Genomic DNA, 112,815 nt, shown 5'->3' with positions numbered 1-112,815 from the left:
GCAAGGCGTACAACGCCGCCACGGAATCCCAGCGCGGCAACGTCATCCCGGTGGAGATCACGGTCTACGAGGACCGCTCGTTCACCTTCATCACCAAGACCCCGCCGGCCGCCGAGCTGATCAAGAAGGCAGCAGGCGTCGCCAAGGGCTCGTCCACCCCGCACACCGACAAGGTGGCGAAGCTGACGCAGGCCCAGGTCGAGGAGATCGCCAACACCAAGATGGAGGACCTGAACGCCAACGACGTCCAGGCCGCCGCCAAGATCATCGCCGGCACCGCCCGCTCCATGGGCATCACCGTCGAGGGCTAACCACCCCCACCGTTTCCGCCGCCGGCGGGAACACCCACAACATCAAAGAACGACGACGGAACCTCCCCCCGGAGGATGCCACCGCCGTCGTAGTGGCAGGGTCCAGCGCGATCCACGAATGACCACGACTGCATAAGGAGAACAAGCAGATGGCAAAGCGCAGCAAAGCATTCCAGGCAGCTGTCGCCAAGATCGATGGCGACAAGCTGTACTCCCCGACCGAGGCTATTGCCCTGGCCAAGGAGACGGGGTCGGCCAAGACCGACTCGACCGTCGAGGTGGCCTTCCGCCTCGGCGTCGACCCCCGCAAGGCCGACCAGATGGTCCGCGGCACGGTCAACCTGCCGCACGGCACCGGCAAGACCGCCCGCGTCCTCGTCTTCGCCAACGGCGACAAGGCCGAAGCGGCCATCGCCGCCGGCGCCGACTTCGTGGGCTCGGATGACCTGATCGCCAAGATCTCCGGCGGCTGGACCGACTTCGACGCCGCCGTGGCCACCCCGGACCTCATGGGCAAGGTCGGACGCCTGGGCAAGGTCCTCGGCCCGCGCAACCTGATGCCGAACCCCAAGACCGGCACCGTGACCATGGACGTCGCCAAGGCCGTCAACGACATCAAGGGCGGCAAGATCGACTTCCGCGTCGACAAGCACTCCAACCTGCACTTCATCATCGGCAAGGTGTCCTTCGATGCCGAGAAGCTGGCGGAGAACTACGCGGCAGCCCTTGAGGAGGTCCTGCGCCTGAAGCCTTCGGCTTCCAAGGGGCGGTACATCTCCAAGGCCACCGTGGCCACCACCTTCGGCCCCGGCATCCCCGTGGACCCGAACGTGACCAAGGTCGCCACCGGCGCCTAGTATCTCGCCGGTCCCCCTCGGGATCGGAACGACGGCCCCTGCACCCTCTGGTGCGGGGGCCGTTCGTGGTTAAGCCCGGGAGGGGGAATGCCGGCGCTCCGGTAGTGCGGGGGCCGCCAGGAAATCGTCTGCCCCGCCCCCTTTACGCGGGGCGCAACCGGGGGCTAAAGTATTGATTGATAATTCCCAATCAGTGGTTACGCCCCGCGTCCACGATCCGTCCCGGAGGGCGATCATGTCCGAACAGCTCATCATTGAGGACCTGCCGGTCCCGGCATCCCTCGATGGGGCCGCAGGAGCGGATTTTGCCGCCATCGGCCGCCTGCTGCGCAACGCGGCCCGGGAGGAGCTCGGCCATGACGAGCTGGTCACTGGCGACCGCGCCGAGCTCGCCAGGGCCCAACCCAGCGCCTATGGACGGCGCGTACTCCAGGTGGCCCGCAGCGGGGGAGGCGTTGGCGCTGAGATCATCGGGGCGGCCATCGTGGCGCTGCCCCTGGCCGAGAACCTCGACGCGGCCGACATCGAACTCGTGGTGTCAACCCACTGGCGCCGACAAGGGATCGGTTCCCGGCTGCTGGACAGGGTCGCCGAGCTGTGCCGTCGCGAGGGGCGGACGATCCTCAACGGGTATGCGGCGCTCTCGCTCGCTTCCGGGCACGACGTCGGGGACCCGGTTCCAGGAATCGCCGCACTGTTTCCGGACTCCGGTGCCGGATGGGTCAGTGCAGCCGCCCCGTCGACCGCCTTTGCCACGGCCCACGGCTTCGGATTGGGCCAGGTGGAGCGCGCCAGCAGGGTCGACCTCGACGGAGGCGACGCCCAGCTGGATCGGCTCGAACGAGAGGCGCTCGTGGCGTCAGCCGGCTACGAGACTGAATCGTGGACCGGGCCGGTGCCCGACTGGGCAGTCGAGGAATATTGCCGCATCATCGAACGCATGGACACCGATCCGCCGATGGGTGGGCTGGAATTCGAGCCCTCGCGCTGGGATGCCACACGGCTGCGCACCATGGAGGAACGGCGTCGACGGCAGGGGACGGCCTCCGTGGTGACCGTGGCCCGGCATGCGGACAGCGGGCGGCTGGTCGGCTACACCGAACTGGTGGTCTTCGAGGGCCAGGAGGGCATCGCCTTCCAGGAGGGGACACTGGTGCTGCCCGAACACCGGGGCCATCGGCTTGGACAGCTGGTGAAGGCGCGCAACCAGCGGGCGTTGGGCCGGGCGCAGCCACGTGTGGGCCGGATCTACACGTGGAATGCTGCGGAAAATGGCTACATGCTGCGGATCAACGAGGCGCTGGGGTTCAGGGCGTGCCACGTCGAGGCGGCATGGACGCGAAAGTAGCCGCCACGGGCCATGGCTGCCCGGCCATGGCCCGCCGATGCCCCGGACAGCCGCTCGATTTGGTGCCGGGGGAGCGGCGGGATAAGCTGGATGAACCAAAGACCGTCGGTCGGTGGCAACCCGTGCCCGCATGGGAAGCCATCCGAAAGTCCCAGCAATTGGGCGGCCTACGCAGGTGAACGAAGTTTTCCTCCCCGGTGCGGCTGTAGCCAAGGCGGGTTGAGAAGCCCCGTGCATCTGCGCGGGGCGTTTTTATTGCCAGCCCCTCCGGGGTCGTGGACTGGTCAGGCCGACTCAGAGACAATCCCCGGAAGGAGGGTTATGGCAACGCAGATTAAGATCTCCGCAGTCGAGGAAATCACCAACGACTTCAAGGAGTCGAGCGCCGCTGTCCTGACCGAATACCGTGGGCTCACCGTTGCACAGCTCAAGGAGTTGCGCCGTTCACTTGGTCAGGACACCAAGTTCGCGGTCGTGAAGAACACTCTGACGGGTATCGCAGCCAAGGAAGCCGGCATCGATGCATTCGATGGCCAGCTGTCCGGCCCGACCGCCATCGCCTTCATCAAGGGCGATGCAGTGGCCGCAGCCAAGAGCCTGACGGATTTTGCCAAGTCCAACGACAAGCTGGTCATCAAGACCGGCTTCTTCGAGGGCAAGGCCATGGACGCATCCGAGGTGGCCGGCCTGGCCGCACTCGAGTCCCGCGAGCACCAGCTGGCCCGCGTGGCCGGTGTCCTCCAGGCCCCGGCCTCTGCCGCGGCCCGCATCATCGAGGCCCTGCGTGCGAAGCGTGAAGAAGAAGGTGGTGCAGCGTCGGCTCCGGCTGAGGCTCCCGCCGCTGAGGCCGAGGAAGCACCTGCTGCCGACGCTGCCACCGAAGAAGCCTAAGGGCCCTTCAAACCACCAAACATCCCGCGGCATGCAAACGTGCCGCCCCATGGAAAGGACGCCACATCATGGCGAAGCTCACCACCGAAGAGCTCCTTGAAGCCTTCAAGGAAATGACCATCGTCGAGCTCTCCGAGTTCGTGAAGACCTTCGAGGAGACCTTCGAGGTCACCGCTGCTGCCGTCGCCGTTGCCGGCCCGGCCGCCGGTGGCGCCGAGGCTGCCGAGGAGCAGACCGAATTCGACGTCATCCTCGAAGCCGCTGGCGACAAGAAGATCGCAGTGATCAAGGAAGTCCGCGCCCTGACGTCCCTCGGACTGAAGGAAGCCAAGGACCTGGTCGACGGCGCCCCGAAGGCCGTGCTGGAAGGCGCTGCCAAGGACGCTGCCGAGAAGGCCAAGGAGGCCCTGGAGGCCGCCGGCGCGACCGTCACGGTCAAGTAGTAGCCCGACGCAAACGCCGCGCAGCCCCGTCCACCGAGCAGGTGGGCGGGGCTGCGCCGCTTTAACGGGCGCTTGCCGCCGCGTGACTGCCGAAACCCCTCCCGTGGGCCGGGTCACATTCATGCGACACCCGCAGCGGGGTTTGCTACCGTGGTAGGTAACGACTTGATAACGTATGGTGACCTCGGGAGGGGACGACATGGCGGAAACCACGGCCACGACCCCACGGCCAGCACCGGCAGCCACAGGTGACGCCCGTCCGCTTTCCGCGACCACGGCGCAGCCGTCCGCACCGCAGCGCGCCACGCGCCTGGCACTGCTCGACGGACTGCGGCTGCTCGCCGCCGTGGGCGTCATCCTCTACCACTACACGGCCTGGCACCACGGCAACTGGGGCATCGAACCGGCCAAGGCGGCATGGCCCTACCTGTCGCGGGTGACCGTGTTCGGGAACATGGGCGTGCAGCTGTTCTTCGTGATCAGCGGTTTCGTCATCCTGCTCTCCGCCTACGGCAAGCGCCCCGCGCAGTTCATCGGCTCCCGCATCGGCCGGCTGTTCCCGGCCTACTGGGTAGCGGTGCTGGCCACGGGCGTGCTGATCTTCTTCATCTGGCCCACCATGGGGCAGCGTCTTTCGTTCTCCGACTGGGCCGTAAACCTGACGATGATGCAGGCCGGCTTCGGGATCCCGCACGTCGATGGCGTCTACTGGACCCTGTGGGCCGAAATGCGCTTCTACGGACTCGTGCTGGTCCTGATGATGCTTGGCTGGGTGACCCGCCGACGCCTCCTCGCCTTCGCCGCCATCTGGCCACTGGTGGGCTTCCTGGCCCCGATGATCCCCAGCAACTTCATCCGCCAGGCACTGGTCCCCGAACATGCGGCCCTCTTCGCCGGGGGCATGTGCCTGTTTCTGATCTACCGCTTCGGGCACACGCCGACGCGCTGGGCGGTGCTCGGGCTGAACGTCGTCCAGGCGGCGTGGCTGACGGGGCGCACGGGCAGCGCCGAGGCCATGGACCTGGTCGGGTACGCCGTCCCCGAACAGACCTACTGGCTGATCGTCGCGGGGGTCTTCGCCGTCATCGCCGTGCTGGTCCTGACGCCGCTGCGCCGGGTGAACATGCCCGGGCTGGCCCTGGCCGGAGCGCTGACCTACCCGATCTACCTGCTGCACGAAATCTGGGGCTGGTGGATCATCCACCAGCTCAGCGGCCATCTGCCCCGTCCGGTCATCCTGGCGATCACCCTGGCTGTGGTCGGCATCGCCGCCTACCTGGTCTACCGGTGGGTCGAGCAGACGGTCGGCCGGCGGCTGGGCAAGGGCGTGACCGCCCTGGTCGACGCCGTGGTTGCCCTGCGCGGTCCGGCCAGGGACTTCGCCGACCGCATGCAGAAGTCCGGTTCGAGACGCCGGCCGGCGGCACGTGTGGTCCCGCACAATACCGGCGGCATCACCCGGGGCCTGTAGGCCCGTCCCCTGCGGCTCAGGCGTCGCGGCTGAGCAGCAGCGCCTCGCCCTGGCCGCCGCCGCCACACAGGCTCACTGCGGCCTTGCCGCTGCCACGCCGTTGCAACTCCAGGGCCGCATGCAAGGCCAGGCGTGCTCCGGAAGCGCCGATGGGGTGGCCGAGTGCGATGGCACCGCCATGCAGGTTGGTCTGCTCCAGGGGGTAGTCCAGGTCCTTGAGGGACTGGCATGCCACCGCCCCGAAGGCCTCGTTGATCTCGATGAAGTCCAGATCGCCGATGGACCAGCCGGCCGTGTCCAAGGCGGCGTTGATGGCGTTCGACGGCTGCGAATGCAGTGACGTGTCGGGGCCGGCCACCTGGCCAGGGGCGCCAATGATGGCCAGGATCTCCAGGCCCTGCCGTTCGGCGTACTCCCGGGAGGCCACCACGACGGCCGCGGCGCCGTCGGACAACGGGGATGAATTGCCGGCGGTGATGGTGCCGTCCTTCGCGAAGGCAGCCCGCAGGCCGGCCAGTGTATCGGCCGTGGTGCCGGGGCGGATGCCCTCGTCGGTGGCGACGGTCAGGGGATCGCCCTTGCGTTGGGGGACCGACAGGGAGACGATCTCCGGGTCGAACACGCCCGCCTCCTGGGCGGAGGCCGCGCGGACATGCGATGCCGCTGCGACCTCGTCCTGCTCCCGGCGCTGCAGCCCGAGTTCGGTGTTCCGGGCTTCCGTGCTCACTCCCATGGACTGGCCGTCGAAGGCATCGGTCAGCCCGTCGTGGTCGACCGAGTCGATGGCCGTGAAGCTGCCGTAGTTCCATCCCTTGCGGCTGCCGGGGAGGATGTGCGGGGCGTTGGTCATCGACTCCTGCCCGCCGGCGACGACGACCTCGGCTTCGCCCAGCCGGATCAGGCGGGCGGCATCGGTGATGGCGGCCAGGCCGGAGAGGCAGACCTTGTTGATGGTCACGGTCGGCACGTCCCAGCCGATGCCGGCCTTGATGGCCGATTGCCGGGCGGGGTTCTGCCCGCAGCCGGCCTGCACCACGTGGCCCATGATGACGGCCTCCACATCGCCAGCGGGCACGCCGGCGCGGTCCAGGGCGCCGGTGATGGCCGCTGCCCCGAGTTCCACGGCACTGAAGGTGGCCAGCTGCCCCTTGAGGCGGCCGAAGGGGGTGCGCGCGCCGGAGACGAGGACTGCGTCGCGGGGATCGGTCATGGTGGTGCTCTCCTTGGTCGGGATGGCTCGTTACCCCAATTATGGTGATGCAGGCCATAAAGGCCAAAGCGGTCCGGGAAGTGCCAACCGGCGACGCGCCGGACGCCGTATCGGCGGCCACCGCGGGGGAATCCCGGAAGTTTATTTGCAGGGTGCGGGCTTTTTTGACCGGGATCTAGTATGGTGGACAGATTCTTCCTATTCGTGTAATGTGGATCCTTGCGTCTTCCCTCTTTCCAATCGGCCTTCATATAGCGGTGGGCCCGATGTTCGGTGGTGTTCCGGGTTCCTCATCCCGGGCGGGGACGGCGTCGGAAACCTGACGGTCTGTGGAAGGATCCATCTTGGTCGCCTCGAGCACCTCAAATCATCAAACCGCTAGTTCAGCCCGTACCGCGGAAGCGGCAGGCCGAATCACATTCGCAAAGATCCATGAACCCCTCGACGTGCCGAACCTGCTGGCACTGCAGGTTGAGAGCTTCGATTGGCTCGTCGGCAACGACAGCTGGAAGGCACGCCTGGAGAAGGCGCGCGCCGAGGGCATCACCGGCGTGGCCGACACCTCCGGCCTGGCCGAGATCTTCGAGGAGATTTCCCCGATCGAGGACTTCCAGGGCACCATGTCCCTGAGCTTCTCCGAGCCGGAATTCGCCGACCCGAAGTACACCGAGGCCGAGTGCAAGGACCGCGACGCGACCTACGCAGCCCCGCTGTACGTCAAGGCCGAGTTCATGAACAACAACACCGGTGAGATCAAGCAGCAGACCGTGTTCATGGGCGACTTCCCGCTGATGACCGGCAAGGGCACCTTCATCATCAACGGCACCGAGCGTGTCGTCGTCTCCCAGCTGGTCCGTTCCCCGGGCGCCTACTTCGAGCGCACACCGGACAAGACCAGCGACAAGGACATCTTCACCGCGAAGATCATTCCGTCGCGTGGCGCCTGGTTCGAGCTCGAGATCGACAAGCGCGACCAGGTCGGCGTCCGCCTCGACCGCAAGCGCAAGCAGTCCGTGACCGTGCTGCTCAAGGCCCTCGGCTGGACCGAAGGCCGCATCCTCGAGGAGTTCGGGCAGTACGACTCCATCCGCGCGACCCTGGAGAAGGACGCGACGGAGACCAAGGAGGAGGCGCTGCTGGACATCTACCGCAAGCTGCGTCCCGGCGAGCCGCCGACGGTCGACGCCGCCCAGGCCCTGCTCGACAACCTCTACTTCAACGCCAAGCGTTACGATCTGGCCAAGGTCGGCCGCTACAAGATCAACCACAAGCTCGGCGTCGACACCCCGCTGGATTCGGCCGATGCCTCGGTGCTGAACATCGACGACATCGTCGCGATGATCAAGTTCCTGGTCGCGCTGCACGCCGGCGAAGCGACCGTTCCGGGCGTGCGCAAGGGCGAGAACGTCGAGATCCGCGTGGAGGTCGACGACATCGACCACTTCGGCAACCGCCGCATCCGCGCCGTCGGCGAGCTCATCGAGAACCAGGTCCGCACCGGCCTTTCCCGCATGGAACGCGTCGTGCGCGAACGCATGACCACTCAGGACGTCGAGGCGATCACGCCGCAGACCCTGATCAACATCCGCCCCGTCGTGGCCGCGATCAAGGAGTTCTTCGGAACCTCCCAGCTCTCGCAGTTCATGGACCAGAACAACCCGCTCGCCGGACTGACGCACAAGCGCCGCCTGTCCGCGCTGGGTCCGGGTGGCCTGTCCCGTGACCGCGCCGGCATGGAAGTCCGCGACGTCCACCCCTCGCACTACGGCCGCATGTGCCCCATCGAGACCCCTGAAGGCCCGAACATCGGCCTCATCGGCTCGCTGGCGACGTACGCCCGCATCAACAACTTCGGGTTCATCGAATCCCCGTACCGCAAGGTTCTCGACGGCAAGGTCACCGACCAGGTCGACTACCTCACCGCGGACGAGGAACTCGATTGCATCATCGCCCAGGCGAACGCCCCGATGACCGAGGACCTGCACTTCGTCGAGGACCTGGTCCTCTGCCGTGAGCGTGGCGGCGGTGGCGAGCCCGTGCTCGTCGAGCCGGCCGAGATCGACTACATGGACGTCTCCCCGCGCCAGATGGTCTCCGCGGCCACCGCGCTGATCCCGTTCCTGGAGCACGACGACGCCAACCGCGCGCTCATGGGCGCCAACATGCAGCGCCAGGCCGTGCCGCTGCTGGCCTCCGAGGCCCCGCTGGTCGGCACCGGCATGGAGAAGTACGTGGCGGTCGACGCCGGCGACTCCATCACCGCCGCCAAGCCCGGTGTGGTCACCGAGGTCTCGGCCGACCTGGTCACCGTCATGAACGACGACGGCACCGAGTCCGCCTACCCGATCATGAAGTTCGCCCGCTCGAACCACGGCAACGCCTACAACCAGCGGGTCCGCGTCTCCGAGGGCGAGCGCCTGGAATACCAGTCGATCATCGCCGACGGCCCGTCCACCGACAACGGTGAGCTGGCCCTGGGCAAGAACCTCCTGGTCGCCTTCATGTCCTGGGAAGGGCACAACTTCGAGGACGCGATCATCCTCTCGCAGCGCATGGTCTCCGACGATGTGCTGACCTCGATCCACATCGAGGAGCACGAGGTCGATGCCCGCGACACCAAGCTCGGCGCCGAGGAGATCACCCGGGACATCCCGAACGTCTCCGAGGAGGTCCTGGGCCAGCTCGACGAGCGCGGCATCATCCACATCGGTGCCGAGGTCGAGGCCGGGGACATCCTGGTCGGCCGCGTCACGCCGAAGGGCGAGACGGAACTGACCCCGGAGGAGCGCCTGCTGCGCGCCATCTTCGGCGAGAAGTCCCGCGAAGTGCGCGACACCTCCCTGAAGGTGCCGCACGGCGAATCCGGCACCGTCATAGGCGTGCGGATCTTCGAGCGCGACAACGACGACGAACTGCCCCCGGGCGTGAACCAGCTGGTCCGCGTGTACGTGGCGCAGAAGCGCAAGATCACGGACGGCGACAAGCTCGCCGGACGCCACGGCAACAAGGGCGTCATCTCCAAGATCCTGCCGGTCGAGGACATGCCGTTCCTGGAGGACGGCACCCCGGTCGACGTCGTGCTCAACCCGCTGGGTGTTCCGGGCCGCATGAATGTCGGCCAGGTGCTGGAGATCCACCTCGGGTGGGCCGCCAAGCAGGGCTGGAAGATCGAAGGCGAGCCGGAATGGGTGAAGGAACTGCCCAACCTGCCGCGCGAGTCCGGCCCCACGACCGTGGCCACCCCGGTGTTCGACGGCGCGCACGAGGACGAGATCCGCGGGCTGCTGGACCACACCAACGTCACCCGCGACGGCGACCGCCTGATCGGTAACTCCGGCAAGGCGCGCCTGTTCGACGGCCGCTCCGGCCAGCCGTTCCCGGACGAGGTGTCGGTCGGCTACATGTACATCCTGAAGCTGCACCACCTGGTGGACGACAAGATCCACGCGCGCTCCACCGGCCCGTACTCCATGATCACGCAGCAGCCGCTGGGTGGTAAGGCACAGTTCGGCGGCCAGCGCTTCGGCGAGATGGAAGTCTGGGCCCTCGAGGCCTACGGCGCCGCGTACACGCTGCAGGAACTGCTGACCATCAAGTCCGATGACATCCACGGACGCGTGAAGGTCTACGAGGCCATCGTGAAGGGCGAGAACATCCCGGAGCCGGGCGTTCCGGAGTCCTTCAAGGTCCTCATCAAGGAAATGCAGTCGCTCTGCCTGAACGTGGAGGTCCTCTCCACCGACGGCAATCCCATCGAGATGCGGGACTCGGACGAAGAAGTGTTCCGGGCTGCGGAAGAGCTGGGCATCGACCTGTCCCGGTCGGAGCCGAGCTCCGTCGACGAGGTTTAGCACGACGGCGGTGCCCGGCTCCCGTGCCGGGCACCCGCCCTCGTACCCGTTCCTTATCCGTTCCCCCGGCGGGCCACGAGCCCGCCGCTGAACACCAGACTTCTTCAGAACAAGAGAGAGACAGGGACCACATGTCCAGCGAATCCTCATTCGGCACCATGCGCATCGGCCTGGCCACCGCGGAAGAGATCCGCGACTGGAGCTTCGGCGAGGTCAAGAAGCCGGAAACCATCAACTACCGCACCCTGAAGCCCGAGAAGGACGGCCTTTTCTGCGAAAAGATCTTCGGTCCGTCCCGGGACTGGGAGTGCTACTGCGGCAAGTACAAGCGCGTGCGCTTCAAGGGCATCATCTGTGAGCGCTGCGGCGTCGAGGTGACCCGCGCCAAGGTGCGCCGCGAGCGGATGGGCCACATCGAGCTCGCCGCACCCGTCACCCACATCTGGTACTTCAAGGGCGTCCCCTCGCGCTTGGGCTACCTGCTGGATCTGGCGCCGAAGGACCTCGAGAAGGTCATCTACTTCGCCGCCTACATGATCACCTCGGTCGACGAGGAGCGCCGCCACGCCGAGCTGCCGAACCTGCAGGCCCAGCACGACGTCGAGCGCAAGCAGCTCGTCGACAACCGCGACTCCGACATCGCGGCCATTGCCCGCGACCTGGAGAACGACCTCGCCAAGCTCGAGGCCGAAGGCGCCAAAGCCGCCGACAAGAAGAAGGCCCGCGACCTCGCGGACAAGACCATGGCCCAGGTGCGCAAGCGTGCAGACGCCGAGATCGAACGCCTCGAGCAGGTCTGGGACCGCTTCAAGAACCTCAAGGTCGCCGACCTCGAGGGCGACGAGGGCCTCTTCCGCGTGCTGCGCGAGAAGTACGGGCTGTTCTTCGAAGGCTGCATGGGCGCCGAAGCCATCCAGAAGCGCCTGGAGTCCTTCGACATGGACGCCGAGGCCGAGCTGCTGCGCGACATCATCAAGAACGGCAAGGGCCAGCGCAAGACCCGTGCCCTGAAGCGCCTGAAGGTCGTCAACGCGTTCCTGACCACGTCCAACAGCCCCATGGGCATGGTGCTGGACGCCGTCCCGGTGATCCCGCCGGAACTGCGCCCCATGGTCCAGCTCGATGGTGGCCGTTTCGCCACCTCCGACCTCAACGACCTGTACCGCCGCGTGATCAACCGTAACAACCGCCTGAAGCGGCTGCTGGACCTCGGGGCCCCCGAGATCATCGTGAACAACGAAAAGCGCATGCTCCAGGAAGCCGTTGACTCGCTGTTCGACAACGGCCGTCGCGGCCGCCCGGTCACCGGACCGGGCAACCGCCCGCTGAAGTCGCTCTCCGACATGCTCAAGGGCAAGCAGGGCCGGTTCCGCCAGAACCTGCTCGGCAAGCGCGTGGACTACTCCGGCCGTTCGGTCATCGTCGTCGGCCCGCAGCTGAAGCTGCACCAGTGTGGCCTGCCGAAGCAGATGGCACTGGAGCTGTTCAAGCCGTTCGTGATGAAGCGCCTGGTAGACCTCAACCACGCGCAGAACATCAAGAGCGCCAAGCGCATGGTCGAGCGCTACCGTCCGCAGGTCTGGGACGTGCTCGAGGAGATCATCACCGAACACCCGGTGCTGCTCAACCGTGCACCCACCCTGCACCGCTTGGGCATCCAGGCGTTCGAGCCGCAGCTCGTCGAGGGCAAGGCCCTGCAGCTGCACCCGCTCGTCTGCGCCGCGTTCAACGCCGACTTCGATGGCGACCAGATGGCAGTCCACCTGCCGCTGAGCCCCGAGGCCCAGGCCGAGGCACGCATCCTGATGCTCTCGAGCCACAACATCCTCAAGCCCTCCGACGGCCGCCCCGTGGCGCTGCCGTCCCAGGACATGATCATCGGCCTGCACCACCTGACCACCAAGCGCCCGGGGGAGGCCGGAGACGGCCACGCCTTCAGCTCGGTGTCCGAGGCGCTCATGGCGATGGACCGTGGCGACCTGCACCTGAACGCGCCGGTGAAGATCCGTGTGGAGGGCTTCGTGCCCTCCGACGAACAGCCTGCTCCCGAGGATTGGGAAGAGGGCACTCCGGCCCTCGTCGACACCTCCCTGGGCCAGGTCCTGTTCAACGAGACGCTGCCGGCGGACTACCCCTGGGTTGCCCGCGTGGCCGGCAAGGACGCGCTCTCCGACATCGTCAACGACCTGGCCGAGCGCTACCCGAAGGTCATTGCGGCGGCGACGCTGGATAACCTGAAGGATGCCGGGTTCAAGTGGGCGACGCGGTCGGGCATCACGGTGGCCATTTCGGACATCACCTCGAACATGGACAAGGCCGCCATCCTGGCCCCCTACGAGGAGCAGGCACTGAAGGTCCAGTCGCAATTCGACAAGGGCCTGATCGCCGATGACGAGCGCCGTTCCGAGCTGATCGACATCTGGACCAAGGCGACCGACGAGGTGGCCGAGGCCATGCGCGCCGGCATGGAGGAACTGAACACCATCAACCGCATGGTGACCTCCAAGGCCCGTGGTAACTGGCTCCAGTTGCGTCAGATCGCGGGTATCCGTGGCCTGGTGTCCAACCCGAAGGGCGAGATCATCCCGCGCCCGATCAAGTCCTCCTACCGTGAGGGCCTGTCCGTGCTCGAGTACTTCATCGCCACGCACGGCGCCCGTAAGGGCCTGGCGGATACCGCGTTGAAGACCGCCAACTCGGGTTACCTGACCCGTCGTCTGGTCGACGTCTCGCAGGACGTCATCGTCCGCGAGGCCGACTGCGGCACCGAGCGCGGCCTGACCGTGCCGATCGCCTACGTCGACGAGATCGGCACCGTGCGGATGCACGAGACGGTGGAGAACTCCGCCTACACCCGTACTCTGGCCGTCGACGTCGTCGACGCCGAGGGCAAGGTGCTGGCCGAGGCCGGCTCCGACGTGGGCGACGTCCTCATCGACGAGCTCTTCGCGGCGGGCGTCCAGGAGATCAAGGTCCGCTCCGTGCTGACCTGCGAGTCCGCAGTCGGAACGTGTGCGCTGTGCTACGGCCGTTCGCTGGCCACGGGCAAGACCGTGGACATCGGCGAGGCCGTTGGCATCATCGCCGCCCAGTCCATCGGCGAGCCCGGTACCCAGCTGACGATGCGTACCTTCCACACCGGTGGTGTCGCCTCCGCAGAGGACATCACCCAGGGTCTGCCCCGTATCCAGGAGCTCTTCGAGGCCCGCACCCCCAAGGGTGTCGCCCCGATCTCCGAGGTTGCCGGACGCGTCACCATCGAGGACGCCGAGAAGCAGCTGCGGATCGTCATCACCCCCGATGACGGCTCCGAGGAGATCGCCTACCCGGTGTTGCGTCGTGCACGCATGCTGGTGGCCGATGGCGATTCCGTCGCCGTCGGGCAGCAGCTGGTCGCCGGTGCCATCGACCCGAAGCAGGTCCTGCGTGTCCTCGGACCGCGCGAGGCCCAGAAGTTCCTGGTCCGCGAAGTCCAGGACGTCTACCAGTCCCAGGGTGTGGGCATCCACGACAAGCACGTGGAGGTCATCGTCCGCCAGATGCTGCGCCGCATCACGGTCATCGAGTCCGGCGACACGGGTCTGCTGCCCGGCGAGCTGGCCGATCGCAGCCGCTTCACCAGCGAAAACCGCAAGGCGGTTTCCGAGGGGAAGACTCCGGCATCGGGTCGTGACGAGCTCATGGGCATCACCAAGGCCTCCCTGGCTACGGATTCATGGCTCTCCGCGGCGTCCTTCCAGGAGACCACGCGTGTCCTGACGCAGGCGGCGATGGAAGGCAAGTCGGATCCGTTGCTCGGCCTGAAGGAGAACGTGATCATCGGTAAGTTGATCCCGGCCGGCACCGGCCTGGACCGCTACACGCAGGTCACGGTCGAGCCCACCGAGGAAGCCAAGGCCAACCTCTTCACCGGTCCGAGCGCCTTCACGGGCTTCGACTATGAAGGAGTCGAGCCGGGGATGAGCCCCGAGTTCCACGCCATCCCGATGGATGACTACGATCTCGGGAACGACTTCCGCTAGTCGCTGCCTGATCGGCTGATCCACACGATGGCCGGCTTCCCCTCCGGGGAGGCCGGCCATCGGCGTTCCGGCGGCTTGAGGGGCCGCCGCCCAACTCGGTAGATAGTGCCCCTGGGGGACTTGTCCACTTTTCTGCCCGTTCGCCGCCCTCATCCTTCGATGCCTGCGCTGCCCGCCTGCCGCCAGGGGAGAGGTGGTGGCCCGCGGTCGCCGTTCGCCGCATGGCCCGGCAGGGGCAGTACCCGGATATCGGGGCGCCGGGAGCGTGGTAGGATATGGGTAATTGTTTTTATGTGTGGCAAATGGACACGGTCCGGGTTGCGGGGAACTTGCGCAACAAATGCCACACTTTTGCACGCCTACGGTCGATTCCGCAAGCGGTGCGATGAAACGACCAAAAGCGCAGTGTCCGCCAGCCGCATGTGGGGCTCGGGCGCAGCAGAACCAAGAAACCGGAGGACACGAAAGTGCCTACTATTCAGCAGTTGGTCCGCAAGGGCCGCTCGCCGAAGGTCAACAAGACCAAGGCCCCTGCCCTGAAGGGCAACCCGATGCGCCGTGGCGTGTGCACCCGCGTGTACACCACCACGCCGAAGAAGCCGAACTCCGCGCTGCGAAAGGTTGCCCGCGTGCGCCTGGCCGGTGGCGTCGAAGTCACCGCCTACATTCCCGGTGTCGGCCACAACCTGCAGGAGCACTCCATCGTGCTCGTCCGCGGCGGCCGCGTGAAGGACCTCCCGGGCGTCCGCTACAAGATCGTCCGCGGCGCACTCGATACGCAGGGCGTGAAGAACCGCCAGCAGGCCCGCTCCCGCTACGGTGCCAAGAAGGAGAAGAAGTAATGCCTCGTAAGGGTCCGGCGCCCAAGCGCCCCCTCGTTTCCGATCCCGTCTACGGATCCCCGCTTGTCACCCAGCTGATCAACAAGGTCCTGGTCGATGGCAAGAAGTCCACCGCCGAGCGCATCGTCTACGGTGCCCTCGAAGGTGTCCAGGCCAAGACCAACTCCGATCCGGTGGTCACCCTCAAGAAGGCCATGGACAACGTCCGCCCGGCCATCGAGGTCAAGTCCCGCCGCGTCGGCGGCGCCACCTACCAGGTGCCGATCGAGGTCAAGCCGGGCCGCGCCACCGCGCTGGCATTGCGCTGGCTCGTGGGCTACTCGAAGGCCCGCCGCGAGAAGACGATGATCGAGCGCCTCATGAACGAGGTCCTGGATGCGTCGAACGGTCTGGGTGCCGCTGTGAAGCGTCGCGAGGACACTCACAAGATGGCCGAATCCAACAAGGCATTCGCCCACTACCGCTGGTAACAGGCCTCATGCGCGACGGCGGGGCGGGGCACCCCAGGTGCCCCACCGTCGTCGTGCAGGACACCACAGAAAAAGGGAGACAACGTGGCACAGGACGTGCTCACCGACCTCACGAAGGTCCGCAACATCGGCATCATGGCGCACATCGATGCCGGTAAGACCACTACTACGGAACGCATCCTGTTCTACACGGGTGTGAACCACAAGATCGGCGAAACGCACGACGGCGCATCGACGACTGACTGGATGGAGCAGGAGAAGGAACGCGGCATCACGATCACGTCGGCCGCCGTGACCTCCTTCTGGGACAACAACCAGATCAACATCATCGACACCCCCGGCCACGTTGACTTCACCGTCGAGGTCGAGCGCGCACTGCGCGTGCTCGACGGCGCCGTTGCCGTCTTCGATGGCAAGGAAGGCGTGGAGCCGCAGTCCGAGACCGTCTGGCGCCAGGCCGACAAGTACGATGTCCCGCGCATCTGCTTCGTCAACAAGATGGACAAGCTGGGCGCTGATTTCTACTACACGGTCGACACGATCGTGAAGCGCCTGGGCGCCAAGCCGCTGGTCATGCAGCTGCCGATCGGTGCCGAGAACGACTTCGTCGGTGTCGTGGACCTCATCAAGATGAAGGCCCTCGTGTGGCCGGGCGACGCCAAGGGCGATGTGACCATGGGCGCCGCCTACGAGACCCGCGAGATCCCCGAGGACCTGCAGGCCAAGGCCGAGGAATACCGCGCCAAGCTGGTCGAGGACGTTTCCGAGTCCTCCGACGAGCTGATGGAGAAGTACCTCGAAGGTGAAGAAATCACCAACGAGGAACTGGTCGCCGGCATCCGCAAGATGACCGTCAACTCCGAGGCCTACCCGGTCTTCTGCGGTTCCGCATTCAAGAACCGCGGCGTGCAGCCGATGCTCGACGCCGTCGTGTCCTACCTGCCCTCGCCGCTGGACGTTCCCCCGATGATCGGGCACGACCCGCGCAACGAGGAAACCGAGATGACGCGCAAGCCGAGCGAGGACGAGCCGTTCTCCGCGCTGGCGTTCAAGATCGCGGCGCACCCGTTCTTCGGGCAGCTGACCTTCATCCGCGTCTACTCCGGCAAGGCCTCCTCCGGCCTCCAGGTGATGAACACCACCAAGGGCAAGAAGGAGCGCATCGGAAAGCTCTTCCAGATGCACGCCAACAAGGAGAACCCTGTGGAGGAGGCCCACGCCGGGCACATCTACGCCGCGATCGGCCTGAAGGACACCACCACCGGTGACACCCTCTCAGCGATCGATGCACCGATCGTGCTCGAGTCGATGTCCTTCCCGGATCCGGTGATCTTCGTGGCCATCGAGCCGAAGACGAAGGGTGACCAGGAGAAGCTCTCCACGGCCATCCAGAAGCTCTCGGCCGAGGACCCCACGTTCACCGTGTCGCTGAACGAGGACACCGGCCAGACCGAGATCGGCGGCATGGGCGAGCTCCACCTGGACATCCTGGTGGACCGCATGAAGCGCGAGTTCCGCGTCGAGGCCAACGTGGGCAAGCCCCAGGTTGCCTACCGCGAGACGATCAAGAAGGCCGTCGACAAGGTCGACTTCACGCACAAGAAGCAGACCGGTGGCTCGGGCCAGTTCGCCAAGGTCCAGGTGGCCTTCGAGCCGCTGGACACCTCGGAGGGCGTGTTCTACGAATTCAAGAACGCCGTCACCGGTGGACGCATCCCGCGCGAGTACATCCCCTCGGTGGATTCGGGCATCCAGGACGCCATGCAGTTCGGCGTGCTGGCCGGTTACCCGATGGTCGGCGTGAAGGCCACGCTGCTTGACGGCGCCTACCACGACGTCGACTCGTCCGAAATGGCGTTCAAGATCGCCGGTTCCCAGGTGTTCAAGGAAGGCGCCCGTCGCGCCAACCCGGTCATCCTGGAACCGCTGATGGCCGTTGAGGTCCGTACCCCCGAGGAGTACATGGGCGATGTCATCGGCGACCTGAACTCCCGCCGTGGCTCCATCCAGTCGATGGAGGACGCGGCAGGCGTGAAGGTCGTCAAGGCCAACGTTCCGCTCTCGGAGATGTTCGGCTACATTGGCGACCTGCGGTCCAAGACCCAGGGCCGTGCGGTGTACTCGATGACCTTCGACAGCTACTCCGAGGTCCCCAAGGCAGTTGCCGAGGAGATCATCCAGAAGTCCCGCGGCGAGTAGTCTCCGCAGGGAATTAGACTGGTCGCGGACCGAAAGGTAAGCGGCACCGGGTTTGCCGGCCGGGCAGGGATGTCCGGCCGGCCTCCCCAGGCGAACGAAGGGTTCCCGTAGCGGAGCCGGACGGAAACCGCAATTTCAAAAAGTAAACAAGCCCACAGTAGACTTGATTGAGTTTCGCCTGCGAACCGCGCAGGCGGGGTAAGTCTTCTGAAAAACGTTCTAGGAGGAACCTGTGGCGAAGGCAAAGTTCGAGCGGACTAAGCCGCACGTTAACATCGGCACCATCGGTCACGTTGACCACGGTAAGACGACGTTGACGGCTGCCATTTCGAAGGTGCTTGCTGACAAGTACCCCGATCTCAACGACCAGCGTGACTTCGCGGCGATTGACTCTGCCCCGGAAGAGCGCCAGCGCGGTATCACGATCAACATCTCCCACATCGAGTACCAGACGGAAAAGCGCCACTACGCGCACGTCGATGCTCCGGGTCACGCTGACTACATCAAGAACATGATCACCGGTGCCGCCCAGATGGACGGTGCGATCCTCGTGGTTGCAGCGACCGACGGCCCGATGGCCCAGACCCGCGAGCACGTTCTGCTGGCCCGCCAGGTCGGGGTCCCGACGCTGCTGGTGGCCCTGAACAAGTCCGACATGGTCGAGGACGAGGAACTCCTCGACCTCGTGGAGATGGAAGTTCGCGAACTTCTGTCCTCGCAGGAATTCGATGGCGACAACGCCCCCGTGGTCCGCGTCTCCGGCCTCAAGGCCCTGGAAGGCGACCCGCAGTGGGTCAAGTCCGTCGAGGACCTGATGGAAGCCGTCGACGAGTTCATCCCGGACCCGGTCCGCGACAAGGACAAGCCGTTCCTGATGCCGATCGAGGACGTCTTCACGATCACCGGTCGTGGCACCGTCGTCACCGGCCGCGCCGAGCGTGGCACCCTGGGCATCAACTCCGAGGTCGAGATCGTCGGCATCCGCCCGGTCCAGAAGACCACGGTCACCGGCATCGAGATGTTCCACAAGCAGCTCGACGAGGCCTGGGCCGGCGAGAACTGTGGCCTGCTGCTCCGCGGCATCAAGCGCGAAGATGTCGAGCGCGGCCAGGTTGTCGTCAAGCCGGGTTCGATCACCCCGCACACCGAGTTCGAGGCCAACGTCTACATCCTGTCCAAGGATGAGGGCGGACGCCACAACCCGTTCTACTCGAACTACCGCCCGCAGTTCTACTTCCGCACCACGGATGTTACCGGCGTCATCACCCTGCCCGAGGGCACCGAGATGGTCATGCCCGGCGACAACACCGAAATGAGCGTTGTGCTGATCCAGCCCATCGCCATGGAAGAGGGCCTCGGCTTCGCCATCCGCGAGGGTGGCCGCACCGTTGGCTCGGGCCGCGTCACCAAGATCACCAAGTAGCATCTACCTGATGATCTGACCTGTAGGTCAGGAAAAGCCCCGTCGTGTCCACGACGGGGCTTTTTCGTGCCCCGGCCCCCCGCGACGCTCCGTACCCGTCGAGGTGGGCTGCCCCGGAACGGCTGGCGCGCGGTTTGTTCCGGCGGGGGAAGTGTGCGGTCTCCGTCCGCGCTGGCCACCTCCGCGGGCCGGGGAAGGCGCCAGCCGTGTTCTTGGACACCTCGGGGGAGCCGGCGTTTGGCAAAAGAGCACCGGGTCTGACACACTGGATAAGTTGTTCAAGCGCCTCTTTGTGCCTTGTGCTCGCCGATCGGTTCGCCGATACCGGAGCCGGGGCCGGTTTCGACCGAGATTGCGTCCCGCCCGGGATAATGCCCGGGGCAGGGGCGGATACGACGGAAACTGCGGGGCCCAAATATGACCCGCCCCCAATCCTCAGGGTTGTGTAGCCGATTCAAGGCGACACGCCCGACCGCGGGGGTCGGAGCTTCGACGAGGTGAGGAACCCGGGATTGCCCGGATTCAGCTCGTGCGAAGTGTGCCGGTCCGCAAGGACCCGTTAGTGCACAGTAACTGTACAGAGAGTGCTACTTAGAAAGAGGCATGACGCCATGGCGGGACAGAAAATCCGCATCCGGCTGAAGTCGTATGACCACGAGGTCATTGACGTTTCTGCCCGGAAGATCGTTGAGACGGTCACGCGCGCAGGCGCAACCGTAGTCGGCCCCGTGCCGCTGCCGACGGAGAAGAACGTGTACTGCGTGATCCGTTCGCCCCACAAGTACAAGGACAGCCGTGAGCACTTCGAAATGCGCACGCACAAGCGTCTGATCGACATCGTCGATCCGACCCCGAAGGCTGTTGATTCGCTGATGCGTCTCGACCTGCCGGCGGACGTCAACATCGAAATCAAGCTTTAGGGGAGGTGCTGAGAAACTATGACCGCAACCCGTAATGTGAAGGGCCTGCTGGGCACGAAGCTCGGCATGACCCAGGTCTGGGACGAGAACCACAACCTCATCCCCGTCACTGTCGTGCAGGTGGACCCCAATGTCGTGACGCAGCTCCGCAACGCGGACCGCGACGGCTACTCCGCCGTTCAGATCGGCTACGGCCAGATCGATCCGCGCAAGGTCACCAAGCCGCTGGCCGGCCACTTCGAGGCCGCCGGGGTCACCCCGCGCCGCCACGTGGTCGAGCTGCGCACCGCGGATGCCGAGACGTACAACCTGGGCCAGGAACTGTCCGTGGATCTCTTCGAGGCCGGCCAGAAGGTCGACGTCGTGGGCAAGTCCAAGGGCAAGGGCTTCGCCGGTGTCATGAAGCGTCACGGCTTCGCCGGTGTCAGCGCCTCGCACGGTGCCCACAAGAACCACCGTAAGCCCGGTTCCATCGGTGGAGCTTCCACCCCCGGACGCGTTTTCCAGGGCCAGCGCATGGCTGGTCGCATGGGAGCCGAGCGCGTGACCACGATGAACCTCACGGTTCACGCCGTGGACGCCGAGAAGAACCTCCTGCTGATCAAGGGTGCCGTACCGGGCGCCCGCGGCCGTGTCGTGCTCGTGCGCACCGCCGTGAAGGGAGCATAAGCAATGGCCAACACCGCACTCAAGGTCGAGCTTCCCGCTTCGATCTTCGACGTTCAGACCAACGTTCCGCTGCTGCACCAGGTCGTCGTGGCACAGCTTGCTGCCGCCCGCCAGGGTACGCACAAGACCAAGACCCGCGCCGAGGTTTCGGGTGCAGGCCGCAAGCCGTTCAAGCAGAAGGGCACCGGCCGGGCCCGTCAGGGCTCCATCCGCGCTCCGCACATGACCGGTGGTGGCGTGGTCCACGGGCCGACGCCCCGCGATTACTCGCAGCGCACCCCCAAGAAGATGAAGGCCGCCGCCCTGCGCGGAGCCCTCTCTGATCGCGCCCGCCACGATCGCGTCCACGTGATCGAGAACCTGGTTGCCGGCACCACGCCGTCCACCAAGGAGGCGCTGTCCACTCTGCGCGCTCTCACCGAGCGCAAGAACCTGCTCGTAGTCATCGACCGCGCCAACGACGTTGCAGCACTGTCCGTGCGCAACCTCGTGGATGTCCACGCACTCTACGTCGACCAGCTGAACACCTACGATGTTCTGGTCGCCGACGATGTCGTGTTCACCAAGGCCGCATTCGATGCCCTGGTCACCAAGGAGGACGCCAAGTGAGCGCCACCTTCTCCAAGTCCCCGCACGACGTCATCCTGGCGCCGGTCGTTTCGGAAAAGAGCTACGGCCTGATCGACGAAGGCAAGTACACCTTCCTGGTCGACCCGCGCTCGAACAAGACGGAAATCAAGCTGGCAGTGGAGAGCATCTTCTCCGTCAAGGTTGACTCCGTCAACACCATCAACCGTGCAGGTAAGCGCAAGCGCACCCGCTTCGGATGGGGAGCCCGCAAAGCTACCAAGCGTGCGATCGTCTCCCTTAAAGAAGGCACGATCGACATCTTCGGCGGTCCGCTTTCCTAAGCGGAGACCACTTTAACGAGGAATAAAACATGGCAATCCGCAAGTACAAGCCGACTACCCCGGGCCTGCGCGGCTCGAGCGTAGCCGACTTCGCAGAAATTACCCGGACTACCCCGGAAAAGTCGCTGCTCCGCCCGCTCTCCAAGACCGGCGGACGCAACAACTCCGGCAAGATCACCACCCGTCACAAGGGTGGTGGACACAAGCGCCAGTACCGTCTGATCGACTTCCGTCGTCATGACAAGGACGGCGTGCCGGCAAAGGTCGCTCACATCGAGTACGACCCGAACCGCACCGCCCGCATTGCGCTGCTGCACTACATTGATGGAACCAAGCGTTACATCATCGCCCCGAACAAGCTCTCCCAGGGTGACTCGGTCGAAGCCGGCGCAAACGCCGACATCAAGCCGGGCAACAACCTGCCGCTGCGCAACATCCCGGTCGGTACCGTGATCCACGCAGTGGAGCTTCGTCCCGGTGGCGGTGCCAAGATGGCCCGCTCCGCTGGCGCCTCGGTCCAGCTGGTCGCACGTGAGGGCCGCTTCGCGCAGCTCCGCCTGCCGTCCGGTGAAATCCGGAACGTCGACGTGCGTTGCCGTGCCACCATCGGCGAGGTCGGCAATGCCGAGCAGTCGAACATCAACTGGGGCAAGGCCGGCCGCATGCGCTGGAAGGGCGTCCGCCCGACCGTGCGTGGTGTGGTCATGAACCCCGTCGACCACCCGCACGGTGGTGGCGAGGGCAAGACGAGTGGCGGTCGCCACCCGGTCAACCCGAACGGCAAGCCGGAAGGCCGCACCCGCCGTCCGAACAAGGAAAGCGACAAGCTCATCGTGCGTCGCCGTCGTACTGGCAAGAACAAGCGATAGGAGCCTGGAAACATGCCACGCAGCCTGAAGAAAGGCCCCTTCGTCGATCAGCACCTCTACGTAAAGGTTGCTGCTGAGAACGAAAAGGGCACCAAGAACGTCATCAAGACGTGGTCCCGCCGTTCGATGATCGTCCCCGACATGCTCGGGCACACGATCGCCGTACATGACGGACGCAAGCACATCCCGGTGTTTGTCACCGAGTCGATGGTCGGGCACAAGCTCGGCGAATTCGCTCCCACGCGGACTTTCCGCGGCCACGTGAAGGACGACAAGAAGGGCAAGCGCCGCTAACCCGCGAGGGTGAGCGAGTGCTTAGCACTTCTTCGATAGACGAGAGAAGGAAAGCAATGGAAGCCAAGGCAATTGCGCGCCATATCCGCGTAACGCCTATGAAGGCCCGGCGCGTCGTCGACCTTGTTCGTGGCAAGCAAGCGAATGAGGCTCTGGCGATTCTGAAGTTTGCCCAGCAGGGTGCTTCGGAGCCGGTATTCAAGGTAGTGGCGTCGGCCGTGGCAAATGCCCGGGTCGCCGCAGACCGTGACGGTGTTGCGTTCAACGAGGACGAGCTGTTCATCAGCGAAGCCTTCGTTGACGAGGGTGCGACCATGAAGCGGTTCCAGCCGCGTGCCCAGGGCCGCGCGTACCGCATCAACAAGCGCACCAGCCACATCACCGTGGTTGTTTCAACCCCGGAGAAGGGTGGGGAAAAGTAAATGGGACAGAAGATCAACCCGAACGGGTTCCGTCTCGGCATCACCACGGACCACGTCTCGCACTGGTTCGCCGACAGCAACAAGCCCGGTCAGCGCTACAAGGACTTCGTTCGCGAGGACGTCAAGATCCGCGAGCTGATGACCACGGGCATGGAGCGGGCCGGCATCGCCAAGGTGGAGATCGAGCGCACCCGCGATCGAGTCCGCGTTGACATCCACACCGCCCGTCCGGGCATCGTCATCGGCCGCCGCGGCGCCGAAGCCGATCGCATCCGTGGCGAGCTGGAGAAGCTCACCGGCAAGCAGGTGCAGCTGAACATCCTCGAGGTCAAGAACCCCGAGATCGAGGCGCAGTTGGTTGCCCAGGGCATCGCCGAGCAGCTTGCTTCCCGCGTGGCCTTCCGCCGCGCGATGAAGAAGGCCATGCAGTCGGCCATGCGCGCCGGAGCCAAGGGCATCCGTGTCCAGTGCGCCGGTCGCCTGGGCGGGGCGGAAATGTCCCGCAAGGAGTTCTACCGCGAAGGCCGTGTGCCGCTGCACACCCTGCGTGCGAACATCGACTACGGCAAGTTCGAGGCCAAGACCACCTTCGGCCGCATCGGCGTGAAGGTCTGGATCTACAAGGGCGACCTGACCAGCAAGGAACTTGCTGCACAGAACGCCGCGGCCCCGGCTCGCGGCCGTGGCGACCGCCCCGGTGGGCGTCCCGCAGCCGGCGGCGACCGCCGTCGTCGTAACGACCGCAATACCGGTGCTCCGGCAACCGGGGCTGCCCCGGCAGCCCAGGCTCCGGCGGCCGCAGAAGGAGGACAGGCTTAAATGCTTATCCCACGCCGAGTGAAGTTCCGCAAGCAGCACCACCCGTCCCGCACGGGCGCTGCAAGCGGCGGCACCACGGTCTCCTTCGGTGACTATGGCATCCAGGCCCTTACCCCGGCCTACGTGACCAACCGTCAGATCGAAGCAGCCCGTATCGCCATGACCCGCCACATCAAGCGTGGCGGCAAGGTCTGGATCAACATCTATCCGGACCGCCCGCTGACCAAGAAGCCCGCCGAAACCCGCATGGGTTCCGGCAAGGGCTCGCCGGAGTGGTGGGTTGCAAACGTCAAGCCGGGCCGGGTTCTCTTCGAACTCTCCGGTGTTACCGATGAGGTAGCTCGCGAGGCCCTGCGCCTGGCGATCCACAAGCTGCCGCTGAAGGCACGCATCGTGCGTCGTGAGGGTGGTGAATAGGAATGGCAATTGGATCCAAGGATCTCGCCACCGAACAGCTGGACGGTTTTGACAACGCCCGACTGGTCGAAGAGCTGAAGAAGGCCAAGGAAGAGCTGTTCAACCTGCGCTTCCAGTCCGCCACCGGACAGCTCGAGTCGCACGGCCGCCTGAAGTCGGTCAAGCGCGACATCGCCCGCATCTACACGGTGCTGCGCGAACGCGAGCTGGGCATTCGCCCGGAGGTCACCGCCGTCGTCGAGGAACCCAAGGCCGACAAGAAGGCCAAGAAGTCCTCGAAGAAGGCAGAAGCCGACGAAGCAACTGAGGAAGCCAAGTAATGAGCGAGAAGGAGAACGCAGTGGCTGAAGCAGCAGAAGCTCGCGGTTACCGCAAAACCCTTCGCGGGTACGTGGTTTCCGACAAGATGGAAAAGACCATCGTCGTCGACGTGGAGGACCGTGTGAAGCACGCCCTCTACGGCAAGGTGATGCGTCGCAACAAGAAGATCAAGGCCCACGACGAGACCAACACCGCCGGCATCGGCGACCTGGTCATCATCGCGGAGACCCGGCCCCTGTCGAAGGACAAGAACTGGCGCCTGGTCGAGATCGTGGAGAAGGCCAAGTAGCCACCTCCCGATCCCGGAAGGATCTCGGCACGACGCCGGTGCAGGCCCCCGTGGGGGAGTGCACCGGCGTCGTGCTTTTTCCGTGCCGGGGGAGGGGCGGCCCCATATCATGCGATTGGCCCGTGGCGCACTCTTGGCGTAGACTGATGTGTCTGTGCGCTCTGCGGCGGGGACTATCCACCTTCGTTGCAGGCATTCGTGCGCGGCCCGGCTCGATCCGGGACCGGCGCTCGGCACGGCTCTGCGGCATACGCCTCGGCCCGGTCTCCCCAGCAGCAGCAAGATTCCCCGTGAATCCCACCTGTTTGGAGATGGGGGTAAGCGAGCGCCGCAGATGGACCATATCCGTTCCGCAAGGCTCCCTGGGAGAACCGGCGAGACGACAGGAGTTGAAAGTGATTCAGCAGGAGTCGCGACTCAAGGTGGCTGACAACACCGGTGCTAAGGAAATCCTTACCATCCGTGTTCTCGGTGGATCCGGACGTCGCTACGCAGGCATCGGCGACGTCATCGTCGCCACCGTCAAGGATGCAATCCCTGGCGGAAACGTCAAGAAGGGCGATGTGGTCAAGGCCGTCATCGTCCGCACCAAGAAGGAACGTCGCCGCGTCGACGGTTCCTACATCAAGTTCGACGAGAACGCAGCGGTCATCCTCAAGGCGGACACCGAGCCGCGTGGTACCCGTATCTTCGGTCCCGTCGGTCGTGAACTTCGCGACAAGAAGTTCATGAAGATCGTTTCGCTGGCTCCGGAGGTGCTGTAACCATGGGCGCAAAGATCAAGAAGGGCGACCTGGTCCAGGTCATCACCGGCGCCAAGGCCGAACGCGGCGGAGACCGCGGCAAGCAGGGCAAGGTCCTGAAGGTGTTCCCCGAGGCCAACCGCGTGCTCGTCGAGGGCATCAACCGCGTCACCAAGCACACCCGGGCCGGCCAGACCGAGAGCGGTGCCTCCACCGGAGGCATCGAGGTCGTCGAGGCTCCCATCCACGTTTCGAACGTCGCGGTCATCGACCCCGAGTCGAAGAAGCCGACCCGTGTTGGCTTCCGCGAGGAAACCGTGGAAAAGAACGGCGTGACGAAGACGGTGCGTGTTCGCTACGCCAAGGCTTCCGGAAAGGCACTCTAATGACTGAAGCAGCAGTAAAGGTTCAGCCGCGCCTGAAGGCCAAGTACGCCTCGGAGATCCGCGAAGCCCTGCAGGCCGAGTTCAGCTACACGAACCCCATGCAGGTTCCGAGCCTGGTCAAGGTCGTCGTGAACATGGGCGTTGGCGAGGCAGCCAAGGATTCCAAGCTCATCGAAGGCGCCGTCCGCGACCTCACGGCCATCACCGGCCAGAAGCCGCTGGTGACCAAGGCCCGCAAGTCGATTGCCCAGTTCAAGCTGCGCGAGGGGATGCCGATCGGCACCCACGCCACGCTGCGCAACGACCGCATGTGGGAATTCGTCGACCGCCTGGTGACCCTGGCCCTGCCGCGTATCCGCGACTTCCGCGGCCTGAACGGCAAGCAGTTCGATGGCAACGGCAACTACACCTTCGGTCTGACGGAGCAGGCAATGTTCCACGAGATCGACCAGGACAAGATTGACCGCGTCCGTGGCATGGACATCACCGTGGTGACCACCGCCAAGACCGACGAAGAAGGCCGTGCGCTCCTGAAGGCACTGGGCTTCCCGTTCAAGACCGACAACTAGATCAACTACGTTACAGGTCCGCGCGAGCGCGGAAACCGTAGCGAGGAAGGGCCTTAGCCCAAATGACAATGACAGACCCTGTCGCAGACATGCTGACTCGTCTGCGCAACGCGAACTCGGCATACCACGACACCGTGTCCATGCCGTCTTCCAAGCTGAAGGTGCGCGTTGCCCAGATCCTTAAGGCGGAAGGCTACATCGGCGACTTCGTCGAAGAGGCCGCCGAGGTAGGCAAGAAGCTGACCATCAACCTGAAGTTCGGTCCGAGCCGTGAGCGTTCCATCGCTGGCGTCCGCCGCATTTCCAAGCCGGGCCTGCGCGTTTACGCGAAGTCCACCAACCTGCCGCACGTCCTTGGTGGACTCGGCATCGCCATCCTGTCCACGTCCTCGGGTCTCCTGACGGACCGCCAGGCAGCCAAGAAGGGTGTAGGTGGGGAAGTCCTCGCCTACGTCTGGTAACGGGAAGGAAGAAGCACCATGTCACGTATTGGACGTCTTCCAATCACTATCCCTGCCGGCGTCGACCTGAAGGTCAACGGCTCCGAGGTCTCCGTGAAGGGCGCGAAGGGCGAGCTCAGCCTCACCGTACCCGCACCGATCACGGTCGCACTCGAGGAGAACACCCTCACCGTGTCCCGGCCGAACGACGAGCGCGAATCGCGGTCGCTGCACGGCCTGACCCGCACCCTGATCTCGAACCTGATCACCGGCGTCACCGAGGGGTACTCCAAGAAGCTCGAAATCCACGGCACCGGTTACCGCGTGCTGGCCAAGGGCGCCAACCTGGAGTTCGCTCTGGGCTACTCGCACCCCGTGCTCGTTGAGGCTCCGGCAGGCATCACGCTCGCCGTCGAGGGCAACAACAAGGTGGTCGTCTCGGGCATCAACAAGCAGCAGGTTGGCGAGGTTTCCGCCAACATCCGCAAGCTCCGTCGGCCGGATCCCTACAAGGGCAAGGGCATCCGCTATGAAGGCGAAGTTATCCGCCGCAAGGTCGGAAAGGCTGGTAAGTAAACATGGCTCTTTCAATCAAGGGTAAGAGCAAGGCCGCCGCTCGCGGTCGCCGCCACCTGCGCGTCCGCAAGCGCATCACGGGCACGGGCCTCCGTCCGCGCCTGGTCGTCAACCGCTCGTCCCGCCACGTCTTCGTCCAGGTTGTCGACGACAGCAAGGGCATCACCGTGGCATCGGGTTCGACGATGGAAGCCGACCTGCGTTCCTTCGACGGTGACAAGACCGCCAAGGCCAAGCGCGTTGGCGAGCTCGTCGCCGAGCGCGCCAAGGCAGCCGGCATCGAGTCCGTGGTCTTCGACCGCGGTGGAAACAAGTACCACGGCCGAGTGGCCGCGGTAGCCGACGGCGCGCGGGAAGGTGGGCTGGCACTGTGAGCGAAGCTACTAACGAGAAGGAAACTCAGGTGTCTGAAGCCACTGAGGCAGCTGCGAGCACCACGGAGAACACCTCCGGCGGTCGCCGCAACGACAACCGCGGTGACAACCGTGGGCGCGGCGAAGGCCGTGGCCGGGGCGAGGGGCGTGGCCGCGGCCGCGATTCCCGTGACAGCCGCAATGACGACAAGGACAAGTTCCTTGAGCGCGTGGTGACCATCAACCGCGTCTCCAAGGTCGTCAAGGGCGGTCGCCGCTTCAGCTTCACCGCCCTCGTGGTGGTAGGCGACGGCAACGGCATGGTCGGCGTCGGCTACGGCAAGGCCAAGGAAGTTCCCGCGGCCATCGCCAAGGGCGTCGAGGAAGCGAAGAAGTCCTTCTTCCGCGTCCCGCGTGTCGGCTCCACCATCCCGCACCTGGTGCAGGGTGAGGCCGCCGCCGGCGTCGTGCTGCTCCGTCCGGCTTCCCCGGGTACCGGCGTTATCGCCGGCGGTCCGGTGCGTGCCGTCCTCGAGTGCGCCGGCATCCACGATGTCCTCTCGAAGTCCATGGGTTCCGCCAACCAGATCAACATCGTCCACGGCACCGTGGCGGCGTTGAAGGCACTTGAAGAGCCCGCATCCGTTGCGGCTCGTCGTGGCCTGCCGATGGATGAAGTCGTGCCGGCCCAGATGCTGCGTACGATCAACCAGAAGGCAGGTGCGTAGGCTGTGGCGAAGAACATTGTCCCGAGCAACGCAAAGCTGGCAATCACCCAGACCAAGTCCGTCATCGGCGGCAAGCAGAACCAACGCGACACCCTGCGTTCACTGGGATTGAAGCGGATCGGCCACACCGTGGTCCGTGAAGCAGATCCCGTGACCGTGGGCATGGTCAACAAGGTTCCGCACCTCGTAAAGGTTGAGGAGGCGAAGTAATCATGGCCAAGATCGAAAAGGCACTCAAGGTACACCACCTGCGCCCGGCCGAAGGCGCCAAGACCGCCAAGACCCGCGTGGGTCGCGGTGAGGCGTCCAAGGGCAAGACCGCAGGCCGCGGCACCAAGGGCACCAAGGCCCGTTACCAGGTCAAGGCCGGCTTCGCAGGCGGGCAGCTGCCGCTGCACATGCGCCTGCCGAAGCTGCGCGGCTTCAAGAACCCGTTCCGCGTCGAGTACCAGGTCGTGAACCTGGACAAGATCTCGGAACTGTTCCCCGAGGGCGGCGACATCACGGTCGAGAACCTGGTCGAGAAGGGCGCCGTTCGCAAGAACCAGCCCGTCAAGGTCCTGGGGTCCGGCGACATCACCGTCAAGGTCAACGTGAAGGCCGACGCCTTCTCGGCGTCCGCTGCGGAAAAGATCGCCGCTGCCGGCGGTTCGGTGGCCTCGCTCTAAGGTCACCGTGACACCACGGCACAGCTGAAAGGTCCCCAACGTCCGGGCGCGTCCCGGAACGGTGGGGACCTTTCGCGTCCCGCCACCGGGCTGCGGGCCACCTCTGCCGCCTGGCTGGGGGATTCCGGCACGCCCGCCGGTGTCCGCCACCACACCCACTGCTTCGAAGAGCCCCGACAACCGGTAGACTCTCAGAAGTCCATTCCGGCATCAGGCCGAAACCACACCTTCCAGGAGGACGCTTGCTCAGCGCCATTGCCCGGGTATTCCGGACGCCTGACCTGCGACGAAAGTTGTTGTTCACGCTCGGCATCATTGCCATCTATCGTCTCGGCGTCTACATCCCCGCGCCAGGGGTCGACTACGGCAACGTCCAACAGTGCCTCGCGATGGGCAACACGTCTGGGGGGCTGTACCAGTTCGTGAACCTGTTCAGCGGCGGTGCCCTGCTCCAGGTTTCGGTCTTTGCCCTGGGCATCATGCCGTACATCACCGCGTCGATCATCGTCCAGCTGCTGCGCGTGGTGATTCCCCGTTTCGAAGAGCTGCACAAGGAAGGCGCCTCCGGGCAGTCGACCCTGACGCAGTACACGCGCTACCTCACCATCGCCCTGGGACTGCTGCAGGCCACGACCCTGGTATCGCTGGCACGTAGCGGCAATCTCTTCCAGGGCTGCGCGCTGCCGATCATCCCGGACCAGAGCATCGTGCACATCCTGTTGATGGTCATCGTCCTAACGGCCGGCACGGGCCTGATCATGTGGCTCGGCGAACTGGTCACGGAAAAGGGCGTCGGCAATGGCATGTCCATCTTGATCTTCGTCTCCATCGCCTCCGGGTTCCCCGCTTCCATGGGCGCCATCGCCCGCACCCAGGGCTGGGGAGTGTTCACCGGGGTGATCCTGATCGGGCTGTGCGTCGTGGCACTGGTGGTCTTCGTCGAACTATCCCAGCGTCGCGTCCCGGTCCAGTACGCCAAGCGCATGGTCGGCCGGCGGACTGTCGGCGGGAGCTCGACCTACATCCCGATCAAGGTGAACATGGCCGGGGTCATCCCCGTGATCTTCTCCTCCTCGATGCTCGCCCTGCCGCAGATGCTGGTCCAGTTCAACATGCGGCCCGATGGCTCCCTGCCGGACTGGGCGGTCTGGATCCAAGCCCATTTCAACGGCAGCAGCCCCCTGTACATGGCGGTCTACCTGCTCCTGACCATCTTCTTCACATACTTCTACGTGGCGATCACATTCAACCCGACCGAGGTCGCGGACAACATGAAGAAGTATGGTGGATTCATCCCGGGCATCCGTGCCGGCAAACCCACTGCGGACTACCTGTCCTACGTGCTGAGCCGCATCACGTTCCCCGGGGCCATCTACCTTGGCCTTATCGCCTTGACGCCACTGATCGCGTTCGTCCTGATCAAGGCCGACCAGAACTTCCCGTTCGGTGGCGTCTCCGTCCTCATCATGGTCGGTGTGGGACTTGAGACGGTCAAGCAGATCAATGCACAGATGCAACAGCGACACTACGAAGGACTTCTGCGATGACCAGACTCTTGATCGTTGGCCCGCCCGGTTCGGGCAAGGGAACCCAGGCCGCACGCATTTCGGATCGCCTCGGGATCGTGGCCATCTCCACCGGCGACATCTTCCGCGCCAACGTCAAGGGCGGCACGCCTTTGGGCGTGGAGGCCAAGCAGTACATGGACGCCGGGGACTACGTTCCCGACTCGGTCACCAACCGCATGGTCCGCGACCGGCTGAAGCAGGAGGATGTGGCGGAGGGCTTCCTGCTCGACGGCTACCCCCGCACCGCGGCCCAGGTGGACGAGCTGGACGCAATCCTGGAGGAGGACGGAACCTCCCTCGACGTCGTACTCCAGCTGACGGCGGACCAGGACGAGCTCGTGGCACGCCTGCTCAAGCGCGCGGAGATCGAGGGCCGGGCCGACGACACCGAGGAAGTCATCAGGCACCGCCTCGACGTGTACGAACAGCAGACCCAGGTCGTGGTCGACCGGTACCTGGAGCGGGGCATCGTGCGCCACGTCGACGGACTCGGCGACATCGACGCGGTGACCGAACGGGTCCTTGGCGCCCTCGAGGGAACCGCGGCCTAGCCACCACCCGGAAGCCGACGGCCGTCATCGCGCGAACCAGCGCGTGGCGGCCGTCGTGCCGTTCCCCGATCCCGGCCACCCGGCCACCAGCAGAACGAACACCGAACAGAAGGAATCCCGCATGGCATTCGGCCAGCCCAAGATCGAGTACAAATCCACGGCGCAGATCCTCAAGATGCGCGCGGCGGGATTGGTGCTGGCCGAGGCCCTGGACGCTGCCGTGGCCTCGGCCCAGATCGGCACGACCACCGCCCAGATCGACGCGGTGTTCGAGGCGGTGCTGGACAAGCACGGGGCCACCTCGAACTTCAAGGGCTACTACGGGTTCCCGGCGACGATCTGCGCCTCCGTGAATGACCAGGTCGTCCACGGGTTCCCCTCCGACTACGTCTTGGCCGACGGCGACGTCCTCAAGATCGACGGGGGTGCCATCATCGAGGGGTGGCACGCCGACTCGGCCCGCACCGTTCTGGTGGGAAGCCCGGATCCCGAGGACCAGCGCCTCTCGGAGACCACCGAGGCCGCCATGTGGCACGGCATCGCCGCCTTGGCCACGGCCCGCTTCGTCGGCGAAATCGGCGAGGCAATCGACGACTTCGTTTCCTCACGCGAGGGCGCACCCTTGGGCATCCTGGAGGACTACGTCGGCCACGGCATCGGCACCGAGATGCACCAGGCGCCCGATGTCCTGAACTACCGCACGGGCCACCGTGGGCCCCGGGTGAAGGCCGGCATGTGCCTGGCCATCGAACCGATGCTGGTCCGCGGCGGGATCGAGACCCGCGTCCTGGACGACGACTGGACGGTGGTCACCACCGACGGCTCGCGGGCCTCGCAATGGGAACACACCGTGGCGGTGCACCTGGGCGGCATCTGGGTGCTGACGGCCCATGACGGCGGTGCCGCCGGTCTGGCGCCGTTCGGCATCACCCCCTCGCCGCTCCAGGGTTAGGGCCGCTGGCGCCGGCCCAGGACGTCTCGCGGATTTCGCTTAACGGGATCCACCGCGTAGGATTGCTTGTTGGTTGTCTCTACGTTTGTGCCCAAAAGAACCACCGGTTGATCCGGCTGCCGGGCACGGGCGCTCGTCAACCACGAACATACACGCCGGAAGCAACTGCGACCGGCACAAACGTTAGCGGAGGATATGGCCAAGAAAGAGGGTGTCATCGAGGTAGAAGGCACCGTGTCGGAAGCACTTCCCAACGCGATGTTCCGCGTTGAGCTGCCGAACGGACACGTGGTCCTTGCCACTATCTCGGGCAAGATGCGTCAGCACTACATTCGGATCCTCCCGGAGGACCGCGTAGTGGTGGAACTCAGCCCGTACGACCTCAATCGCGGACGAATCGTCTACCGCTACAAGTAGTGACTTCCGCGTCACCGGTCCGCCGGGGACGTGAAGGTAGTTACCGTTCCACTGAAACAGCAACCGCAAAGGACCCAAACCGTGAAGGTTAACCCTAGCGTGAAGCCGATCTGCGACAAGTGCAAGGTGATCCGCCGCAACGGGCGGGTCATGGTGATCTGCGAAAATCCACGCCATAAACAGCGTCAGGGCTAAGTCTCCTCCGGGAACCGAAACCTGCGCGTAGTAATCGAATATCGGCAGCACAGCGTCCATTACGCGAGACGCACACCCCCGGGCACGGAGGCCGGGGACCTGGCAACAGGGTCGTGCTGCTCCACACCTCCGCGAATCATGTGAGGAAGACACCAATATGGCTCGTCTCGCAGGCGTAGACATCCCGCGCGAAAAGCGCGTCGTCATCGCGCTTACCTACATCTACGGCGTGGGCAAGACCCGTGCAGAACAAACCATTGCCGAGACCGGGATCACCCCGGAAACTCGTGTCAAGGACCTCAGTGACGACCAGCTGGTCCAGCTGCGTGACTACGTCGAGGGCAACTTCAAGGTCGAGGGCGATCTCCGCCGTGAAGTCGCAGCCGACATCCGCCGCAAGGTCGAGATCGGATCCTACGAGGGCATCCGCCACCGCAAGGGCCTGCCGGTCCGCGGTCAGCGCACCAAGACCAACGCTCGCACCCGCAAGGGCCCGAAGCGCACCGTCGCCGGTAAGAAGAAGACCCGCTAAGCAGCGGTCCAAGCCAAACATCTCGTAGGAGTTAGCAATGCCCCCAAAGACTCGTGGAGCGGTCCGCAAGCCGCGTCGCAAGGACAAGAAGAACATCGCGCTGGGTCAGGCGCACATCAAGAGCACCTTCAACAACACCATCGTGTCCATCACGGATCCGACCGGTGCCGTCATCTCGTGGGCCTCGGCCGGCGAGGTCGGGTTCAAGGGCTCGCGCAAGTCGACCCCGTACGCCGCGCAGATGGCTGCCGAATCGGCCGCCAAGCGGGCGCAGGAACACGGCATGAAGAAGGTCGACGTGTTCGTGAAGGGTCCGGGCTCCGGCCGCGAAACCGCCATCCGCTCGCTGCAGGCCGCCGGTCTCGAGGTGGGGTCCATCCAGGACGTCTCCCCGAGCGCCCACAACGGCTGCCGCCCGTCGAAGCGTCGCCGCGTCTAGTTTGACCCGTTGCCTGCGCGTACCGCCGTCGTTCCCGACATCCGGGAACGACGGCGGTGCGCGCCGCATGCGGCTCACTCGCCCGATCTAGACGGACGCCTGATGGCAGACGTCGTTTCCACCCACATGTGTTGCGTCATATAGCGGATGCTCGCTGAAAGGAAATGTAAGTGCTTATTGCACAGCGCCCCACCCTTACCGAAGAAGTAGTAGCCCCGAACCGCTCGCGGTTCACCATTGAGCCCTTGGAGCCGGGTTTCGGCTACACCCTGGGCAACTCGCTGCGCCGCACGCTGCTGTCCTCGATCCCTGGTGCAGCTGTCACCAGCGTTCGCATCGACGGCGTGTTGCACGAGTTCACCACCGTTCAGGGTGTGAAGGAAGACGTCACCGAACTGATCCTGAACATCAAGAACCTCGCTGTGTCCTCCGAGCACGACGAGCCTGTCGTCGCCTACCTGCGCAAGCAGGGCCCCGGCGTCGTCACGGCTGCGGACATCACCCCGCCGGCCGGCGTCGAGTTCCACAACCCGGACCTGCACATCGCGACCTTGAACGCGAAGGGCAAGTTCGACATGGAGCTCACGATCGAGCGCGGCCGCGGCTACGTCTCCGCGGCACAGAACAAGAGCCTCGATGCAGAGATCGGCCGCATCCCGGTCGACTCCATCTACTCGCCCGTTCTGAAGGTGACCTTCCGCGTGGAGGCCACCCGTGTTGAGCAGCGCACCGACTTCGACAAGCTCATCGTCGACGTCGAGACCAAGGACTCCATCCTGCCGCGCGACGCCGTCGCATCGGCCGGTACGACCCTGGTCGAGCTGTTCGGCCTGGCCCGCGAACTGAACTCCGCTGCCGAGGGCATCGAGATCGGCCCGTCCCCGACGGACGCCGCGCTCGCTGCCGACATGGCGCTGCCGATCGAGGATCTCGAGCTGACCGTCCGTTCGTACAACTGCCTCAAGCGCGAGGGCATCCACACGGTAGGCGAGCTGGTTGCCCGCTCCGAGGCTGACCTCATGGACATCCGCAACTTCGGTGCCAAGTCCATCGACGAGGTCAAGGCGAAGCTGATCGAACTGGGTCTGTCCCTGAAGGATTCCCCTCCCGGGTTTGACCTGGCCGCCCGTGCTGCCGCCATCGACGAAGACGACGCCGACTACGGTGACGAAGAGGCCTGAGGCCGCCTTCAAAGTAATGTACTTTGCCCGAAGGGCCCGCGCGGTGACGCGCAGGCCAGCGGGCTCCATATGAGGAGAAAACAACAATGCCTACCCCAACCAAGGGAAAGCGTCTCGGAGGCGGAGCGTCCCACGAGCGCCTCATCCTGGCCAACCTGTCGGCCCAGCTCTTCGAGCACAAGTCGATCACCACGACGGTCACCAAGGCCAAGCGCCTGCGCCCCTACGCCGAGCGCCTGATCACCTTCGCCAAGCGCGGGGACCTGTCGTCGCGCCGCCGCGTCCAGGCGGCCATCGCCTCGCGTAGCCGCACCAACAAGTCCGTCGTGCACGAGCTGTTCGCCAACATCGCCCCGGCCATGGCCGAGCGCGAAGGCGGCTACACCCGCATCACCAAGATCGGCAACCGCAAGGGCGACAACGCCCCCATGGCAGTCATCGAGCTGGTGCTGGAGCCGGTATCGCCGAAGCAGGCCGTCGTCAAGGAGGCCGAAAAGGCCACCACGACCTCCGCCCCCGCCGAGGCCCCCGTGGTCGAGGAGACCGAGGTCGTTGAGACCCCGGCCGCCGACGCTCCGGCTGAAGCAGCCGAGGCTCCCGCCGAGGAGACCGACGAGAAGAAGGACCAGGCCTAGGCCAGTCCGCTTCCAGGGGCCGGGCCCGTCCACGCAATTGGACGGGCCCGGCCCTTTTTGGCGTCCCGTGCCGCCGACGACCTAGAATCGGGGCATGCATCCCACCTTTCCCCTGCCCGGTGCCGCTGTGCCAGGGGGCGCGAACGCGGTGCCAGATGCGGCCACGGCAGAACCCGCCACGGTACGCATCCGGATGCGCCTGGCCTACGACGGGACCGGCTTCTCGGGTTGGGCCACGCAGCCGGGCCGCCGGACCGTCCAGGGCAGCGTGGAAGAAGCCCTGGAACTGCTGTTCCGCCGCCCCGTGCGCACCACCGTGGCCGGCCGGACGGACGCCGGCGTCCACGCCCGTGGCCAGGTCGTGCACTTCGACCTGACCGAACGCGAGTATCTGTCCCTGCCACGTGGCAAGAAGCTCACCGAGGACGAGGCCTTGCTGAGGCGCGTTCGGGGTGTCACCAGCAGGATCGGGGGAGAGGTCTTCGTGCACGACGCGCGGGCGGCCGCCCCCGGTTTCGATGCCCGCTTCTCCGCCCTCTGGCGGCGCTACACCTACCGCATCGCCGACGGCCCCGATCGGTGGGACCCGCTCACGCGGGCAACGACATTGTGGCATCGGAACGTGCTTGAACCCGAAGTCCTCACTGCCGAGGCCGCTGCGGCTGTCGGACGCCACGACTTCCTGTCCTATTGCCGGCCCAAGGAGTTCGCCACCACCATCCGGACCCTGCAGGAATTCTCGTTCCTCCGGCACGACGATGGCATCCTCGTGGCCACCCTGCGGGCGGATGCCTTCTGCCACAACATGGTCCGGACCCTGATCGGCGCTGTCCTGCGCGTCGCCGACGGCGAGGAGGAGACGGGCTGGATCAGCCGCCGTATCGGTGAACCAGTGCGGGACCACCGGACGCGCATGGCGGCCCCGCACCCCCTCGTGCTCGAGGAGGTCGCCTATCCGGACGACCACCAGCTGGCCGACCGGGCTGAATCCACGCGTGCCCGGCGCCGCCCCGAGGATGTCCGGCGCCGGTAGGCCCCGCCGGGGGAAGGTGCCGAGTGGTCTTTTGGCTGCGGGGCTCCGATGCGCTAAAGTTGGTAGCTGTTGTGCGTGTCCTATGCCTGACACAACTTTCTCCGCGTGACGGCCCAGTTGCAGGGCCCTGGTCTGTGGAGACTGCAGGCAGCTAATGGATGGCCGGTTGGATTCAGCCCTCACCTGAAGAACTGGTACAGCGCATCGATAACACAGTGTTCTTTTTGCCGGTGGATCTCACAGCCGCCGCAGGGGGAATGCTTGACCAGTATCCAAGGAAACGAAGGCAATAACCGTGCGTACGTACACCCCGAAGCCCGGCGACGTAGACCGCCAGTGGCACGTCATTGACGCCACTGACATCGTTCTGGGCCGCCTCGCCAGCCAGACCGCAACCCTGCTGCGTGGCAAGCACAAGGCAACCTATGCCGCCCACATGGACATGGGCGATTTCGTCGTCATCATCAACGCCGAGAAGGTCGCCCTCACCGGCGCCAAGCTCGAAAAGAAGCGCGCCTACCGCCACTCCGGCTTCCCGGGCGGACTGAAGTCCGTCAGCTATGCCGAACTGCTGGAGAAGAACCCGGTCCAGGCGGTGGAGAAGGCCGTTCGCGGCATGCTTCCCAAGAACTCCCTGGCAGCCCAGCAGCTGTCCAAGCTGAAGGTCTACCGCGGTGCCGAGCACCCGCACGCTGCCCAGCAGCCCAAGACCTTCGAAATCACCCAGGTCGCGCAGTAGCGCTGGGCCCCGAAACAAGAGACTAGTTTTCAAGGAGAATCGTGGCTCAGAACACTGAAGAGCTGAATGAATTTGAGGGTGCGGCTCCCACCGCCTACACCTCCGAGTCGTCCGCGGCCGAAGAGACCGTCGCGAAGGAGCGCCCGGCGCTGACCGTCGGCGGTTCCGCCGTCGGCCGCCGCAAGCAGGCCATCGCCCGCGTGCGCCTCGTGCCGGGCACCGGCGCCTGGACCATCAATGGCCGCACGCTCGAGGACTACTTCCCGAACAAGCTGCACCAGCAGGAAGTCAACGAACCGTTCAAGCTCCTCGAGCTCGACGGCGCGTACGACGTCATCGCCCGCATCCACGGTGGCGGTGACTCCGGCCAGGCCGGTGCCCTGCGCTTGGGCATTGCCCGCTCGCTGAACGAGATCGACCGCGAGAACAACCGCCCGTCGCTGAAGAAGGCCGGCTTCCTGACCCGTGACGCCCGCGTCATCGAGCGCAAGAAGGCAGGCCTCAAGAAGGCACGCAAGGCCTCGCAGTACTCGAAGCGCTAAACGCGTTGTCCGAGACCCTCGGGTCTCGAGCCGAAGGCCCCGCAGCATCTGCTGCGGGGCTTTCTTCCTTTAGGGGGTCTTCCCCGTCAAGGAAGCGAAAGGGCGGCATGCGCGCGGAGCGTGCTGCGCCAAAGCGTGTCCGGATCGTTGTCCACGACGATTCGAAACCGACCTCCGAGCGATAGGATAGCCAGGATGGGTAGATTATTTGGCACCGATGGCGTGCGCGGAAAAGCAAATGAACTGATCACCCCGGCCCTCGCCATGAATCTGGCGGAAGCGGCTGCCGTGGTGCTCGGCCTGGAGAACGTCCCCGCGGGTAGGCGTCCCCTGGCCGTGGTGGCCCGGGACCCCAGGATCAGCGGCGATTTCATCGCCTCGGCCATCGAAGCCGGGTTCGCCTCCGTTGGCGTTGACGTGTTCGACGCGGGCATCCTCCCGACCCCGGCGGCTGCCTACCTCGTTGCCGACATGGAAGCGGACTTCGGCGTGGTGATCTCCGCCTCGCACAATCCGGCACCGGACAACGGCATCAAGTTCCTCGCCCGGGGTGGCCAGAAGCTCTCTGACGCCCAGGAGGACGCCATCGAGGCGCAGATGGCCCTCGATCCACCCCGCCCGTTCGGTGGCGGCGTCGGCCGCATCCGGCGCTTCGCCGACGCCGAGGATCGCTACGTGGTCCACCTGTTGAAGACCATGCCTCACCGGTTGGACGGGCTGAAGGTCGTCCTGGACTGCGCTCATGGAGCGGCGAGCGGGTGTTCGCCGGAAGCCTTCTCCACCGCGGGTGCGGAAGTCGTCGTCATCGGTGCCAGCCCTGACGGGGTCAACATCAATGACGGGTACGGGTCCACCCACCTGGAAAACCTGCAGCGGACAGTCGTGGCGGAGGGGGCTGATCTGGGGATCGCGCACGATGGCGACGCAGACCGGTGCCTGGCTGTGGACCACGAGGGGGCCATCGTCGACGGCGACCAGATCATGGCGATCATGGCCTTGGCGCTCAAGGAGGCCGGCCAGCTGAAGGACGACACGCTCGTGGCCACCGTCATGAGCAACCTGGGGCTCAAGATCGCCATGGAGCACGCCGGCGTCCACGTGTCCGAAACAGGCGTCGGGGATCGGTATGTCCTCGAGCAGATGCGTGCCGGGCACTTCACGCTCGGCGGCGAGCAGTCGGGCCACGTGATCTTCTCCGACTACGCTACCACCGGTGATGGCGTGCTCACGGGACTGCAAATCGCCTCGCGCGTGGCAGCTACCGGAAAGACGCTCAAGGAACTGGCCTCGGTCATGCAGGTCCTGCCCCAGGTGCTGATCAACGTTAAGGGAGTGGACAAGCACGAGGCCCACTCGAATCCGGTTGTTTCCGCCGCGGTTCGCGGAGCCGAGACCGAGCTCGGGGACTCCGGAAGGATCCTGTTGCGGCCGTCGGGGACCGAGCCGGTGGTCCGCGTCATGGTGGAGGCCACCGACCACTCCAGGGCAGACCTGATTGCCAACCGTCTGGCCGGGGTCGTCCTGGCCGAGCTCGCCTTGTAGCCCGGTTGGCCCGATGAACATGACGGGCCCTGTCCGAGGGGACAGGGCCCGTCATCATTCCGGCTGGCGGGTGGAGCCGGGCCAGGCGAGTGTCATCCCCGCGACTTCAGGGAGTCGCGGATCTCGGTCAGGAGCAGCACCTGCGCATCGACCTCTTCCTCTTCCGCCGGCTGGCCGGCGGCCAGACGCGCATTGCGGCGTTCGATGATCACGTTCATCGGCATCACGACGACGAAGTAGATCGCCGCGGCAACCAGCAGGAAATTGACGATAGCGGTGAGAAGGACGCCGAACTTGATCGCGTGTTCCGGGCCGACCGCCAGGAAGTTGTCGAAGTTGGGCGTTCCCACGAGCACCGAGATCAGCGGCATGAGCACGCTGTTCACGAGCGCATCGATGACGGTGGCGAATGCTCCACCGATCACAACGGCGACGGCAAGGTCTACGACATTGCCCTTCATGATGAATTGCTTGAATCCCTGTAACATGCCGCCCACTCTACCCACAAGGATCGCCTGTGCCGGGAATGGTGGACAAGAACTTGCCAGAGTTTTCCCAGAAAGTTGATTTCGGGTGTTCAGATCTTGCGCAACAGCATGCGGCGGATCGAGTGATCACTGTCCTTCGTCAGTACCAGCTGCGCCCGGCCCCGGGTCGGCAGGACGTTCTCACGTAGGTTGGGCTCGTTGATGCGCTGCCAGATTTCGAGTGCCGTTTCCCGGGCTTCCGAGTCGGTCAGGCTCGCATACCGGTGAAAATATGAGGCCGGGTCGGCGAAGGCGCCGCTGCGCAGCTTCATGAAACGGTTGACGTACCAGTTCTCGATGGCCGGAGTGCGGGCGTCGACATAGACAGAGAAGTCGAAGAAGTCGCTCAGGGCCAGGCCCGCAGTCCCATCCGAGCGGACCTGCGCGGGGGCGAGGACATTCAGGCCCTCGACAATCAGCACATCGGGTCGGTGCACCACGACTTCCTTGCCGGGGACGATGTCGTAGGTCAGATGTGAGTACCAGGGCGCACGGACCTCTTCGGCCCCGGACTTGACCGTGGAGACGAAGCGCAGCAGGGCCCGGCGGTCGTAGGATTCGGGGAACCCCTTCCGGTGCATGAGCCCCCTGCGCTCCAAAACCTCGTTCGGGTGCAGGAACCCGTCGGTCGTGACGAGCTCGACGTTCGGGGTGTCGGGCCAACGGCGCAACATCTCCTGGAGGACGCGTGCGGTCGTTGACTTGCCGACCGCAACGGAGCCGGCGACGCCGATGACGAACGGGGTACGGCGCGTACTCTCACCGAGGAAGGTGTTCGTGGCCTGGTGCAGCTGGCCCGCTGCCTGGACGTAGAGATTCAACAGGCGCGACAGGGGCAGGTAGACATCGCGTATCTCGGTAAGGTCGAGCTTTTCGCCCAGACCACTGAGCCGGATCAGATCGCCTTCATCGAGCGGTTGGGTGATCTCGTTGGACAACCGCGCCCATGTCTGACGGTCCAACTCCACATAGGGGGAGACTCCGGCGTCATTGTCTCTGGGTGAGCTCACCCCTGAATTGTGCCAACTGGGGCGTGCTATCCCCAAACCCGGCGTTACGGGCCATCGTCGGTGATCTCGGGCACCGGCGCCCCGGCGGTGACGATTGGGGCTGCGGGAGCACGGTATTCTTGGACGCATGTGTGGAATCGTTGGCTACGTAGGCCGCCCAGGAAAGACGACCGGTGACCACGGCGCCCTCGACGTGGTGCTCGAGGGATTGCGGCGGTTGGAATACCGTGGCTACGACTCTGCGGGAATTGCAGTACTCGGTGCTTCCGGCATTGAATCCCGCAAGAAGGCCGGCAAACTCGCCAACCTCGTCGACGAGCTCGAATCCAACCCGCTGCCCGCCTCGCTGACGGGTATCGGCCACACGCGGTGGGCCACCCACGGCGGGCCGTCCGATGTGAATGCGCACCCGCACCTGGCCGACGGCGGCAAGCTCGCCATGATCCACAACGGCATCATCGAGAACTTCGCCGACGTGCGTGCCGAACTGCAGGCCGCTGGCCACACCTTCGTGTCGGAGACCGACACCGAAGTCGCCGCCGTCCTCCTGGGCGACATCTATGCCCACGCCGGTGGCCGCGATCTGGCGGCGTCGATGCAGTTGGCATGCCAGCGTCTGGAAGGCGCGTTTACGCTTTTGGCGGTCCACGAAGACCAGCCGGGCGTCGTCGTCGCCGCGCGGCGCAACTCGCCGCTGGTCGTCGGACTCGGTGACGGGGAGAACTTCCTGGGGTCGGACGTCTCGGGCTTCATCGACTTCACGCGCCGTGCCGTGGAGCTGGGGCAGGATCAGATCGTGACGATCACCCCGGACGACCACACGATCACCGACTTCTACGGCAACCCCGCGCAGGGCACGGAATTCCACGTCGACTGGGACGCCGCTGCCGCCGAGAAGGGCGGCTTTGATTCCTTCATGGAGAAGGAGATCTTCGACCAGCCGACAGCAGTGGCCGACACCCTGTTGGGCCGCTACGACTCCGAGGGCCGCATGACCCTTGATGAGTTGCGCATCGACGCGTCGAAGTTGGCCAGCATCACCAAGATCATCGTGCTTGCCTGCGGCACGTCGGCCTATGCCGGATCGGTGGCCAAGTACGCGATCGAGCACTGGTGCCGCATTCCCGTCGAGGTGGAGCTGAGCCACGAGTTCCGCTACCGGGACCCGATCGTCGACGAGCACACGCTGATCGTGTCGATCTCGCAGTCCGGGGAAACCATGGACACGTTGATGGCCGTCCGGTACGCCAGGGAGCAGGGGGCGAAGACGCTGTCCATCTGCAACACCAATGGATCGACGATCCCGCGCGAATCCGACGCCGTGCTCTACACGCACGCCGGGCCGGAAATCGCCGTGGCCTCCACCAAGGCGTTCCTCGCCCAGATCACCGCCACCTACGTGCTGGGGCTCTATCTGGCCCAGTTGCGCGGGAACCTGTTTACCGGGCAGATCAAGGACATCCTGGCCGACCTGCAGGATATTCCGGCAAAGATCCAGGAAGTCCTGGACCGTGCCGAGGTCATCAAGGAGCTGGCCCGGTCGATGTCCGACGCCAGCTCGGTGCTCTTCCTGGGCCGCCATGTCGGTTACCCGGTTGCCATGGAGGGTGCCCTCAAGCTCAAGGAGATCGCCTACATCCACGCCGAGGGCTTCGCCGCCGGCGAGCTGAAGCACGGCCCGATCGCGCTGATCGACGACGGGCAGCCCGTCTTCGTCGTCGTGCCCTCCCCGCGCGGACGCCACTCGCTGCACTCCAAGGTCGTCTCGAACATCCAGGAAGTCCGGGCCCGCGGCGCCAAGACCCTGGTCATCGCCGAGGCGGGGGACGAAGCGGTTCGCGACTACGCCGAATTCGTCTTCCACGTGCCGGAGACGCCGACCCTGTTGATGCCGCTGCTCGCGACGGTTCCGTTGCAGCTCTTTGCGTGCGAACTGGCCAGCGCCAAGGGCTTCGACGTCGACCAGCCGCGGAACCTGGCCAAGTCAGTCACCGTCGAGTAGGCACGCAGTGCCTCAAAAGCCCCGGGCCACCTCGGTGCCGGGGCTTTTGCATGGGCGTCAGAGGGCGCGCTCGGCCAAGCCGCGGACGTAGGCCGCCTGACCGGCATGCTGGGTGGTGTCATTCAAGACGCTCACCAGACGCGACAACGACGTGACGGCCGGCTCCCACCGCCGGTCCACGATCCTGTCGAAATCCGGCTCCGACAGGTTGGCGATGACCGCCCGCGTGGCCTCGTGCACGGCCGCATGGTAGCCGGCCAGCAACTCGCCATCGAGGGTGGAAAAGGCGGCAACATCGGCTGCCTCATGGCCAAATCCGGTGTCGTGGCGTTCGTAGGGCAACGCGAACCGGCCCGCCCACCCGCCGTCGTCCCATTGCTGCCCGGAGGGAACGCAGTGCTCGCCGCGTTCCGCCGGTTCCGCGCGGTGGGCGAGGACTGCGGCCAGGTCCGCCAGGTGGTCGTCCTGGACCCGGGTCAGGTGCCACACGAGCCAGGCGACCGAATTGGATTGGTTGTCGGGACGATACGACAGCAGGCGTGCGTCGGAGTCACCGGTCACGCTGGCAACCGTCTCGGCCACGCGGGAGAACCCGTCGTCGAGCAGTTTCTGGGCGGTGGTGGCGGCCATGGGGGCTCCTTCCGGGTGGGGGGAATCGAGGCTACCCCGCTCCCGCCGGCGACCCAACCCCTGGCGTGACCGCCGCCGGGACCGCCGCCGGGACCGCCTCCGGCCGCCAGCGGTTCGCGGCAGCGCCCGCGACGGCCGATGGCCGGGGGCAACAACAGATAAGCTGGTGCAATGATTGTCGGCATTGGTGTTGATGTAGTGCAGGTATCCCGGTTCAGAGCCCAACTTGAACGCACCCCGGCGCTTCGCGAGCGCTTGTTCGTCCCCGCCGAACGCGCGCTGAATGACCGTTCGCTGGCGGCCCGGTTCGCCGCCAAGGAAGCCGTCGCCAAGGCCCTCGGCGCGCCCGTGGGCATGAATTGGCAACACTGCCAGATCGTCGTCGACGCCGCCGGCGACCCGCAGGTGGCCATCGACGGCACCGTTGCCAGCGCCGCGGACGCCAAAGACGTACGCTACTGGCACCTGTCCCTCAGCCACGACGGCGACCTGGCCACGGCCATGGTCGTGGCGGAGCGCTAGGGCATGATCAACGTCTACACCGGGACACAAATCCGTGCAGCCGAAGCCGGCCTGATCGAGGAAGGGCAGGGCCCCGGGCTCATGCGCACCGCCGCCCACGGGTTGGCACACCATGCGATGCTGCTGCTGCGCGCCCGATACGGGTCAGTGTACGGCGCCCGGGTGGCCGGATTGATCGGCACGGGAAACAACGGAGGCGACGGCCTCTTCGCGCTGGCGAGACTGGCCGGACGGGGCGTGGCGTGCACCGCCATCCTGGTCGGGGACCGGGCCCATCCCGAGGCACTGGAGGCCTTCCGCCGCGCCGGAGGCCGGGTGGTCTCCGGTACCGTACCCGGCTCCGGTGCCCGGGGCAGGACCCGGCGCTTCCGCGCCGCAACGGATGTGCTGCGCGACGTCGATCTGGTCATCGACGCGATCCTGGGCACCGGTGCCCGGGGTCGGGTGGCCAGGCCGGACGTGCCCGCGCACCTGCCCGTCATGGCCTGCGACCTGCCCTCCGGGGTGGACGCCGACACGGGGGCGGCGCCGGAAGGCACCTTGGCTGCCGATGTCACCGTGACGTTCGGGGCGCTGAAGACGGGCTTGTGCGTTGGCGCCGGACGCTTGCATGCCGGCCGCGTCGAGGTCGTGGACATCGGCCTGGACGCGGTGCTCGGCCACCCCGACCTGCGGATCGTCGGAACATCCGACGTGGAGACCGTCACGCCGCAGCCGACAGGCAGCGAGCACAAGTACTCGCGGGGCGTGCTCGGGCTCATCGCGGGCTCGGACCGGTACCCGGGCGCCGCAGTGCTGGCAGCCACGGCCGCGGTCAACACGGCGGTGGGCATGCTGCGCACGCTCGCTCCTGAACGTCCCGCCCAGCTGATCGCGTCCGCCGTCCCCGAAGCCGTCGCGACCGAGGGAGCCGATGCCCGGGTCGATGCCTGGGCGATGGGGCCGGGGATCGGCGAGGATGCCGTCCAAAAGGCGGCCGTCGAACAGGTGCTGGCATCGGGCCAGCCTGCCGTGGTGGACGCCAGCGCACTGCGTGTCCTGCAACCGGCACAAGGCCACGCCCAGCTCGTCTTGACACCGCATGCCGGCGAACTCGAGGACCTGTTGGGCCGGCTCGGAGTCCGCGTCACCGCCGAGGACATCGCGGCGGACCCCGTGCGGTGGGCGCGATGGGCTGCGGTCGGCTATTCCTCCGTCGTCCTCTTGAAGGGCCACTCGACGATCTGCGTCGCCCCGGATGGATACACCGTGGTCAGCCTCAATGGGCCGGCCGCCTTGGCCACCGCAGGCAGCGGAGACGTGCTCACCGGCATGCTGGGGGCCATGCTCGCCACGTCCGACGCCGCGGGCCGGGGGACCCGCGCGCTCGTGGAACTGGCGGCAGCCGCCGCGTACCGGCACGGCGACGCCGCCCGGCTCGCGGGCCGCAAGGGCGGTTTCGGTGCCGGGCGCCTGGCCCAGCTCGCGGGTCGGGACGGCCTGTAGGGCCTCAGCCGGCGGGATCGAACTTCCGGCCCAGGGCGGCGACGGTCCAGCCGGCGTCCTCCCACTGCGCGTGGTCCAGGACATTGCGCCCATCGACCAGGCGGCGACCACGAACCCAGGGAGCCAGGTCCTGGGGGGTGAGGGCCTTGAACTCCTGCCATTCCGTCAACAGGAGCACCAGGTCGGCATCGCCGGCCGCCTCGGCCACGGAGTCGACGTACCCGAGGCGGGGGAACCGCCGTCGTGCATTGTCATTGCCTTCCGGATCGTAGACGGTCACCTCGGCGCCGTCGTTGTAGAGGCGGCCGGCCACGTCCAGGGCGGGGGAGTCGCGGACGTCGTCGCTGTCGGGCTTGAACGCCACCCCGAGCACGGCGATGCGCCGCCCGGCCACCGAGTTCTCGAGCATCTGGTGTGCCAGGGAAACGACGCGGTCGCGGCGACGCAGGTTGATGTCATCGACGTTGTGCAGGAAATCCATCGTGTGGTTGAGCCCGAGTTCGCTGACCCGGGTCTGCAGGGCGCGGATGTCCTTGGGCAGGCATCCGCCACCGAAGCCGACGCCCGCGTTGAGGAACTTGCGCCCGATGCGCGAGTCGAAGCCCAGGGCATCGGCGAGCGTGCGGATGTCGCCGCCCACCGTCTCGGTCACCTCGGAGAAGGCGTTGATGAAGGAGATCTTGGTGGCCAGGAAGGCGTTCGCGGCGACCTTCACCAGCTCGGCGGTTTCGAAATCGGTCACGATCAGGGGGGTGTCCTGGCCCAGCGCCCGCGCATAGACCTCGCGCAGCCTGGCCTCCGCGCTCCCGCCGTCGACGCCGAACACCAGCCGGTCCGGGGTCAGCGTGTCCTTCACGGCGAAGCCCTCGCGCAGGAACTCCGGGTTCCAGGCCAGCTCCACCGACACCCCATCCCGGGACTCGGCGGCGATGACCCCCGCGAGCCGCCGGGCAGTGCCGACAGGCACGGTCGACTTGCCGACGATCAGGGCGTCGCGGGTGATGTGCTGGGCCAGCGAGCGGACCGCGGCGTCGACGTAGCGCAGGTCCGCTCCCCGGTCGGCGGCCCGTTCCGGGGTTCCGACGCCGATGAAGTGGACGTCGGCCCAGCCTCCGACCTCCGAGTAGTCGGTGGTGAAACGCAGGCGTCCGGAGTCTACGTGCTTGACCAGGAGCTCGGGCAGGCCGGGTTCGTGGAACGGCAGCTCCCCCCGGGACAGGCGGTCGATCTTCTGCTGGTCCACGTCGACTCCGATGACCTCGAAGCCGAGTTCGGCCATGCAGGCCGCATGGGTCGCCCCGAGGTACCCGGTGCCGATCACTGAAATCCTGGGTGTCATGGAAAACCTCACTGGTTCTGTGCCGGGGCCGGGGGACTCCGACCATGTTAGCGACCTCCGGCAGGTGGCGGGTGACGCACCCGGAAACGGGAACGAGCGCGGAGGAAAACACCTCCCGGCCGGCTAGGTGCGTCAGGCCCGGCCGGACGGGTCGGTGGTACGGGCGTCGAGGTAGGCCCGGAGGGCTTCGTGCTGGTCCTGGGGGGTGAAGCCGGTGGCGTGGATCCGGGTCAGGTCCAGCACGGAGTTCAGGGGGCGGGGTGCTGCCTGCTTGCCGGCGAAGTATTCGGCGGTGCTGGTGCCGGTGACGTCGCGGCGGTCGCGGCCGGCGGCGGCGAAGGCCTCGGCGGCGATGTCGGCCCAGCTGGCGGGTTCCCCGCCGTTGGTCAGGTTGTAGGTCCCGTAGGCGGCGCCGGAGGCGAGGAGGTGGGCGATGCCCTCGGCGAGGGTGTCGGTGAAGGACAGGCGGCCGTACTGGTCGTCGACGACCGATGGGCTGATCCCGCGGGCGGCGAGATCGAGCATGGTGGCCACGAAGTTGTTGCCCTCGCCGATGACCCAGCTGGTGCGGATGAGGTAATGGCGCGGGACGGTGGTCGCGGCGAGGTCGCCGGCGGCCTTGGACTGGCCGTAGACCCCCAGCGGAGACAGGGCGGCGTCCTCGGGGTAGGGGACCGGGGAGGTCCCGTCGAAGACGTAGTCGCTGGAGACGTGCACCAGGGTGAGGTTGTGCTCCGTGCAGACCCGGGCCAGGGCGGCGACACCGGTGGCGTTGGCGGCCCAGGCCGCGGTGCGGCCGGCAGGGGTTTCGGCCTCGTCGACGCGGGTGTAGGCCCCGGCATTGATGATGGTGGCATAGCCGGAGAAGTCACGTGCCGCCAGGGCGGTGGTGTCGGTGAGATCCAGGTCGGTGCGGGTGGCATAGTCGACGTCCTCGCGTGCGGCGAAGGCGCGGCGTAGGGCGGTGCCGAGCTGGCCGCCGGCGCCCAGGACAAGGGTGCGCAGCGGGGCCACGGGGTCGACGTCGGCCAGGCGCGGGTGGGCACGGTCCTTGGCGGAGAGTTCGGCTTGCTCCAGGGGGATGGGCCAGTCGATGGCGGCGGTCTCGTCGGCGAGGTTCACGAACGCGTACTGGCCGGTGGCCTCGGCGGACCAGTGGTCGTTGACCAGGTAGGTGTAGGCGGTGTCCGCTTGAAGGGTCTGGAAGGCGTTGCCGACCCCGCGGGGGACGAACACGGCGGTGTCAGGGCCGAGCTCGGTGGTGAACACGGCGCCGAAGGAGTCCCCGGCGCGCAGGTCGACCCAGGCGCCGAAGATCCGTCCTGTGGCCACGGAGACGTACTTGTCCCAGGGTTCGGCGTGGATGCCGCGAGTGGTGCCGGCGGTCGCGTTGAAGGAGATGTTGTTCTGCACGGGCCCGAAGTCCGGCAGGCCCAGAGCGGTCATCTTCGCGCGTTGCCAGTTTTCCTTGAACCAGCCGCGGTTGTCCCCGTGCACCGGCAGGGTGATCACGAGCATCCCGGGGATGTCCGGCACCGGCGTCGCGGCCAGGGGAGCGGGTCCGGTGGGTGCTTCGTTGCCGCCCATGCTCAGTGTCCCGCCTGCTGGTACTTCGCCTCGGTCGCTGCCTTTTGCGGCCGCCACCAGTGCTCGTTGTCCCGGTACCAGCCAACGGTGTCGGCCAGGCCGGCGGTGAAGTCCGCGCGGGCCGGGGTCCAGCCGAGTTCGGTGCGCAGCTTGGTGGAGTCGATGGCGTAGCGCAGGTCGTGGCCGGCGCGGTCGGTGACGTGGTCGAACGCATCGGGCTGCTGGCCGAAGATGCCCAGCAGGGCCTTGACGACGTCGAGGTTGTTGCGTTCGCCGTCGGCCCCGATGAGGTAGGTCTCCCCGATCCGGCCGTGGTTCAGGATCGTCCAGACGGCGCTGGAGTGGTCGTCGGCGTGGATCCAGTCGCGCACGTTGGCCCCGCGGCCGTAGAGGCGCGGGCGGATCCCGTCGATCAGGTTGGTGATCTGGCGGGGGATGAACTTCTCCACGTGCTGGTAGGGCCCGTAGTTGTTCGAGCAGTTGCTGATCGTCGCGGCGACCCCGAACGAGCGGACCCAGGCCCGCACGAGCAGGTCGGAGCCGGCCTTGGTCGAGGAGTACGGGCTGGAGGGGTTGTAGGGGGTGGACTCGGTGAAACGCTGCGGGTCCTCGAGCTCCAGGTCGCCATAGACCTCGTCGGTGGAGATGTGGTGGTACCGGGTGCCGTGCCGGCGGACGGCTTCGAGCAGGGTGTAGGTGCCGGTGATGTTGGTGTCCAGGAAGGGGCGCGGGTCGTGCAGGGAGTTGTCGTTGTGTGACTCGGCCGCGTAATGCACGACGGCGTCGGCCTCGCCGACGAGGGAATCCACCAGGGACGCGTCGCAGATGTCGCCTTCGACCAGGCGGAAGCGATCCGGGTCCAGGCCCTCCAGCGACGCCCGGTTTCCCGCGTAGGTCAGCTTGTCCAGCACCGTGACCCGGGCCTGGGTGTGCTCCAGGAGGTAGTGCACGAAGTTGGATCCGATGAATCCGGCACCGCCGGTGACCACAAGGTTCTCCATGCCGATCAGATTACCCGGTCGTGACGGCGTCGTGGCCCTACCCTTTCACGGGCACGGCAACGTAACCTTGGCCCCATGAGGGGAATCATACTTGCCGGTGGTACGGGGTCGCGGCTGCACCCGATCACCCAGGGCATCAGCAAGCAGCTCGTCCCGGTCTACGACAAGCCGATGATCTACTATCCGCTGGCCACGCTGATGCTCGCCGGCATCCGCGAGATCCTGCTGATCACCACCCCGCACGACGCCGACCAGTTCCAACGGCTGCTCGGCGACGGGTCGCAGTGGGGCCTGGCGCTGAGCTATGCGGTGCAGGACTCCCCGGATGGGCTCGCCCAGGCGTTCCTGATTGGCGAGGAGCACATCGGCGACGGCAAGGTCGCCCTGGTCCTGGGCGACAACATCTTCTACGGCTCGGGCCTGGGCACGCAGCTGCAAAAACTCAACGACCTCGATGGCGCCGCCGTGTTCGGCTACCACGTGGCGGACCCGCAGGCCTACGGCGTCGTGGAATTCGACGGCGACGGCAACGCGGTCTCGTTGGAGGAGAAGCCCGAGAACCCGCGCAGCAACTACGCCGTGCCAGGCCTGTACTTCTACGACAACAAGGTCATCGACATCGCCCGCTCGCTGAAGCCCTCCGCACGGGGGGAGCTGGAGATCACCGATGTGAACCGGCGCTACCTCCAACTGGGCGAATTGAAGGTCTCGGTCCTGCCCCGCGGCACCGCCTGGCTGGATACGGGTACCTTCGAGTCGCTCAACGACGCCTCCAACTACATCCGCACCATCGATGCCCGGCAGGGCCTGAAGCTCAGCGCACCGGAGGAGATCGCCTGGCGGCAGGGGTTCATCACCGATTCCCAACTCGATGCGCTGGCCCGCCCGCTGGTCAAGAGCGGCTACGGCCAGTACCTGCTCAACCTCGTGGAGGCCGCAGCCCAGCGCGTGGGCAGCTAGTGCGAGAATGAAAGCGTGACTTCGCAAACAGAACCCCGGTTGGAGAGCGGCGTCCCCGAAGACGCGGGGCATGGATTCGGGCCGGGGCCCCTTTTCGAACGCCGCGCCGAGATCGACCTTTCGGCCATCCGGGACAACGTCAAGCGGGTAATCGAACTCGCCGCCCCGGCGACGGTCATGGCCGTGCTCAAGGCCGACGCCTACGGGCATGGCGTCCTGCCCGTGGCCGCCGCGGCGCTGCAGGCCGGCGCCGGCTGGCTGGGTTTCGCGCATATCAGCGAGGCCCTGGTGGTCCGCGATGCGGGTATCACCGCGCCCACGCTGGCCTGGCTGCACACCACCGACGCGCCGTTTGCCGAGGCGATCGCCCGGAACATCGACCTGGGCGTCTCCGGTTGGGAACTGGACCGGATCGCGGCAGCGGCCAAGCAGGCCGAGCAACCGGCCCGCGTGCACTTGAAGATCGACACGGGACTGGGGCGCAACGGTTGTCCGCCGGCACAGTGGGAGCGCCTGCTCCGGGCGGCGGCGGCCTACCAGGACGAGGGCCTGCTGCGGGTCGTCGGCGTTTTCACGCACTTGGCTGTGGCCGATGAACCGGACCGCGCGGAAACGGACAGCCAACTCACGCTCTTCCGCGAGGCAGTGGACCTGGCGGAAGGGGCCGGGTTCGACCTCGAAGTACGCCACGCGGCCAACACACCGGCCATCCTGTCCCGCCCTGATGCGCATTTCGACATGGTGCGGCTGGGACTGGGGATGTACGGCCTGAGTCCGTTCTCCGACCAGACGTCCCAGGACCTGGGTCTGCGGCCGGCCATGCGGCTGGTGGCACGGATCGCCAACGTCAAGAACGTTCCGGCCGGGCAAGGAGTCTCCTACGGGCTGACCTACCGGACCGCCGAACCCACTTCGCTCGCGCTCATCCCGATGGGCTACGGGGACGGGGTGCCCCGTTCGGCGGTGGGTGGCCCCGTGCTGATCGACGGGCGGACGCTTCCCAGCCGCGGCCGGATCGCCATGGACCAGTTCGTCGTGGACCTGGGGCCCCAGGAGGATCCCGCCGCCCTGGTGGGCCGGGAAGCCGTCCTCTTTGGCGGTGAAGGCCCCTCGGCCGACGAATGGGCGGCGGCCGCTCACACCATCAACTACGAGATCGTCACGCGGGTCTCGCCCCGCGTTCCCCGCCTCTATGTGGAGGGCACCTGGGGGCCGAAGGATGTCTGACACCAGCACCACTCCGGTCTGGACCGCTGAGCTGAGCACCCCCGACGCCCAGGCGACCCGTGCACTCGCGGCACGGATCGGTGCCGGGCTCAGGTCCGGCGACCTCGTGTTGCTCAACGGCGAGCTGGGAGCAGGGAAGACGACGTTCACGCAGGGGCTCGGTGTCGGGCTCGGGGTCCGGGAAGGGATCATCTCGCCCACCTTCGTCCTCTCGCGCATCCACCCCTCGCTGTCCGGGGGCCCGGATCTTGTCCACGTGGATGCCTACCGGCTGGCAGACGCCGGCGAGCTCGAGGACCTGGACCTCGAACAGGACCTGGACACCTCGGTCACCGTCGTCGAATGGGGCACGGGCAAGGCCGAACAACTCAGCGCCTCGCGGCTGGAGATCACCCTCGTCCGGGACACGGGATCGACGATGGCCGAGCAGGGTGGTGAACCCGTGCTGGACTTCTCCGAAACGGACGTCGACGAACCCCGCTCGATTGCGATTGCAGCCTTCGGCACCCGGTGGAAGGACCAGCGGCCCTTCTGAATCCGTTCCGCTCATGGGGAGTTCTCCCCATCGCGGGAACGCGACCGCACGCCTAGGCTGGACCGGACGAAAGGCGGCCTGGCAGTGCGATCGGTTCACGTGGAATTGCCCGCGGGCTGGCGGCAGTTGGAAGCGGCCGGCATCAGCTACGTGGCGTGCCATACCGGCCATGCCCGTCCCGCCGCCGCCACCGGGAACGAGGACGCCTCCTGGCTGGCCGGGGACGCCCTGCCGGTGACTGTGAACGGACTGGACATCCTGATGCGCCGCCCCGGTGGCCAGGCGCTGGACCGGCCGCGCGGCGCGGCAGGAGCCGGTAGCCTCGTCGCGCTCGAATACCGGAACCGGGACATCCTGGGGGCTGCCAACGGGCTCTACGTGATCGACATCGGAAGCGCCGGCATCGGGGGATACCGGGCCCAGCGCATGGACCTGACACATCGTGGCGATGGAGTGGCGCTGTTCACCCGGCGTTGGGTCCTGTCCGCCGGAGCGCGTACCTTGGAAATCGCGGCGACGTGCCCCCTGGACTTGTTCGGCCGCTACATCCAGGATTTCAACGAGCTGGAGGACAGGATCCACATCACCCCATGAATGACCGATCAACTGGCGTGGCAGGTTCCCCCGACGCGCCCTGGCCCGGCGGCCCCCTGATCCGTCCGGCCATCTGGCCGCTGCTGCTGGACGCGTGGCAGCGCAAACGCCTGCGCCGCTCGACGATCCGCCGGCGCCGCGCCGTGGTCGCGGAGCTGGCGTCCCAGGGATGGGTGGATGCTGCAGGCCGCCTGACCGATCAAAGCATTGACCTGCTTGCCCCGGCAGCCAACCCGACGGCAACGTGGCGGGCGACGGGCCGCCACGAGGGGATGGGGTCGGAAGTCGTGGCCACTTGCGGCGACCGGCAGTGCACCGTCAGCCTTGGCCCCGATGCCGCCACCCTGCGCGGCGCCTCCGGCGGCCACTCGCCGGTCCCCGGTGCCGAATTGCCGGTCGCCATCCGCAGGGTGGACAACAGCGAGATGCCCACCCTGTTGTGTGCCTGGGCCGGGGCCCGCCCCGACCCGCCGCAGGTCGTCTCCGCGGTCGAGCTGCCCGAGCCCGTCTTCACGGCCCGGGCCCACGGCGCGGCGGGAGCCGCTCCCCATGAGTTCGAATCGGCACCAGCGCTGTGGAACGACGATTGGTTCGTCTGGGAGGTGTTCACCCGTTCCGGCAGCCACCACGGGTTCATCAGCACCGTGGACCACGGAAATTTCGCCTTCGGGCACGTCACCACCCGCGGGACGCCGGCCATTCGGCTGGTGCCCATCGGCAGTGGGGAGATCTGGCGCATCCTCGAAGCCGCCAACCATCCCGCCTGAGGGCCCTGGCTGACACCGGGCTGCGGCACGCATACGATGGAGCAGTGCTTATTCTGGCCATCGACACCTCCGCCACTGCTTCCGCCGCGCTGCTGAAAAACCGCACCCCCGGCGGCGCGGCCCAGGTTCTGGCGTCCTTCCACACCGACGAGACCAACACGCACTCCGAGGTCCTCGCCCCGGGCATCCAGGGCCTGCTCGCCGAATCCGGCATCCAGGGTGCCGACATCGACGCCATCGTGGTGGGCGTGGGCCCCGCGCCGTTCACCGGGCTGCGGGTGGGTGTCGCCACGGCGCGTTCCCTCGGGTTCGCCTGGGGGACCCCCGTCCTCGGGGCCATGAGCCTGAATGCCGTGGCACACGACGTCCTGGTCGACACGTCACCTGGTGGAGACCACGACATTGACTTCACCGTGGCGATTGATGCCCGCCGCCGGGAGATCTACTGGGCGCGTTATGACAGGGACGGCGAGCTGGTCGACGGGCCGCACGTCGGAGCGGCAGAGGCCGTTCCCCCGGGCCCGGTCTACGGAGCCGGGGCCGGCCTCTATGCCGAGCGCCTGGCTGCGGCGGGGGCCCAGGTGGCCGAACGGTTCGCCGGACGCCAGCCATCGGCGGCCTCGCTGGGGGCCTGGGCCCTCCAGGAGCTGGGCCGCGGCAGGGAACTGCTTCCCACCACGCCGCTGTACCTGCGCGAATCCGATGCCAAGGTGCCCGCACAGATGAAGGGTGCATCGCCGTCGTGATCTACCGCGACATGACAGAGGCGGACATTGCGCCGGTGTGGGACCTCGAGCGCCGGCTGTTCCCGGAGGACGCCTGGCCCCTGGCGATGTTCCACGATGAATTGGCCCAGGCGTCCACGCGGAGGTATTGGGTCGCCGCGGATGCCGACCGGATCGTGGCGTACTGCGGGATGATGTGCGTGCTGCCGCTGGCCGACGTGCAGACCATTGCCGTTGCGCCGGAATACGAGGGCCGCGGCATCGGGTCCACGTTGTTGCGCCAGCTGATCGACGAGGCCCGGGACCGCGGTGCGAAGGACGTCCTGCTGGAAGTGCGGGCCGACAATCCGCGCGCGCAGGCCCTGTATTCCCGTTTTGGGTTCGAGCACATCCACACGCGGCGCGGATACTATCCCGGCGGCGTGGACGCGCTGATCATGCGGCTCGAGCTCCCCGCCACCTGACCCGCAGTTCGGCCGGCCACGGTCCACGGGCTACCCGGTGGAGGAGCATAAGCCTGCTCAAGGTTGGCTCAAGATCGGCCCATGATGTCCAGCGCAAGGCTTGCGGGAAGCCTTCGGCAATCCGCCCGCTGATCTTGATGCCACTGGACGATGCTTATCCCAACACCCGGTGGAAAAGACCGCCGGCAGGATGACATAAGGGGATACAGCATGAACAAGATGACCAAGGGCGCACTGGCCACCGGAATCGGTGTCGCACTGCTGATCGGCGGCGGCGGAACGCTCGCCGTCTGGAACTCACAGGCAGAAGCCAACGCCGGCACGATCATCGCCGGCAACATGGACCTGCAAGCCGGACAGGCCCTGTGGACGAACGTGGCCGGCGACGACGTGACCGCTCAGGTGCAGGCCGGCCAGTACCTGATTGTTCCCGGGGACTCCCTCACGTTCACCCAGCCGGTCGACGTCACGCTGTCCGGTGACCTGATGAAGGCCGAGCTCGCCCTGACCGGCGAAACCACGAGCACCTTCACGCCGGAGAACGTCGACGTCGCACCCATCGTCATCAAGGACCTGGACAAGAACCCGGTGGCGGGGCAGGTGCTGACCGCCGACGGCGACTATGTGGCCTCCACGACCTTCACCTTCAAGGACACCGCGGGCGTCCAGGACATGAACGCAACCTACGACTTCAGCCAGGTCGGCTACCTGCTCGAGCAGGTCGCACCGGTGGCCGCTGAGACGCCTGCGCCGTAGCCAGCCCGTGGCGCCCTAGGGAACCGCAGCACTACCCACTCCGGAGGGACCCAACCCATGAGAACGACGTCGGTGCTCAAGACCGCCGCCCTGGTGGCCGCCGCCGTCGTTCTCGGGTTGGGGACAGTCCAAGGCAGCCTCGCGATCTGGAATACGGAAGCAGAATCGGGTGCCGGCACCGTAAAGGCTGCGGATTTCAAGGTCAGGCTGACCACCGGTCCGACGACGAATCAACGATTGAACGGCGGGTCGACGATCGTGACGCTGCCGGCGATCACCGGACTGGCCCCGGGGAAGACCCAAACCCTCAGCGTCCCGGTCACCAACGACACCAATGCCGGCAGCGGGAACTTCCGCGTCCTGGTCGCCACGACACAGCCGCAATTGAACAACCTGCCGGCGGGCCTGACCGCGACGGCGGGGATGCTGGCCTCGGGACAGTGCGAAACGTCTACCTGGCAGCGGTCGGTGGAACTGGCCCAGCAGGGCACGGCAACGTTATGCGTCACCGTACGAATGCCGGACGGCACGCCGGCCACCTCGGGCGGGCTGACGGGAAGCATCAGCGTCGAACTGACCGCAACACAAGTACAACCCTGAACTACCACGTGCGCTCCGATGCCCATCGGCACGGCCGACTCCGAGTGAAGGACCCCATGGCACAGCACCTCGCTTCGACCACCACGACGCCAGCCACCGCCTTCCGCCTGGTCGGAACCACCCTGAGCTTCCTCGCCCTGGTGCTCGCGGTGCTGGCCGCGCTGGTGCTGATCATCGTGCCCCTGGCGACCGGGTCGCAGACGTACTCGGTGTTGACCAACTCCATGCGCCCGCACTACGCCCCGGGAACACTCCTGGTGTCCCGCCCCACCGCTTTCCAGGACCTCCGGATCGGTGACGTGGTCACCTACCAGATCGAGTCCGGCCAGGCCGCGGTCATCACCCACCGGATCGTCTCCTCCACAGCGGACCAGGAGGGCAACACGCTGCTGATCACCCAGGGGGACAACAACGCGGTGGCAGACGAAAACCCGGTCCGCGAGGTCCAAGTGCGTGGAAAACTCTTCTATGCCGTGCCGTACGTCGGCTTCCTGGCCAATTGGCTGGGAAACCAGGACCGGGGCGTGACCGCCCAGATCGCGGCAGCCGCACTGATCGGCTACGGGGCGTGGAGCGTTGCTTCCGGGATCCGGCAACGCCGCAGGAACGACCCCGGGAAAGTTCCGGCGGCTCCGGCCAGGCGGACGTGCCCTCCTGAAATGGCTTCGCGATGAGCTCGATGCGCATCACGGGGAACTCCACCGGTCCGTTCCGTGCAGGGCACTACCGCCTGGCCGCCGTCGTTTATGCCGTGGTGGTCATCCTCGGCCTGGCCGGTAGCGGGGCGCAGGCACTGTGGAACCAGAGCGGCACTGCGGTGGCGAGTGTCAGCACCGGAACCTGGCCGCCGCAGCAGGTGGCCACGGTGACTTGTTCAAGCCACGTCCTCCTGGTCGCAACGACCGCCGAGCTCGAGATCGACTTCGCCTTCCCCCTCGACGCCGACGCCGTCAAGGTCACGGTGACCGATGGGAACGGAACCGTACACACGCAGTCGGTTCCCCGGGGCGCCACGGACGAAGGCGTTGCCAGGTTTGTGGTGGAGAACGGGCTGTTCCAATGGAACAACGTGAAGGTCCCGGTCACTGTGGCCTCGTCCTACAAGGGAACTGAAGGCCAGCCGGTGGACCGGACGGTGACCTGGTCATTGCTCGATTCACTCAGTCTCGACTACGACGCCGTGTGCTAGCAGAGGGTCATTGAACGGAGCGCTATACACTGGCCGGACGGGAACAACACAGTCTGGGGAGATCGGGTGCGTGAACGCCGAGTCGCCGTCGTCGTCGACGACGACGAGGATGTCCGGGGGCTTCTGGCAGCGGTCCTCGTCCAATCCGGATTCGACGTACACGAGGCCGGCAGCGGCAGCGCGGGCGTACAGCTGGTGGGCGAAACCGACCCCGATGTGGTCACCCTCGACCTCGGCTTGCCGGATATCGACGGCTTTGAGGCGGCCCGGAGAATCCGCTGCACCTCCGATGCGCACATCGTCATGGTCACGGCCAGAACGGATGAAATCAACACGGTCCTCGGGTTGGAATCCGGCGCGGACGCCTACCTGACCAAGCCCTTCAGGCCGCGGGAACTGCGGGCCCGCGTGGATGCGATCATGCGCCGCCGCGCCGATCGCCAGCCATCCACTGCGTCGGCGCCGGCGGACCGAAACCTCCGCGGGGCCGTCGTGGAGAATGAGGCGCCGCGAACGGTAAGCGCACCTGTCGCAGCGGGCGGAGGCGGTCGGGGACGGCTGGAGCTGAACGGGCTGGTGCTCGATGGCGCCGAGGTCCAGTTGACGCCCACTGAGTTCTTCCTCCTGCAGTCGATCCTTGCCGGAAAGAGGACGGTGCGCACCAAGTCCTCGCTCGCCCGCCGGCTGCGCCACGAGGACGCCGACGCCGGAACGGTCGTCTCCAGCGCCGACGAACGCAGCATCGCCGTGCATGTGGGCAACCTGCGGCGCAAGCTCGGTGACAACCCGAAGGCACCACGCTGGATCGAAACTGTCCGCGGCGTCGGCTACCGGTCTGCACCGGCAAGGTAGCCTGGCCCGCGGCACTAAACTGGCAGCATGACGTCCCCTGCACCATTGGTCCTCGGCATCGAATCCTCCTGCGACGAAACCGGCATCGGGATCGTGCGCGGAACCGACCTGCTGGCCAACGCGGTGTCCTCCTCCATGGACGAACACGTCCGGTTCGGCGGGGTGATCCCCGAGATCGCCTCGCGCGCCCACGTGGAGGCCTTCGTCCCCACGCTCGAGGCGGCACTGGACACCGCCGGCGTGTCGCTGGAGGACGTCGACGCGCTCGCCGTCACCTCGGGTCCCGGGTTGTCCGGGGCCCTGATGGTCGGGGTCGCGGCCGCCAAGGCCCTGGCCCTCGCGACGGGTAAACCGCTCTACGCCATCAACCACCTCGTGGCCCACGTCGGCGTCGGGGTGCTCGACGGCGGGACGTTGCCTTCCAGCCTGGGCGCACTGCTGGTCTCGGGCGGCCACACGGAGATCCTGCGGGTGAACTCCCTGACATCCGACATCGAACTGCTCGGGTCCACGATCGACGACGCCGCCGGCGAGGCCTACGACAAGGTGGCCAGGCTGCTGGGGCTGGGCTATCCGGGCGGCCCCGTCATTGACAAGCTGGCACGCGAGGGCGACCCGAAGGCGATCCGGTTCCCGCGTGGCCTGACGCTGCCGAAGTTCCTGGGTACTGCGGACGCACCGGGCAAGCACCGGTACGACTTCTCCTTCTCCGGGCTGAAGACCGCCGTGGCCCGTTGCGTCGAGCAATACCAGGCCCGCGGCGAGGAGATCCCGGTCGCCGACATCGCCGCATCCTTCCAGGAAGCCGTCGTGGACGTGGTGACCAAGAAGGCCGTCATGGCCTGCACCGAGCACGGAATGGAAAACCTGCTGCTCGGCGGGGGGGGTGGCGGCGAATTCCCGGCTGCGCGAACTCCTGGCGGCCCGCTGCTCGTCGGCCGGCATCACACTGCGGATCCCCCCGATCGGCCTGTGCACCGACAACGGCGCCATGGTCGCGGCCCTGGCGGCGCAACTGGTGGCCGGCGGTGTGGAGCCGACGGGCATCGCCTTCTCCACCGACTCGGGGCAGCCCGTCTCGCAGGTCAGCCTTTAGCCCACCACCTGCCCGCGGCACCGCGCGGCATCAGCAGCCCACGTGGCGCCGGCGTCGTGATCTCAGGCGATATGCATCCGGGCGATGTTGTCCAGCACGACGGCGCGCAGGTCCCCGGCATTGGCCGCGGCGATCTTGCGCTGCCATTGGTAGCCGGCCCCGCCGCGGATGATGCGTTCGACGTCGGCCAGCTCATCGCTGCAGCCGAGCTTGCGGGCGATGGGTTCGAGCCGGTTCAGCTCGCGCATCAGGTGGTCGGTGACCAGCATCTCGTCCCCTGCGGAGTTGAGGATGATGATTGCGTCCATGCCGTAGCGGGCCGCGCGCCACTTGTTCTCCGTGCGATGCCACGGCGGCATGACCTCGATGGTCCCGCCGTTGTCCAACGTGGTGGACATGTCATCCACCAGGCACTGGGTCAGGGCGGCGATCGCGCCAACGTCCTGCAACGAGGAGAGCCCGTCGGCGATGCGCATCTCCACCGTGCCGAAACGGGGCACCGGACGGACATCCCAGCGGATCTCCGAGATGTCGTCGATCACCCCGGTGTGCAGCATGTCCCCGACGTAGCCCTCGAACCCGGCCCAGTCGTCGAAGTGGTACGGCAACCCGGCAGTGGGCAGCTGCTGGAACATCAGCGCGCGGTGCGAGGCGTAGCCGGTGTCCTCCCCGCCCCAAAACGGACTGGACGCGGAAATCGCCTGGAAATGAGGCTGGTAGTTGACCAGGCCATCAACGATGGGTAGGGCCTTGTCGCGGCGGTCCACGCCGACGTGGACGTGCACGCCGTAGATCACCATCTGCTGGCCCCACCACTGGGTGCGGTCGATGAGCTTGGCGTAGCGCTCCTTGTCGGTGACCGGCTGGAGCTTCGGGGTGGCGAACGGGTGCGACCCCGCGCAATAGAGGTCGATCCCCATCGGGTCGGTGATGCCGCGGATGACGCCCAGGTTCTCATGCAACTGGGCCTTTGCCTGGCGCACGGTGTCGCAGACGCCGGTAACGACCTCGACCGTGTTGAGCAGCAGTTCCTGCTTGACGTGGGGATGTTCGTCCTCGGGGCCGAGCCCGCCGTGTGCGGCGTGGACGCCCTCGAGCACCTGTTGCGCCACCGAGCGCAGGTCGCCGCTGGCGTGGTCCACGAGGGCGACTTCCCATTCAACGCCGAGGGTGGACTGCCGGGAGTCGGCGAAATCGATCTGCATCCGCGTTCCTGACGTCGATGGCTAAAGTACCGGCTCAGTCTATCCGGGCGGTGTGGGGTTCCGGGTGCGCTGGGTCTGGGGCCGGCCGGTAGGCGAGGCGGCGGTTGTGGATAGTCCCTGCAGGAATTTCCCATGGGCGGGACCATGGAACGATGAAGACCCGTCGCCCCCTCCCTCCGGTCGCCCAGCGGACCGTTTTCCTGGTGGCCGATGCCGTCGCTGCGGGAGCAAGTCGGGAGCAGCTGCGCCGCGACGACTTGTGGTCTCCGACGAGTGGCGTTCTGCAGTACCGGGACCGGCCGGTGGACCCCTTGGATGTTTACCGTGCGTATTCCCGTCTGTCCCCGGCTGCGTGTCTCAGCCACACGACTGCAGCACATGCCTGGGGGATATGGCTGGGCAGGCGATTTCCGCCGTCGTACCCGGTCCACTTGAACCGCTGCGACGGCGGAAGGAATTCGCGCAGGCGCAACATTATGGGGCATCGCGCCCTTCTGGATGAGCAGGACGTCTGCGAGGTGGATGGGGTCCGGCTGACGACGCCTGCACGGACATGGGGCGATTTGGCGGGGATGGGCCTGACGATGCAGGAGCTCGTGACAGCGGGCGATTCGCTTCTGCAACGTTCCGATGGGCCGCCCCGGCCGTCTGGCGTTCTGGGCCACAATCCGCTGGCAACGCTGGACGACCTGCGCGAGATGCTCGATCGACGTCGCGATGTCCCGGGGATCCCGGCGGTACGCAGGGCCTTGGTGAAGGTACGGCCAGGCGTGGACTCGGCCCCGGAAAGCATCCTGCGCCAACTGATCGTGGCTGCGGGATATCCCGAGCCCCTGGTCAACCTCCCGGTCCGGCTTCCCGATGGACGATTGATCGTGCCAGACCTTCAGTTTCGCGAGTACAGGATCGCGATTCAATACGAGGGCAAACACCACAATAGTGTCGACCAAATCGGCAAGGACATCGGCCGCGATTTTGCCTTCATCTCGATCGGCTGGATCACCGTGAAGGCGGACCGGGCAATACTGCAAGCGAGCGGCCGGGAGCGGTTCCTGGCGCGGTTGGCCCATGCGTTCGCCACGAGGGGCGTTCCCGTGCCGAGGGCCGTCTGAGGCATCCCGCAGGAGTCCAGGGTGGCGAATATTGCGGTCATGAGTCGCTGGCTAACGTTCTGTGCAGCCTGGGTGGCGGTCCTTGTTCGCGTCGGGGACAGCAGTAACAAAAATCGTCACCCAGAAGATGATCGATGGATTCTGCCGCGCTGGGGCAACATGTATCGCCACCCAGACGCCGCCGACCCGGACGGTGGTCATCGAAACACCAGGAAACGGCACTAAGAACCGAGGTCGAGGCCTTTCGGCTGCCGGCAGGCGCCGCCCCTAGGCAGTGTCGACAGAGACCGCACTCGGACCGTTACCTCAGGCCGGTTCGACCTCGATGGCGACCCGGCGTTCGCCGATCCGCGTGAGCACCAGGGTCGCCCGGCGCTTGGCCTTTTTGCCGGACCCGGCCAGCAGCACCTTGCGCAGTTCCTCGGGGGAGACGTCGAGTCCGCGCTTCTTGATGTCCAGCACGCCGATGCCCGAGGACTTCGCCCACATCCGCAGCGCCTTGGTGTTGTAGGGGTGCACGCGCACGACCCTGTAGGCCCGGGCGAAGGGCGTCTGGACCAGCTCAGGTGCACAAAAGTAGGCGATATGCGGGTCCAACAGGTGGCCGCCGACGGCTGCCAGGGCCTCGGCCACCAGACCGGCCCGGATCACCGCGCCGTCGGGTTCGTAGAGGTAGCCCTCCATGTCGCCGACGGGGACGTCACCCCGGATGGCGGCTCCGGCATCGAAGTCGTCGGAGGCGGTGAGTTCGTGCGAACCGCTGCCAGAGAGCACCAGTGCGGCCCTGCGGATGCCCGGGCGGGCGAGGGTGCCGAACCAGAGCGCTGCCTCGGTGACGTCCCCGTTGACCGAGACCCACTGGGCCTCGCAGTTCGCGGGAACGGATTCGTGCGGGATGCCCGGGCCGAGCTTCACGCCGACGGGCAGGCCCCGGTCGGCCAGGGATTCCACGTAGGACAGGGGCGGGCTGAACGACTCCGGGTCGAACAGACGCGAGGTCCCGGACGTGGAGGTGGTGCGCCGGGCCGGGTCGAGCCAGACGGCGTCGAAGCCCTCCAAGTCGAATCCCGTGGCGTCGGCATTGACCACCCGGGCGTTGGGCCAGGGCATGAGGTTCACTGTGGCCGCTGCAGCGGTCGTCTCGTCGAGTTCGACGGCGGTGACGTCCAGTTCCAGTGCGACCATGGCCATGGCATCCGCGCCCAGCCCGCAGCCCAGGTCGGCGACCGTGGAAAGGCCCGCGTTCACGAACCGGCGGGCGTGCAGGGCCGCGACGTTCAGACGGGTGGCTTGTTCCAGTCCGGCACGGGTGAAGATCATATGCGAGGCGAACGGGCCGAGCTTGAGGGCTCCCTGGGCGCGGAGCCGGGCCTGGTGCACGACGGCGGTGACCAACTCGGCATCATGCCCTTCCTTGCGCAGGCGCAGGTTGAGCTCCAGGGCGGCCCGGTCGGTCGCGGCGGCGTCGGCAGCCAGGGAATTAAGCAGGCCGAACCCCTCGGGGGTGAGGACGGCGGCAAGGTTTTCCGTGGCGGGCGCAGGGGAAGGCATGCCTTCAAGCGTAGCCGTGCGCCGCCGAGCCGTGACGCGGGGATGCGGACCGGTTGCGCCGACGTACCGCCTGCCCGCGTCATGAGCGGCCGGGGAGTACCGTTGGCCACATGACACCGATCGATGAGGCCGCGCGTCCGACGGGGACCGGGCCGTCCGGACCACCCGCCGCCGACGACCCCCAGCCAGGGGCCGGTACGCACGACGGGTTCTTCGAACATTTTCCAGAGGCCGTCGCCGCCGGCGCCCGTGACGACGGGACGATCGTGCCGTCCGGAGGTCCGGCCGTCGGATTCCGGGTCGTGCTGTATTCAGCCTTGGCCATCGGAGCAGTCGCCGGATTGTCGCTCATCGCAGCCTGGGTCCTCCAAGCCGTCCTGACCGGCTCCTACATCCGCTCGGGCCGCGACTACTTCGGCTCCGGTCTCGAGGCCGCGGCGGCACGAGAGTTGTTGTCCATCCCCGTCGGCGGATTCGTGGCCGTGTTGCTGGTCTGCCTCGCCGGGATGTGCATCGGTGCCTGGGGGATCCAGCGGAGCCGGAAGGCATAACGGCCAAGCCCTGCGGCGACATCGCGCCGTCGTGCATCTTGGCACTCGCCTTGACCGAGTGCCAGTCACCTCATAGAGTCTGTATTAGCACTCGAACCCATCGGGTGCTAATAGCCTGAGGTACTTGCCAGCTGGCACCGCGACGACGGTTGGTACACCCCAACGGCCCCGTAACCATTGGTAACTCACGCAAAGGAGAGATCCGCATGTCGGTCTCCATTAAGCCTCTCGAGGATCGCATCGTTGTTCAGCCGCTCGAGGCCGAGCAGACCACGGCTTCCGGCCTGGTCATCCCGGACACCGCCAAGGAGAAGCCCCAGGAGGGCAAGGTCGTGGCAGTGGGCCCGGGTCGCGTTGACGACAACGGCAACCGCGTTCCCGTCGATGTCGCCGAGGGCGACGTCGTCATCTACTCGAAGTACGGCGGCACCGAGGTCAAGGTCGGCGGCGAGGAGTACCTGGTGCTCTCGGCCCGCGACGTCCTGGCCATCGTCGTCAAGTAGTTCCCCAGTGTGAAGCCCCGGCCGCAAAGGTCGGGGCTTCATGCGGTTACCAAGGAGTAGCAGCATGGCTAAACAGCTTTCATTCAACGACGACGCCCGCAAGGCGCTCGAGGCCGGCATCAACAAGCTGGCCGACACCGTCAAGGTCACCCTCGGCCCGCGCGGCCGCAACGTGGTCCTGGACAAGAAGTGGGGCGCCCCCACGATCACCAACGACGGCGTGACGATCGCCCGCGAGATCGAGCTCGACGACGCCTACGAGAACCTCGGCGCCCAGCTCGCCAAGGAGGTCGCCACCAAGACCAACGACGTCGCCGGCGACGGAACCACCACCGCCACCGTGCTCGCCCAGGCTCTGGTCAAGGAAGGTCTGCGCAACGTTGCGGCCGGCGCAGCCCCCGGTGAGATCAAGCGCGGCATCGAGGCCTCCGTCGAGGCCGTCGCCGCCCGCCTGGCCGAGAACGCCCGCCCCGTCGAGGGCCAGGACGTCGCCAACGTAGCGGCCATCTCCGCCCAGAACGACGAGATCGGCGAACTGCTCGCCAAGGCGTTCGGCACCGTCGGCGCCGAAGGCGTCATCACGATCGAGGAATCGAACACCACCTCGACCGAGCTGACCATCACTGAGGGCATGCAGTTCGACAAGGGCTACCTGTCCCCGCACTTCGTCACCGACGCCGAGCGCCAGGAAGCCGTCCTCGAGGACGCCCTCATCCTGGTCAACTCCGGCAAGATCTCCTCCGTGCAGGACTTCCTGCCGCTGCTGGAGAAGGTCCTGCAGGCGAACAAGCCGCTGTTCATCATCGCCGAGGACGTCGACGGCGAAGCGCTTTCGACCCTGGTCGTGAACAAGCTGCGCGGCACGCTGAACGTCGTGGCCGTCAAGGCCCCGGGCTTCGGCGACCGCCGCAAGGCCATGATGCAGGACATCGCGATCCTCACCGGTGCCCAGGTCGTGTCCCCGGACCTCGGCCTGAAGCTGGACCAGGTCGGCACCGAGGTCCTCGGCTCCGCCCGCCGCATCACGGTCACCAAGGACAACACCACGATCGTGGACGGCGCCGGCGAGGCCTCCGACGTCGACGACCGCGTGGCACAGCTCAAGGCCGAGATCGAGCGCACAGATTCTGACTGGGACAAGGAGAAGCTCCAGGAACGCCTGGCCAAGCTCTCCGGCGGTGTCGGCGTGATCCGCGTCGGCGCGGCCACCGAGGTCGAGCTCAAGGAACGCAAGCACCGCATCGAGGACGCCGTGTCCGCGACGCGTGCCGCGATCCAGGAAGGCATCGTCGCCGGCGGCGGCACCGCCCTGGTCGACGCGCTCTCCGTGCTCGACACCGACCCGGCAGTGACCTCGCTCGAGGGCGACGCGGCTTCGGCCGTGGGCATCGTGCGCCGCGCACTGGTCCAGCCGCTGCGCTGGATCGCCCAGAATGCCGGCTTCGACGGCTACGTCGTGGCCAACCGCGTGTCCGAGTCCGCCGTGAACTCCGGCTTCAACGCCAAGTCCGGCGAGTACGAGGACCTGCTGGCTGCCGGTGTCATCGACCCGGTCAAGGTCACCCGCTCGGCACTGCGCAACGCCGCTTCCATCGCCGCCCTGGTGCTCACCACCGAGACCCTGGTCGCCGAGAAGCCGGAAGACGACGAGAACGACGGCCACAACCACTAGGCCCGAGGACGACGCCGGAACCCTCCTCCCGCACCCCGGTGCGGAGGGAGGGTTCCTCCGTTAAGTGGTGTCCGGATAGCATCTGCTGCATGGCCGGGCAGGAGAAACCTCTCGAGGGCGGGAACGTTGCAGCGGGCGTGGTGCGTGTGGGGGAGACCGTCCGCAAGCCCGCGACCGCCGCGACGCCGGCGGTCGGATCCCTGCTGCGCCACCTCGAAACCGCCGGCTTCACGGGGGCTCCGCGCTTCCATGGCCTGGACGGGAGCGGTCGGCAGATCCTCGACTACGTTCACGGCCCACTGGCCGACACGTTGCCGCCAATGTCCCAGGACGACCTCGCCCGGGTCGGCCGGCTGATCCGGGACCTGCACGACGCGACGTCGACCTTTCCCGCGCCCGACGACGCGGTGTGGTCCGTCGAGATCGCGCCGGACCGGGACGACCTGATCTGCCACCACGACCCGGCCCCCTGGAACCTGGTGTGCGGGGACGGGACGTGGGTCTTCATCGACTGGGACGGCGCCGGGCCCGGCTCCCGGAACTCATCGAACGGCACGTCCGCGGCATGTACGGGCCGCTCCTGGACGGCCACCACACGGGACGCCAACCCTGGGCACGGTTGTACGAGGAGGGCCACGCCGACCACTGGCTAGCCGCGGCGGGCTGGACTGGCCGTTCGTCGAGGACGACGCCCCCTTGGAATCGCCAGCACAGCGGTGGGGCGTGGAGACGAATGATCCGCACATCCTGCTGTGTGGATCCGGCGCCCGGCGTGGCGGAGCCGTCAGCGGCCTGGCCGGGCACAACGCGGCCATGGCCGTCTTGGAAATGACGGCCGGTGCCGAACAGTAACGGTCCGGTAACGCCAACCTGCTAAAATCGTTGGCCTTGGGCCGCGCACCGCCCACGGGGGACCACCACACCAGCCACAGGAAGGCGGCACGCCATGGCCGAGCCACGCCGCGCTCCGCTGCGCCCCGCCCGCGGCAGCAACCCAGGCACCGACCCGGGCGGCGAACCGGTGAAACGAACTGGAACCCCTTCCCGACAGGAGCCGGTCAAACCGCACTACCGCCCGGAAGTCCAGGGGTTGCGGGCCTTCGCCGTGCTCATGGTCGTCACCTACCACGTCTGGCTCGGACGGGTTTCCGGCGGCGTGGACGTCTTCCTGCTCATCTCCGCCTTCCTGCTGACCTCGTCCTTTGCCTACAAGGTGTCCTCGGGCAGGCCCATCGGATTGCTCCGCCACTGGCTCCACCGGTTCAAGTCGCTGTTGCCCGCCGCCGTCGTCGTGCTCCTGGCGGTGCTGGCCGCCACGGCGGCCTTCCTGCCGCGCACCCGCTGGGGCGAGGTCTTCGAGCAGACCTGGTCGACCCTGTTCTACGTCCAGAACTGGACGCTGGCCCGCGAATCCGTGGACTACTACGCGGAAAACCACGGTGCCGCCAGTCCGCTGCAGCACTTCTGGTCGCTCTCGGTCCAGGGCCAGGTCTTCATCCTCTGGCCCCTGGTCATCGCCGCCGCAGCCCTGGCCTGGAGGGGACTGCGCCGCCGCCGGCCCGACCTCGGATTCGGCACGGTCCTGGCCGTGGCCTTCGGCGCCGTCTTCATCGGCTCCCTGGCCTACTCCGTGTTCATCACGACGACCAGCCAGTCCTGGGCGTACTTCGACACCGGTGCGCGGCTCTGGGAGTTCGCCCTCGGATCGCTGTTGGCCGTGCTCATCCCGCGGGCGGGCCGGCTGCCGACCCTCGTGCGGGTCGGGATGGGATGGGCCGGGCTGGTCGCGATGCTCTCGTGTGGGATCCTGCTGCAGGTCCAGAACCAGTTCCCCGGCTACATCGCCTTGTGGCCCACGTTGGCTGCCGCAGCCATCATCATCGCCGGCAGGACGGGCCACCGGCTGGGCGCGGACCGGCTGCTCGCCGCGAAACCGCTGACCCGGCTGGGCGACATCTCCTATGCGCTCTACCTGTGGCACTGGCCCCTGCTGGTGCTGTACCTGGCCGTGAACGACCTGGAGAAGCCCGGCTTCGTCGCCGGCCTGGGCGTCATCGGGGTATCTCTGCTGCTCGCCTGGGCGACCACCAAGGCCGTCGAGACGCCCTTCCACGCCTGGGCCTGGCCGACGTTGCGCCGACGCCGCCTCGGGCTGGTCGTCGGCCTGCTGATCGGCATCGTCGCCATGCCGTTGAGCGGCTGGCAGGCCCGTGTCGCCGCCTACGAAACGAGCGCGGTGGCGCAGTCCCCCGAGGACAACCCCGGTGCCGCTGCCCTGGAACCCGGCTTTGAAGCCAGCGGTGACCCGGACGCCGTCGTGCTTCCCCTGGCCAGCCAACTGCCCAACGAATGGGCCAACTACGGGAGCGAATGCACCGGCGGCTATGAACTGACCGACCCGGCGATGGAGTACTGCCAGATGGGCGGGAACCCGGCGACGGCGGAGAAGACCATCATCGTGCTGGGCGATTCGCACGCCCAGCACTGGACCTCGGCCCTGGACAAGGTCGCCCAGCGCAACAACTGGGCCTGGGTGCTCATCACCCGTCCCGCCTGCCGCTTCGGGGCCGAAAGCCCCGAGCGCGACGCCGACTGCAACGCATTCAACGCGGCCGCGAGCGACTATGTCCTCGGGCACGACGCCGATGCCGTCCTCACGCTCGGAACGCTGACCGCGTTCTACGCCGGCACCGACGAGGGCACCCCGGCCGACGAGGAGGAGATCGTGCCCGGCTACGAGGAGGGGATCCGCCCCTTCCTCGAGCAGGGCAAGCAGGTCGTGGCCATGCGCGACACTCCCCGCTTCACCTTCAGCGTCCCCGAATGCGTCGACCTGCACGGGGTGGACTCCGACCAATGCCAGGCGCCGGTGGACGAGCTGGTCGCCAGCGACTCGCCCCTGCAAGCCCTGCGCGCCGAGGACATTGACAGCGGCCTGCCCGGCCGGCTGTCCTTCCTGGACATGACCGACCAGCTCTGCCCCGGGGGGACCTGCCGCCCGGTCGTGGGCAACGTCCTGGTCTACATGGACGAATCGCACCTGACCAAGACCTACGCGCGCACCACGGCCGACGCATTCGAGCGCAAATTCACGGCCGCACTGGGCTGGTAGCGCCGCCGGTAGCGAGCGGCAGGGGAGCCGGTCGGAGCCGTGCCACCGGCAGAACAGCCGGACCGGCCGGCGTTGCGTTGCACACACTGTGAGATGTGGGGCATACCGGTGGTGCCTTCAAGGTCCTAGGATGTAAGCAATCCTCTGACGGCTCGCGAAAGGTTCCCCGTGTCCGAGTTCAATCCCTTTGCCCTTGAAGGCCTCACCTACGACGACGTGCTGTTGCTGCCCGGCCCGACGGACGTGATTCCTTCCGAAGCGGATACCTCCACACGGCTGACCAAGCGGATCAACATCAACATCCCGCTGCTCTCCGCCGCCATGGATACCGTCACCGAGGCACCGATGGCGATCTCGCTGGCCCGCCAAGGCGGCATCGGCATCATCCACCGCAACCTCTCCATCGACGAGCAGGCCCGCCAGGTGGACCAGGTCAAGCGCAGCGAATCCGGCATGATCACCGACCCGGTGACCATCAGCCCCGACGCGACCCTGCAGGACCTCGACGACCTCTGCGGCCACTACCGGGTTTCCGGCCTGCCGGTCGTCGATTCCGACAAGAAGCTGCTGGGCATCATCACCAACCGCGACACCCGGTTCATCCCGCGCGAACAGTTCATGACCACGCGGGTGTACGAGGCCATGACGGCCATGCCGCTGATCACCGCCCGCGTCGGGGTGCCCCGCCAGGAGGTCATCGATCTGCTGAGCAAGCACCGGATCGAAAAGCTCCCCCTCGTCGACGAGGCGGGCGTCCTGCAGGGTCTGATCACCGTGAAGGACTTCGACAAGGCCGAGCAGTACCCGATGGCCACCAAGGACGACGAGGGCCGGCTGCGCGTCGGAGCCGCGGTCGGCTTCTTCGGTGAAGGCTACGACCGGGCGATGGCACTGGTCGACGCCGGGGTCGACGTCCTCGTGGTGGACACCGCCAACGGCCACAGCCAGGGCGTGCTGGACATGATCGCCCGGCTGAAGAAGGACCCGGCCGCCGCCCACGTCGACGTCATCGGCGGCCAGGCAGCCACCCGCGAAGGCGCCCAGGCGATCATCGACGCCGGAGCCGACGCCATCAAGGTCGGCGTCGGACCGGGCTCCATCTGCACCACCCGCATCGTCGCCGGCGTCGGCGTCCCGCAGATCACCGCCATCTACGAATCGGCCAAGGCCGCCATCCCCGCCGGCGTCCCGCTGATCGCCGACGGCGGCCTGCAGCACTCGGGCGACATCGGCAAGGCGCTGGTCGCCGGTGCCGACTCCGTCATGCTCGGTTCCCTGCTCGCCGGCACCGCCGAATCCCCGGGCGACCTGGTCTTCATGAACGGCAAGCAGTTCAAGGCCTACCGCGGCATGGGCTCGCTAGGGGCCATGCAGACCCGCGGCAAGAACACCTCCTACTCCAAGGACCGCTACTTCCAGGCCGACGTCCCCTCCGACGAAAAGCTGATCCCCGAGGGCATCGAGGGCCAGGTGCCATACCGCGGACCGGTCTCCGCCGTCGCGCACCAGCTGGTCGGCGGGCTGCACCAGACCATGTTCTACGTCGGCGGACGCACCATCCCGGACCTGAAGGAACGCGGGAAGTTCGTGCGCATCACCGCCGCGGGCCTGAAGGAATCGCACCCGCACGACATCATGATGACCGTCGAGGCACCGAACTACCGGTCGCGGTAGCACCCGTGGCCCCCTCGCCCGTCCAGCTGAAGAAGCTCGCCCGCGCCCGCATGGAGCGCACCGGCGAAAGCTACACGACGGCACGCAAGGCCATCCTCGATGGCCGGCCCGAACGTCCCTCGGCACGCCCGGCCCCGGCCGGGAAGACGGGACCGAACGGGAAACAGGGGAGCGGGGGCGGCCCCCGTGCCGCGACCGCTCCGGCCCCAGCGGAGACCGGCGACCTGCCCGAATACCCCGCGCCGGAAGACGTCGTCCAATACGACGCCGCACTCTGGCACCGTGTCCTCACCCAGGCCGGCGTGCTCCACCCGCTGACCGGCAGGCCGCTCAGCGAGGCCCTGCTGGCCGGACTGGCCGGCGGCATCGGATTCATGGTCTTCGTCTTCGAATACGAGCAGACCACCACCGCCACGGTGATCACCCGGGCCCACCCCGAGCCCTACACGGAGAACCTGCTGGCCCGCTGCGGCGCCGTGGTGCTCGAGCAAAAGACCGGCAGCGCCCGGCTGGCCGCCCAATACCTGGACGCCGGGCTGGACGAGGGCCGCGCCGTCGTCGTGCGCGTCAGCCGTTCGGCCCTGCCCTGGGTCGAAGGCGGCATCGCCGATGCCGACGAACCCGTGGACGTGGCCGTGCTCGGCGAGCACGAGGACAGCTCCCTGCTCGTCGACGACGGTTCCGGCGGGCTGCAGCTCATCGACCCGGCGGACCTGGCCGCCGCCCGCGCCCAGCGCAAGGCCGGCAAGAACTGGCAGGCGTGGATCCCCGAGGCCACCGGACCCGACGCCGACACCCTGGCCGCCCGCATCCTGGAAGCCATCTGCCAGACCACCGGACGGCTGCTGGGCACCCGCGAACTGGACGGCATCCCTGCCCACTTCGCCAAGAACTTCGGCGTGGCCGGACTGCGCACCTGGGCCGGACGGCTGCTGGACACCACGACGGCGACGGGCTGGACCCGCCTCTTCACCGAGCCCGGGCGACTCGCCCACGGACTCGAGATGACGGCCCTGTTCCTCACGGATGGCCGTTATGGCGGCCCCGGGGGCCTGCGCGGCCTCTACGCCGACTTCCTGGACGAGGCAGCCGGCCTCCCGGGCCTGGAAGCACTGGGGGAGTGCTCGGCTGCCTACCGCGACCTCGCCGCTTCCTGGGACGAGCTGGCCGAGTACATCGACCCCGATGTCGACCCGGAAGCCCGCGCCGGGCACTTCGCCGGGATCGCCCACCGCGCCACCCGCATCGCCGATGCCGAGGAAGGCGCGGCACGCCGGCTGGCCCGGACCGTGGAGGGGCTGGAAAAGTCCTCGTCACCGCGGGGATAGATTTTGCCCCGCCGTGCGTTGTACCCAGTAGGCTTATCCAAACGAACCTATTGAGGAGACCAGATATGGCACCCGGGGGCAATCCGATGTTCCAGTCCAAGGCGTTCCGCGAGCAGATGCGGCCCGCCGGCGACTCCAACACCCAGCGGACCGCGGAGCCGATGAGCGCGCAGTCCCTGCAAGACCTCTACAACGCCCCGTCCGCCGGCCCGGCGCAGACCGGACGGCTGACCTACAACGACGTGGTGTCCAAGACCGTGCTGATGTTCGGCGCGCTGGTCATCACAGCCGTGATCGGCTGGCAGATCCCGGCCCTGATGCTTCCGGGCGTGCTCATCGGCCTCGTGCTCGGGTTGGTCAACAGCTTCAAGCGCGAACCCTCGCCGGTGCTCATCATGCTCTACGCCGCGGCCGAGGGCGTGTTCCTCGGCGGCATCTCCCGGATCATCGACGACATGTACCCGGGTGCTGCGATCCAGGCGGTCATCGCCACGTTCTCCGTCTTCGCGGTGACCCTGGCCCTGTACCGTTCGGGCAAGTACCGCGCGACCCCGAAGATGACGAAGATGTTCTTCATCGCCATGGGTGCCTACCTGGTCTTCAGCCTGGTCAACCTGGGCCTGATGCTCTTCGGCGTCACCGAGGGCATGTTCGGGCTGCGCTCGGGCTGGCTGGGCCTGGCCATCGGCGCCCTCGCCGTGCTGCTGGCCACCTACTCGCTGGTTCTGGACTTCACCCAGATCCAGCGCGGCGTCGAACAGGGTGCCCCCGCCAAGTTCGCCTGGACCGCGGCATTCGGCCTGACCGTGACGATGGTGTGGCTCTACGTGGAGATCCTGCGCATTATCGCGATTCTGCGAGAGAATTAGCAGCATCACCACCCAGGACGACGGCGGCGCCCGCTCCGGGCGCCGCCGTCGTCATGTATTGAACCCCGCCTCCGCCACGGCGTTACCGTGGGGGGAGTCCAGAGCAGGAAGGGAACAGCGCATGAGTGCCACCACGGCCGCACCCACGGGCCGGCAGTTCACGATCCGCTTCGGCGGCGGCGAAGCCGTGATCACCGAAGTCGCCGCCGGTCTGCGCAGCTACCGGCGCGACGGTATCGACCTGGCCCAGTCCTTCGCCGTGGACGAGCCGCGGCCGCTGGGCTCCGGCATGGTGTTCGCGCCGTGGGGAAACCGGATTCGCGATGGCCGCTGGGACCTGGACGGCGAGACCCAGCAACTGGACATCACCGAGGTTCCCCGGAACAACGCCATCCACGGCCTGCTGCGCAACACGGGCTACCGGCTTGCATCCTCCGGCGATTCGGCCGTGTGCCTGGCCGCGGACATCTTCCCGCAGCACGGCTTCCCGTTCCGCATGGTCCACACCGTCACCTACGCCCTCGACGCCGACGGCGGGCTCTCGGTGACGCAGGATCTGGCCAACCACAGCGAACGGTCCGCCCCCGCCGCCCTCGGCGCCCACCCGTACCTGCGGCTGGGCGAGGTGCCGATCGCGGACCTGGTCCTGACGGTTAACGCCGACACGCAACTGGTCACCGATGACCGCATGATCCCCGTCTCCGCCGTCCCGGTATCCGCAGAGCACGACTTCCGCACCGGTCGACGGGTTGGCGACGTGCGCGTCGACGTCGGGCTCACCGGCCTGGAACTGCACGACGACGGCGTCCACCGGCACCGCTTGGACGCCCCCGACGGGCGCGGAGTCGGGATCTGGGCCGACGCGGCCTTCGGCTACGTCCAGGTCTTCGTCACCGAAAAGTACACCGGCCAGCCACTGGCCGTGGCCATCGAGCCGATGACCGCCCCGGCGAACGCCTTCAACTCGGGCGACGGGCTGTCCTGGCTGGCGCCGAACGAGCACCTGATCGGCCGCTGGGGCATCGAGTCGTGGCTTTAGCGAGCGGGCCCGCGCGACGCGACGTCACCGGGGACATCCCCTACGGCGTACGGATCGCCGCGGCGTGGAGCTGGCGCATCGCCATCATCGTCGGCTGCACAGGCCTGCTGCTGTGGCTGCTGAGCTACGTCTCCCTGTTGGTCATCCCGCTGATGATCGCCGCCTTGCTGGCCGGGTTGCTGCGGCCCGTGGTCGTGCTGCTGCGGCGCTGGCAGCTGCCCAACGGGCTGGCCACCGGCCTGACGATGCTGGCGTTCCTGGCCGTCATCCTCGGGCTGCTCCTCCTGGTCGGACGGACCATGGCGCGCGGCATGATGAGCCTCTGGCAGCAGGCGCTGACCGGCATCTCCCAGGTCCAGCACTGGCTCTCCACCGGACCCCTGCACCTGACCAACCAGGACGTCGACCGCTACGTCGACGGCGTCCTGACGCAGCTGCAGTCCAACAGCGACACCATACTCAGCGGCGCCGTGTCCTGGGGCAGCACGCTCGGGCACTTCGCCGCCGGCCTGCTGCTGGCGCTCTTCTCGCTGGTCTTCTTCCTGCTCGAGGGCGAACGCATCTGGGCCTTCGTGGTCCGCCTGATGCCGCGCCGGGCCCGCGCCGCCACCGACGGGGCAGGACGCAGAGGCTGGGTCAGCCTGGTGAACTACGTCCGCGTCCAGCTCTTCGTGGCCTTCATCGACGCCGTCGGCATCGGGGTCGGCGCCGCCATCCTCGGGGTCCCGCTGGCGTTCCCGTTGGCCGGCCTGGTCTTCCTCGGCTCGTTCATCCCCGTCATCGGCGCCCTGGTCACCGGTGCGCTGGCCGTCCTGCTGGCCCTGGTCGCCAACGGCTGGGTCAACGCGTTGATCATGCTCGCTGTCGTCCTGCTGGTCCAGCAGGCGGAGTCCCACATCCTGCAGCCGCTGGTCATGGGCCGGGCGGTGAGCCTGCACCCGCTGGCCGTCGTCCTGGCCGTCGCCGGCGGCTCGCTCATCGCCGGCATCGCCGGGGCACTGTTCGCCGTGCCCGTGATGGCCGTGCTGAACACCATGGTCCGCTACATTTCGGCGCGCGGTTGGGAGACCCCCGACGCTGCCGCCACCGATGGCGACCCACCGCCCGGCCTCGCTACCGCGCTCACGGCCCCGGCAGACCTCGACGGCGAAACCGACGCCGTTCCGCCGACCCGCCCCCACCCCGGAGAGCCACCCCTGTGACCTCGACACTTCACGAAAGCGCCACCATGCAGCAGCCCCTGGAAACCACAGCCCGCGCCACACTGCCCGTCAGCCTGTCCGACGTCGAAGCGGCCGCCGAGCTGCTCGAAGGCGTCATCGCCCACACCCCCGTGGAACACTCGCGGGCGCTGGGCGTGCTCACCGGCAGCGACGTGTACCTCAAATGCGAGAACCTGCAGCGTGCCGGTTCTTTCAAGGTCCGCGGCGCCTACGTGCGCATGGCCCGCCTGACCGAGGAGGAGAAGGCCCGCGGGGTCGTCGCCGCCTCCGCCGGCAACCACGCCCAGGGCGTGGCCGTGGCCGCGGACCGCCTCGGCATCAAGGCGCGGATCTACATGCCGCTGGGCGTCGCCCTGCCCAAGCTGACCGCCACCAAGGACCACGGCGCCGAGGTCGTCCTGCACGGACACAACGTCGACGAGGCCCTCGCCGAGGCCCAGCGCTACGCCGACTCGACCGGCGCCGTGTTCGTGCACCCGTTCGACAACGCCGACATCATCGCCGGCCAGGGCACCATCGGCCTGGAACTGCTGGACCAGCTGCCCGACGTCGACACCGTGCTCATGGGCGTCGGCGGCGGCGGCCTGCTCGCCGGCGTCGCCACCGCGGTGAAGGCCAAGGCGGCCGAGCAGGGCCGCGAGATCCGCGTGATCGGCGTCCAGGCCGAAAACGCGGCAGCCTACCCGCCCTCGCTGGCCGCGGACGCCCTGGTCCCGTTGGAGAAGGTCTCCACCATCGCCGACGGCATCGCCGTGGGCCGGCCCGGCCAGCTGCCGTTCCAGATCATCCGCGAACTCGTCGACGACGTCGTCACGGTCAGCGAGGACGCCCTGGCGCGGGCGCTGGTGTTCCTGCTCGAGCGCTCCAAGCTCGTCGTCGAACCCGCCGGCGCCGTCGGCGTCGCGGCCCTGCTGGAGGGGAAGCTGGCCGAGCTGGGCATCGATTCGAAGCGCACCGCCGTCGTGCTGTCGGGCGGCAACATCGACCCGCTGCTCATGCTCAAGGTCATCCAGCGCGGCCTCGCGGTCGCCGGACGCTACCTGACCGTGCGGATGATGCTCGATGACCGGGCCGGCGAACTGGCCACCATCTCCCGGGTCATCGCCGAATCCGACGCCAACGTCACCGGCGTCGACCACACCCGCATCGGCGGCTCCCTGTCCATGGGCGACGTGGCCATCACCATCGACATGGAGACCAAGGGGCACCTGCACTCGGAGCAGGTGCTGGACAACCTGCGGGCCGAGGGCTTCCAGCCGGTCATCATCACCACCTGAGCCCTGGCTCCGGGGGAGAGGAGGGCGCCATGTGCGCCGGACCCGACGAATTCCGCCACAGCGCGCGTTCCATAGCCAACCGGCAAACCAAGGCCAAGGCCCTGGCCCGGTTCCTCTGGGACCGCCACCTCGGGTCCGAGGAGCTCGACGCGTACAGCCCGGCGGAGCTGCGGGCCATCGCGAGGGCCGCCGGGGTCAGCCCGCCATCGACGATGGACACGTGGCGCGCCGCAGCCGAACTGCTGGCCGCCCAGGACGCCTGGCTGTCCGCGAACCCAGCCCACCAGGCCGGAGCCCGGAACCACGTGGACGACGCCTGGAAATGGGAACCCGGGTTCAAATCCTGAGCACCGGCCACTGGCGACCCCGGGTTGGCCCGCTGGGGCACGAGACCAGTGACGGCACCGATTCAGTCCGCGGGGACCTGGACCAGACGTACGCGGTCCCGCGCAGGCACCGGTGCCGGCGGTTAACCGCCGACGGGCCGCTCCTCCGAGGAGGAGCGGCCCGCTATGGCAGGTACCGGATCTAGCCCGTGTAGGGCTTGGCGGCGTGGATCTCCACGTCGATCGACTTGCCGTTCGGTGCGGTGTAGCTGAGCTTGTCGCCGACCTTCTTGCCGTGCACGGCGGCACCGATCGGGGACTTCTCGCTGTAGACCTCCAGGCCCGAATCTCCGGCGACCTCGCGGCTGCCGAACAGGAACGTGGTCTTGTCCCCGGCGATGGTGGCCTCGACCAGCATGCCGGGCTCGACGACCCCGTCGTCGGCCGGCGCGTCGCCGACTTCGGCCTTCTGCAGGAAGTCCTTGAGGTAAGTGATGCGCGCCTCGGCCTTGCCCTGCTCCTCCTTGGCCGCGTGGTATCCGCCGTTCTCCTTCAGGTCGCCCTCGGAGCGGGCCTGTTCGATGCGGTCGACGATCTCGGCGCGCCCGGGACCCTGCAGGTGCTCGAGTTCAGCGGACAAGCGGTCGTAGGCCTCCTGGGTGAGCCAGAGAGCCGGTTCATGGTTGGTGGTCACGTACTTCTCCTCGTAGTCAGAGTGGCCGGTCGGATGACCGGCCACTGAACTGCAGTGAATGCCCCGCCGGCGGCGATGCAAGCAAAGACCCCGCCGTGCGTGGTGAAGAACCGCGGTCCGTCACCAGGTCAAGGCGGGGTGGATCGTATTAGACCCATTTTACCCATTGCCCGGCCAAACCCCAAGTGGTGGCGGCCCTGGCGGGTCATATCTGGCGTCAGCGCACCACCCAGCAGGTGGTCACGCCACCGGTCACACCCAGTGATTCGGTCCGCAGGTCAAAGTCCTGAACGATCCGTTCCCGGCCGGTGCCCGGCGACGTCCCGAAAGTCACAGTCTTCCAGCCGACCACGGCGTAGGACTCGTTCATGACCTGCAGGTTGCAGGAGAGGACGTCCTGGCGCTTCTTCTCGACCTGGATGGTCACATTGGCAGTGGTGTCGGAGGTGATGTCGAAGGCCACGTCCTTGCTCGAGAACGGCTTGACGTTCCACCACGTCATGAGCCCGGCAATGGCCACGGCCAGGACCAATGCGACGGCGATCACGGTTTTTCTGCGCCGACCGGTCATGCGGCGCTTGGGTGTGCCATAGCGATTGGCTACGCTGGAGGGTGGCGCATGCTCCGGTGACGGAGGCGGCGTCGGCTGCTGGGTGTTCATCCCCTCCAGTCTAGGTCTTTTCTCAGCACGGCATGTGGCCGTCGTAGTCGTACCAGCATCAAGGAGCAGGTCATCGTGGAAGAAGCCCGGGTCGTTCCCATCCCGCCGTCGGAGGGATTCCGGCTCCTGGCGGTGCATGCCCATCCGGACGACGAATCCAGCAAGGGCGCGGCCACGATGGCGGCCTACGCCGCAGCCGGCGCGCGCGTGATGGTGGCCTCCTGCACCGGCGGGGAGCGCGGGGATATCCTCAACGCCGCCGCAGGCGAACTGGCCCATGCCCACCGTGATCTGGCAGGACTGCGCCGCAAGGAAATGGCCGAGGCCGCAGCGGCGCTGGGCATCGAGCACCGCTGGATCGGGTTCGTCGATTCCGGGCTGCCCGAAGGTGATCCGCTGCCGCCCCTGCCGCATGCCTCCTTCGCCACGCAGCCCGTCGAGCGGGCCGCGGCGCCGCTGGTGAAGCTGATCCGGGAGTTCCGTCCCCACGCGGTCACCACGTACGACGAGAACGGCGGCTACCCCCACCCCGACCACATCATGGCCCACAAGGCCACCGTCGAAGCCGTCGAAGCCGCCGCCGATCCGAAGCACTACCCCGAGCTGGGAGAGCCCTGGCAGGTCCCCAAGCTGTACTACGACCGCGCCTTCAGCCCCGACCGCTTCCGCACCCTGCACTACGCCATGGAGGAGAACGGGATCGAATCGCCGTACGCGGAACGGATCAAGGCACTCGAGGAACACCCCGACGAGGAGATGTTCCGCTGGGTCAAGCACCACGAGACCACGACGCAGATCGCTTGCGCCGACTACTTCGAGGCCCGCGACCGGGCGTTGCTGGCGCACCGCACGCAGATCGACCCGGACGGCTTCTTCTTCGCCGTCCCGACGGCGATCTTCCAGAAATACTGGCCGTGGGAGGACTTCGTGCTGGTCTCCTCCCAGGTCGAGACGCAGACCCCGGAGACCGACCTCTTCGCCGGGCTGCGCTAGGCCCTTCGTCGTTCTGGCCGCAGGTAGACTGGATGGGCCGGTCAGCGCCGGTACCCGTCAAGAAAGAGCGTGTTCGTGAACCTGTTGTCCTCCCTGGTGGTCTCCGCCAGCTCCGCCCCGGCCGTCCCGACCGGCGACGCCGCCCGCGAGATCGGCCCGGGGTTCGCCGGCTTCGTCGCCACCGCAGCGGTGGTCATCGTGGTGATCTTCCTCATCCGTGACATGACCCGGCGTATCCGCCGTGTCCGCTACGCCGGAACAGCCGAGGAACGCCAGGCCGAACTGGTCGAACGCGGGCGCGAGCGCCACGCCGCAAGCGAAGGGTTCCCGCCGGCCGGCAACCCCGGACCGGACGGCGCGACGGACGCTGGGAACACCCGTCCGGGGAACGACGAGGCACCCGAAGGCACCGGGCGGGGCCAGGGAAGCTAGCCGCCTTTCCCCGCCGGGTCAGAACGACAGCCGGCCCTGGGTGCCCCCCGGCATTGCACGTGAGGGCCGCATTGGCCGGCGTTTGACGGCGTCGGCCTCGCTGCCCCTTCGGCTGGAGCGATTCCGGGGAGCGCCCTGGAAAGAGCTGCCATTCGGCTGTGCCCGACCCCCACGGAACAACCTCGCCTGCCCCTGCCCCCAGGGGCGGGGCTACCGGCGGATCAGCGAGAGCCGGAAGGTCTCCGGCCCTTCCTCCACGTACGCCACCTCGAACTGACCCGCAGCCCGCTGCTCCAGCTGGGCCAGCAGCGGCAGGGGATTGTGGTTGGCGATCAGCAGGATCCCCCGCCCCGGGGCCAAGCCGGCCAGGGCACCGAAGATGGTGGCGTGCCGGATCGCATGCGGGATGACGCGCGTGTCCAGCTCGGCCAGGCCTTCTTCATCATGGCCGCCACACGCGCACCCTCCGCCGGCCGGGGCAGCGGCGCCCGCCGGATCCCCAGCGCCACCTGCCTGGCCCGCGGGATGGCCGGCCGCGGGGGCAAGCGCCGCCAGAAGACGGTCCATGTCTACCGACGGTGTCGACGCCAGGACCGGTAGGACCTCTGCCTTCGCCACCTCCAGCGCGGTGATGGCCGCCTGCGCGGCGGCTGCGGCACGCGCCTCGGTCGGCTGGTGGGCGAGCTGGCCCGAGGTGGTACCGGCCGCGGTCGTGACGTGGTCGAAGAACCGCGCCAGCAGGGCCGTCTGCGCAGCATTTCCGGCCGATGCCAAGGCGTGGACCAGGAGGTCCAGGCCGCGGACCACGCTCGAGTCCAGCGTGCCCTGAAGCGCAGCGGCATCCCGGGTCTGGGCTGCGACCTTGGCCGCCCATTCCGTCAACAGCGAGCTGGTGGTTTCTAGCGCGGCGGCCGATTCGCGCGATGAGGCCAAGGTGAGGTTCTCCACGGTGTTCTCCTGGGGTGACTGGGGGCCAATGGTGCCCCGGCTCGAACTTTACTACAATAAATCCCGTGGTAAATAGAGAGTCCAAACAGTTCGCGGAGCCCGCTGACCGGGGCCCGCAACCGGTGCAGACCGGCGAACCCCAGGCCATGTCGCGGGCGCGACGGGATCTGCTGACGCGCGTGCGCGCCATGGATGAACCCGCCTCCGTCGACGTCCTCTCCCGCAGGTGCGGGCAACACCCGAATACAGTGCGGGAGCACCTCGAGGCCCTCGTCACCTCCGGTCACCTTCAGCGCGTTCCCGCCGCAGCCCCGGCCGGACGGGGACGTCCTGCGCGGCTGTATCGGGCAGCCCAACAGCCGGTAGCGCCGGCGGCGGCCGCCATGCTGGCCACTGTCCTCGCCGCCCAGCTGGGTGGCCGCCCGGATGCGCGAGCCGAAGGCATCGCCGCCGGCCGGGCGTGGGCCAGCGGACTGCGCCACCGCGGGACCCCGCCCGCAGGGGGCGGGCAGGAACATGCGCCGGCGGCCGTTCGGACGCACATCGCCACGACCTTGACGGAGACCGGATTCACCGTCGAACCGGCAGCTGAAGACCCCACCGTGCTGCGCCTGACCCGCTGCCCGCTGCTGGAGGCAGCCCGTGAGCACCCCGATGTCGTGTGCTCGGTCCACTTGGGGCTGGTCCAAGGACTCCTGGACAACGCCGAAGACACCGAGACCAGTGCCCGGCTGCTTCCCTTCGCCGCCAGTGATGCCTGCCTGCTCCATCTCGGTGCAAGGCCACGCCCGTGAGCCCTGCCGTCGCCGACAACAGCGCGCGAACCACCCATGCAGGGCCGGCGGCGTCCCGGTCCGCACGACTGCTGAACCGAACAGGAGTCCGACTGCTGTTCCTGGTCCCCGGCGGGTTGGCACTGCTGACGGGGCTGAATGCCGCCCTGGTGCTGCTGGGCCTTCCCCACGTACCCGTCGGACGGAACCTGGCAGCCAGCCACGGCATGCTGATGGTGTTTGGATTCATCGGGACCGTCATCGCGTTGGAGCGTTCCGTAGCACTAGGCAGACTGGCAGGATTCGCCGCACCGGCGCTGCTGGGGCTGGGCGGCCTGGCCTTGGTCTCACCGCTACCGCAGCAGGTGGGCAAGGGCCTGCTCTTCTGCGGGTGCGTTGCGCTGGCGGGAGTCTACCTCCCGCTGTGGAAACGCCAACGCGAGGTCGCCGTCCTCATCCAGATCCTGGGGGCAGTGGCCGGAATCGCAGCCACCATGCTGTGGTTGCGCATTCCCGACACCGCACCCTTGATCCCCCTGCTGGCCGTCTTCGTCGTCCTGACGATCGCCGGTGAACGCCTGGAGCTGGCCCGCATCCACATCCATTCGCCAGTTGCCGAACCCCTGCTGACCGGCTTGTCGACATTGCTGCTCGCCTCCGGCGTAGGTGCGCTGCTCTGGCCGCGGCACGGCCTGGTGTTCTTCGGGGCGGTGCTCGGCGCCATCGTGGTGTGGCTTGCGGTGTACGACGTTGCCCGGCACACCATCCGTTCCACGGGCCTGCCACGGTATATCGCCGGGTGCCTGCTCGCTGGCTATGGCTGGCTCGCCGTTGCCGCGGTGATCTCCACGACGGCCGGTATCCAGGCGGAGGCGATCACCGGCAGCGCGTACGACGCCCTCACCCATGCTGTCTTCCTGGGGTTCACGATGTCCATGATCATGGCCCACGCCCCGGTGATCCTGCCGGCCGTGCTACGTCATCCGCTGCCATACCGCCCGATCCTGGTTCTTCCCGCGACGCTGTTGCACGCATCCCTGTGTCTGCGCATCTTCGTCGCCGATGTCCTGGACGATGGCCCGACCCGGCAATTCGCCGGGGTGGTGAACATCGCCGCCGTCGTGCTCTTCGCGGCGCTGGCGGCGGGACTGGCGGCCTCGGCCCGCCAACGCGCCGGCCGTGCGGCACCGGCCCCGGGAAACACCCTGCCCATCCTCCGGCCGCAGACGCAGGGGCCGGCGGCCCGGAAGGACAGAAGGACCCGATGAAAATCTTCACAACCCCGCAGGGCCCCCCACCCACGGGGCCGGATCCGGCGCGCTTTTCCCGCGCGGGCTGGCATCTGCGGGCGAACGCCGCCATGTTCTTCTGGTTGACCGCCCTGGCGTTCGTCGTGGTGGCCCACCGCTTCCTGCCCGTGTCGACCTGGTTGATGGTGCATCTGCTGCTGCTGGGGGCCATCGGCAACGCCATCATGGTGTGGAGTTCCCACTTCGCCGAGGCACTCCTGCGGGGGCCGAACCCGGGCCGCACCGCACTGGCCTGGCGGCTCGTCGGGCTCAACATCGGCGTGCTGGCCGTCGTGGCAGGCATGGTCGCCAACGTCTGGGCGATGGTGCTGCTGGGCAGCGTCCTGGTCGGATCCTCCTACGCATGGCACGGAGCCGCTCTGGCCCTCCGGGCGGCCCGGGCGCTCCCCTCCCGGTTTGGCGCCACCGTTCGCTACTACATGTGCGCATCGTGGTTGCTGCCCGTCGGCGCCGGCGTCGGGGCCATGCTGGCCCTCGGCTCCGCCGATGCGGCCAGACACCGCCTGCTCGTTGCGCACGCCGTGGTCAACATCCTCGGATTCGTCGGGATGACGGTGTTGGGAACACTCGCCACCCTGCTGCCGACGATGTTGCGCACCCGCGTGGCCGAGGGAGCGGAAACCGTGGTGCGGAACGGCTGGCTTCCGCTGCTCGGGGGAGTCGTCCTGGCCGGTGTCGGTGCGGGAGCGGGATCGATGGGGCTGGTCGGCGCCGGCCTGGTGGTCTACGCGGTGGGCATCGCCTATGCGGCATGGCCCTTGTGCCGTGCCATGGTCTCCAAGCCATCCACGGACTTCGCTCCGTTGTCCGCCGGTGCGGCGCTGCTCTGGTTGGCCGGCGTGGTCGCAACGCTGGCCGTCCTGGCTGGCCGTGGACCGTCGTGGGCACGCTTGTACGCGGACGTCCAGGGCATGGTCCCCGCGCTCGCAGCCGGATTCGCGGCCCAGGTGCTGTTGGGCGCCTTGAGCTATCTGGTTCCGGTGGTGGCGGGCGGTGGTCCGGCGACGTCCAAGGCACGTGGCGCCGTCCTGAACTCCGCCGCGGGGGCCCGGTTGGTGCTGTTCAACGCCGGACTCGGTGTGGCACTGCTCCCCGTGCCGAGCTGGATCAGGGTGGCGGCCTCATGCCTGGTCCTGGTGGCCTTCGTGTGGTTCCTGGTCCTGCTGGTCAAATCGCTGAGGGCTGCCCCGCCCGCAGATCCGGTGCCGGGTCCCGTGGCAGGCGCCGCTGGCCGGAAGCTGATGATGAGTGCGGTGGCCGGCGTTGCCGGTGTCGTCTTGGCGGTTGCCGTCGGCATCGCCGCCGACCCGGTGGCCGCAGGAGTGGACGGCGGGACCGGCGTCTCGGGGGAGGCCGTCACGCCATCGGGCCCGGTGGGGCATGCCGTGACGGGGCACACCACACGGGTGGCCATGTCGATGAAGGATATGCGCTTCACCCCGGAGACCATCCACGTTCCCGTGGGGGACCGGCTGGTGATCGAAGTGGCGAACGACGACGACCGCGTGCACGACCTGGTCACGTCCAGCGGGGCGGCCTCGGGACGCGTGGCCCCGGGCGAGCACGTGCTGGTCGACGTCGGGATCATCCACGCGGATGTCGACGGGTGGTGTTCGCTGGCTGGGCACCGGCAGATGGGGATGGTCTTCCACATCATCGCCGACGGCGTGGAACCAGCCGCTGGCTCCAGCAGCCGCAGCGGCCACGCAGCCATGGACGGCATGACGGCGGAACCCGTTACCGATGACGCGGCGGCCGGATTCGACCCGATGCGGGACCCGGGGAAGGGATTCACCGCCCGGGATGCCCGGCTTCCCGCTGCCGCGAAGGGCACGATGCACCGCCTCACCCTGACGGCCCGGGACGCCCTCCGGGATGTCGGGGCCGGGTATGCGCAGACGCTCTGGACGTACAACGGCAGCGCACCGGGGCCGACACTGCGTGGCAAGGTGGGCGATACCTTCGAGATCACCCTGCGCAACGAGGGAACCACAGGGCATTCGGTTGATTTCCACGCGGGGTCGCTGGCACCAGACCGGCCGATGCGCACCATCGACCCGGGCCAGGCGCTGGTCTACACGTTCACGGCCACCCGCGCCGGCGCCTGGTTGTACCACTGCTCCACCATGCCCATGTCCTTGCACCTTGCCAATGGGATGTTCGGTGCAGTCATCATCGACCCGCCGGACCTCGCCGCCGTGGACCGGGAATTCATCCTTCTCCAGAGCGAGCTGTACCTGGGGGCACCCGGCGGGACCGCCAGCCAAGCGAAGATCATGGCCGAACGGCCCGACGGGGTGGCCTTCAACGGCTACGCGTCGCAGTACGCCTTTGCACCCCTCCGCGCCAAGGCAGGGGAGCGCGTCCGCTTCTGGGTGGTGGCAGCCGGCCCGAACCGCGGCTCGGCCTTCCACGTCATCGGCGGTCAATTCGATACCACGTACAAGGAGGGCCGCTACCTGCTGGACGGGTCGGATCCTGCGGCCGGTTCGCAGACACTCGACATCGGGGTGGCGCAGGGCGGGTTCGCCGAACTGCAGTTCGACCAGCCGGGGAAGTACCCTTTCGTTTCGCATTCCATGGCCGATGCCGAACGCGGTGCCCGGGGCGTCATCGAGGTGACCCGCTAGCGGGCGCAGAAGACGCCCTGCCGAGCACCTGAACCGGTGGCCGGAAAACCTACTGGACGGCGAGCACTGCAATCAGGATCGCGATGTAGTGGCAGGTGAACCCGGCGAGAGTGAACGCGTGGAAGAGTTCGTGGAACCCGAACCACTCTGCGTGGATGTTCGGCCGCTTGAGTGCGTAGATGATGGCGCCGGCGATGTAGAACGCCCCGCCCACGCAGATCAGGACGGCCGCCGGGACGCTGGCGGCGAAGAAGTCGCCCATGAACACCAGGCAGGCCAGGCCCAGGGCAACATAGGCCGGCGTATACAGCCACCGCGGCGCATCCGTCCAGAACAGCCGGAACGCGACGCCGAAGACCGCGCCGATCCAGACCAGCCACAGCAGGAACGCCGCCTTCTCCTCGGGGAGCAGGGCCCACGCCAAGGGCGTATAGGAACCGGCGATCACCAGCATGATGTTCGTGTGGTCCAGCCGCTTGAGGACGCGCTTGGCCTTCGGCGACCAGTTCCCGCGATGGTAGACCGCCGAGATGGTGAACAACAGCAATCCGGTGAAGGCATAGACCGCCGACGCGATCTTGCCGGCAGGGCCCGGGGCCAGGACCACCAGCACGATGCCCGCCGCCAGGGCCAGGGGCGCGGTACCCGCGTGGATCCAGCCGCGCAGATGCGGTTTGACCTCCTCGAGCGGGGTAGGCGGCGGCTGCTTCATGTCCCGATCCTATCGGAGGGTGCGCCCCGCCGACCGGACCGGTTGATGCCCCCAAGGCGTGCCGACAGGCAGGTCGCACCGACCACCCGGTAACCTAGAGGCGCGGCAACCGTGCAGAGTTGATCCGTGCTGGCCGAATGACTGGAAGGGGACAACGTGCGGTTGCCCGAGGTCCTCTATCGCCTCTACGGCAAGGTGCTCAAGAAGGACATCCCCGCCGAGAAGCTGCCCGGTCACATCGGCATGGTCGTGGACGGGAACCGCCGCTGGGCCAAGCTCGCCGGGGCGCCGACGGCGCACGGGCACCAGGCCGGTGCCGACAACATCGTCGAGTTCCTGGGCTGGTGCAAGGAACTGGATATCCGCACGGTCACCCTGTACATGCTCTCGACCGACAACATGAGCCGGTCCAACGACGAACTCGACGCGCTCATGGGCATCATCGCCAACATGCTGGACCGCCTGGCCGAACAGCGCGACCTGTGTATCCAGCCCATGGGGGCCTACGACGAACTTCCCGACTACCTTTCCGACAAGCTCCACGCGCTCGGCGAGTCGTCCAAGGACGCAGCCGGGCTCCACGTGAACATCGCCATCGGCTACGGTGGCCGCCGCGAGATCGTCGACGCCGTCAAGGAACTGCTGCTCGACGCCGATGCCGCCGGCCGGTCGGTGGCCGAGGTGGCCCGCGACCTGGAGATCGAGGACATCTCCCGCTTCCTGTACACCCGCGGCCAGCCCGATCCCGACCTGGTCATCCGCACCTCGGGGGAGCAACGCCTCTCCGGCTTCCTCACCTGGCAGAGCGCCTACAGCGAGTTCTACTTCTGCGAGGCCCTCTGGCCCGACTTCCGCAAGGTCGACTTCCTGCGGGCACTACGCGACTTCACCGACCGCCAACGCCGCTTCGGCAGCTAAGGGAGGCACCGGCGTCGTTCCCGTGCACCATTCACCGGGCCGACACCTGCCATTCGCCCCGTAGGCGGCGTGTCTTGGGGCCGCGGCCACCCTCCGGGTCTAGCTTGAAGACATTGGAGGGCACACCCGCCCGCCGATGCGGAAAGGCCACCGAACGTTGAGACATGCTGTCAACGCGGGAAGGTCGGTCCCGGCCTTGCGGCCCGACCGGATCCCCCGCAGAACGGTTACCTAGGGGCGCATGCCCCCGTTGGGAGTCATCGTGGCAGTAGAAACCCAGTCCAAGAACGTTGCGGCATCCGCGGTCTTCACCTCCGAAGCCGCCGTGGAGGCCCCGTCCGGGAGGGCCGGGCGACTGCCGGGTGGCACTGCAGGCGGGACCGTTCCGGATGCGGCCGCCAGTGCCGGCGAGCGGCAGAGCGTCGGGGAGAAATCCTACGTCCTGGACACCTCGGTCCTCATTGCCGATCCGCGTGCCGTGCTGCGCTTCGCCGAACACGAGGTGATCGTCCCCATCGTGGTCATCAGCGAGCTGGAGAAGAAACGCCACGACCCCGAGGTCGGCTACTTCGCCCGCAAGGCCCTGCGCCTGCTCGACGAATTGCGGATCGACCACGGGGGCCTGGACAAGGCCCTGCCCATCGGGGACGACGGCGGGTCGCTGCGAATCGAGCTGAACCACATCTCCACCGAGGTGCTTCCCGTCGGCTTCCGCGGGGCGGACAACGACTCGCGTATCCTCGCCGTGGCCAAGAACTTCTTCGACGAGGGCCGCGACGTCACGGTGGTCTCCAAGGACCTGCCCATGCGGGTGAAGGCCTCGGCCATGGGCCTGCAGGCCGATGAATACCGCAACGGTCTGGTCGCGGACTCCGGATGGACAGGCACCGCCGAACTCGACGTCGCCGATGCCGACGTGGAGGATCTCTACAACAACGAACCCGTGCTCATCGAGGCCGCCGCGGACCTTCCGGTCAACACGGGCCTGGTGCTGCTCTCCCACCGGGGCTCGGCCCTGGGCCGGGTGGGCGACGACGGGCTGGTCCGGCTGGTCAAGGGCGACCGCGACGTGTTCGGGCTCCACGGCCGCTCCGCCGAACAGCGGCTGGCGATCGACCTGCTCATGGACCGCCACGTGGGCATCGTCTCCCTCGGCGGACGGGCGGGCACCGGAAAGTCGGCGCTGGCCCTGTGCGCCGGCCTGGAGGCGGTCCTGGAGCGCGGGGAACACAAGAAGGTCGTGGTCTTCCGCCCGCTCTACGCGGTCGGCGGCCAGGAACTCGGGTTCCTGCCCGGTTCGGAGGACGACAAGATGAACCCCTGGGCCCAGGCGGTCTTCGACACGCTGGGGGCGCTGGTGTCCAAGAACGTTATGGACGAGGTCATCGACCGCGGCATGCTCGAGGTCCTTCCCCTGACCCACATCCGGGGCCGCTCGCTGCACGATTCGTTCGTCATCGTCGACGAGGCGCAGTCCCTGGAGAAGAACGTGCTGCTCACGGTGATGAGCCGCATCGGGCAGAACTCCAAGATCGTGTTGACCCATGACGTGGCCCAGCGCGACAACCTGCGGGTGGGCAGGCACGACGGGGTGGCAGCGGTGGTCGAGACGCTCAAGGGCCACCCGCTCTTCGGGCACATCACCCTGACCCGGTCCGAACGCTCGCCGATCGCCGCGCTGGTGACCGACATGCTGGAGGAATCCGGCGCCTAGCCCTTCGTCGAGCGCACCACCTTCGCCGGCGAACCCACGACGATGGACCCTTCCGGAACGTCGCGGGTGACGACGGCGGCAGCGGCCACGACCGCATTGTCGCCGATCGTCACCCCCGGCAGGATGGTCGCGTTCGCCCCGATCCAGACGTTGCGGCCAATGACCACCGGCGCGGGGTGCATGTCCGCCCGGCGTTCCGGTGCCACGTCGTGGTTCAGCGTGGCGATGACGACATTGTGCCCGATCAGGCAGTCGTCACCGATCCTGATCCCGCCCTGGTCCTGGAACTTGCATCCGGCATTGATGAAGACGCGGCGCCCGATTCTGGTGTTCTTGCCGAAATCCGAGGAAAACGGCGGGAAGAGCGTGACGGACTCGTCGATGGGCGCCCCGGTCAAGGCCGCGAGCAGCTCGCGCACCCGTTCGGGCTCGTGGTAGCCGGCGTTCAATTCACCGGTGATGCGCAGCGCCTCCTGGCTGGTCCGGTGCATCACCCGGTGCCAGGGGGAGTCGCCGGTGATGGTGTGGCCGGCGTTTAGGGCCGCCAGGAGGTCGTCGAGTTCCATGGTGTCCTCGGGATCGGGGTGGGGAGAAGTGGTGGAGGCGTGTCAGCTCAGGCGTGGTCCTGGCCTCGGACGACCCACGGGATGTGGTCGCGGACGTCGGTGAGGTGCATGGAATGTTCGACGAAAAGATCGTCGAGCATGTACTCGTCGGTCGCGTGGATCACCAGACGGTGCCCATGGCCCCGAAGGGGGCCGTCCAGGGCCTCGCTGTAGACGCAGACGGCCGTTTCGCGGTCGATCCGCAGCCTGGTCTGGCCGGCCTCGAGCAACGGGAAGCCCTCGGTTTGCGGCGTGTAGGTGAGGTTCGGGGAAACGACGGCCTCCATGACGGCGCGCCCGGCGTAGCGGGTCTCGGAGAGTTCGTGGATTTCGACCGCGTTGGACAGGGGGAATTCGAGCGGAACCGGGGCCGAACCCGCCAGTTCCACGGGATCGAACATGGCAGGCCACCGGGCGTCGCCGAACACCGGGTCGCCGTAGTCGGCTTCCGGACGGCGCGTGACCAGACCGTCGTCGTCGTACACGGGAGTCACCAGCCGTGGGGGCAGCAGCCATGAAGCGCGGTTTCCGGAAACGTAGAACGCGTCGCGGGAGGCGTGGATCGAGGTGGTGCTGAAAAGCAGGTCCCCGTCCGGGTCCTCGACCCGGAGCGCGTCGGGGCGGCGCAACCAGGCGCTGACCCGGGGGACGGCCTCGGGACCGGGGTCCCCGGGACGGTCGACGAGGGCCGGCGCAGAGAGGGAATCAACAGGGACGAAGTCCTCCTGCCGGTCCAGGGGTGCCACGGGGGTGCGGGCGGGCGGCATGGGGGGAACCGAGTCCGGGGACCCGGCCCCGGTGAACCATTCGACGTCGAAGCGCAGCGTCTTCCAACGCCACGGCGAGGACCGGCACAGCCTGCGGAAAGCCGCCGCGTCCTCGCGGGAGACCACGGTCGGTCCCCCGGGTGCCTGAGGGGTCGAAGGTGTCTGCATGTCCACAGTCTAGACAGTGGTGGCCCTGCCTGCCTCCAGCCTGCGTTAGCGTAAGGGAATGCTCGAGGCGATCCAGACACTGCGGAGTTCCGCACCCGCGGCACTGGTCCCGCTGGTCCTGGCGCTCGTGCTGTTCGCCGTCAACGGGACCCGCTTGTTCTGGATCGATGCGCGCACGCACCTGCTGCCCAACCGGATCATCGTGCCCTGGTACCCGTTCGCCATCGTGCTGCTGGGTGCCTCCGCGGCACTGGCCGGGGACTGGGCCGGGCTGGCCAGGACGCTGTTGGGAGGCGCCGCGCTCTTCGGGTTCTATCTGGTGTTGCATCTCATCCAGCCGCGCGGGATGGGGCTCGGCGACGTGAAGCTCGCGGGGATCCTGGGACTGTATCTCGGATACCTGAGCTGGTCGCACCTGCTGCTGGGCACGCTGGCGGCATTCGTGCTGGGCTCGGTGGTCGGGATTGCCCTCATCGTGCTGCGCCGGGCCGGGCTGAAAACGGCCATCGCGTTCGGCCCGTACATGCTCATCGGGACGGCCGGGGCGCTTCTCGTGGCAGGCTAGGGACATGCCGACCCCCGAATTCATTGTGTCCCTGCGCGAGAAGATCGGCACCGACCCCCTCTGGCTGCCCGGGGTCAAGGCCGTGGTCCACCGGGACGACGGCGCCCTGCTGCTGGTCAAACGCGCCGACAACGGACGGTGGACGCTTCCGGCCGGGATCATCGAGCCAGGGGAGGAGCCGGCGGCCACGGCAGTCCGCGAGGTGTTCGAGGAGACCGGAGTCGAGGTGGACGTCGAATGCCTGGTCGGCGTCGGGACCACCGATCCGGTCACCTACCCCAACGGCGACCGGGCGCAGTATCTGGATCTGGTCTTCGCCTGCCGGTACCTTGCTGGGGCGGCCCGTGTGAACGACGACGAGAACACCGATGTCGCCTGGTTCACGGACGCCGAACGTCCGGTCCTGCCCCCGAAGCATGCCCGCGCCATCGACTGGGCACGTTCGGCGCAGGCCGGTGCGCACTTCGTGCGCTGACCCTGCCCGGCGCAGGGCACGCCTCATCGGGCGGGGCCGGTGGGGAGCCCCGGCCATGGCCTTGGACGGTCCGCGGGTCTAGGCTGGCGTCACGGAAGCCGCCACTGGTCGCCACCGCTTCCCGCAGGGTTGCGTGGCGCGAACCGAAAGGGGAGACCATGGGAACAGAGCAATACCACGAACCACCCGAAGAACTCTCGGAGGAAACCCGGACGTTTGCGCGCATGTGCACAAACCTCACCGAAGAAGCCGAGGCCATCGGCTGGTACGAACAACGGATTTCCCTGGAGACCGACCCTACGGCCCGCGCGATCATGGAGGATTCGCTGGGCGAGGAGTTCAAGCACTTCTGCATGGAGCTGGAATACCTCTTCCGCGTCAAACCCCAGTGGGGCCGGACGGCGCGGGGCACGTTGTTCCGGGAGGGCGACATCGTCGCCAACGGAACAGCCGCCGAGGAGGCAGCCGGATCCGCGTCCGGTCCGTCGCAGGGTGCGTCGGGGTCCTCCGGGGGCACCGACGGGTCCCTGGGAATCGGTTCGTTGAAAGGAAGCGCCTCATGACCACCAACCACCTGCTGCGCGAGCTGGCCCCCATCACGGATGCCGCCTGGAAACTCCTCGACGACGAGGCCCGTGACCGCCTGACCACCACCCTGGGAGCTCGTAAGCTTGTCGATTTCTCGGGTCCCTTCGGCTGGGACTATTCGGCCACCAACCTCGGCCGGACCGAACGGTTGCCCAGCCCCGACGGGGAGGGGATCGTCGCACAGCGGCGCCGGGTGCTGCCGCTGGCGGAGATGCGGGTGGACTTCACGGTCTCGCGCGCCGAGCTGCTCGATGCCGAGCGCGGGGCAGCGGACGTCGACCTGGGCAACCTGGACATGGCGGCGGTACAGATTGCCAGCGCCGAGAACCGCACCGTGTTCCACGGGTGGCGGCAGGCGAACATCACCGGGATCACCCAGGCGACATCGCTGCCGACGGTACCGCGGGTGGAGAACTTCTCCGACTACCCGCAGCGGGTGGCCCGGGCCGTCGACCAGCTGTTGGAAGAGGGCATTTCAGGCCCGTTCGGCCTGGCCTTGGGCCCGGGGCACTACACTTCGGTCGTCCAGGCCACGGAGCGTGGCGGCTACCTGCTCTCCGAGCACCTGCGTCGCATCCTCGAGGGGCCGATCGTCTGGGCCCCGGGAGTGCAGGGGGCGGTGGTGATGAGCCTGCGCGGAGGGGACTTCCTGTTCGAGTCCGGGCAGGACCTCGCCATTGGCTACAGCCACCACGACGCCGACGACGTCCACCTCTACCTGGAGCAGAGCTTCAGCTTCCGGGTGGCGACGCCGGAGGCAGCAGTGCACCTGACCGCAGGAGACGACTGAGGCAGCGCGCCCACCCGGCGGCGGGCGCAACCGGCCGGGGGCACGAACGGGTGCGGCGCCGCGCCCCGGAAGGGAGCGCGGCGCCGCACCCGTTTCCGTCCCGATTCCCTGCTCAGGAACCGTCGGATGATCCGGTGGACTCCGCGGATCCGGCCCAGTCCGGCTGCTTGCCCGCGCGCTGCTCGGCTTCGAGCCGGAGCGCTTCTTCGCCCGAGACGGCTTCGCCGCGGGCCACTATGCCGGAGGTTTCGGACAGGGGGATCTGCTTGAGCAGCAGGGCCAGCACGAAGGCCATCAGGATGAACGGGACCAGGTACCAGAAGACCGGTGCCAGCGAGTCCGCGTAGGCGGTGACGATGCCGTCCTGCAGGGCCTGGGGCAGCTTGTCCATGACCGAGGGGTCCAGCGTGGCGGTTGCCTGGCCGGCATCCGAAGCGGAGGCGCCGGCCCCGGTGAACACCGCGGTGAGCTTCTCCGCGAGGTTGTTGGTGAAGATCGCGCCGAAGATGGCCACGCCCAGGGACGCGCCGACCTCGCGGAAGTAGTTGTTCGTGCTGGTTGCCGTCCCGACCATCTCGGCCCCGACGGCATTCTGCACCACCAGCACGACAACCTGCATGATCAGGCCCAGGCCCGCCCCGAAGAAGAACAGGAAGACGCAGATCAGCCACAACGGGGTGTCCGCGGCGAGGGTCGTCATCGCCAGCATGGCGGCCGCGGTGAGCAGGGTTCCGGCGATCGGGTAGGCCTTGTACTTGCCGGACTTCGAGATCGCGATGCCCGACCAGATGGATGTTCCCATCATGCCGGCCATCATCGGCAGCATCAGCAGTCCGGAGACCGCTGCCGAGGTGCCCGAGGACATCTGCAGGAACGTCGGGACGAAGGCGATGGCGGCGAACATGCCCAGCCCGAGGGTGAAGCCGATGGCCGTGGCCGTGACGAACACGCGGTTGCGGAACAGCGAAAGAGGGATGATCGGATCGTCGGCACGCAACTCGGCGACGATGAAGGCCGCCACGGCGATGAGCAGGCCCGCGCCCCACATCCACGTGGATCCCGCGGTCCAGCCGTGGTCGGCGCTGCCGCCGAAGTCGGTGAAGAAGATCAGGCAGGTCGTGGCGATGGACAGGAAGACCACGCCGGCGATGTCGATGCGCCGGGTCGCCTTCTTGTTCGGCAGGGTCAGGGCGAACCAGGCGATGGCGAAGGCGGCGATGCCGATCGGGATGTTGATGTAGAACGCCCACTGCCAGGTCAGGTGGTCCACGAAGAAGCCGCCCAGCAGCGGCCCGGCCACGGCCGAGAGGCCGAAGATGCCGCCCAGCGGGCCCATGTACTTGCCACGGTCCGAGGCGGGGATGATATCGGCGATGATCGCCTGGGAGAGGATCATCAGGCCGCCGCCACCGAGGCCCTGCAGGGCGCGGAAGAAGACGAAGACCCAGAAGGTTCCGGCGAAGGCCGCGCCGACCGAGGCGAGGGTGAACATCCCGATGGCGATGAGGAAGAGGTTGCGCCGTCCGAGCACGTCGCCGAACTTGCCGTAGATGGGCATGACGATGGTGGTGGCCAGCAGGTAGGCGGTGGTGATCCAGGCCTGGTGCTCGACGCCGCCGAGCTCGCCGACGATGGTGGGCATCGCCGTGGAGACGATGGTCTGGTCGAGGCTGGAGAGCAGCATCCCGGCGATCAGCGCCGAGAAGATGATCCAGATGCGCCGCTGGGTCAGCGCGAGCGGCCCGGAGGCCTGCGGGGGAGCGAGAGTGCTCATGGGGTTCCTTGTGTCGCGACGGCCGTCGGTGCGCGGCTCGCGCCGACGGGGAGGTAGGGGTGGCGTGGGGGTGCGTGCACCGCCATGCCGGGGCTGCCGAGTTCCGGGGAACCGGCGGAACGCCGTTGCCGGCGCCCGGATCAGGTCTGGAAGAACCGGGCCGCGTGGTCGAAGACCTCGGTCAGCAGTGCCGTGTAGCGCTCCTGGGCCTCGGTGGGTGTCTCGTCGATGGCCGACGCGGCCTCCGTGGCCCCGTCGCATCCTTCGCCGTGCCCGAAGAAGCGCTCGAAGCTGGACATCGTCAGGTGGGAGGCCAAAGCCGCCGCTGCGTCGGCGAATGGATCGCCGGCCGGCAATCCCTCGCGGCGGGCGATGAGCTCGGCCAGGTCGCGTTGGCGTTGGCGGGCCGATTCGATCATCCGCTTCATCAACGCCGGTTCCGAGTGCATGACCTGCATGTACTCGTGGACGTCCGTCGGCGGTACCTCCATGCTGGCGTAGACCTGCACGATCAGCTCCAGCATGGCGTCCTTCAGGGGCACCGGCTGTGCCGACCCCGGACCGTTCGCCGCGGCCACCGGACCGGAGTCCAGGAAGGCCTGCGCAAACGGTTCCAGCGGGTCGGCCGACTTCGCCCCGAGGACGGCGTCCTCCTTGGTGGCGAAGTAGTTGAAGAAGGTGCGACGGGAGACCCCGACGGCCTCGCACAGTTCCTCGATCGTGAATCCGTTCAGTCCACGATCGGCGGTGAGCGTGCGGGCATGCGTCGTCAGCGCGGCATAGGTTTCCCGCCGCCGACGTTCCCGCGGCCCGAGATCTCCCGTTGCACTTTCGTTCATATAGTGCATCTTTGCACCTTAGTGCCTGAAGTGCATAATTTTTGACCTACGGGGTTGGCCACAGACAGCGGAAGGCGGCTCCCCGATCGGGAGCCGCCTTCCGGCGTCGTGCTGGTGCTGCTGCTACTGGCCCGAGGGCGAGGTCATCGTCGTGACGTCCAGGGCCGTGTCGAGCTGTTCCTCGGTGAGTTCGCCGCGCTCGAGGTAGCCTAGGGCGACCGTCGCCTCGCGGACGGTCAGGCCCTCCGCGACCGCCTTCTTGGCGATCTTCGCCGCGTTCTCATAGCCGATGAACTTGTTCAACGGGGTCACGATCGAGGGGGACGCCTCGGCCAGGAAACGGGCGCGCTCCACGTGGGCGGTGATCCCGTCCACCATCTTGTCGGCCATGACGCGGCAGGTGTTGGTCAGCAGGCGGATGGATTCGAGCAGGTTCGCCGCCATCACCGGGATGCCGACGTTGAGCTCGAAGGCGCCGTTGGTCGAGGACAGCGAGACGGTGGTGTCGTTGCCGATGACCTGGGCCGCGACCTGGATGGCCGCCTCGCTGATGACCGGGTTGACCTTTCCGGGCATGATCGAGGAGCCGGGCTGCAGGTCGGGGATCGCGATCTCGCCCAGGCCGGTGTTCGGACCCGAACCCATCCAGCGCAGGTCGTTGTTGATCTTCATGATCGAGTAGGCGATGTTGCGCAGCTGCCCGGAGGCCTCCACGAGCCCATCACGGTTGGCCTGCGCCTCGAAGTGGTTGCGGGCCTCGGTCAGCGGCAGGCCGGTGTCCTCGGCGAGCAGCTCGATCACGCGTTGCGGGAAGCCGGCCGGGGTGTTGATGCCCGTGCCGACCGCCGTCCCGCCGAGGGGAACCTCGGCCACGCGCGGCAGGGACGCCTCGATGCGTTCGACGCCGTAGCGCATCTGCGCCGCGTAGCCGCCGAACTCCTGGCCCAGGGTCACCGGGGTGGCGTCCATGAGGTGGGTGCGCCCGGACTTCACGACGTCGGCGAATTCATCGGCCTTGCGGCCCAGGCTCTCGGCCAGGTGCTGCAGGGCGGGGACGAGGTCGTTGAGCAGGGCGTCGGTGACGGCGACGTGGACGGAGGTCGGGAAGACGTCGTTGGAGGACTGCGACGCATTGACGTGGTCGTTGGGGTGGACGCGGGATGCGCTGCCGGCGGCCTCCAGCGAGCGGTTGGCCAGGGCGGCCAGGACCTCGTTGGTGTTCATGTTCGAGGACGTCCCCGAGCCGGTCTGGAAGACATCAATGGGGAAGTGCCGGTCGTAGTCCCCGGAGGCGACCTGGTCGGCCGCGGCGACGACCGCCCGGGCGAGCTCGTCGTCGAGCACCCCCAGTTCGGAGTTGGCCAGCGCCGCCGCGCGCTTCACCCGGGCCAGGGCCTGGATGTGTCGGCGCTCGAGCGTCTTGCCGGAGATCGGGAAGTTCTCGACGGCGCGCTGGGTCTGGGCGCTGTAGAGGGCGTCGGCCGGAACCCGGACCTCGCCCATCGTGTCGTGTTCTATGCGGAAGTCATCCTTGCTAGCCATGACTTCACCATACGCCGCCGGGGCCCTGGGCCGGACCCCGGACGGCGTCATGTGGTCGACATCGCGCGCCTAGAGGTTTCCGAACCCCGAGACCATTTCGGCCTTCCCCTCCTCGAGGCGGTAGGTCACGCCGATGACTGCGGTTTCACCGGCATCGACGGCGTCGGAGATGATCTTCGAGGAGTCCACGAGGCGGTGGGTGGACTGCTTGACGTGTTCCTCGACCGTGGTGTTCACGTCGGTGATCCCCGCGCGCTGGGCCGTGATGACCGAGGGCGTGATCCGCTCGACGAGGTCGCGGATGAACCCGGGGGGCATCTCGCCCGAGTCGAAGGCCTCCATGGTGGCGGTGACCGCGCCGCAGCTGTCGTGGCCCAGGACCACGATGAGCGGGACGTGCAATAGGGCGACGCTGTATTCCAGCGAGCCGAGCGCCGCATCGTCGGGGACATGCCCTGCCGTGCGCACCACGAACACGTCGCCGAGGCCGACGTCGAAGATGATCTCCGCAGCCAGCCGGGAGTCGGAGCAGCCGAAGATCACGGCGAAGGGATGCTGCGTGTTGACCAGGGCTGAACGGCGGGAGGCGTCCTGGTTCGGGTGGTTGGTGCTGCCCGCGACAAAGCGTTCGTTGCCTTCGCGCAGCTTGCGCCACGCGTCAGCGGGCGTCAGGGGAACAGGGGTCTTTTCACGGGATTCGTCTGCCATGGCAAAAGACTACATCCGCGCCCGCCACACTACTTTTTCGTTGCGGAATGCGTATCCTGCAGGACCGCGTGCGCTGCCTGGCGCAGGACGCCCTCGCCGGAATCGGAGGTAAGCAGGATCGTTGAGCCCTTGCCCTGGTGTTCCCAAGTGACGTCGTCGTCGTGCGCATAGGTCCTCCACTCGGTGCCCTCGACGTCCACGGTTCCGACCTGGGCGGCATCGTCGGTCATCTTGGCGATCCATCCGGGAGTGGCATCGGCGGTTTGGCGGATCCGGACGAACCCGTCGTCGCCGGTGACGAAGCCGACGTCCCAGTAGTCGATCTTGTCGGAGGTCCCCGCCGTCCAGCGGGCGAAGTTCGGGTACCAGCCCTCGGGCATCGCGGGGGAGACCGGGGTGAAGTCCGCGGCCTGCCCCGCCTGCTCGGCCACCACGGGGACGTTCACATCGGGCTTGAACCGGTCCGCGTTGCTGGCGGGGTTCAGGGCGATGACGGGGATGGCGACGGCGACGGTCAACAGCACGGAGATGACCATGCCCTTCAGCGTCTGGTTGGCGCGCTTGGCCTGGGCAGGCGTCAGGACCGGGGTGACCGGCGCGTCGTCGTCTTGCGGCGTCTGGGGTGCTTCACTCACCCCTCCATTGTCCCCGATTTCTCCGGTGCCCGATGACGGTGCCTGCGACACCACCACGTCATGCGCCGGTCCACCCGATAAGGTGGAGGTGTTGCCCCCGGGCACCCACACCCACTCGACGACGAGGATGACCGTGACAGAAGCCACGAACTTTGCCCACCTGTCCCCACGACTGTCCGTCGGCGACGCCGAACCGGACCGCAACCTGGCGCTGGAACTCGTGCGCGTGACGGAAGCGGCGGCCATCGCCGCCAGCCCCTGGGTCGGGTTCGGCGACAAGAACTCCGCCGACGGAGCCGCCGTCGACGCGATGCGCTCGCTGCTGTCCACCGTGTCCGTCAACGGCACCGTCGTCATCGGCGAGGGCGAGAAGGACGAGGCGCCGATGCTGTTCAACGGCGAACAGGTCGGCGACGGCACCGGCCCCGAGGTCGACGTCGCCGTGGACCCGATCGACGGCACCCGCCTGACCGCGCTGGGCATCAACAACGCGGTCGCCGTGCTGGCCATGGCCGAACGCGGGTCCATGTTCGACCCCTCCGCGGTGTTCTACATGGAGAAGCTGGTCACCGGCCCCGAGGCCGCCGAGCTGGTGGACCTGCGCCTGCCGGTCAAGCAGAACCTCTACCTGATCGCCAAGGCCAAGAACAAGCCGATCAACCAGGTCACCGTCTGCGTGCTGGACCGCGACCGGCACAAGCCGCTGGTCCAGGAGATCCGCGAGGCCGGGGCACGCACCAAGTTCATCATGGACGGCGACGTCGCAGGGGCCATCGCCGCGACCCGCGAGGGCTCCGGCGTGGACGCGCTCATGGGCATCGGCGGCACCCCCGAGGGCATCGTCACCGCCTGCGCCATCCGCTCGCTGGGCGGGGTCATCCAGGGCCGGTTGTGGCCCACGGACGATGACGAGAAGCAGAAGGCCCTCGACGCCGGCCACGACCTGGACCGGGTGTTGACCACCACCGACCTGGTCACCAGCGACAACTGCTACTTCGCGATGACGGCCATCACCGACGGCGACCTGCTCACCGGGGTGCGCTACAAGAACGACAAGATCTTCACCCACTCCATCGTGATGCGCTCCAAGTCGGGCACCATCCGCACGGTCGAAGGCGAGCACCAGTCCCGCAAGTGGGCCCCCTACACCCGCTGATCCACCGCGTGGAGGACCCTCGGCACGGCCAGTACGACGGCGGCGCTTCCCCTGCACGGGAAGCGCCGCTTTCGTGCTACCGGGGCTCGCCCGTGGTGACCGCGAATGCCAGGGCGGGTCCGTCCCCGTGGCGTTTGGCCACCACCGGGGCCTCGTTGGCGGGGATGAAGACCGAGTCGCCGCGTGCGAGGCACAGATCGCCCTGCGGGGAGTCCAGCACCAGCTCGCCGGCCACGCAGATCAGCGTCACCGGCCCGTTCTGTGCGACCGCCACGTCGTCTCCGGCCATTGCTGCCTCGCCGGGCAGGGCAATGCGCTGCAGCTGGAACTCCTCGAACGGCGGACGGTAGAGCTCCTGGCCCAGGTCGCTTCCCTCGGCGTCGAGGTAGGGAACCGCCCAGCTGGTGAAATCGACGATGTCCATCAGCTCGGGCAGGTCCATGTGCTTGCCGGTCAGCCCGCCCCGCAGGACGTTGTCCGAGCTGGCCATCACCTCCACGCCGAGTCCGCGCAGGTAGGCGTGGATGTTCCCGGCGGGGAGGTAGACCGCCTGCCCCGGGCGCAGGGTCAGGTGGTTGAGCATCAACGAGACCAGCACGCCGGGATCCCCCGGATGGAAGCCAGCCAGCGACTCGAGTTCGGCCAGGCCGGGGTCCTGGACCTCGTGCCGGCCACAGGCCACCGCCGTGGCGGCCAGGTCGACGAGCTGGACGACGTCGGTTCCCCCGGAGAGCAGGTCGGTGAACGCCCCGCGCAGGTCGCCTTGTTCCAGCGTGGCGGCGGTCCGGCGTGCCACGCCGACGGCGCGGCCGCCCTCGTCGGGCAGCTGCGGGTCGGACTCGATGGTCCGCGCCAGCCAGTCGAAGAGCGACGCCGAGGCGGCGGCATCGCGGAACCCGCAGAGGGCGGAGAACTCGGTGAGCGGGAAGATGATCTCCGGCTTGTGGTTCTCGTCCTTGTAGTTGCGGTGTGCCGCGCCGCGGTCGATCCCCGCGGCCTCCTCGGCGGCGAAGCCCGCCCGGGCCTGTTCCAGTGTCGGATGGACCTGCAAGGACAGCGGTTCGGCGGCGGCGAGGACCTTGGCCAGGAAAGGCAGCCGGCCGTAGCGCCCCGCGGCGTCCTCCCCGAGGAGACGGAGCGGTTCGGCGGCCACGAGGTCATCGAGCCGCCGCGTGCCGTCGTGCCCGGGCAGGGTGGCCAGCGACGGGGAGTCCGGATGGGCGCCGATCCACATTTCAGCCGCGGGTTGGCCGGTGGGTTCGATGCCCAGCAGCTCGGAAATCGCCGTTCTCGATCCCCACGGGTAGTCCCGGACGGTGTTGCTCAGGCGGTACATGCGGCTCCTTGCAGACTGGGACGGGATGGTGCGCTTCCACCAATCTAGGCCAGGGTGGCAGCTGGTCGCAGTACCCTCGGCACGACGACGGTGCGCCGGCGCCCCGGGCGTGGCCCGGGGACCGGCACCCCGATGCTGGCAGGGGCGGTTGCCACGCAGGTGAACGCGGGGCTTCCGCCGGGGAAACTAGCCCGGCTACGGGGCGCTGCACTCGTCGTTGTTGGCGGCGATTTCGGAAATGAGCGACCGCTGGCCGTTAATTTCCAGCTGCACGAGGTACTGCTCGGTGATGGGGGAGCCATCGGGCTGCGTGGTCGGTCCAGACGACGGCCCGGACACCGAGTCGTCCGTGTCGCTTTCCGACCCGGTGTCCTGCCCGGAGGAGCCGGAGCCGGAGGAGGTATCGGCGGTGGCGGATCCGGTCGCGGACTCGGCGGACTTCGACGCGGCCTTTGAGGCGGCTGCGGCCTTCTTGGATGCGGCGGCCGCCTGGGCCCCCTCCTTCGTGGCCTCCTGCAGCAGGGCATCGACCCGCGTGTGGATCAGCCCGAAGTCGGGATAGGTCGAGAACTTGCTGCTGAAGTCCGGGGCGCCGAGGGTGAGGCGCTTGAAGGGGTTCTTGCGCGCCTTGTCGGCCAGGTTGATGAAACTGCCCAGCTGGCTTTGCGGGATGTCGGTCTCGACCAGGTTCTGTCCGGCGGCCATGATCTCGGAGAACCGGGACAACACCGTCGCCGGCTGGAACTGGTTGAGCATCGCCTGCTGGAGGCATTGCTGGCGGCGGATGCGGTGGTAGTCGGTGGTGAAGTCGCGGGAGCGGGCGAACCACAGGGCCTGCTTGCCGGTGAACTCGTGCGTGCCGGGGGCAAACCAATGGGTGGGGATGTTCGTCCCCGGCCACTTCTTGGCGTTGTAGGGCACCCAGCCGCCGGACTTGACAGTCACCCCGCCCATGGCGTCGATGAACGAGGAGAACCCGGCCATGTCGACCACGACGTAGGCCTGGACCTGCACGCCGGTAATGCCGGTAACGGCGTCCATCATCGCCTCGGCCCCGGGGTTGTCCGAGTCCGGGTACAGGTCGGCGTGCTGCTGGGCGACGACGGGGTAGAGCGAGTTGATGATGCACTCGTCGCCGCAGTTGTAGCCGTCGGGGTAGATCTTGCGCAACGGCGAATCGGCGGGGAACGGGGCGTTCTGCAGGTTGCGGGGAATCGAGATCATGGCGGTGCGCCCGGACTTGGCATCGATGCTCACCAGCGCCATCGAGTCCGGACGCAGGCCGATGCGGTCCGCGCCGGCGTCCCCGCCCATCAGCAGGATGTTGTAGCGACCGTCCACCGGATCCATCGATGGACCCGAGGCGAAGACGTTTTGGATGGTGTCGCGCCCGGTGTTCATCACGTACGAGCCGTATCCCAGCGCGCCGCCGGTGATGGCCATCAGGATCACCGCGCAGGCGGCGACCAGGCCGCGGATCCCCGGCGTCAACAGTGCCGGGCGGATGATCAGCAGTGTATTGATGAACATCAGGACCCACCCGATGGCCAACAGGGCCAGCACGATGGCCAGGACCAGCTGCACCTGGGGTTTGGCCAGCAGCTCGATGAGCACGCCGCGGTTGACCAGGGCGACCACCAGGGCCCCGAGGATCACCGCCCAGCAGGCCAGGGTGACTGCCAGGACCCGCCGCCCGAGTGTCCTGTTCCCCGCGACGACCTGTGCACCCCCGGGGATGAACACCGTCAGCGCCAGCAGGAAGAAGGCGCGTTTGGTCCGGATCCGGGGCGAGGCGCCTTCCGGTTCCCGGACCGGGTTGTGCATGCTGGGGTTCGTCAGCTGCTGACCTGCCATGGGATCAGGACCCGTGGCCCAGCTCGTCGGCTACACGCCGACGCAGGTTCGCACCCTTGTCCGAGGCCTGCTGGCGCAGCGCTCCCGCGAAGTCCAGAAGCCGGGACCGCAGGTCCGCAGCCAAGTCATCCGTTCCGCTGGCGAGCGTGCGCACCGCCAACAGCCCGGCGTTGCGTGCACCGCCGATCGAGACCGTTGCGACCGGGACCCCGGCCGGCATCTGCACGATCGACAACAGGGAGTCCATGCCGTCGAGCGTCTTGAGCGGGACCGGCACCCCGATCACGGGCAGCGGCGTGACCGCTGCGAGCATGCCAGGCAGGTGCGCAGCCCCGCCCGCGCCGGCGATGATGGCGCGCAGGCCGCGGTCGTGGGCGGTTTTGCCGTACTCGATCATGTCCTCGGGCATGCGGTGCGCGGAGACCACATCGGCCTCGAAGGGGATGCCGAATTCCGCCAGTGCCTCGGCTGCCAGGCGCATCACCGGCCAATCGGAATCGGATCCCATGACGACGCCGACCAGCGGTTGCGGGGTGCTCATCGGTCAGGCTCCTTTGGCCGGGGTGGGCGACGGGGCGCCGTCGCGAATGATCGAGGCGGCCTCGGTGGCGGCTCGGCGAAGGCCCTCGACAGGCTCGCCGGGGACGCCGACCACGTTCACGTGGCCGATCTTGCGTCCGGGGCGGACGGACTTGCCGTAGGCGTGGACCTTGGCACGCGGCTGGGCAGCCAACGCGGAGGGGAACGCGGCGAAGAGGTCCGCGTTGGCCCCGCCAAGGAAGTTCTTCATCACGGTGGTCCCGCCCAGTGGAGCCGTCTCGCCCAGGGGAAGGTCGAGCACGGCGCGCAGGTGCTGTTCGAACTGGCTGGTCACCGCCCCGTTCATGGTCCAGTGCCCCGTGTTGTGGGGGCGCATGGCGAGTTCGTTGATGACGAACCCGGGGCCGCGCCCTGGGGTCTCGAACAGCTCGGCGGCCATGACCCCGGTGACGCCGAATTGCTCGGCAATCCGCAGGGCCGCGTCGCCGGCGGCCTGCGCGACCGTGGGGTCGAGATCCGCCGCCGGGGCGATGACCTCGTCGCAGACCCCGTCGACCTGGATGGTGTGGACCACGGGCCAGCCGCGCGCCTGGCCCGAGGGCGTCCGCGCAACCAGCGCCGAGAGCTCGCGGCTGAAGCCGACCTTCTCCTCCGCGAGCAGGGGCCCGCCTGCGCTGAACCAATCGCTGCAGGCACGGGCCGCGTCGGCGTCGTCGAGCATGCGCACGCCCTTGCCGTCGTAGCCGCCGCGCGGGGTCTTGAGCACCACGGGCCAGCCGGTGGAATCGCCGAAGGCCACGAGCTCGTCCACCGAGGCAACGCTGGCCCAGGCCGGGTTCGGCAGGCCGAGGCGCTCGATGGCCGCGCGCATGACCAATTTGTCCTGCGCGTGGATCAGGGCTTCCGGGCGGGGCTGGACGTTGACGCCCTCGTTGATCAGAGTCTGCAGGTGTTCATTCGGCACGTGTTCGTGGTCGAAGGTCAGCACGTCCACACCCACGGCGAAGCGGCGCAGGGTCGCCAGATCGTGGTAATCGCCGACGGGGGCCTCGGCGACCGCAGCGACGGCGGAGACATCGGGGGCCTCGGCGAGCACGCGCAGCGCGAAGCCGAGATTCGTTGCTTCGGGGGCCATCATTCGGGCAAGCTGGCCGCCACCGACCACGCCAATCACAGGAAAATTCACCCCCCCAGACTACCGAACGCGGACCGGCGAACCGTGAGCGACGGGGCGGAAAGCCACCGTTTGTCAGGAAACTCCATGTCACTGCAGATAGAATGAGGGGTTGGCTGCGCCGTGCGCGCACTGGGTCGGCGCCCGCGGGTTCCCCGTTCCGGCGGGCGGTTGGCCGCCCCGAAAACTGTCTGTGGAGGAACATGCTCAAGGAGTTGGCGCACAAGTGCCGCGGCCTATTCACCATGCTGTGGCGAGAGGTCATGAAGTTCGGTGTCGTGGGCGGTGTGGCGTTCGTCATCGACACGACCATCTTCGTCTGGATGATGAACGGGCCGATGCATGGTTCCGAGGTCAAGGCCAAGATCGTGGCCGGCATGGTTGCCACCATGTTCTCCTGGGTCGCCAACCGCTACTGGACCTTCCGCCACCGTCGTCGGGCCTCGGTGGTGCGCGAACTCGTCTTGTTCATCATCATGAACGGCATCGGCCTGTTCATTGCCGCCGCCTGTGTCTGGGTCACGAAATACTGGATCGGCTTGACCGACCCGACGAGTCTGTTCATCGCCGGCTCGGTCGTGGGCCTGGTCCTGGGCACGATCTTCCGCTTCTTCGCCTACCGTTTCTGGGTGTTCACCGAGGAGCTGGACGCAGAGCCCGGATTCGACCACGACCATGAACTGATCGGCCACCCGGAAACCGCAGCCGTGCCCGCCGTCGCCGGCGAGGCCACGGCAGGTGAGGCCGAGGGCGTCCCCGATGGACCCCGACACCAGTCCCCGGAACCAGGGGACGACGCGGACCCCGGCACCGGACGCAGGCCCTGACGCACCGGCCCTACAGCCGGTGGGCCACCCGCTCGTCATCGAGGATGCGCTGGGTCACCGGCGCCTCGGCTCCGAGCAGGACCAGCGGCGACGCCCCGCGCCATTGGGACACCGCGGCCCGCAGCGCGGCGGCGAATGCGGAGCCCGGGCCGAGCAGCGCAGTCCCCTCGCCGGCCTCCAGCCCGAATAATTCGGCGTAGCTGAGTTCCCCCGACCCGTCCGGATGTCCCAGCGCCACCCCTGTGGCCGGGACCGGATCGGCCAGGTAGTAGTCGCCGAAGCCACGGACTTCGCCGACATAGTCCAGCGCCCCGGCGGGCAATTCCCCGGGAAACGAGAGGGCCAGCGAGCCCAACGCCACAGCGAGGATCTCGGCCTGGGGGAAGGCCCCGGCGGCGGCCACCGGTTCCCCGGTGACCACCAGGTCCGGTGCAGCGTCCCCGGGGGCGGGGGCCCCGCCGTCCTGGGCGGGGACCACGCGGATCTCGGCCCCTGTGGAGAGCACGGCGAAGCCGATGGCCAGCGACTTCCAATGGGCCGGCAGGTCGATCAGCACGCAGCTGCCCGGGCCGGTATCAAACTCCTCGGCCAGGAGATTGGCCGATTTGGCCACCCAGTTGTCGAAGACGTGCCCGCTGAGTTCAACACGTTCGCCCGGTTGGCCGTACCATGTCAGCAACGGCGAGGCGGAGTCGCGATGACGCGACAGCAGGCGGTTCGTAAAATCTAACGAATTGGTCTCGGTGCTCATCGGCTCAATCCTCTCGAAACTGTGAAAACCCTGATAATCCGGGGAAGTGTCTGACACGCCCATCCGGATCCGCGATTTCCGGGCGTGTTGTGTCGGGAAACGGCGGCGGCCCATCTATAGAATCACCCGCTCCACTTGACGCGGCCGAGTTACACCATTGTAATTAGATGGCGAAGCGGCTTTTTCCAGACCACGGACAAAGCCCGGGCCCCACACATCCAGGTGATGGACCGCGGACGGTACGCCGACCCGGTCCGATGTGCGGCCGCATCGCCAGAGACAGTCAACCAGCGGAAGGGCTCACATCATGGGGAACGCCGAGCGCATTCACGATCCCAGCCAGGCTGAACAGGCGTCCAAGAGGTACGGCTCCCGCGGCGTCCCCTCGGACTGGTTCCTTGACCCTGCCGACGATGCAGCCGCCGAGAACTACCGCTCCGCCGCCGGGCTCGAGGACCAGGCCACGGCCTTCCTGGCCGCCCACGCCTCCGACATCGAGACCCCTGCTTCCCTGCTGGCCCCGGTCCGCGAGCTGCCCGTCGAGCGGCAGGCCCCGGCCGAGGTCGACCCCCAGCAGCAGCTGTGGCTCGGCCTGCCCGGATTCCCCGGTGCGGAAGACGAAGGCGAGCTCGGCTGGCAGACCGAGGCGCTCTGCGCGCAAACGGACCCCGAGGCCTTCTTCCCGGAAAAGGGCGGATCCACCCGCGACGCCAAGAAGGTCTGCGGCGCGTGCAACGTCCGGTCCGAATGCCTGGAGTATGCCCTGTCCAACGACGAACGCTTCGGAATCTGGGGCGGGCTTTCCGAGCGCGAGCGCCGCCGGCTGAGGAAGCGAGCGGTCTGATTCATTCGCAAGTACGCGTCACGGCGGTTGTCGTTGCGCACGACGGGGAACGCTTCCTTCCGGCGACCCTTGAGGCGCTGACCCACCAGACCCGGCCGGTGGACCACTTCATCGCCGTCGACGCAGGTTCCCAGGATTCCTCTGCCCAACTCCTCACCGAGGGCCTGCCCCCGGGTAGCCCGCTCGTCAAGGCCCGCCCGCGCGGATTCGGGGCCTCCGTGCGCGCCGGCCTGACCGGGGAAGACGCCCTGCCGCGTCGTGCGGGGGAGCACACCACCACGCAAAACCTGCCGTCCGCCGACGCCGGGATCCAGGACTGGATCTGGCTCATCCACGACGACTCCGCCCCCGACGCCCACGCGCTCGAGGTGCTACTCGAAGCCGTCGAGACGGCACCTGCCGTCACGATTGCCGGTTGCAAGCAGCTCGACCGGGACAGCCCGCGGCGCCTGCTCGACGTCGGACTGGGCGTCAGCCGCTGGGGCGAGCGCCTGGCAATGATCGATGTCGACGAACTCGACCAGGGACAGCACGACGCGCGGTCGGACCGCTTCGCCGTCAACTCGGCGGGCCTGCTGGTCCGCCGCGACATTTGGGAAGAGCTTGGGGGGTTCGATCCCGCGTTGCCGGGTCTGGGCGATGACCTGGACCTGTGCTGGCGCAACCGCCTGGCCGGACACCGGGTGGTCGTGGTGCCGGACGCCAAGATGTACCACGCACCGGACACGGTCCGCTCCGTCGCCGGCCCCCTGGCCAGCCGCCGGGCCGAGGTCTACCTCCGTCTCAAGCACGCCGCCGTCTGGAAGGTTCCGTTCGTCGCCCTCGGCGCGATCGTGGGCTCCCTGGTCCGGCTCGTCATCGCGTTGCTGGCCAAGGACCCGGCCTTCGGATTCGGGCAGCTGAGCAGCACGCTGGGCGCCGTGTTCTCGCCGATGGCACTGCGGGCTTCCCGCCGGGGAGCGCGGCGCACCCGCAAGGTCCCCCGGTCGCTGGTCCGTCCGCTCATGGTTCCCCGGCGGGAGGTCTGGGCGCATCGTCGCAACCTCCTGCAGGCCGCCGGCACCGAGAACGTGCACGGCGACGGGTCCGGCAGCTCCTCCGAGGCCTCCAACCCCTCGGGGGATAATTCCGACGACTTCGCCGCCATCGCCGCGCCCACCCGCACTAGTGCCTCCGTCAGCGCCGTGATCGCGGTCGCCGCGGCGGCCATCCTGGCCCTGTTGGGACTGCGGACCGTTTTCGGCGCCCAGGCGCTGGCCGGAGGGTCGATGCTGCCGGTATCCACGACCCTCTCCGGCATCTGGGCCCATGCCACCGGATGGTGGCAGGACCTCGGCACCGGGATGCCCGGACACGGGGACCCCTTCGACCTGGTGCTCTGGGTGCTGGCGTTGCCGGGGTTCGGCACACCCAACGCCGCGATGGTCCTGCTCTACCTGGCGGCCATGCCCCTGGCAGCGCTCTTCGCCTGGCTGGCGCTGGGGTGCGTCACCGCCAGCCGCGCCGCCCGCATGCTGGGCGCCCTCGCGTGGGCCGTGGCCCCGGCCCTGCAGGCCGCCCTTGGCTCCGGCCGGCCCGGCGCGATCGCGGTGCACGTTCTCCTGCCGCTGGTTGGGCTGGGCATGATCCGCGCCGTCGGAGCAGGACGCCCCCGTGCCGAGCAGCACGCCGTGCCCTCCCCGGAGCAGCCGCCGTCGAAGGCGGGCCTGCACGGTGTGCCGTCCTGGACCGCGGCCTCCGGGGCGGCCCTGGCGCTGGCCGCCGTCACCGCGGCGTCCCCGGCGTTGCTGCCGCTGGCCGTGCTGCTGGTCACCGTCTTCGCCCTGTCCGTGGGCCGACGCGCCCGGACCCTGTGGTGGACCCCGCTGCCGGCACTGGTCCTGGCCCTCGGATCACTCCCGGCGGCACTGTCCAACCCACGCGTGCTGCTGGCCGATCCCGGCGTCGTCCAGCCCTTCACCCCCGCAGCCCTGTGGCAGCAGGTGCTGGGCTTCCCCGTCGCCTTCGACCCGGCAGCCGGGGCGAACGGCTTCGGCTGGGTCGCCGACCTGTTGCCCGGCCCCTGGGCACTGGTGGCCGGCCTGGTCGTCGGGACGCCACTGGTGCTGCTGGCCCTGATCGGGCTGCTGCGCCGGGGACGCCGCGGCGCCATCAGCCGGGCCGGATGGCTGGCTGGCCTGCTCGCCCTCGCCGCCGGTTTCGCGGTCCAGGCGGTGCCCTTTGCCGCCTCCGGGGGACAGCCCGTGGCGCCCTTTACCGGCCCCTTCGTCTCGGTGTTCTGCCTCGGCGTGCTGCTGGCCGCCGTGGGCGGCCTCGACTGGATGCGCAGCATCCGACACCACGGAACCCGGCGCCTCGGCATGGTCGTCAGGCCCGCCTTTGCCACCGCCGTCGTCCTGGTCCTTGCCTCGGTCACCGTTGCGGGCACCCTCTGGCTGGTGCCCCGCACGGCCGGGACCCCGGAGGCGGGCGCGGAGGCGGGCGCGGAGGCCACCGATTTTGGCCTGGGCCAGTCCGTCGTCCCGGTTCCTGCCCGCACGCTCCCGGCCACGGCCGCCGATCGCGGCACCTCCCCACTGCAGGACCGCACCCTGGTCCTGGCCCCCGAGGGCCAGAACGGCGGGATGAGCGCCACGCTGATGACCGGCTCCGGCATCACCCTGGACCAGCTCTCAGCCGTTTCCACCGCGTCGAGCCTGACCGGCCCCCTGGTCGAACCACAGCCGGCGGCCGACGGCGAGGCCGAGACAGCGCTGCGCCGCGTGGTCGCGATCCTGGCCTCCGGGCAATCCATCGATCCCCGCGAAAACCTCGCCCGGTTCGGCGTCAGCTTCGTCGTGCTGCAGGCACCGCAGGACGCCACGGTCGCCGCCGGACGCCTCGACGGCGTCCCGGGCCTGGCCCCGGTCGGCTACACCGACGCCGGCTGGCTGTGGCGCGTTGACCCGGCCACCCGGATCAAGGGGGCGGACAACGCCACCGACTTCACCGCACGGGTCCGCCTGCTCGATGACCAGGGCGAGACCATCTCGCTCATCGACTCCGCGGGCGGCCGGGTATCCGGCGTCGAGGTGCCCAACGGGCCAGCGGGCCGCACCGTGGTGTTGGCTGCGCAGGCCGATGCGGGATGGCATGCCAGTTACGACGGCAAGCGCCTGCAGGCGACGACCGACGGCTGGGCCCAAGCCTTCGAGCTGCCCGCCGGCGCCGGGGAACTGGACATTAGGTACTCGAACCCCTACGCGCTGCCCCTGCGGATCCTGACGATCCTGGTCTTCGCCATCGCCCTGCTGCTGGTCATCCCGATTCCGGCGGGACGGCGCTTCGCCACCCGCCGCGCCGAGGAGTACCGCACGACGGGCAGCGCCGAATCGGTCCGCGAGATCGACGAGACCGATGACGAGCCCCTGGACGACCAGGACGACGCCGTTGCCGAGCAGCCCCTGGCACCGGCCACCGAGGAGAGCCGAGCATGAAACGCACCAGAACCCGCGGCCGCGGACGCGCCGCAAGCGTGTCGCTGGGCGCCCTGCTGATCGTGGCCACCGCCGCCGGCACCACCGCGGCATCGCTGGCCGGCCCGCTGCCGACCCCCGAAGCCGTCCCCGTCCCGCAGGTCACCGTCCCGGCCAGCGACTTCATCGCCCAGTGCCCGGCCACCGCCCGCCTGGTGAAGGGCGCCGCCGGGCAGGGGACCGACCCGGCCTTCGCCCCGGATTCCGACTCGGCGAAGACGGCGGTGCGGGCCACCGTGCTCAGCGACGCCGCGGAACGGCTGCCCGGCGCCGAGCTGGAAAAGCCCGACGGATCCTCGGTGCGCACGCTGGCCGAGAGGCTGCCCGAGGAGAAGGCCGCCGAGGTGAAGTCCACCAACGACAGCGGCTTCACCGGCCGACGAGCCGCCGCTGCCTCCGGCATCTCCGAACCAGGCCCCGTCGCGCTGCGCGTGCAGCCGCTCGGTGGACAGCAATCGACGGCCGATGCCGTGCGCAGCTATGTCGCCGGGGACGGGGACCTGGCGGGACTGGCGGCCGCCCGCTGCCAGGTCCCGTCCAACCAACAGTGGCTGACCGGTGCCTCGACCACTGTGGGCAGCATGGCACTGCTGACCCTGGCCAACCCGTCGGAAACCCCCTCCACCGTGGATCTGGAACTGTTCGGCGCGCAGGGGCGCATCGAGGCCGGCAACACCCGCGGCATCGTCATCGCCCCCGGCGAATCGACCTCCATCGTGCTGGGCGGCCTGGCCTCCGGGGAGGAATCACTTACGGTGAAGGCCACATCCACGGGCGCACCGGTGACCGCCATCATCCAGCAGAGCATCCTGCGCGGCCTCACACCCGGCGGCGTCGATTTCATCGCACCTTCCGCCGCCCCCGGCGAGCGGCAGGTCGTCCCCGGCGTGCTGGTCCAGGACGCCAAGACCCAGAAGGACATTGCCGGGCAGGACGGCTACGAGGACGCGGTGCCGACCCTGTCGCTGACCGTCCCCGGGACGGCCGAACAGCGTGTCAAGGTCCGGCTCGTGGGCGAAAAGGGCGAGGTCTCCCTGCCCAGCGACGGGCAGTACACCGTAGCCGGCGGCGCCACCCTGGCGGTCCCGCTGACCGGCGTGCCCGGCGGCACCTACACGGCCGTGGTCGACGCCGAGGAACCGGTGGCGGCCTCCGTGCGCACGACCCGCGGCACCAAGGCCGGCGAACGCACCGATGCGGCGTGGACCGGCTCGGCCCAACGCCTCGGCGGCGAGCACCTGGTGGCGGTGCCGCAGGGCGCCGAATCCCGCTTGGTCTTCGCCGCACCCGAAGGGGAGGGCAGCGTCGAAGTGCGTCCGGTCAACGCGAAGGGATCCGTGGGCAAACCAGTCACCGTCACCGTTGAGTCGGGACGCAGCGTCGAACGGACGATCGCCTCGCTGGGCAAGGACGTCGTTGCAGTGGCACTCAGCGCCAGCGGCGACGCGGTCTACGGCAGCATGCTCTCCACCCAGGGAAAGACGGGCGTGTCCTCGCTGGGCCTGCCCCCGGCCACGCAAGGGCCACGGACCGTGCCGGTGGACCTGCGCTACTGACCGCCTACCGGTCCTCGTCCCAGGGACGGTAATCGGGATCGATCTCCTCGGGGCTGCGCATGAGCAGTTCCGCGACCTGTTCGACGACGGCCAGGTGGACGATCTCCGGCAGCAGCAGGTCGGGTCCTGCCAGCTGCTCGACCGGGCGGCGGTAGATGACCACCCGTGCCGGATGCCGCGGCGTGGCCCCCAGGGCGCGCCCCAACGGCACCGGGCCGCCGGCGGCCTCGGCGAAATCCAGGGACGCAACACGCGGCAGAAGCTCCACGGAGAAGACCATGGCGGCGATCGGCTGGCCCCACAGGACCTCGAGTCGTTCGGCGGATTCGGCGACGAGGTCCTCGAACCGGTCGGCCCGCGTGCGCGACCCCGGCAGTCCGGGCGGCAACACGTCCCCGCGCAGCCCGCGCCCATGCCGATTGCGCCGACGCCGGCCGAACCCGCGCCGCTGCGATGCGGGGGAGAGGCCGCTCCCGGGGAACGGTCGGTCGCCGCCCCCCTCGAACCCCACGATGAAACCTTCGGCCATGCTCCGAGGGTACCGGAGCCGGCGCCCTCCGGCTGCGCAAGCGGTTCCCGCCATGCCCGGCCGCCTGGGACGCTGCCGGCGCCCCGGGGGGTAAGCTGTTTTCTCGTGGGATCACTTCGACTTT

116 protein-coding genes and 2 pseudogenes (2 of these 118 only partly in view) are annotated in these 112,815 nt (G+C 67.7%); 92 read left to right on the top strand and 26 right to left on the bottom strand.

What is annotated here, in order from left to right:
• The 6 genes from rplK to AB8M85_RS01525 form a co-directional block, all read left to right on the top strand.
• Nucleotides 1-311, top strand: the 3' portion of a protein-coding gene (rplK, locus tag AB8M85_RS01550; RefSeq protein WP_372697011.1) for a 50S ribosomal protein L11. Its footprint begins 121 nt before the window's first position; the window shows 311 of its 432 coding nt (coding positions 122-432); its start codon lies off the left edge, out of view; its stop codon occupies nt 309-311.
• Between the two features lie 149 nt (nt 312-460).
• A complete protein-coding gene (gene rplA, locus AB8M85_RS01545) occupies nt 461-1,168 on the top strand; it encodes a 50S ribosomal protein L1 (protein WP_372697010.1) in 708 nt (235 codons plus the stop codon).
• Nucleotides 1,169-1,403: 235 nt separating this feature from the next.
• Nucleotides 1,404-2,516 carry a GNAT family N-acetyltransferase gene (locus AB8M85_RS01540; RefSeq protein ID WP_372697009.1) on the top strand — a complete coding sequence of 371 codons (1,113 nt, stop codon included), beginning with the start codon at nt 1,404-1,406 and terminating at the stop codon, nt 2,514-2,516.
• Nucleotides 2,517-2,837: 321 nt separating this feature from the next.
• Entirely contained in the window at nt 2,838-3,407 is a 570-nt protein-coding gene (gene rplJ, locus AB8M85_RS01535) for a 50S ribosomal protein L10 (protein ID WP_372697008.1), read from the top strand.
• 68 nt (nt 3,408-3,475) lie between these two features.
• Entirely contained in the window at nt 3,476-3,850 is a 375-nt protein-coding gene (rplL, locus tag AB8M85_RS01530; RefSeq protein WP_372697007.1) for a 50S ribosomal protein L7/L12, read from the top strand.
• A 199-nt stretch (nt 3,851-4,049) separates the two neighbouring features.
• A complete protein-coding gene (locus tag AB8M85_RS01525; RefSeq protein WP_372697006.1) occupies nt 4,050-5,321 on the top strand; it encodes an acyltransferase family protein in 1,272 nt (423 codons plus the stop codon).
• 16 nt (nt 5,322-5,337) lie between these two features.
• Here AB8M85_RS01525 and AB8M85_RS01520 read toward each other — a convergent pair whose 3' ends face one another.
• The gene (locus AB8M85_RS01520; protein ID WP_372697005.1) at nt 5,338-6,531 is read right to left on the bottom strand and encodes an acetyl-CoA C-acetyltransferase; all 1,194 of its coding nucleotides are present in this window, start codon (nt 6,529-6,531) and stop codon (nt 5,338-5,340) included.
• A 344-nt stretch (nt 6,532-6,875) separates the two neighbouring features.
• On the opposite strand from AB8M85_RS01520, the gene rpoB reads away from it, so the two are divergent.
• From rpoB to glmM, 39 genes are all read left to right on the top strand, one after another.
• Nucleotides 6,876-10,382, top strand: a complete 3,507-nt coding sequence (gene rpoB / locus AB8M85_RS01515) for a DNA-directed RNA polymerase subunit beta (RefSeq protein WP_372697004.1) — start codon at nt 6,876-6,878, stop codon at nt 10,380-10,382.
• A 131-nt stretch (nt 10,383-10,513) separates the two neighbouring features.
• Nucleotides 10,514-14,404, top strand: coding sequence for a DNA-directed RNA polymerase subunit beta' (locus AB8M85_RS01510; RefSeq protein ID WP_372697003.1), 3,891 nt, complete (start codon nt 10,514-10,516; stop codon nt 14,402-14,404).
• Nucleotides 14,405-14,871: 467 nt separating this feature from the next.
• Nucleotides 14,872-15,246, top strand: coding sequence for a 30S ribosomal protein S12 (gene rpsL, locus AB8M85_RS01505; protein WP_372697002.1), 375 nt, complete (start codon nt 14,872-14,874; stop codon nt 15,244-15,246).
• A complete protein-coding gene (rpsG, locus tag AB8M85_RS01500) occupies nt 15,246-15,716 on the top strand; it encodes a 30S ribosomal protein S7 (protein ID WP_372697001.1) in 471 nt (156 codons plus the stop codon). Before rpsL ends, rpsG begins: the two co-directional genes overlap by 1 nt.
• An 84-nt stretch (nt 15,717-15,800) precedes the next feature.
• Nucleotides 15,801-17,915, top strand: coding sequence for an elongation factor G (gene fusA, locus AB8M85_RS01495; protein WP_372697000.1), 2,115 nt, complete (start codon nt 15,801-15,803; stop codon nt 17,913-17,915).
• A gap of 232 nt (nt 17,916-18,147) precedes the next feature.
• Complete coding sequence (gene tuf / locus AB8M85_RS01490) at nt 18,148-19,338, top strand: elongation factor Tu (RefSeq protein ID WP_372696999.1); 1,191 nt, start codon at nt 18,148-18,150, stop codon at nt 19,336-19,338.
• A gap of 611 nt (nt 19,339-19,949) precedes the next feature.
• Nucleotides 19,950-20,258 carry a 30S ribosomal protein S10 gene (gene rpsJ / locus AB8M85_RS01485; protein WP_013349689.1) on the top strand — a complete coding sequence of 103 codons (309 nt, stop codon included), beginning with the start codon at nt 19,950-19,952 and terminating at the stop codon, nt 20,256-20,258.
• Between the two features lie 18 nt (nt 20,259-20,276).
• Nucleotides 20,277-20,927, top strand: a complete 651-nt coding sequence (gene rplC, locus AB8M85_RS01480) for a 50S ribosomal protein L3 (RefSeq protein WP_372696998.1) — start codon at nt 20,277-20,279, stop codon at nt 20,925-20,927.
• 3 nt (nt 20,928-20,930) lie between these two features.
• Nucleotides 20,931-21,536, top strand: coding sequence for a 50S ribosomal protein L4 (gene rplD, locus AB8M85_RS01475; protein WP_372696997.1), 606 nt, complete (start codon nt 20,931-20,933; stop codon nt 21,534-21,536).
• Entirely contained in the window at nt 21,533-21,838 is a 306-nt protein-coding gene (gene rplW, locus AB8M85_RS01470) for a 50S ribosomal protein L23 (RefSeq protein WP_372696996.1), read from the top strand. Before rplD ends, rplW begins: the two co-directional genes overlap by 4 nt.
• A gap of 29 nt (nt 21,839-21,867) precedes the next feature.
• On the top strand, nt 21,868-22,707 hold the full coding sequence (gene rplB / locus AB8M85_RS01465; protein WP_372696995.1) for a 50S ribosomal protein L2: 840 nt from the start codon (nt 21,868-21,870) through the stop codon (nt 22,705-22,707).
• A 12-nt stretch (nt 22,708-22,719) separates the two neighbouring features.
• On the top strand, nt 22,720-23,001 hold the full coding sequence (rpsS, locus tag AB8M85_RS01460; protein WP_309851676.1) for a 30S ribosomal protein S19: 282 nt from the start codon (nt 22,720-22,722) through the stop codon (nt 22,999-23,001).
• Nucleotides 23,002-23,057: 56 nt separating this feature from the next.
• Nucleotides 23,058-23,423, top strand: a complete 366-nt coding sequence (gene rplV, locus AB8M85_RS01455) for a 50S ribosomal protein L22 (protein ID WP_372696994.1) — start codon at nt 23,058-23,060, stop codon at nt 23,421-23,423.
• A complete protein-coding gene (gene rpsC / locus AB8M85_RS01450) occupies nt 23,424-24,242 on the top strand; it encodes a 30S ribosomal protein S3 (protein WP_372696993.1) in 819 nt (272 codons plus the stop codon).
• A complete protein-coding gene (gene rplP / locus AB8M85_RS01445; RefSeq protein ID WP_372696992.1) occupies nt 24,243-24,659 on the top strand; it encodes a 50S ribosomal protein L16 in 417 nt (138 codons plus the stop codon). It abuts the gene before it with no gap.
• Nucleotides 24,660-24,661: 2 nt separating this feature from the next.
• Nucleotides 24,662-24,979, top strand: a complete 318-nt coding sequence (gene rpmC / locus AB8M85_RS01440; RefSeq protein ID WP_372696991.1) for a 50S ribosomal protein L29 — start codon at nt 24,662-24,664, stop codon at nt 24,977-24,979.
• Nucleotides 24,979-25,269, top strand: a complete 291-nt coding sequence (rpsQ, locus tag AB8M85_RS01435; protein WP_343900016.1) for a 30S ribosomal protein S17 — start codon at nt 24,979-24,981, stop codon at nt 25,267-25,269. The genes rpmC and rpsQ overlap by 1 nt, the downstream gene beginning before the upstream one ends.
• 395 nt (nt 25,270-25,664) lie before the next feature.
• Complete coding sequence (gene rplN / locus AB8M85_RS01430; RefSeq protein ID WP_372696990.1) at nt 25,665-26,033, top strand: 50S ribosomal protein L14; 369 nt, start codon at nt 25,665-25,667, stop codon at nt 26,031-26,033.
• Nucleotides 26,034-26,035: 2 nt separating this feature from the next.
• Nucleotides 26,036-26,398, top strand: coding sequence for a 50S ribosomal protein L24 (gene rplX, locus AB8M85_RS01425; protein WP_372696989.1), 363 nt, complete (start codon nt 26,036-26,038; stop codon nt 26,396-26,398).
• Nucleotides 26,398-26,967: a 50S ribosomal protein L5 gene (gene rplE, locus AB8M85_RS01420; RefSeq protein WP_372696988.1), complete on the top strand. Its 570-nt coding sequence runs from the start codon at nt 26,398-26,400 to the stop codon at nt 26,965-26,967. The genes rplX and rplE overlap by 1 nt, the downstream gene beginning before the upstream one ends.
• A gap of 62 nt (nt 26,968-27,029) precedes the next feature.
• Nucleotides 27,030-27,428 (top strand): 30S ribosomal protein S8, encoded by a 399-nt coding sequence (gene rpsH, locus AB8M85_RS01415; protein ID WP_343900011.1) that lies wholly within the window; start codon nt 27,030-27,032, stop codon nt 27,426-27,428.
• An 18-nt stretch (nt 27,429-27,446) separates the two neighbouring features.
• A complete protein-coding gene (rplF, locus tag AB8M85_RS01410) occupies nt 27,447-27,983 on the top strand; it encodes a 50S ribosomal protein L6 (protein WP_372696987.1) in 537 nt (178 codons plus the stop codon).
• Nucleotides 27,984-27,985: 2 nt separating this feature from the next.
• Nucleotides 27,986-28,357 carry a 50S ribosomal protein L18 gene (rplR, locus tag AB8M85_RS01405; protein WP_372696986.1) on the top strand — a complete coding sequence of 124 codons (372 nt, stop codon included), beginning with the start codon at nt 27,986-27,988 and terminating at the stop codon, nt 28,355-28,357.
• On the top strand, nt 28,354-29,064 hold the full coding sequence (gene rpsE, locus AB8M85_RS01400; protein WP_372696985.1) for a 30S ribosomal protein S5: 711 nt from the start codon (nt 28,354-28,356) through the stop codon (nt 29,062-29,064). Before rplR ends, rpsE begins: the two co-directional genes overlap by 4 nt.
• Before the next feature lie 3 nt (nt 29,065-29,067).
• Entirely contained in the window at nt 29,068-29,274 is a 207-nt protein-coding gene (rpmD, locus tag AB8M85_RS01395) for a 50S ribosomal protein L30 (protein WP_372696984.1), read from the top strand.
• 2 nt (nt 29,275-29,276) lie between these two features.
• Entirely contained in the window at nt 29,277-29,732 is a 456-nt protein-coding gene (gene rplO / locus AB8M85_RS01390) for a 50S ribosomal protein L15 (protein WP_372696983.1), read from the top strand.
• Nucleotides 29,733-29,974: 242 nt separating this feature from the next.
• On the top strand, nt 29,975-31,279 hold the full coding sequence (secY, locus tag AB8M85_RS01385; RefSeq protein WP_372696982.1) for a preprotein translocase subunit SecY: 1,305 nt from the start codon (nt 29,975-29,977) through the stop codon (nt 31,277-31,279).
• On the top strand, nt 31,276-31,851 hold the full coding sequence (locus AB8M85_RS01380) for an adenylate kinase (RefSeq protein WP_372696981.1): 576 nt from the start codon (nt 31,276-31,278) through the stop codon (nt 31,849-31,851). Before secY ends, AB8M85_RS01380 begins: the two co-directional genes overlap by 4 nt.
• 121 nt (nt 31,852-31,972) lie before the next feature.
• The gene (map, locus tag AB8M85_RS01375) at nt 31,973-32,803 is read left to right on the top strand and encodes a type I methionyl aminopeptidase (protein WP_372696980.1); all 831 of its coding nucleotides are present in this window, start codon (nt 31,973-31,975) and stop codon (nt 32,801-32,803) included.
• 195 nt (nt 32,804-32,998) lie between these two features.
• Nucleotides 32,999-33,220: a translation initiation factor IF-1 gene (gene infA, locus AB8M85_RS01370; RefSeq protein ID WP_068731548.1), complete on the top strand. Its 222-nt coding sequence runs from the start codon at nt 32,999-33,001 to the stop codon at nt 33,218-33,220.
• 81 nt (nt 33,221-33,301) lie between these two features.
• A complete protein-coding gene (rpmJ, locus tag AB8M85_RS01365) occupies nt 33,302-33,415 on the top strand; it encodes a 50S ribosomal protein L36 (RefSeq protein ID WP_071894985.1) in 114 nt (37 codons plus the stop codon).
• A 157-nt stretch (nt 33,416-33,572) separates the two neighbouring features.
• Nucleotides 33,573-33,947, top strand: coding sequence for a 30S ribosomal protein S13 (rpsM, locus tag AB8M85_RS01360; RefSeq protein WP_372696979.1), 375 nt, complete (start codon nt 33,573-33,575; stop codon nt 33,945-33,947).
• A 37-nt stretch (nt 33,948-33,984) separates the two neighbouring features.
• Nucleotides 33,985-34,386: a 30S ribosomal protein S11 gene (gene rpsK / locus AB8M85_RS01355; RefSeq protein WP_343899997.1), complete on the top strand. Its 402-nt coding sequence runs from the start codon at nt 33,985-33,987 to the stop codon at nt 34,384-34,386.
• 170 nt (nt 34,387-34,556) lie between these two features.
• Nucleotides 34,557-35,567: a DNA-directed RNA polymerase subunit alpha gene (locus tag AB8M85_RS01350; protein ID WP_372696978.1), complete on the top strand. Its 1,011-nt coding sequence runs from the start codon at nt 34,557-34,559 to the stop codon at nt 35,565-35,567.
• Between the two features lie 86 nt (nt 35,568-35,653).
• Nucleotides 35,654-36,202, top strand: a complete 549-nt coding sequence (rplQ, locus tag AB8M85_RS01345) for a 50S ribosomal protein L17 (RefSeq protein ID WP_372696977.1) — start codon at nt 35,654-35,656, stop codon at nt 36,200-36,202.
• Nucleotides 36,203-36,395: 193 nt separating this feature from the next.
• A complete protein-coding gene (locus AB8M85_RS01340) occupies nt 36,396-37,235 on the top strand; it encodes a tRNA pseudouridine(38-40) synthase TruA (RefSeq protein WP_372697688.1) in 840 nt (279 codons plus the stop codon).
• A 295-nt stretch (nt 37,236-37,530) separates the two neighbouring features.
• Nucleotides 37,531-37,974: a 50S ribosomal protein L13 gene (gene rplM, locus AB8M85_RS01335; protein ID WP_372696976.1), complete on the top strand. Its 444-nt coding sequence runs from the start codon at nt 37,531-37,533 to the stop codon at nt 37,972-37,974.
• Between the two features lie 41 nt (nt 37,975-38,015).
• Nucleotides 38,016-38,516: a 30S ribosomal protein S9 gene (gene rpsI, locus AB8M85_RS01330; RefSeq protein ID WP_372696975.1), complete on the top strand. Its 501-nt coding sequence runs from the start codon at nt 38,016-38,018 to the stop codon at nt 38,514-38,516.
• A gap of 195 nt (nt 38,517-38,711) precedes the next feature.
• Complete coding sequence (glmM, locus tag AB8M85_RS01325; protein WP_372696974.1) at nt 38,712-40,058, top strand: phosphoglucosamine mutase; 1,347 nt, start codon at nt 38,712-38,714, stop codon at nt 40,056-40,058.
• Between the two features lie 92 nt (nt 40,059-40,150).
• On the opposite strand, the gene mscL is transcribed toward glmM, so the two are convergent.
• Nucleotides 40,151-40,546: a large conductance mechanosensitive channel protein MscL gene (gene mscL / locus AB8M85_RS01320; protein WP_372696973.1), complete on the bottom strand. Its 396-nt coding sequence runs from the start codon at nt 40,544-40,546 to the stop codon at nt 40,151-40,153.
• A gap of 89 nt (nt 40,547-40,635) precedes the next feature.
• Nucleotides 40,636-41,595, bottom strand: a complete 960-nt coding sequence (gene coaA, locus AB8M85_RS01315; RefSeq protein ID WP_372696972.1) for a type I pantothenate kinase — start codon at nt 41,593-41,595, stop codon at nt 40,636-40,638.
• Nucleotides 41,596-41,722: 127 nt separating this feature from the next.
• Between coaA and glmS the strand changes: the two genes are divergently transcribed.
• Entirely contained in the window at nt 41,723-43,597 is a 1,875-nt protein-coding gene (gene glmS, locus AB8M85_RS01310) for a glutamine--fructose-6-phosphate transaminase (isomerizing) (RefSeq protein ID WP_372696971.1), read from the top strand.
• 57 nt (nt 43,598-43,654) lie between these two features.
• Here glmS and AB8M85_RS01305 read toward each other — a convergent pair whose 3' ends face one another.
• The gene (locus AB8M85_RS01305; protein ID WP_372696970.1) at nt 43,655-44,227 is read right to left on the bottom strand and encodes a DUF664 domain-containing protein; all 573 of its coding nucleotides are present in this window, start codon (nt 44,225-44,227) and stop codon (nt 43,655-43,657) included.
• Nucleotides 44,228-44,398: 171 nt separating this feature from the next.
• Between AB8M85_RS01305 and AB8M85_RS01300 the strand changes: the two genes are divergently transcribed.
• Together AB8M85_RS01300 and AB8M85_RS01295 are read left to right on the top strand one after the other, a co-directional pair.
• Nucleotides 44,399-44,749: a holo-ACP synthase gene (locus AB8M85_RS01300; protein ID WP_372696969.1), complete on the top strand. Its 351-nt coding sequence runs from the start codon at nt 44,399-44,401 to the stop codon at nt 44,747-44,749.
• Between the two features lie 3 nt (nt 44,750-44,752).
• Nucleotides 44,753-46,234 (top strand): NAD(P)H-hydrate dehydratase, encoded by a 1,482-nt coding sequence (locus AB8M85_RS01295; RefSeq protein WP_372696968.1) that lies wholly within the window; start codon nt 44,753-44,755, stop codon nt 46,232-46,234.
• Nucleotides 46,235-46,238: 4 nt separating this feature from the next.
• Here the strand turns inward: AB8M85_RS01295 and AB8M85_RS01290 are convergent, their stop codons facing one another.
• The 3 genes from AB8M85_RS01290 to rfbB form a co-directional block, all read right to left on the bottom strand.
• On the bottom strand, nt 46,239-47,573 hold the full coding sequence (locus AB8M85_RS01290; protein ID WP_372696967.1) for a UDP-glucose/GDP-mannose dehydrogenase family protein: 1,335 nt from the start codon (nt 47,571-47,573) through the stop codon (nt 46,239-46,241).
• 132 nt (nt 47,574-47,705) lie between these two features.
• On the bottom strand, nt 47,706-49,160 hold the full coding sequence (locus AB8M85_RS01285; protein WP_372696966.1) for a sugar nucleotide-binding protein: 1,455 nt from the start codon (nt 49,158-49,160) through the stop codon (nt 47,706-47,708).
• A 2-nt stretch (nt 49,161-49,162) separates the two neighbouring features.
• Nucleotides 49,163-50,161: a dTDP-glucose 4,6-dehydratase gene (gene rfbB, locus AB8M85_RS01280; RefSeq protein WP_372696965.1), complete on the bottom strand. Its 999-nt coding sequence runs from the start codon at nt 50,159-50,161 to the stop codon at nt 49,163-49,165.
• Nucleotides 50,162-50,236: 75 nt separating this feature from the next.
• Here rfbB and rfbA point away from each other — a divergent pair, with 75 nt between their 5' ends.
• From rfbA to tsaD, 13 genes and pseudogenes are all read left to right on the top strand, one after another.
• Entirely contained in the window at nt 50,237-51,121 is an 885-nt protein-coding gene (rfbA, locus tag AB8M85_RS01275; RefSeq protein WP_372696964.1) for a glucose-1-phosphate thymidylyltransferase RfbA, read from the top strand.
• A gap of 39 nt (nt 51,122-51,160) precedes the next feature.
• The gene (gene alr / locus AB8M85_RS01270) at nt 51,161-52,348 is read left to right on the top strand and encodes an alanine racemase (RefSeq protein WP_372697687.1); all 1,188 of its coding nucleotides are present in this window, start codon (nt 51,161-51,163) and stop codon (nt 52,346-52,348) included.
• Complete coding sequence (gene tsaE / locus AB8M85_RS01265) at nt 52,341-52,883, top strand: tRNA (adenosine(37)-N6)-threonylcarbamoyltransferase complex ATPase subunit type 1 TsaE (RefSeq protein ID WP_372696963.1); 543 nt, start codon at nt 52,341-52,343, stop codon at nt 52,881-52,883. The genes alr and tsaE overlap by 8 nt, the downstream gene beginning before the upstream one ends.
• A 99-nt stretch (nt 52,884-52,982) precedes the next feature.
• A complete protein-coding gene (locus AB8M85_RS01260; RefSeq protein ID WP_372696962.1) occupies nt 52,983-53,477 on the top strand; it encodes a hypothetical protein in 495 nt (164 codons plus the stop codon).
• Entirely contained in the window at nt 53,474-54,244 is a 771-nt protein-coding gene (locus AB8M85_RS01255) for a hypothetical protein (RefSeq protein ID WP_372696961.1), read from the top strand. The genes AB8M85_RS01260 and AB8M85_RS01255 overlap by 4 nt, the downstream gene beginning before the upstream one ends.
• 44 nt (nt 54,245-54,288) lie before the next feature.
• On the top strand, nt 54,289-54,990 hold the full coding sequence (gene tsaB / locus AB8M85_RS01250; RefSeq protein ID WP_372696960.1) for a tRNA (adenosine(37)-N6)-threonylcarbamoyltransferase complex dimerization subunit type 1 TsaB: 702 nt from the start codon (nt 54,289-54,291) through the stop codon (nt 54,988-54,990).
• An 11-nt stretch (nt 54,991-55,001) separates the two neighbouring features.
• Complete coding sequence (gene rimI / locus AB8M85_RS01245; RefSeq protein ID WP_372697686.1) at nt 55,002-55,433, top strand: ribosomal protein S18-alanine N-acetyltransferase; 432 nt, start codon at nt 55,002-55,004, stop codon at nt 55,431-55,433.
• 210 nt (nt 55,434-55,643) lie between these two features.
• On the top strand, nt 55,644-56,189 hold the full coding sequence (locus tag AB8M85_RS01240; RefSeq protein ID WP_372696959.1) for an alternate-type signal peptide domain-containing protein: 546 nt from the start codon (nt 55,644-55,646) through the stop codon (nt 56,187-56,189).
• Between the two features lie 72 nt (nt 56,190-56,261).
• A complete protein-coding gene (locus AB8M85_RS01235) occupies nt 56,262-56,789 on the top strand; it encodes a hypothetical protein (RefSeq protein WP_372696958.1) in 528 nt (175 codons plus the stop codon).
• Nucleotides 56,790-56,845: 56 nt separating this feature from the next.
• Entirely contained in the window at nt 56,846-57,463 is a 618-nt protein-coding gene (locus AB8M85_RS01230) for a signal peptidase I (RefSeq protein ID WP_372696957.1), read from the top strand.
• Nucleotides 57,460-57,978 (top strand): hypothetical protein, encoded by a 519-nt coding sequence (locus AB8M85_RS01225; protein ID WP_372696956.1) that lies wholly within the window; start codon nt 57,460-57,462, stop codon nt 57,976-57,978. Before AB8M85_RS01230 ends, AB8M85_RS01225 begins: the two co-directional genes overlap by 4 nt.
• A 66-nt stretch (nt 57,979-58,044) precedes the next feature.
• Nucleotides 58,045-58,830: a response regulator transcription factor gene (locus AB8M85_RS01220; RefSeq protein WP_372696955.1), complete on the top strand. Its 786-nt coding sequence runs from the start codon at nt 58,045-58,047 to the stop codon at nt 58,828-58,830.
• A gap of 27 nt (nt 58,831-58,857) precedes the next feature.
• Nucleotides 58,858-59,926 (top strand): annotated as a pseudogene (gene tsaD, locus AB8M85_RS01215) (tRNA (adenosine(37)-N6)-threonylcarbamoyltransferase complex transferase subunit TsaD).
• 62 nt (nt 59,927-59,988) lie between these two features.
• Here tsaD and AB8M85_RS01210 read toward each other — a convergent pair.
• Nucleotides 59,989-61,131 carry a glutamate--cysteine ligase gene (locus AB8M85_RS01210; protein ID WP_372696954.1) on the bottom strand — a complete coding sequence of 381 codons (1,143 nt, stop codon included), beginning with the start codon at nt 61,129-61,131 and terminating at the stop codon, nt 59,989-59,991.
• 476 nt (nt 61,132-61,607) lie between these two features.
• Between AB8M85_RS01210 and AB8M85_RS01205 the strand changes: the two genes are divergently transcribed.
• Nucleotides 61,608-62,243 carry a hypothetical protein gene (locus tag AB8M85_RS01205; protein ID WP_372696952.1) on the top strand — a complete coding sequence of 212 codons (636 nt, stop codon included), beginning with the start codon at nt 61,608-61,610 and terminating at the stop codon, nt 62,241-62,243.
• Between the two features lie 306 nt (nt 62,244-62,549).
• On the opposite strand, the gene AB8M85_RS01200 is transcribed toward AB8M85_RS01205, so the two are convergent.
• Entirely contained in the window at nt 62,550-63,794 is a 1,245-nt protein-coding gene (locus AB8M85_RS01200) for an SAM-dependent methyltransferase (protein WP_372696951.1), read from the bottom strand.
• A 110-nt stretch (nt 63,795-63,904) separates the two neighbouring features.
• On the opposite strand from AB8M85_RS01200, the gene AB8M85_RS01195 reads away from it, so the two are divergent.
• The 13 genes and pseudogenes from AB8M85_RS01195 (at nt 63,905) to AB8M85_RS01135 (ending at nt 77,389) form a co-directional block, all read left to right on the top strand.
• Nucleotides 63,905-64,345 carry a hypothetical protein gene (locus AB8M85_RS01195; RefSeq protein WP_372696950.1) on the top strand — a complete coding sequence of 147 codons (441 nt, stop codon included), beginning with the start codon at nt 63,905-63,907 and terminating at the stop codon, nt 64,343-64,345.
• 206 nt (nt 64,346-64,551) lie between these two features.
• The gene (gene groES, locus AB8M85_RS01190) at nt 64,552-64,848 is read left to right on the top strand and encodes a co-chaperone GroES (protein ID WP_343899959.1); all 297 of its coding nucleotides are present in this window, start codon (nt 64,552-64,554) and stop codon (nt 64,846-64,848) included.
• 64 nt (nt 64,849-64,912) lie between these two features.
• Entirely contained in the window at nt 64,913-66,520 is a 1,608-nt protein-coding gene (gene groL, locus AB8M85_RS01185) for a chaperonin GroEL (RefSeq protein ID WP_372696949.1), read from the top strand.
• An 89-nt stretch (nt 66,521-66,609) separates the two neighbouring features.
• Nucleotides 66,610-67,173 carry a hypothetical protein gene (locus AB8M85_RS01180; protein WP_372696948.1) on the top strand — a complete coding sequence of 188 codons (564 nt, stop codon included), beginning with the start codon at nt 66,610-66,612 and terminating at the stop codon, nt 67,171-67,173.
• Between the two features lie 4 nt (nt 67,174-67,177).
• Nucleotides 67,178-67,372 (top strand): annotated as a pseudogene (locus AB8M85_RS01175) (NAD(P)/FAD-dependent oxidoreductase); the annotation flags it as partial.
• A gap of 94 nt (nt 67,373-67,466) precedes the next feature.
• On the top strand, nt 67,467-69,632 hold the full coding sequence (locus AB8M85_RS01170) for an acyltransferase family protein (RefSeq protein ID WP_372696947.1): 2,166 nt from the start codon (nt 67,467-67,469) through the stop codon (nt 69,630-69,632).
• A 168-nt stretch (nt 69,633-69,800) separates the two neighbouring features.
• On the top strand, nt 69,801-71,306 hold the full coding sequence (gene guaB, locus AB8M85_RS01165; protein ID WP_372696946.1) for an IMP dehydrogenase: 1,506 nt from the start codon (nt 69,801-69,803) through the stop codon (nt 71,304-71,306).
• 5 nt (nt 71,307-71,311) lie between these two features.
• Complete coding sequence (locus AB8M85_RS01160) at nt 71,312-72,634, top strand: DUF4872 domain-containing protein (RefSeq protein ID WP_372696945.1); 1,323 nt, start codon at nt 71,312-71,314, stop codon at nt 72,632-72,634.
• Between the two features lie 65 nt (nt 72,635-72,699).
• Nucleotides 72,700-73,503 carry a Bax inhibitor-1/YccA family protein gene (locus tag AB8M85_RS01155; protein WP_372696944.1) on the top strand — a complete coding sequence of 268 codons (804 nt, stop codon included), beginning with the start codon at nt 72,700-72,702 and terminating at the stop codon, nt 73,501-73,503.
• A gap of 121 nt (nt 73,504-73,624) precedes the next feature.
• A complete protein-coding gene (locus AB8M85_RS01150) occupies nt 73,625-74,542 on the top strand; it encodes an aldose 1-epimerase family protein (protein ID WP_372696943.1) in 918 nt (305 codons plus the stop codon).
• Entirely contained in the window at nt 74,533-75,744 is a 1,212-nt protein-coding gene (locus AB8M85_RS01145; RefSeq protein WP_372696942.1) for an AI-2E family transporter, read from the top strand. Before AB8M85_RS01150 ends, AB8M85_RS01145 begins: the two co-directional genes overlap by 10 nt.
• A 26-nt stretch (nt 75,745-75,770) precedes the next feature.
• Nucleotides 75,771-77,042, top strand: a complete 1,272-nt coding sequence (gene ilvA / locus AB8M85_RS01140; RefSeq protein WP_372696941.1) for a threonine ammonia-lyase — start codon at nt 75,771-75,773, stop codon at nt 77,040-77,042.
• Between the two features lie 29 nt (nt 77,043-77,071).
• On the top strand, nt 77,072-77,389 hold the full coding sequence (locus AB8M85_RS01135) for a hypothetical protein (RefSeq protein WP_372696940.1): 318 nt from the start codon (nt 77,072-77,074) through the stop codon (nt 77,387-77,389).
• 181 nt (nt 77,390-77,570) lie between these two features.
• Here AB8M85_RS01135 and greA read toward each other — a convergent pair whose 3' ends face one another.
• Both greA and AB8M85_RS01125 read right to left on the bottom strand, forming a co-directional pair.
• On the bottom strand, nt 77,571-78,062 hold the full coding sequence (gene greA, locus AB8M85_RS01130) for a transcription elongation factor GreA (RefSeq protein WP_372696939.1): 492 nt from the start codon (nt 78,060-78,062) through the stop codon (nt 77,571-77,573).
• 217 nt (nt 78,063-78,279) lie between these two features.
• Nucleotides 78,280-78,723 (bottom strand): DUF4307 domain-containing protein, encoded by a 444-nt coding sequence (locus tag AB8M85_RS01125; protein ID WP_372696938.1) that lies wholly within the window; start codon nt 78,721-78,723, stop codon nt 78,280-78,282.
• 72 nt (nt 78,724-78,795) lie between these two features.
• Here AB8M85_RS01125 and mca point away from each other — a divergent pair, with 72 nt between their 5' ends.
• Together mca and AB8M85_RS01115 are read left to right on the top strand one after the other, a co-directional pair.
• Nucleotides 78,796-79,716: a mycothiol conjugate amidase Mca gene (gene mca / locus AB8M85_RS01120; protein ID WP_372697685.1), complete on the top strand. Its 921-nt coding sequence runs from the start codon at nt 78,796-78,798 to the stop codon at nt 79,714-79,716.
• Nucleotides 79,717-79,785: 69 nt separating this feature from the next.
• Entirely contained in the window at nt 79,786-80,148 is a 363-nt protein-coding gene (locus tag AB8M85_RS01115) for a hypothetical protein (RefSeq protein ID WP_372696937.1), read from the top strand.
• Nucleotides 80,149-80,358: 210 nt separating this feature from the next.
• Here the strand turns inward: AB8M85_RS01115 and AB8M85_RS01110 are convergent, their stop codons facing one another.
• Entirely contained in the window at nt 80,359-81,096 is a 738-nt protein-coding gene (locus AB8M85_RS01110) for a DUF2249 domain-containing protein (RefSeq protein WP_372696936.1), read from the bottom strand.
• Nucleotides 81,097-81,161: 65 nt separating this feature from the next.
• On the opposite strand from AB8M85_RS01110, the gene AB8M85_RS01105 reads away from it, so the two are divergent.
• From AB8M85_RS01105 to AB8M85_RS01095, 3 genes are read left to right on the top strand one after another with little or no spacing between them, the layout of a single operon-like run.
• Nucleotides 81,162-81,890 carry a helix-turn-helix transcriptional regulator gene (locus AB8M85_RS01105; RefSeq protein WP_372696935.1) on the top strand — a complete coding sequence of 243 codons (729 nt, stop codon included), beginning with the start codon at nt 81,162-81,164 and terminating at the stop codon, nt 81,888-81,890.
• Nucleotides 81,887-83,137, top strand: coding sequence for a hypothetical protein (locus AB8M85_RS01100; protein WP_372696934.1), 1,251 nt, complete (start codon nt 81,887-81,889; stop codon nt 83,135-83,137). The genes AB8M85_RS01105 and AB8M85_RS01100 overlap by 4 nt, the downstream gene beginning before the upstream one ends.
• Nucleotides 83,134-85,809: a multicopper oxidase domain-containing protein gene (locus tag AB8M85_RS01095; protein ID WP_372696933.1), complete on the top strand. Its 2,676-nt coding sequence runs from the start codon at nt 83,134-83,136 to the stop codon at nt 85,807-85,809. Before AB8M85_RS01100 ends, AB8M85_RS01095 begins: the two co-directional genes overlap by 4 nt.
• Before the next feature lie 49 nt (nt 85,810-85,858).
• Here AB8M85_RS01095 and AB8M85_RS01090 read toward each other — a convergent pair whose 3' ends face one another.
• On the bottom strand, nt 85,859-86,521 hold the full coding sequence (locus AB8M85_RS01090) for a hemolysin III family protein (RefSeq protein WP_372696932.1): 663 nt from the start codon (nt 86,519-86,521) through the stop codon (nt 85,859-85,861).
• Nucleotides 86,522-86,677: 156 nt separating this feature from the next.
• Between AB8M85_RS01090 and AB8M85_RS01085 the strand changes: the two genes are divergently transcribed.
• Both AB8M85_RS01085 and AB8M85_RS01080 read left to right on the top strand, forming a co-directional pair.
• On the top strand, nt 86,678-87,439 hold the full coding sequence (locus AB8M85_RS01085; RefSeq protein WP_372696931.1) for an isoprenyl transferase: 762 nt from the start codon (nt 86,678-86,680) through the stop codon (nt 87,437-87,439).
• 442 nt (nt 87,440-87,881) lie between these two features.
• Nucleotides 87,882-89,153, top strand: coding sequence for a PhoH family protein (locus AB8M85_RS01080; protein WP_372697684.1), 1,272 nt, complete (start codon nt 87,882-87,884; stop codon nt 89,151-89,153).
• Here AB8M85_RS01080 and AB8M85_RS01075 read toward each other — a convergent pair.
• Nucleotides 89,150-89,719, bottom strand: a complete 570-nt coding sequence (locus AB8M85_RS01075) for a DapH/DapD/GlmU-related protein (RefSeq protein WP_372696930.1) — start codon at nt 89,717-89,719, stop codon at nt 89,150-89,152. The two genes, AB8M85_RS01080 and AB8M85_RS01075, sit on opposite strands and share 4 nt — an antisense overlap.
• Nucleotides 89,720-89,766: 47 nt before the next feature.
• Nucleotides 89,767-90,693 (bottom strand): hypothetical protein, encoded by a 927-nt coding sequence (locus tag AB8M85_RS01070; protein WP_372696929.1) that lies wholly within the window; start codon nt 90,691-90,693, stop codon nt 89,767-89,769.
• A gap of 58 nt (nt 90,694-90,751) precedes the next feature.
• On the opposite strand from AB8M85_RS01070, the gene AB8M85_RS01065 reads away from it, so the two are divergent.
• The 4 genes from AB8M85_RS01065 (at nt 90,752) to AB8M85_RS01050 (ending at nt 93,111) form a co-directional block, all read left to right on the top strand.
• Entirely contained in the window at nt 90,752-91,258 is a 507-nt protein-coding gene (locus tag AB8M85_RS01065) for a prepilin peptidase (protein WP_372696928.1), read from the top strand.
• A 4-nt stretch (nt 91,259-91,262) separates the two neighbouring features.
• Nucleotides 91,263-91,733, top strand: coding sequence for an NUDIX domain-containing protein (locus AB8M85_RS01060; protein ID WP_372696927.1), 471 nt, complete (start codon nt 91,263-91,265; stop codon nt 91,731-91,733).
• 158 nt (nt 91,734-91,891) lie between these two features.
• Nucleotides 91,892-92,296 (top strand): hypothetical protein, encoded by a 405-nt coding sequence (locus tag AB8M85_RS01055; RefSeq protein WP_372696926.1) that lies wholly within the window; start codon nt 91,892-91,894, stop codon nt 92,294-92,296.
• Complete coding sequence (locus AB8M85_RS01050; RefSeq protein ID WP_372696925.1) at nt 92,293-93,111, top strand: family 1 encapsulin nanocompartment shell protein; 819 nt, start codon at nt 92,293-92,295, stop codon at nt 93,109-93,111. The genes AB8M85_RS01055 and AB8M85_RS01050 overlap by 4 nt, the downstream gene beginning before the upstream one ends.
• A 112-nt stretch (nt 93,112-93,223) precedes the next feature.
• Here the strand turns inward: AB8M85_RS01050 and AB8M85_RS01045 are convergent, their stop codons facing one another.
• From AB8M85_RS01045 to AB8M85_RS01025, 5 genes are all read right to left on the bottom strand, one after another.
• A complete protein-coding gene (locus tag AB8M85_RS01045) occupies nt 93,224-94,885 on the bottom strand; it encodes an MDR family MFS transporter (protein WP_372696924.1) in 1,662 nt (553 codons plus the stop codon).
• Nucleotides 94,886-95,025: 140 nt separating this feature from the next.
• On the bottom strand, nt 95,026-95,724 hold the full coding sequence (locus tag AB8M85_RS01040) for a TetR/AcrR family transcriptional regulator (protein WP_372696923.1): 699 nt from the start codon (nt 95,722-95,724) through the stop codon (nt 95,026-95,028).
• Between the two features lie 123 nt (nt 95,725-95,847).
• Nucleotides 95,848-97,266: a class II fumarate hydratase gene (locus AB8M85_RS01035; protein ID WP_372696922.1), complete on the bottom strand. Its 1,419-nt coding sequence runs from the start codon at nt 97,264-97,266 to the stop codon at nt 95,848-95,850.
• 69 nt (nt 97,267-97,335) lie between these two features.
• Nucleotides 97,336-97,974 carry a carbonic anhydrase gene (locus AB8M85_RS01030; RefSeq protein ID WP_372696921.1) on the bottom strand — a complete coding sequence of 213 codons (639 nt, stop codon included), beginning with the start codon at nt 97,972-97,974 and terminating at the stop codon, nt 97,336-97,338.
• A 29-nt stretch (nt 97,975-98,003) separates the two neighbouring features.
• Entirely contained in the window at nt 98,004-98,609 is a 606-nt protein-coding gene (locus AB8M85_RS01025) for a DUF4245 domain-containing protein (protein WP_372696920.1), read from the bottom strand.
• A 127-nt stretch (nt 98,610-98,736) separates the two neighbouring features.
• Between AB8M85_RS01025 and glpX the strand changes: the two genes are divergently transcribed.
• Nucleotides 98,737-99,765 (top strand): class II fructose-bisphosphatase, encoded by a 1,029-nt coding sequence (gene glpX, locus AB8M85_RS01020; protein WP_372696919.1) that lies wholly within the window; start codon nt 98,737-98,739, stop codon nt 99,763-99,765.
• A 76-nt stretch (nt 99,766-99,841) separates the two neighbouring features.
• Here glpX and manA read toward each other — a convergent pair whose 3' ends face one another.
• The 4 genes from manA to AB8M85_RS01000 form a co-directional block, all read right to left on the bottom strand.
• Nucleotides 99,842-101,101 (bottom strand): mannose-6-phosphate isomerase, class I, encoded by a 1,260-nt coding sequence (gene manA / locus AB8M85_RS01015; RefSeq protein ID WP_372696918.1) that lies wholly within the window; start codon nt 101,099-101,101, stop codon nt 99,842-99,844.
• A 195-nt stretch (nt 101,102-101,296) separates the two neighbouring features.
• The gene (locus AB8M85_RS01010; RefSeq protein ID WP_372696917.1) at nt 101,297-102,955 is read right to left on the bottom strand and encodes an LCP family protein; all 1,659 of its coding nucleotides are present in this window, start codon (nt 102,953-102,955) and stop codon (nt 101,297-101,299) included.
• 4 nt (nt 102,956-102,959) lie between these two features.
• Nucleotides 102,960-103,496, bottom strand: a complete 537-nt coding sequence (gene purE, locus AB8M85_RS01005; RefSeq protein ID WP_372696916.1) for a 5-(carboxyamino)imidazole ribonucleotide mutase — start codon at nt 103,494-103,496, stop codon at nt 102,960-102,962.
• A 3-nt stretch (nt 103,497-103,499) separates the two neighbouring features.
• Complete coding sequence (locus AB8M85_RS01000; protein ID WP_372696915.1) at nt 103,500-104,681, bottom strand: 5-(carboxyamino)imidazole ribonucleotide synthase; 1,182 nt, start codon at nt 104,679-104,681, stop codon at nt 103,500-103,502.
• A 191-nt stretch (nt 104,682-104,872) separates the two neighbouring features.
• Between AB8M85_RS01000 and AB8M85_RS00995 the strand changes: the two genes are divergently transcribed.
• A complete protein-coding gene (locus AB8M85_RS00995) occupies nt 104,873-105,496 on the top strand; it encodes a GtrA family protein (RefSeq protein WP_372696914.1) in 624 nt (207 codons plus the stop codon).
• A gap of 10 nt (nt 105,497-105,506) precedes the next feature.
• On the opposite strand, the gene AB8M85_RS00990 is transcribed toward AB8M85_RS00995, so the two are convergent.
• The gene (locus AB8M85_RS00990) at nt 105,507-106,247 is read right to left on the bottom strand and encodes a TIGR03089 family protein (protein ID WP_372696913.1); all 741 of its coding nucleotides are present in this window, start codon (nt 106,245-106,247) and stop codon (nt 105,507-105,509) included.
• Between the two features lie 307 nt (nt 106,248-106,554).
• On the opposite strand from AB8M85_RS00990, the gene AB8M85_RS00985 reads away from it, so the two are divergent.
• From AB8M85_RS00985 to AB8M85_RS00975, 3 genes are read left to right on the top strand one after another with little or no spacing between them, the layout of a single operon-like run.
• Nucleotides 106,555-107,091: a WhiB family transcriptional regulator gene (locus tag AB8M85_RS00985; RefSeq protein ID WP_372696912.1), complete on the top strand. Its 537-nt coding sequence runs from the start codon at nt 106,555-106,557 to the stop codon at nt 107,089-107,091.
• The gene (locus AB8M85_RS00980) at nt 106,995-110,567 is read left to right on the top strand and encodes a glycosyltransferase (RefSeq protein WP_372696911.1); all 3,573 of its coding nucleotides are present in this window, start codon (nt 106,995-106,997) and stop codon (nt 110,565-110,567) included. The genes AB8M85_RS00985 and AB8M85_RS00980 overlap by 97 nt, the downstream gene beginning before the upstream one ends.
• Nucleotides 110,564-112,162 carry a DUF5719 family protein gene (locus tag AB8M85_RS00975; protein WP_372696910.1) on the top strand — a complete coding sequence of 533 codons (1,599 nt, stop codon included), beginning with the start codon at nt 110,564-110,566 and terminating at the stop codon, nt 112,160-112,162. Before AB8M85_RS00980 ends, AB8M85_RS00975 begins: the two co-directional genes overlap by 4 nt.
• Before the next feature lie 4 nt (nt 112,163-112,166).
• Here the strand turns inward: AB8M85_RS00975 and AB8M85_RS00970 are convergent, their stop codons facing one another.
• Nucleotides 112,167-112,691 (bottom strand): metallopeptidase family protein, encoded by a 525-nt coding sequence (locus AB8M85_RS00970; RefSeq protein ID WP_372696909.1) that lies wholly within the window; start codon nt 112,689-112,691, stop codon nt 112,167-112,169.
• Nucleotides 112,692-112,796: 105 nt separating this feature from the next.
• On the opposite strand from AB8M85_RS00970, the gene AB8M85_RS00965 reads away from it, so the two are divergent.
• Nucleotides 112,797-112,815, top strand: the 5' portion of a protein-coding gene (locus AB8M85_RS00965; RefSeq protein ID WP_372696908.1) for a DUF3499 domain-containing protein. It continues 398 nt past the right edge of the window; the window shows 19 of its 417 coding nt (coding positions 1-19); the start codon lies at nt 112,797-112,799; its stop codon lies off the right edge, out of view.

Origin of the sequence: Arthrobacter sp. JSM 101049 (genome assembly GCF_041679245.1) — a bacterium.
In the GTDB taxonomy this organism is placed as follows: domain Bacteria; phylum Actinomycetota; class Actinomycetes; order Actinomycetales; family Micrococcaceae; genus Arthrobacter_H.
The sequence above is the reverse complement of the archived record's forward strand: the minus strand, read 5'-3'. Positions and strand labels throughout refer to the sequence as shown.

Bases quoted from the DNA above. Each gene is read 5' to 3' on its own strand.
- AB8M85_RS01525 (WP_372697006.1), top strand. From the start codon at position 4,050: ATGGCGGAAACCACGGCCACGACCCCACGGCCAGCACCGGCAGCCACA.
- glpX (WP_372696919.1), top strand. From the start codon at position 98,737: ATGACCGTGACAGAAGCCACGAACTTTGCCCACCTGTCCCCACGACTG.
- rplB (WP_372696995.1), top strand. From the start codon at position 21,868: ATGGCAATCCGCAAGTACAAGCCGACTACCCCGGGCCTGCGCGGCTCG.
- rplR (WP_372696986.1), top strand. From the start codon at position 27,986: ATGGCTCTTTCAATCAAGGGTAAGAGCAAGGCCGCCGCTCGCGGTCGC.
- AB8M85_RS00975 (WP_372696910.1), top strand. From the start codon at position 110,564: ATGAAACGCACCAGAACCCGCGGCCGCGGACGCGCCGCAAGCGTGTCG.
- rimI (WP_372697686.1), top strand. From the start codon at position 55,002: ATGACAGAGGCGGACATTGCGCCGGTGTGGGACCTCGAGCGCCGGCTG.
- AB8M85_RS01035 (WP_372696922.1), bottom strand. From the start codon at position 97,266: ATGGCTAGCAAGGATGACTTCCGCATAGAACACGACACGATGGGCGAG.
- AB8M85_RS01095 (WP_372696933.1), top strand. From the start codon at position 83,134: ATGAAAATCTTCACAACCCCGCAGGGCCCCCCACCCACGGGGCCGGAT.
- rpsJ (WP_013349689.1), top strand. From the start codon at position 19,950: ATGGCGGGACAGAAAATCCGCATCCGGCTGAAGTCGTATGACCACGAG.
- rpsK (WP_343899997.1), top strand. From the start codon at position 33,985: ATGCCCCCAAAGACTCGTGGAGCGGTCCGCAAGCCGCGTCGCAAGGAC.
- AB8M85_RS01155 (WP_372696944.1), top strand. From the start codon at position 72,700: ATGGCACCCGGGGGCAATCCGATGTTCCAGTCCAAGGCGTTCCGCGAG.
- AB8M85_RS01240 (WP_372696959.1), top strand. From the start codon at position 55,644: ATGAACAAGATGACCAAGGGCGCACTGGCCACCGGAATCGGTGTCGCA.
- rplQ (WP_372696977.1), top strand. From the start codon at position 35,654: ATGCCTACCCCAACCAAGGGAAAGCGTCTCGGAGGCGGAGCGTCCCAC.
- rpsS (WP_309851676.1), top strand. From the start codon at position 22,720: ATGCCACGCAGCCTGAAGAAAGGCCCCTTCGTCGATCAGCACCTCTAC.
- AB8M85_RS01045 (WP_372696924.1), bottom strand. From the start codon at position 94,885: ATGAGCACTCTCGCTCCCCCGCAGGCCTCCGGGCCGCTCGCGCTGACC.
- groES (WP_343899959.1), top strand. From the start codon at position 64,552: ATGTCGGTCTCCATTAAGCCTCTCGAGGATCGCATCGTTGTTCAGCCG.
- rplO (WP_372696983.1), top strand. From the start codon at position 29,277: ATGGCCAAGATCGAAAAGGCACTCAAGGTACACCACCTGCGCCCGGCC.
- AB8M85_RS00985 (WP_372696912.1), top strand. From the start codon at position 106,555: ATGGGGAACGCCGAGCGCATTCACGATCCCAGCCAGGCTGAACAGGCG.
- rplA (WP_372697010.1), top strand. From the start codon at position 461: ATGGCAAAGCGCAGCAAAGCATTCCAGGCAGCTGTCGCCAAGATCGAT.
- rplC (WP_372696998.1), top strand. From the start codon at position 20,277: ATGACCGCAACCCGTAATGTGAAGGGCCTGCTGGGCACGAAGCTCGGC.
- AB8M85_RS01050 (WP_372696925.1), top strand. From the start codon at position 92,293: ATGACCACCAACCACCTGCTGCGCGAGCTGGCCCCCATCACGGATGCC.
- rfbB (WP_372696965.1), bottom strand. From the start codon at position 50,161: ATGGAGAACCTTGTGGTCACCGGCGGTGCCGGATTCATCGGATCCAAC.
- AB8M85_RS01510 (WP_372697003.1), top strand. From the start codon at position 10,514: ATGTCCAGCGAATCCTCATTCGGCACCATGCGCATCGGCCTGGCCACC.
- rpsG (WP_372697001.1), top strand. From the start codon at position 15,246: ATGCCTCGTAAGGGTCCGGCGCCCAAGCGCCCCCTCGTTTCCGATCCC.
- AB8M85_RS00970 (WP_372696909.1), bottom strand. From the start codon at position 112,691: ATGGCCGAAGGTTTCATCGTGGGGTTCGAGGGGGGCGGCGACCGACCG.
- AB8M85_RS01225 (WP_372696956.1), top strand. From the start codon at position 57,460: ATGAGCTCGATGCGCATCACGGGGAACTCCACCGGTCCGTTCCGTGCA.
- AB8M85_RS01305 (WP_372696970.1), bottom strand. From the start codon at position 44,227: ATGGCCGCCACCACCGCCCAGAAACTGCTCGACGACGGGTTCTCCCGC.
- map (WP_372696980.1), top strand. From the start codon at position 31,973: ATGGCATTCGGCCAGCCCAAGATCGAGTACAAATCCACGGCGCAGATC.
- groL (WP_372696949.1), top strand. From the start codon at position 64,913: ATGGCTAAACAGCTTTCATTCAACGACGACGCCCGCAAGGCGCTCGAG.
- AB8M85_RS01150 (WP_372696943.1), top strand. From the start codon at position 73,625: ATGAGTGCCACCACGGCCGCACCCACGGGCCGGCAGTTCACGATCCGC.
- rplD (WP_372696997.1), top strand. From the start codon at position 20,931: ATGGCCAACACCGCACTCAAGGTCGAGCTTCCCGCTTCGATCTTCGAC.
- rplX (WP_372696989.1), top strand. From the start codon at position 26,036: ATGGGCGCAAAGATCAAGAAGGGCGACCTGGTCCAGGTCATCACCGGC.
- AB8M85_RS01340 (WP_372697688.1), top strand. From the start codon at position 36,396: ATGCGCCTGGCCTACGACGGGACCGGCTTCTCGGGTTGGGCCACGCAG.
- AB8M85_RS01540 (WP_372697009.1), top strand. From the start codon at position 1,404: ATGTCCGAACAGCTCATCATTGAGGACCTGCCGGTCCCGGCATCCCTC.
- AB8M85_RS01380 (WP_372696981.1), top strand. From the start codon at position 31,276: ATGACCAGACTCTTGATCGTTGGCCCGCCCGGTTCGGGCAAGGGAACC.
- rplE (WP_372696988.1), top strand. From the start codon at position 26,398: ATGACTGAAGCAGCAGTAAAGGTTCAGCCGCGCCTGAAGGCCAAGTAC.
- AB8M85_RS01090 (WP_372696932.1), bottom strand. From the start codon at position 86,521: ATGAAGCAGCCGCCGCCTACCCCGCTCGAGGAGGTCAAACCGCATCTG.
- AB8M85_RS01075 (WP_372696930.1), bottom strand. From the start codon at position 89,719: ATGGAACTCGACGACCTCCTGGCGGCCCTAAACGCCGGCCACACCATC.
- AB8M85_RS01285 (WP_372696966.1), bottom strand. From the start codon at position 49,160: ATGGGCGGCAACGAAGCACCCACCGGACCCGCTCCCCTGGCCGCGACG.
- AB8M85_RS01065 (WP_372696928.1), top strand. From the start codon at position 90,752: ATGCTCGAGGCGATCCAGACACTGCGGAGTTCCGCACCCGCGGCACTG.
- AB8M85_RS00990 (WP_372696913.1), bottom strand. From the start codon at position 106,247: ATGAGCACCGAGACCAATTCGTTAGATTTTACGAACCGCCTGCTGTCG.
- AB8M85_RS01125 (WP_372696938.1), bottom strand. From the start codon at position 78,723: ATGAACACCCAGCAGCCGACGCCGCCTCCGTCACCGGAGCATGCGCCA.
- rfbA (WP_372696964.1), top strand. From the start codon at position 50,237: ATGAGGGGAATCATACTTGCCGGTGGTACGGGGTCGCGGCTGCACCCG.
- rpsC (WP_372696993.1), top strand. From the start codon at position 23,424: ATGGGACAGAAGATCAACCCGAACGGGTTCCGTCTCGGCATCACCACG.
- rpsM (WP_372696979.1), top strand. From the start codon at position 33,573: ATGGCTCGTCTCGCAGGCGTAGACATCCCGCGCGAAAAGCGCGTCGTC.
- rpmC (WP_372696991.1), top strand. From the start codon at position 24,662: ATGGCAATTGGATCCAAGGATCTCGCCACCGAACAGCTGGACGGTTTT.
- AB8M85_RS01205 (WP_372696952.1), top strand. From the start codon at position 61,608: ATGGGGCATCGCGCCCTTCTGGATGAGCAGGACGTCTGCGAGGTGGAT.
- rplL (WP_372697007.1), top strand. From the start codon at position 3,476: ATGGCGAAGCTCACCACCGAAGAGCTCCTTGAAGCCTTCAAGGAAATG.
- mscL (WP_372696973.1), bottom strand. From the start codon at position 40,546: ATGTTACAGGGATTCAAGCAATTCATCATGAAGGGCAATGTCGTAGAC.
- AB8M85_RS01030 (WP_372696921.1), bottom strand. From the start codon at position 97,974: ATGGCAGACGAATCCCGTGAAAAGACCCCTGTTCCCCTGACGCCCGCT.
- AB8M85_RS01180 (WP_372696948.1), top strand. From the start codon at position 66,610: ATGGCCGGGCAGGAGAAACCTCTCGAGGGCGGGAACGTTGCAGCGGGC.
- AB8M85_RS01295 (WP_372696968.1), top strand. From the start codon at position 44,753: ATGATCAACGTCTACACCGGGACACAAATCCGTGCAGCCGAAGCCGGC.
- AB8M85_RS01195 (WP_372696950.1), top strand. From the start codon at position 63,905: ATGACACCGATCGATGAGGCCGCGCGTCCGACGGGGACCGGGCCGTCC.
- AB8M85_RS01060 (WP_372696927.1), top strand. From the start codon at position 91,263: ATGCCGACCCCCGAATTCATTGTGTCCCTGCGCGAGAAGATCGGCACC.
- AB8M85_RS01040 (WP_372696923.1), bottom strand. From the start codon at position 95,724: ATGAACGAAAGTGCAACGGGAGATCTCGGGCCGCGGGAACGTCGGCGG.
- AB8M85_RS01200 (WP_372696951.1), bottom strand. From the start codon at position 63,794: ATGCCTTCCCCTGCGCCCGCCACGGAAAACCTTGCCGCCGTCCTCACC.
- rplF (WP_372696987.1), top strand. From the start codon at position 27,447: ATGTCACGTATTGGACGTCTTCCAATCACTATCCCTGCCGGCGTCGAC.
- manA (WP_372696918.1), bottom strand. From the start codon at position 101,101: ATGTACCGCCTGAGCAACACCGTCCGGGACTACCCGTGGGGATCGAGA.
- AB8M85_RS00980 (WP_372696911.1), top strand. From the start codon at position 106,995: ATGCCTGGAGTATGCCCTGTCCAACGACGAACGCTTCGGAATCTGGGG.
- AB8M85_RS01300 (WP_372696969.1), top strand. From the start codon at position 44,399: ATGATTGTCGGCATTGGTGTTGATGTAGTGCAGGTATCCCGGTTCAGA.
- glmS (WP_372696971.1), top strand. From the start codon at position 41,723: ATGTGTGGAATCGTTGGCTACGTAGGCCGCCCAGGAAAGACGACCGGT.
- rplP (WP_372696992.1), top strand. From the start codon at position 24,243: ATGCTTATCCCACGCCGAGTGAAGTTCCGCAAGCAGCACCACCCGTCC.
- purE (WP_372696916.1), bottom strand. From the start codon at position 103,496: ATGAGCACCCCGCAACCGCTGGTCGGCGTCGTCATGGGATCCGATTCC.
- AB8M85_RS01170 (WP_372696947.1), top strand. From the start codon at position 67,467: ATGGCCGAGCCACGCCGCGCTCCGCTGCGCCCCGCCCGCGGCAGCAAC.
- rplV (WP_372696994.1), top strand. From the start codon at position 23,058: ATGGAAGCCAAGGCAATTGCGCGCCATATCCGCGTAACGCCTATGAAG.
- AB8M85_RS00995 (WP_372696914.1), top strand. From the start codon at position 104,873: ATGCTCAAGGAGTTGGCGCACAAGTGCCGCGGCCTATTCACCATGCTG.
- infA (WP_068731548.1), top strand. From the start codon at position 32,999: ATGGCCAAGAAAGAGGGTGTCATCGAGGTAGAAGGCACCGTGTCGGAA.
- AB8M85_RS01255 (WP_372696961.1), top strand. From the start codon at position 53,474: ATGAATGACCGATCAACTGGCGTGGCAGGTTCCCCCGACGCGCCCTGG.
- tsaE (WP_372696963.1), top strand. From the start codon at position 52,341: ATGTCTGACACCAGCACCACTCCGGTCTGGACCGCTGAGCTGAGCACC.
- AB8M85_RS01055 (WP_372696926.1), top strand. From the start codon at position 91,892: ATGGGAACAGAGCAATACCACGAACCACCCGAAGAACTCTCGGAGGAA.
- rpsH (WP_343900011.1), top strand. From the start codon at position 27,030: ATGACAATGACAGACCCTGTCGCAGACATGCTGACTCGTCTGCGCAAC.
- AB8M85_RS01520 (WP_372697005.1), bottom strand. From the start codon at position 6,531: ATGACCGATCCCCGCGACGCAGTCCTCGTCTCCGGCGCGCGCACCCCC.
- AB8M85_RS01010 (WP_372696917.1), bottom strand. From the start codon at position 102,955: ATGGCAGGTCAGCAGCTGACGAACCCCAGCATGCACAACCCGGTCCGG.
- rpsQ (WP_343900016.1), top strand. From the start codon at position 24,979: ATGAGCGAGAAGGAGAACGCAGTGGCTGAAGCAGCAGAAGCTCGCGGT.
- ilvA (WP_372696941.1), top strand. From the start codon at position 75,771: ATGCAGCAGCCCCTGGAAACCACAGCCCGCGCCACACTGCCCGTCAGC.
- AB8M85_RS01290 (WP_372696967.1), bottom strand. From the start codon at position 47,573: ATGACACCCAGGATTTCAGTGATCGGCACCGGGTACCTCGGGGCGACC.
- glmM (WP_372696974.1), top strand. From the start codon at position 38,712: ATGGGTAGATTATTTGGCACCGATGGCGTGCGCGGAAAAGCAAATGAA.
- AB8M85_RS01230 (WP_372696957.1), top strand. From the start codon at position 56,846: ATGGCACAGCACCTCGCTTCGACCACCACGACGCCAGCCACCGCCTTC.
- AB8M85_RS01135 (WP_372696940.1), top strand. From the start codon at position 77,072: ATGTGCGCCGGACCCGACGAATTCCGCCACAGCGCGCGTTCCATAGCC.
- rplJ (WP_372697008.1), top strand. From the start codon at position 2,838: ATGGCAACGCAGATTAAGATCTCCGCAGTCGAGGAAATCACCAACGAC.
- AB8M85_RS01210 (WP_372696954.1), bottom strand. From the start codon at position 61,131: ATGCAGATCGATTTCGCCGACTCCCGGCAGTCCACCCTCGGCGTTGAA.
- AB8M85_RS01070 (WP_372696929.1), bottom strand. From the start codon at position 90,693: ATGCAGACACCTTCGACCCCTCAGGCACCCGGGGGACCGACCGTGGTC.